This is a genomic window from Parabacteroides caecihominis (assembly GCF_023656785.1).
Taxonomy (GTDB): Bacteria; Bacteroidota; Bacteroidia; order Bacteroidales; family Tannerellaceae; genus Parabacteroides; species Parabacteroides segnis.
Window position 1 is genome coordinate 1 of the sequence record NZ_JAMOKS010000029.1, and the last position, 87,289, is coordinate 87,289.

Annotated in this window: 67 protein-coding genes, 2 rRNA genes and 1 other RNA gene; 32 read left to right on the forward strand and 38 right to left on the reverse strand. The window is 44.1% G+C overall.

Translation table 11 applies throughout. The annotated features are described in order from the left end of the window. The 4 genes from NBH14_RS20675 to NBH14_RS20690 all read right to left on the reverse strand — a co-directional run. On the reverse strand, positions 1-603 hold a 603-nt coding region (locus NBH14_RS20675; protein WP_250817734.1), incomplete at its 3' end, for a transposase. A 357-nt stretch (positions 604-960) separates the two neighbouring features. After that, entirely contained in the window at positions 961-1,761 is an 801-nt protein-coding gene (locus NBH14_RS20680) for a M48 family metallopeptidase (protein WP_010800296.1), read from the reverse strand. 96 nt (positions 1,762-1,857) lie between these two features. Next, on the reverse strand, positions 1,858-2,541 hold the full coding sequence (locus NBH14_RS20685) for a response regulator transcription factor (protein WP_128134106.1): 684 nt from the start codon (positions 2,539-2,541) through the stop codon (positions 1,858-1,860). 33 nt (positions 2,542-2,574) lie between these two features. Next, positions 2,575-3,975: a sensor histidine kinase gene (locus tag NBH14_RS20690; protein WP_186960064.1), complete on the reverse strand. Its 1,401-nt coding sequence runs from the start codon at positions 3,973-3,975 to the stop codon at positions 2,575-2,577. Between the two features lie 179 nt (positions 3,976-4,154). Here NBH14_RS20690 and NBH14_RS20695 point away from each other — a divergent pair, with 179 nt between their 5' ends. The 10 genes from NBH14_RS20695 to NBH14_RS20740 all read left to right on the forward strand — a co-directional run bounded on the left by NBH14_RS20695 (position 4,155) and on the right by NBH14_RS20740 (position 17,150). Next, positions 4,155-5,009 (forward strand): GLPGLI family protein, encoded by an 855-nt coding sequence (locus tag NBH14_RS20695; protein ID WP_186960065.1) that lies wholly within the window; start codon positions 4,155-4,157, stop codon positions 5,007-5,009. Further along, positions 5,006-7,498 (forward strand): TonB-dependent receptor, encoded by a 2,493-nt coding sequence (locus tag NBH14_RS20700; protein WP_186960066.1) that lies wholly within the window; start codon positions 5,006-5,008, stop codon positions 7,496-7,498. Before NBH14_RS20695 ends, NBH14_RS20700 begins: the two co-directional genes overlap by 4 nt. A gap of 116 nt (positions 7,499-7,614) precedes the next feature. Continuing rightward, positions 7,615-8,058, forward strand: coding sequence for an arginine repressor (argR, locus tag NBH14_RS20705; RefSeq protein WP_044215257.1), 444 nt, complete (start codon positions 7,615-7,617; stop codon positions 8,056-8,058). 66 nt (positions 8,059-8,124) lie between these two features. Beyond that, entirely contained in the window at positions 8,125-8,718 is a 594-nt protein-coding gene (locus NBH14_RS20710) for a GNAT family N-acetyltransferase (RefSeq protein WP_007653699.1), read from the forward strand. A gap of 66 nt (positions 8,719-8,784) precedes the next feature. Further along, entirely contained in the window at positions 8,785-9,984 is a 1,200-nt protein-coding gene (locus NBH14_RS20715; protein WP_007653701.1) for an argininosuccinate synthase, read from the forward strand. Beyond that, positions 9,981-10,949 (forward strand): N-acetyl-gamma-glutamyl-phosphate reductase, encoded by a 969-nt coding sequence (argC, locus tag NBH14_RS20720; RefSeq protein WP_186960067.1) that lies wholly within the window; start codon positions 9,981-9,983, stop codon positions 10,947-10,949. Before NBH14_RS20715 ends, argC begins: the two co-directional genes overlap by 4 nt. A 10-nt stretch (positions 10,950-10,959) precedes the next feature. Then, positions 10,960-12,087, forward strand: a complete 1,128-nt coding sequence (locus NBH14_RS20725) for an aspartate aminotransferase family protein (protein WP_048317916.1) — start codon at positions 10,960-10,962, stop codon at positions 12,085-12,087. 288 nt (positions 12,088-12,375) lie between these two features. Continuing rightward, positions 12,376-14,610, forward strand: a complete 2,235-nt coding sequence (locus NBH14_RS20730; protein WP_186960068.1) for a S9 family peptidase — start codon at positions 12,376-12,378, stop codon at positions 14,608-14,610. A gap of 27 nt (positions 14,611-14,637) precedes the next feature. Next, complete coding sequence (locus NBH14_RS20735) at positions 14,638-16,494, forward strand: mechanosensitive ion channel family protein (RefSeq protein WP_186960069.1); 1,857 nt, start codon at positions 14,638-14,640, stop codon at positions 16,492-16,494. 98 nt (positions 16,495-16,592) lie between these two features. Further along, positions 16,593-17,150 carry a copper resistance protein NlpE N-terminal domain-containing protein gene (locus NBH14_RS20740; protein ID WP_186960070.1) on the forward strand — a complete coding sequence of 186 codons (558 nt, stop codon included), beginning with the start codon at positions 16,593-16,595 and terminating at the stop codon, positions 17,148-17,150. Positions 17,151-17,256: 106 nt separating this feature from the next. Here the strand turns inward: NBH14_RS20740 and NBH14_RS20745 are convergent, their stop codons facing one another. Then, positions 17,257-18,471 (reverse strand): C1 family peptidase, encoded by a 1,215-nt coding sequence (locus NBH14_RS20745; protein WP_186960071.1) that lies wholly within the window; start codon positions 18,469-18,471, stop codon positions 17,257-17,259. 114 nt (positions 18,472-18,585) lie between these two features. Here NBH14_RS20745 and proC point away from each other — a divergent pair, with 114 nt between their 5' ends. Together proC and NBH14_RS20755 are read left to right on the forward strand one after the other, a co-directional pair. Next, positions 18,586-19,389 (forward strand): pyrroline-5-carboxylate reductase, encoded by an 804-nt coding sequence (gene proC / locus NBH14_RS20750; RefSeq protein ID WP_186960072.1) that lies wholly within the window; start codon positions 18,586-18,588, stop codon positions 19,387-19,389. 516 nt (positions 19,390-19,905) lie between these two features. After that, entirely contained in the window at positions 19,906-20,817 is a 912-nt protein-coding gene (locus tag NBH14_RS20755) for a HEPN domain-containing protein (protein ID WP_250817735.1), read from the forward strand. A 525-nt stretch (positions 20,818-21,342) separates the two neighbouring features. Here NBH14_RS20755 and NBH14_RS20760 read toward each other — a convergent pair. Together NBH14_RS20760 and pruA are read right to left on the reverse strand one after the other, a co-directional pair. Beyond that, a complete protein-coding gene (locus tag NBH14_RS20760) occupies positions 21,343-22,518 on the reverse strand; it encodes a proline dehydrogenase family protein (protein WP_186960074.1) in 1,176 nt (391 codons plus the stop codon). Between the two features lie 98 nt (positions 22,519-22,616). Beyond that, positions 22,617-24,248, reverse strand: coding sequence for an L-glutamate gamma-semialdehyde dehydrogenase (gene pruA / locus NBH14_RS20765; protein ID WP_186960075.1), 1,632 nt, complete (start codon positions 24,246-24,248; stop codon positions 22,617-22,619). 191 nt (positions 24,249-24,439) lie between these two features. Here pruA and NBH14_RS20770 point away from each other — a divergent pair, with 191 nt between their 5' ends. From NBH14_RS20770 to NBH14_RS20785, 4 genes are all read left to right on the forward strand, one after another. Then, positions 24,440-24,628, forward strand: coding sequence for a ferredoxin (locus tag NBH14_RS20770; RefSeq protein ID WP_007653717.1), 189 nt, complete (start codon positions 24,440-24,442; stop codon positions 24,626-24,628). 133 nt (positions 24,629-24,761) lie between these two features. Continuing rightward, positions 24,762-25,766: a L,D-transpeptidase gene (locus NBH14_RS20775; RefSeq protein WP_186960076.1), complete on the forward strand. Its 1,005-nt coding sequence runs from the start codon at positions 24,762-24,764 to the stop codon at positions 25,764-25,766. Positions 25,767-25,856: 90 nt separating this feature from the next. Beyond that, the gene (locus NBH14_RS20780; RefSeq protein ID WP_010800313.1) at positions 25,857-26,489 is read left to right on the forward strand and encodes a murein L,D-transpeptidase catalytic domain family protein; all 633 of its coding nucleotides are present in this window, start codon (positions 25,857-25,859) and stop codon (positions 26,487-26,489) included. A gap of 75 nt (positions 26,490-26,564) precedes the next feature. Then, positions 26,565-28,937, forward strand: coding sequence for a PDZ domain-containing protein (locus NBH14_RS20785; protein WP_186960077.1), 2,373 nt, complete (start codon positions 26,565-26,567; stop codon positions 28,935-28,937). Between the two features lie 86 nt (positions 28,938-29,023). Here the strand turns inward: NBH14_RS20785 and NBH14_RS20790 are convergent, their stop codons facing one another. After that, the gene (locus tag NBH14_RS20790; RefSeq protein WP_186960078.1) at positions 29,024-29,413 is read right to left on the reverse strand and encodes an L-rhamnose mutarotase; all 390 of its coding nucleotides are present in this window, start codon (positions 29,411-29,413) and stop codon (positions 29,024-29,026) included. Positions 29,414-29,585: 172 nt separating this feature from the next. On the opposite strand from NBH14_RS20790, the gene NBH14_RS20795 reads away from it, so the two are divergent. Continuing rightward, positions 29,586-30,233 (forward strand): pentapeptide repeat-containing protein, encoded by a 648-nt coding sequence (locus tag NBH14_RS20795; RefSeq protein WP_186960079.1) that lies wholly within the window; start codon positions 29,586-29,588, stop codon positions 30,231-30,233. 15 nt (positions 30,234-30,248) lie between these two features. Here the strand turns inward: NBH14_RS20795 and NBH14_RS20800 are convergent, their stop codons facing one another. The 7 genes from NBH14_RS20800 to mutY all read right to left on the reverse strand — a co-directional run bounded on the left by NBH14_RS20800 (position 30,249) and on the right by mutY (position 38,573). Then, positions 30,249-30,515 carry a GNAT family N-acetyltransferase gene (locus NBH14_RS20800; RefSeq protein ID WP_010800315.1) on the reverse strand — a complete coding sequence of 89 codons (267 nt, stop codon included), beginning with the start codon at positions 30,513-30,515 and terminating at the stop codon, positions 30,249-30,251. A gap of 48 nt (positions 30,516-30,563) precedes the next feature. Further along, a complete protein-coding gene (locus NBH14_RS20805; RefSeq protein WP_186960080.1) occupies positions 30,564-34,064 on the reverse strand; it encodes a DUF748 domain-containing protein in 3,501 nt (1,166 codons plus the stop codon). A 249-nt stretch (positions 34,065-34,313) separates the two neighbouring features. Beyond that, on the reverse strand, positions 34,314-34,958 hold the full coding sequence (locus NBH14_RS20810) for a 4'-phosphopantetheinyl transferase family protein (RefSeq protein WP_186960081.1): 645 nt from the start codon (positions 34,956-34,958) through the stop codon (positions 34,314-34,316). Next, the gene (gene gldD / locus NBH14_RS20815) at positions 34,958-35,536 is read right to left on the reverse strand and encodes a gliding motility lipoprotein GldD (protein ID WP_186960082.1); all 579 of its coding nucleotides are present in this window, start codon (positions 35,534-35,536) and stop codon (positions 34,958-34,960) included. The genes NBH14_RS20810 and gldD overlap by 1 nt, the downstream gene beginning before the upstream one ends. Then, positions 35,536-36,873, reverse strand: coding sequence for a gliding motility-associated protein GldE (gene gldE, locus NBH14_RS20820; RefSeq protein WP_186960083.1), 1,338 nt, complete (start codon positions 36,871-36,873; stop codon positions 35,536-35,538). Before gldE ends, gldD begins: the two co-directional genes overlap by 1 nt. 25 nt (positions 36,874-36,898) lie before the next feature. Further along, positions 36,899-37,390: a single-stranded DNA-binding protein gene (locus NBH14_RS20825; RefSeq protein WP_128134089.1), complete on the reverse strand. Its 492-nt coding sequence runs from the start codon at positions 37,388-37,390 to the stop codon at positions 36,899-36,901. A 43-nt stretch (positions 37,391-37,433) separates the two neighbouring features. Further along, the gene (gene mutY / locus NBH14_RS20830) at positions 37,434-38,573 is read right to left on the reverse strand and encodes an A/G-specific adenine glycosylase (RefSeq protein WP_186960084.1); all 1,140 of its coding nucleotides are present in this window, start codon (positions 38,571-38,573) and stop codon (positions 37,434-37,436) included. Between the two features lie 134 nt (positions 38,574-38,707). On the opposite strand from mutY, the gene NBH14_RS20835 reads away from it, so the two are divergent. Together NBH14_RS20835 and NBH14_RS20840 are read left to right on the forward strand one after the other, a co-directional pair. Beyond that, positions 38,708-38,980 (forward strand): HU family DNA-binding protein, encoded by a 273-nt coding sequence (locus NBH14_RS20835; RefSeq protein WP_005636204.1) that lies wholly within the window; start codon positions 38,708-38,710, stop codon positions 38,978-38,980. Positions 38,981-39,204: 224 nt separating this feature from the next. Beyond that, positions 39,205-40,779 (forward strand): Rne/Rng family ribonuclease, encoded by a 1,575-nt coding sequence (locus tag NBH14_RS20840; protein WP_186960085.1) that lies wholly within the window; start codon positions 39,205-39,207, stop codon positions 40,777-40,779. Between the two features lie 280 nt (positions 40,780-41,059). Here the strand turns inward: NBH14_RS20840 and NBH14_RS20845 are convergent, their stop codons facing one another. The 7 genes from NBH14_RS20845 to NBH14_RS20875 all read right to left on the reverse strand — a co-directional run bounded on the left by NBH14_RS20845 (position 41,060) and on the right by NBH14_RS20875 (position 49,203). Continuing rightward, positions 41,060-42,457: a putative oxidoreductase C-terminal domain-containing protein gene (locus tag NBH14_RS20845; RefSeq protein WP_186960086.1), complete on the reverse strand. Its 1,398-nt coding sequence runs from the start codon at positions 42,455-42,457 to the stop codon at positions 41,060-41,062. A gap of 60 nt (positions 42,458-42,517) precedes the next feature. Beyond that, positions 42,518-43,720: a mannonate dehydratase gene (uxuA, locus tag NBH14_RS20850; RefSeq protein ID WP_186960087.1), complete on the reverse strand. Its 1,203-nt coding sequence runs from the start codon at positions 43,718-43,720 to the stop codon at positions 42,518-42,520. Between the two features lies 1 nt (position 43,721). Continuing rightward, entirely contained in the window at positions 43,722-44,528 is an 807-nt protein-coding gene (locus NBH14_RS20855; protein WP_186960088.1) for an SDR family oxidoreductase, read from the reverse strand. Positions 44,529-44,578: 50 nt separating this feature from the next. Continuing rightward, positions 44,579-44,743, reverse strand: a complete 165-nt coding sequence (locus NBH14_RS20860) for a hypothetical protein (protein ID WP_186960089.1) — start codon at positions 44,741-44,743, stop codon at positions 44,579-44,581. A gap of 939 nt (positions 44,744-45,682) precedes the next feature. Beyond that, positions 45,683-46,579, reverse strand: coding sequence for a DUF6807 domain-containing protein (locus NBH14_RS20865; protein ID WP_186960090.1), 897 nt, complete (start codon positions 46,577-46,579; stop codon positions 45,683-45,685). A gap of 6 nt (positions 46,580-46,585) precedes the next feature. Then, the gene (locus NBH14_RS20870; RefSeq protein ID WP_186960091.1) at positions 46,586-47,827 is read right to left on the reverse strand and encodes a DUF6807 domain-containing protein; all 1,242 of its coding nucleotides are present in this window, start codon (positions 47,825-47,827) and stop codon (positions 46,586-46,588) included. 5 nt (positions 47,828-47,832) lie between these two features. Next, the gene (locus NBH14_RS20875; protein WP_186960092.1) at positions 47,833-49,203 is read right to left on the reverse strand and encodes a Gfo/Idh/MocA family protein; all 1,371 of its coding nucleotides are present in this window, start codon (positions 49,201-49,203) and stop codon (positions 47,833-47,835) included. Between the two features lie 269 nt (positions 49,204-49,472). Between NBH14_RS20875 and NBH14_RS20880 the strand changes: the two genes are divergently transcribed. The 3 genes from NBH14_RS20880 (at position 49,473) to NBH14_RS20890 (ending at position 54,950) form a co-directional block, all read left to right on the forward strand. Further along, positions 49,473-50,345 carry an AraC family transcriptional regulator gene (locus NBH14_RS20880; RefSeq protein WP_186960093.1) on the forward strand — a complete coding sequence of 291 codons (873 nt, stop codon included), beginning with the start codon at positions 49,473-49,475 and terminating at the stop codon, positions 50,343-50,345. A 199-nt stretch (positions 50,346-50,544) separates the two neighbouring features. Continuing rightward, a complete protein-coding gene (gene dnaK, locus NBH14_RS20885; RefSeq protein WP_186960094.1) occupies positions 50,545-52,461 on the forward strand; it encodes a molecular chaperone DnaK in 1,917 nt (638 codons plus the stop codon). Positions 52,462-52,748: 287 nt separating this feature from the next. Next, complete coding sequence (locus NBH14_RS20890) at positions 52,749-54,950, forward strand: sensor histidine kinase (RefSeq protein ID WP_186960095.1); 2,202 nt, start codon at positions 52,749-52,751, stop codon at positions 54,948-54,950. A gap of 58 nt (positions 54,951-55,008) precedes the next feature. Here NBH14_RS20890 and NBH14_RS20895 read toward each other — a convergent pair whose 3' ends face one another. The 3 genes from NBH14_RS20895 to NBH14_RS20905 are packed head-to-tail and all read right to left on the reverse strand — an operon-like array spanning position 55,009 to position 56,636. Next, entirely contained in the window at positions 55,009-55,791 is a 783-nt protein-coding gene (locus NBH14_RS20895) for an amidohydrolase (RefSeq protein WP_186960096.1), read from the reverse strand. A 9-nt stretch (positions 55,792-55,800) separates the two neighbouring features. Then, positions 55,801-56,346, reverse strand: coding sequence for a lysophospholipid acyltransferase family protein (locus NBH14_RS20900; protein ID WP_128134083.1), 546 nt, complete (start codon positions 56,344-56,346; stop codon positions 55,801-55,803). Continuing rightward, a complete protein-coding gene (locus NBH14_RS20905) occupies positions 56,346-56,636 on the reverse strand; it encodes a hypothetical protein (RefSeq protein ID WP_186960097.1) in 291 nt (96 codons plus the stop codon). The genes NBH14_RS20900 and NBH14_RS20905 overlap by 1 nt, the downstream gene beginning before the upstream one ends. A gap of 126 nt (positions 56,637-56,762) precedes the next feature. On the opposite strand from NBH14_RS20905, the gene NBH14_RS20910 reads away from it, so the two are divergent. Continuing rightward, positions 56,763-58,421, forward strand: coding sequence for a glycosyltransferase (locus NBH14_RS20910; RefSeq protein WP_186960098.1), 1,659 nt, complete (start codon positions 56,763-56,765; stop codon positions 58,419-58,421). A gap of 89 nt (positions 58,422-58,510) precedes the next feature. Further along, complete coding sequence (gene glgP / locus NBH14_RS20915) at positions 58,511-61,081, forward strand: alpha-glucan family phosphorylase (RefSeq protein WP_186960099.1); 2,571 nt, start codon at positions 58,511-58,513, stop codon at positions 61,079-61,081. 66 nt (positions 61,082-61,147) lie between these two features. Here the strand turns inward: glgP and NBH14_RS20920 are convergent, their stop codons facing one another. Continuing rightward, complete coding sequence (locus NBH14_RS20920) at positions 61,148-62,773, reverse strand: RagB/SusD family nutrient uptake outer membrane protein (RefSeq protein WP_186960100.1); 1,626 nt, start codon at positions 62,771-62,773, stop codon at positions 61,148-61,150. A 12-nt stretch (positions 62,774-62,785) separates the two neighbouring features. Next, on the reverse strand, positions 62,786-65,560 hold the full coding sequence (locus tag NBH14_RS20925; protein ID WP_186960101.1) for a SusC/RagA family TonB-linked outer membrane protein: 2,775 nt from the start codon (positions 65,558-65,560) through the stop codon (positions 62,786-62,788). 1,390 nt (positions 65,561-66,950) lie between these two features. Here NBH14_RS20925 and mdh point away from each other — a divergent pair. After that, the gene (mdh, locus tag NBH14_RS20930) at positions 66,951-67,892 is read left to right on the forward strand and encodes a malate dehydrogenase (protein ID WP_186960102.1); all 942 of its coding nucleotides are present in this window, start codon (positions 66,951-66,953) and stop codon (positions 67,890-67,892) included. 71 nt (positions 67,893-67,963) lie between these two features. Here mdh and NBH14_RS20935 read toward each other — a convergent pair whose 3' ends face one another. Then, the gene (locus NBH14_RS20935; RefSeq protein WP_186960103.1) at positions 67,964-69,691 is read right to left on the reverse strand and encodes a PD-(D/E)XK nuclease domain-containing ATP-binding protein; all 1,728 of its coding nucleotides are present in this window, start codon (positions 69,689-69,691) and stop codon (positions 67,964-67,966) included. A gap of 115 nt (positions 69,692-69,806) precedes the next feature. On the opposite strand from NBH14_RS20935, the gene NBH14_RS20940 reads away from it, so the two are divergent. Together NBH14_RS20940 and NBH14_RS20945 are read left to right on the forward strand one after the other, a co-directional pair. After that, positions 69,807-70,352, forward strand: coding sequence for a GNAT family N-acetyltransferase (locus NBH14_RS20940; protein ID WP_186960104.1), 546 nt, complete (start codon positions 69,807-69,809; stop codon positions 70,350-70,352). 5 nt (positions 70,353-70,357) lie between these two features. Then, positions 70,358-70,639: a hypothetical protein gene (locus tag NBH14_RS20945; RefSeq protein ID WP_186960105.1), complete on the forward strand. Its 282-nt coding sequence runs from the start codon at positions 70,358-70,360 to the stop codon at positions 70,637-70,639. A gap of 59 nt (positions 70,640-70,698) precedes the next feature. Here the strand turns inward: NBH14_RS20945 and lpxA are convergent, their stop codons facing one another. The 4 genes from lpxA to NBH14_RS20965 are packed head-to-tail and all read right to left on the reverse strand — an operon-like array spanning position 70,699 to position 77,376. Continuing rightward, the gene (lpxA, locus tag NBH14_RS20950; protein ID WP_128133147.1) at positions 70,699-71,469 is read right to left on the reverse strand and encodes an acyl-ACP--UDP-N-acetylglucosamine O-acyltransferase; all 771 of its coding nucleotides are present in this window, start codon (positions 71,467-71,469) and stop codon (positions 70,699-70,701) included. 23 nt (positions 71,470-71,492) lie between these two features. Continuing rightward, the gene (locus tag NBH14_RS20955) at positions 71,493-72,878 is read right to left on the reverse strand and encodes an efflux transporter outer membrane subunit (RefSeq protein WP_186960106.1); all 1,386 of its coding nucleotides are present in this window, start codon (positions 72,876-72,878) and stop codon (positions 71,493-71,495) included. A gap of 11 nt (positions 72,879-72,889) precedes the next feature. Continuing rightward, the gene (locus tag NBH14_RS20960; protein WP_186960107.1) at positions 72,890-76,105 is read right to left on the reverse strand and encodes an efflux RND transporter permease subunit; all 3,216 of its coding nucleotides are present in this window, start codon (positions 76,103-76,105) and stop codon (positions 72,890-72,892) included. A 59-nt stretch (positions 76,106-76,164) separates the two neighbouring features. Continuing rightward, positions 76,165-77,376, reverse strand: coding sequence for an efflux RND transporter periplasmic adaptor subunit (locus NBH14_RS20965; RefSeq protein WP_186960108.1), 1,212 nt, complete (start codon positions 77,374-77,376; stop codon positions 76,165-76,167). A 324-nt stretch (positions 77,377-77,700) separates the two neighbouring features. On the opposite strand from NBH14_RS20965, the gene NBH14_RS20970 reads away from it, so the two are divergent. The 5 genes from NBH14_RS20970 to NBH14_RS20990 all read left to right on the forward strand — a co-directional run bounded on the left by NBH14_RS20970 (position 77,701) and on the right by NBH14_RS20990 (position 82,745). Next, entirely contained in the window at positions 77,701-78,333 is a 633-nt protein-coding gene (locus NBH14_RS20970) for a DUF7847 domain-containing protein (RefSeq protein WP_007653788.1), read from the forward strand. Positions 78,334-78,406: 73 nt separating this feature from the next. Further along, the gene (locus tag NBH14_RS20975; protein WP_128133144.1) at positions 78,407-79,468 is read left to right on the forward strand and encodes a LacI family DNA-binding transcriptional regulator; all 1,062 of its coding nucleotides are present in this window, start codon (positions 78,407-78,409) and stop codon (positions 79,466-79,468) included. 132 nt (positions 79,469-79,600) lie between these two features. After that, positions 79,601-80,413, forward strand: a complete 813-nt coding sequence (locus NBH14_RS20980) for an SDR family oxidoreductase (protein WP_186960109.1) — start codon at positions 79,601-79,603, stop codon at positions 80,411-80,413. A 103-nt stretch (positions 80,414-80,516) separates the two neighbouring features. After that, entirely contained in the window at positions 80,517-81,692 is a 1,176-nt protein-coding gene (gene uxuA, locus NBH14_RS20985) for a mannonate dehydratase (protein ID WP_010800347.1), read from the forward strand. A gap of 204 nt (positions 81,693-81,896) precedes the next feature. Beyond that, complete coding sequence (locus tag NBH14_RS20990) at positions 81,897-82,745, forward strand: M23 family metallopeptidase (protein ID WP_186960186.1); 849 nt, start codon at positions 81,897-81,899, stop codon at positions 82,743-82,745. 66 nt (positions 82,746-82,811) lie between these two features. Here NBH14_RS20990 and NBH14_RS20995 read toward each other — a convergent pair whose 3' ends face one another. The 6 genes from NBH14_RS20995 to NBH14_RS21020 form a co-directional block, all read right to left on the reverse strand. Beyond that, the gene (locus NBH14_RS20995; protein WP_250817736.1) at positions 82,812-83,561 is read right to left on the reverse strand and encodes a PI-PLC domain-containing protein; all 750 of its coding nucleotides are present in this window, start codon (positions 83,559-83,561) and stop codon (positions 82,812-82,814) included. A 164-nt stretch (positions 83,562-83,725) separates the two neighbouring features. Continuing rightward, positions 83,726-84,126, reverse strand: a transfer-messenger RNA (tmRNA) gene (gene ssrA / locus NBH14_RS21000). Between the two features lie 60 nt (positions 84,127-84,186). Further along, the gene (locus NBH14_RS21005) at positions 84,187-85,068 is read right to left on the reverse strand and encodes an alpha/beta hydrolase (RefSeq protein WP_186960184.1); all 882 of its coding nucleotides are present in this window, start codon (positions 85,066-85,068) and stop codon (positions 84,187-84,189) included. A 33-nt stretch (positions 85,069-85,101) separates the two neighbouring features. Continuing rightward, a complete protein-coding gene (locus NBH14_RS21010; protein ID WP_186960185.1) occupies positions 85,102-86,661 on the reverse strand; it encodes an arylsulfatase in 1,560 nt (519 codons plus the stop codon). A 177-nt stretch (positions 86,662-86,838) separates the two neighbouring features. After that, positions 86,839-86,949 (reverse strand): 5S ribosomal RNA (rrf, locus tag NBH14_RS21015). A 122-nt stretch (positions 86,950-87,071) separates the two neighbouring features. Continuing rightward, positions 87,072-87,289: ribosomal RNA gene (locus NBH14_RS21020) — 23S ribosomal RNA — on the reverse strand; the annotation flags it as partial.

Below are 87,289 nucleotides of genomic sequence, written 5' to 3' on the forward strand. Positions count from 1 at the left end.
AAGTAGCTCCTTGTGTCCCTCCCTGTCAATGCTCAGTACATTATAGATCGCACGGGTTACCGCGCAGCCACGTTCATCCGTTACTTTGTAATGAATGGCATCCATCCAGACTATAGGATAAACAGAATCAAGCATCCGTGATTTCCATGCCTTTATCTCCGGAAGTACACGGTCTGTGATGGAACTGATTGTGTCGGCCGAAACACGATTCCCAAGATTTTCTTCCATCCAGTCACTGATTTCCCTAGTGCTGTTTCCCATTGCATACAAGCCAATTATACGGTCAGCAACACCTTCTGCCAGAATAGTCTCACGCTTCTTGATAAACTGGGGATCAAAACTCGAATTACGGTCACGGGGAGTAGAAACGGTTACTTCGCCCAAGGGAGTCTGAACCTGCTTTTGCATCTTTCCGTTGCGACGGTTGCCCATCTGGCGTTCTTCTTCTGTCAAATGTGCATCCATCTCTCCTTCCAGGGCTGCATTCAATATACTTTCCAATAGTGGGGCAAAGGCGCCGTCCTTACCCAACAAAGGCTTGCCGGCTTTCAGCTGTTCAATAGCCTTGTTCTTGATACTCTCGAAATCAAATTCTTCTTTCATAAAAAAAACTGTGTTAGCAAAGTTAATACTTTATTCCTTGCTGACACAGTTTAATTTACATCCTCCAAAAAGTCCGCGACACACTTCATCATGACATATATCATTTACTCTGTTTACATCCTTTTCTGGGATTCTGTGAAACCTGTCTGAATGACGTAGATCAACTCTCTTACCGTTCACTAGTCTCGGGTCACATTAAAATAATTTATACCGTTCACGATAAATATATTTATATCCACATGCTTTGGGATTGCCGACGTAATCCCAAACAACTTCAAAGCGAAATAAAAGAACGTAAATAAAACTTATCAAATGGAGTTGTATCAAAAATCGGTTTTAATACAACTCCATTTATTATCATTTTCCCGTTTTATACTTCGCCTTAATCTCCGGCAACGCCCGCTGTATCTCTGCGATACGAGTGGCATCACTTGGGTGAGTGCTCATAAATTCAGGAGTCGAGCCGCTTTTTCCGGCAGACATCTTTTGCCAGAAATTTACCGCGACATCGGGATTATATCCAGCCATCGTCATAAATACCAATCCCATATAATCCGCTTCCGATTCATGCTTGCGTGAGAAAGGAAGCATGACACCATACTGCGCCCCCACGCCATAAACCGTATTGGCAACCGTCTGGACTGCCGCACTCTTATTGCTTACAGCCTGTCCCAAGATCGCGGCTCCGTATTGTGCCATCAACTGCTGGCTCATCCGTTCGTTACTATGTTTTGCCACCGCATGCGCCACTTCGTGACCAACTACTACGGCCAGTTCGTCATCCGACGATACCAGCGACATCAAACCTTCGTAAACCACAATCTTTCCGCCCGGCATACAAAAAGCATTTATCTGGTTATCTTTCACCAGATTGAACTCCCACTGGAAATTCTTAATCTCACTTTCCATTCCGTTCGCTTTCAGATAAGCCTCCGTTGCTGCGGCAATCTTCTTACCCACACGGGTCACCATCGCACTCTCATTCTTATCCGACGACTTTGTGGCTGATTTCATATAATCGCTGTATTGCGTTAAGCTGGAGGACAATACCTCCTGGTCGGAAACCAGCAACACCTGCTTTCTCCCTGTCAAAGGCACACTTCCGCACGCACTCAGCATCAGAAGCATCGCCATCAATAAACCTGTAATCTTTTTCATCTCTCTCATTTAGTTTTTACGAATACAAAATTATCATTTCTTTATAAGAATAGAACAATTCCAAAGGTATTTTTGCTCAACAGATATATAACAATACTATCCTTTCAGTATATATCCTTTCTTTGTGAGAGAAACAATACCAACAGACAAATCCCTCTTCAGAGCTCTCCTCAGATAAGTGATTTGTACATTCAGGGCAAGAGAATTGGCATATGAATTATTCCCCCATATGACATCCAGAATGACATTACGGTCTACCGCCTTGTTCAGGTTACGTACCAGGATACGAAGAATATCCGCCTGCCGGGAGGTAATCAGCGTTTTACTGTTACCTGTACGTATTTCATTTGTTGCATAGTTGAAAAACGTATCTCCGAAAGAGTATAGTTCTTCTGCTGTTTCCACTGATAGATTTTGTTCAAAACGTTCCCTGATACGTGCCAACAGTTCTTCCGGATAAAAGGGTTTAGCCAGATAATCATTTCCCTTCACACTAAATCCTTTCAAACGATCGTTCTTATCCGAACGGTCGGATAAGAAAAAGATCAAGACATTATGATCCTGTTCCCTTATCTTTTCAGCTACTTCAAAACCATTCTTTCCCGGCATGTTGATATCTAATAAAACCAAATCCGGTTTAACCGCCGGAAACTGTTCCAAGGCCATCGTTCCATTTCCTGTATAGGTTACTTCATAACCTTCTTTTTCCAGAAATCTCTTTAAAAGAATAGAGTATTTCAGATCATCATCCGCCAGTAAAATTCTCAGAGGTGTTGCCATATATTATAATGTATATAAAAACGTTTTGTATTCTTATTGAGGTAATGTCACAATAACTTTCGTTCCCTCCCCTATTTTGCTTTGAAGAGAAACTCTTCCATGATGTGCTTCCACGATCTGTCTTACATAACTCAAACCAAGTCCAAGGCCCGGTATCTGTTTGCCTGATAAACGGGGGGAACGGTAAAATTTCTCAAAAACCTTCCGCTGCTCGGCCGGAGAAATACCGAAACCATCATCCTCCACCGACAATTCAACACTTTTACCCATTCGCATTGCAACAATACGTATATGGACCTCTGGACCGGAATACTTGATTGCATTCTCTACCAAATTACATAACATATTTGCCATATGCACCGGATCTGCCGTAATATGGGACAACCCGGGGGCATATGCCGTAGAAAAAGAAACCTGTTTATCCGGCGGAACCGGTATGAGGCGTAACACTTTCTCCACCAACTCCTGCAAATTAAATGAAGAAATAGTAAACGGAGTCATGCCACCATCAGCGCACACCATATCTTTCAGTTTACCCAAATAAGCAGAAAGATTATCCAATTCGAATATAGCATCATGGGTAACTTCCCGGCAAGTCTCTTCATCTGTACGCATTTCCGGGTCATTTAAAAAGGAGATACACATTTTCAGGGCTTGTACCGGACGTCTAAGTTCATGTATCATGGTATGGACAAAATCTTCCCGCATCATCCCGATCTTTTTCTGTTTTAAGATCGTAGCTATCTGGAACCACAGACAGGAAATAAGCAACAAGATCAAAAGCAGACTTATTCCTAACTGACCGGCCATCCGGACAAGTAACGGATGAAAAGAAAGCGATACGTTCATCAGGATGCCTCGCGCTTCAAATGGAGAATACATATATTTAATAAGAAGAGAAGACGGAAGAAAAGTATCATCCGACAGTCGCCAGGAAGAGGCGGTATCCAGCGTATCGCCAACTTCCAGGGGCGAACAATTTATTGCATATTCCGGCAACCGGACTTTCAGTAAGCTGTCCAGACGCTCGCCGGAAAAAGGGACAAAATGATCCACTACCGAGCGGTCCACTCCCATCAGCAGGCTATCTTCCGGCATGGACGCATTAAATTTCAGATTGAACTGGTCTATCCGACCGGAATCTTTTAAACTCAATTTAAACCCCGTAGAAGTATGGGACAACCGCTCATCCACCAACGAAGCGCTATGTTCCACATTCCGGTTCAAGACATAGGTCACTTTTGTATCCAGGGCTTCTTGCTTGCGCATACGGAACTCTTCTTCCTCTACTTCTTTTATTTTTCCAACCAGTTCCTTTGCATATCGTTGCATTTCATATTGAAGCTGGTTATACAGCCAATATCCCTGCATCCCAATCGCAGACAATGCAGCAAATAAGGAGAATATATAGATAAGTCGTATGCGTTTTTCCATCCTCTTTTTCCGACAAAGTTAACAAGGAGGACGAGTGGACAAAGAGTAAACAATCTATTTTTTCCCGAAATAATAAAACAGTAATATTTTCCCTTCGTAATACTTCAGTAATAAATTTCTTCCTATCATACTCTTTCAAGCCTGTAATTTTGCCTCAAACCATTTAAAAGAAAATAAAGATGAAACAGTCACTATTAACAATTGCATTCATCTGTTCTACGCTTTCCGTAGCGGCACAGGTCAATATCCGGGTATATGATATCAATGATGTACTGAGGTCAAAACCCATAGACCAGCTTTTATTTACCGTCCAATATCAGACAGCTTTCGTCAGTGATACTTTGTCACCAGATAAACGGACGGAAGAAACCATGATGCTAAAGGTCGGCTCCCAGAGCTCGGTATACTACAGTTACGCCCGCTTCCGTACGGATTCGTTAATTGAAGCGGACAAAGCGGCGGGAGCTTCACAGGAAATTATCTCCGAACATCTGAAACAGAGTAACGGCTATGTCAATGACCAGATCTATAAGAATTATCCGAAGGGAAAAACTACGACGCTCGACCAGCTGGCGGCAAGCCGTTTCCGGTGTGAGGAACCGGTCGAAAGGCCGGAATGGACTTTATACCCCGATACTGCAACCGTTCTTTCCTATACTTGCCGGAAAGCCACCTGTCATTTCCGCGGAAGGGAATACGAAGCCTGGTATGCCCCGGAAATCCCCAGAAGTGAAGGTCCCTGGAAATTACAGGGCTTACCCGGTTTAATACTCAAAGCCTCGGACAGCCAGGGACATTATACGTTCATCTGCTCAGGCATAGAGAAAAGTCGTAAAGAGGAAATGATACAGTTCACCGGATCGGAATATGAACCTGTTTCACCGAAAGATTTGCAGAAGGCACATAAACGTTATGCGTCAGATCCGATCGGTTATGTCACGGAGACCTCTCCCGGAGTGAAGGTGACTATCAAAGGAGAAGACGGCCGCCCGTTCCGTCCGAAGAATATGCCATATAATCCTATCGAAAGATGAGACCACTGATTATAGCATCTCTTTTGTGCCTTCTTACTTTTCACCTGCGGTCGCAAATACAGATAGAGGGACTCGTTACGGATGCTGAAAATAATAAGCCTGTCGATGCCGCCACCGTTCAATTACAGAAAAAAGGGAGCGGGATACCTGTTAATTATACGCTGACTGATGCGGAAGGACGTTTCATCTTTCCGGCTATACAGGTCAATGATTCAATGGTTGTCCGTGTTTCCCTCTTGGGATATGGCACGATGGTACTTCCCGTAGTGCCCGGTGAGAAATTGCATTTCCAGCTCTCCCTCCGGCCGTTCAGCCTGAAGGAGGTCGAAATACGTCCCGGAAGGATCTATGGGAGACAAGACACGATCAATTATGATGTGTCCCGTTTTATCTCCCCTAAAGATGAATCGGTAAAGGATATATTAAAACGACTTCCGGGTATCCAGGTGAATGATGCCGGAAAAATATCGTATAACGGAAAAGATATAAGCCGTTTCTATGTGGAAGGGATGGACCTGTCCGACGGGAGATACGGGCAGATCAGCAATAACCTCCAGGCTAATGCCGTTGAAACGGTACAAGTGTTGGAGAATCATCAACCGATACGTGTACTCAGTAAAAAAATATCGACGGAAGATATAGCCCTCAACCTAAAGCTGAAACCACAATTCCGCAACCGCTGGCTCATCAATCTGGAAGGAGGAACAGGAGGCTCCCCCATCCTCTGGTCAGGCAACCTGAATGCGATGCAGTTAAGCCGTAAAAGCCAGTCGGTCTATCTCTATAAAGGAAATAATACCGGAAACGACGTAACAGACGAGCAAAGATTTTTCCGGACGGAAGAGGAGGAAAAAAAGTACGGGTCGCTCCTCCCCACGTTCCTCAAACAACCCTCGCTGAGCGCACCTTTGAAGAAAGAAAGGCTGCTGTTCAACCAGGTACATACATTATCTGCCAACCGCCTGTATAAGCTGAATGAAACGGCGCAACTCCGGATAAATGCCAATTATGTACATGACTTACGAAGCCAGCAACGAGGAAGTATCACTCATTATTACCAGGAGGCCGATACACTCACCCTGAAAGAAGAAAGCAATACTCAAATCAGAAATGACCGTACAGAACTCGCAGCAAGTTTTGAAAATAACACGGAAGATATTTTCCTTACGAATCATTTCAACCTGACGGGAAATTGGGAAAACAGCCTGTCGCATATCCAAACCGGACAGAACGTCACCCAACGGATACAAACACCGGACTTCGGGGTACACAATTACCTGCAAGGTCTTTGGACACGCGGTAAAAATACGATTGAAGCCCGTTCACTCGTCCGCTATCACAACCTGCCGGCACGAATCGGGATAAATGATTATTCGGATAAAATGAATCTGCACCAGTTATACATCGATCATTCATTGTCGTTGTTACGCAAAAAAGGGGTACTCACCCAACGGTATACAGCCGGTGTTTCCGGAGATATAAATAACCTGCATAACGGTTTCGCCCTATATGCTATTCCGGAATACCAATGGAATCTGCCGAAATGGAGTATTTCGTTCAACCTTCCGTTCCGGTGGACTGCTTTTCCCGGAACGGAAATCTCGCATCCGGCGCTTAATCCTTATTTATCCATCCTTTATAAGTTAAATTACGCCTGGCGTTTTTCTGCCCGTGCAGGATATAAAGAATCATACGGAGATATCACCAATCTATACACTTCTCCTTATCGTACAAGTTTCCGGAACCGGATCGTGAGTAACGGGATACTGCCAGTAGAGCGAAAACAATCATACGCTCTGTATGGAGAATATAAAAGTACGGTACATGAATTCTTCCTCACACTTTACCTGAACTATATCAATAACCGATCAAACCGTATTTTTGAACGACGGGTAGAGGGAGAAGAAGTATCACTCATATCTCTCCCAGAAAAAAATGATTCATATAACTGGTCTGTCAACGGAACCCTGTCGAAAGGCTTTTACGATTGGGGGATAAAATTTGCCCTTTCCTATCTCATTGGGCGCAATAAAGCGGAGCAACTCAGTGACGGGAAGCGATTACCTTTCCGTTCCGATTATATGCAATATGAACCTAAAATAAGCTGGACACCGTCACGATTACTGGAAATAAATTACCAATCGACTATTTATTACGGAGGATCACGTATCGGGAGCGAAACCCACCTCAACCCGTTATTAAACGTAGTTCAGAAGTTCGGAATCATCTATAGTCTGGCGGCCGTGGATATTCAGCTTTCCCTCGATCATTATCATAACGATATCAGCCGGGACAAATCGGCAGATGCATTCTTCGCCCATATTTCCCTCCGCTGGAAAACCGGTAAATGGCAATTGGCTGCCGATGCCACCAATTTATTTAATAAAAAAGAATACCGGTATACACAATATTCTACCACAGAAAGTTACACCTCATGGCTAACCCTCCGCCCCAGGGAATTTCTGGTAAAGGTCAGATACAAATTTTAAACACAAACAAACATGAAAGGCGGATTATAATAATTATACAAAAAAACCGCCCTTGTATGTATATTTATTCAATTATTCGCTTTATATTTGCAACCGTTTTGCATAAATATACAAACATGAGTACAAAAAAGGAACGATTGGATGCTATTTGCCGTATCATACAAACAAAGGCTATATGTAACCAGGAAGAGCTGCTGAAAGAATTGGAAGCCAGCGGATTTCAGGTGACACAAGCTACTTTGTCGCGCGACATTAAGCAACTGAAAGTAGCCAAAGTACATGATGCGAACGGCGATTATGTATATTGTCTGCCCGATTATTCAGCTTTGATACAGCCGAACAAGGTGCAGACAGAACATCATCCGAACATCGAATTTTCCGGAAACCTGGCAGTAGTCAAGACACGTCCGGGATATGCGATGGGTATTGCATCCGACATCGACACCCATGCCCCGCATGAGATACTGGGTACGATTGCCGGAGACGACACCATCCTGATCATCCCCCGTGAAGGGATCAGCAGGGACCGGATAGTAAAAGCATTATCACATTTTATATAAGGGCGATTAAGGGAGACAACGGTTCTTCCGTTTATAAACAAAAGAAGACAAAGAACAATCGGAAAAATGAAACAAGAAACAGAAATCGATGTAATGATTGCTGACGCCTCTCACGAAATATACGTAGACAAGATATTGACTACCATTGAAGAGGCGGCCAAAGTGCGTGGAACAGGTATCGCTAAGCGCACGCATGAATATGTGGCCCAGAAAATGATTGAAGGGAAAGCGGTCATTGCGTTGGCCGGGGATCAGTTTGCAGGTTTCAGCTATATAGAATCGTGGGGTAACAAGCAGTATGTGACGACCTCCGGTTTAATTGTTCATCCGGATTTCCGTGGTTTGGGTATTGCCAAACGGATCAAGGATATGACGTTTCAACTGGCCCGCATGCGTTGGCCGAAGGCTAAGATATTCAGTCTTACGTCCGGCGCGGCAGTAATGAAAATGAATACGGAACTGGGATACGTGCCGGTTACCTTTTCTGACCTGACGGACGACGAATCGTTCTGGCGCGGTTGTAACGGTTGTATAAACCATGATATTCTGGAACGCACGAACCGGAAATATTGCATCTGTACGGCGATGTTGTTCGACCCTGCCGACCCGCACCGTGCCAAACGGGAAGCAGACGAAAGAGAAAAAAATAATAATAAATAATAAAGGAGACCTTGTAAGAGCGTTTCGCGAAACGCCCTTACGGAACCCACAAAAAAAAGACAGACAATGAAAAAGAAAGTAGTAGTTGCATTCAGCGGAGGTTTGGATACCTCATTTACCGTTATGTACCTTGCCAAAGAAAAAGGGTATGAAGTATATGCCGCTTGCGCTAATACAGGCGGATTCAGCGAAGAGCAACTGAAACAGAACGAAGAAAACGCCTACAAACTGGGCGCAACCAAATATGTAACGATCGACGTTACAAAGGAATACTACGAAAAGAGTTTGAAGTATATGGTATTCGGTAACGTTTTGCGTAACGGAACCTACCCTATCTCAGTAAGCTCCGAACGTATCTTCCAGGCTTTGGCCATCGCACGTTATGCCAATGAGATCGGTGCAGACGCTATCGCCCACGGTTCGACCGGTGCCGGTAACGACCAGATCCGTTTCGACATGACATTCCTGGTGCTGGCTCCGAACGTAGAAATCATCACATTGACACGTGACATGGCGCTGACCCGCGACTACGAAATCAATTACCTGAAAGAACATGGTTTCGTTGCCGACTTCACCAAACTGAAATACTCTTATAATGTAGGTTTGTGGGGAACTTCCATCTGCGGCGGTGAAATTCTGGATTCTGCCCAGGGATTACCCGAAAGCGCTTACCTGAAACAGGTGGAAAAGACCGGTAGCGAAGAACTGCGTATCGAATTTAAAAAGGGTGAGATCCATGCTGTCAACGGTGAAGTCTTCGAAGACAAGATCGCAGCTATCCAGAAGGTGGAAGAGATCGGTGCAGCTTACGGTATCGGCCGCGATATGCACGTCGGCGACACAATCATCGGTATTAAGGGCCGTGTAGGATTCGAAGCTGCCGCCCCCATGCTGATCATCGGTGCACACCGTTTCCTTGAAAAATATACATTAAGCAAATGGCAGCAGTACTGGAAAGACCAGGTAGCCAACTGGTACGGCATGTTCCTGCACGAAAGCCAGTACCTGGAACCGGTTATGCGTGACATCGAAGCCATGTTGCAGGAATCACAGCGTAACGTAAACGGTACGGCTATCCTCGAACTGCGTCCGCTGTCTTTCTCTACCGTAGGCGTCGAGTCGGAAGATGACCTGGTGAAGACTAAATTCGGTGAATACGGTGAAATGCAGAAAGGCTGGACAGCAGAAGATGCCAAAGGCTTTATCAAAGTAACTTCTACACCGCTGCGTGTTTATTATAACAACCATAAGGACGAAGAAATATGATTAAGATCGGAATTATAGGTGGTGCGGGATATACGGCAGGCGAATTGATTCGTCTGCTGCTTAATCACCCGGACGCCGAGATTACATTTGTGAATAGTACCAGCAACGCCGGCAACCTGATCACTGACGTTCACTGCGGCCTGTTCGGAGAAACCGATATGCGTTTCACCGACCAACTCCCGCTAGACAGCATTGACCTTCTGTTCTTCTGTACCGCTCATGGCGATACAAAGAAATTCATGGAAAGCCATACTGTTCCCGACAACGTGAAGATCATCGACCTCAGCATGGATTACCGTATCGAAAGCGATGAACACGATTTCGTTTACGGCCTGCCCGAACTGAACCGACGACGTATCTGCAAGTCCCAACACATTGCAAACCCCGGTTGTTTTGCCACTTGTATCCAGTTAGCCGTTTTGCCGCTGGCCAAGCATCTGATGTTAAACTCGGAGTTGCATGTGAATGCGATCACCGGTTCCACGGGAGCCGGCGTAAAGCCTTCGTCAACATCCCATTTCAGCTGGCGAAACGATAACATTTCGATCTATAAACCGTTCACACACCAGCATTTGGCCGAGATAGGCCAGAGCCTGCGTCAGTTACAGAATAGTTTCGAAAGCAATATCAACTTCATTCCGGTGCGGGGTAATTTCTCCCGTGGTATTTTTGCAACGACCTACATCGACTGCAAGGTGGGACTGGATGAAATCCGCCGTATTTACGAAGAGTATTACGATGATCATTCATTCACGTTCATTACCGATAAGAACCCGGACCTGAAACAGGTAGTCAACACCAACAAGTGCCTCCTGTATCTTCAGAAATACGACAACAAACTGCTGATCATTTCCATGATCGACAACTTGTTGAAAGGCGCCAGCGGACAAGCGGTGCATAATATGAACCTGCTGTTCGGTTTGGAAGAGACTGTAGGATTACATCTCAAACCGTCAGCGTTTTAAATAAGAAATTATGAAATTATTCGACGTATATCCTTTATTTAATATAGAGATTGTAAAAGGCAAAGGATGCCATGTATGGGATACGGAAGGTACTGAATACCTCGACCTGTACGGCGGACATGCCGTTATCTCCGTCGGTCACAGCCACCCTACTTATGTAGCTGCTATCACCGACCAGGTAAACAAACTGGGATTCTATTCCAACTCGGTCATCAACAGCCTGCAACAAAAACTGGCTGACAAGCTCGGTAAAGCATCCGGTTATGATGACTACTCACTGTTTCTGATCAACTCAGGTGCCGAAGCAAATGAAAATGCGCTGAAACTGGCTTCTTTCCATAATGGCAAGAAACGGGTGATCGCTTTCAAGCATGCTTTCCACGGACGTACTTCGGCTGCGGTTCGCGTAACGGACAACCCGAAAATCATTGCCCCAGTGAATGAAGACCTGGCAGTGACCTATCTGCCACTGAACGATTCGGCAGCCGTTGAAGCTGAATTGCAGAAAGGAGATGTATCTTCCGTAATCATCGAAGGTATCCAGGGTGTCGGCGGTATCCAGCTTCCGACAGACGACTTTATGAAAGAACTGCGTGCCCTGTGTACAAAATATGAGGCTTGCCTGATTCTGGACGAAATCCAATCCGGTTACGGACGTAGCGGTAAATTCTTCGCCCACCAGTATGCTGGTATCAAACCGGACCTGATCACAGTGGCTAAAGGCATCGGCAACGGTTTCCCGATGAGCGGATTGCTGATCAGCCCGATGTTCAAACCCGTTTACGGTATGTTGGGAACCACTTTCGGTGGTAACCATCTGGCTTGTGCGGCTGCTATCGCCGTTCTGGAAATCATGGAAAATGAAAAACTGATCGACAATGCTGCACAGGTTGGTAACTTCCTGATTGAAGAGTTACACAAACTGCCGGGGATCAAAGAGATCAGAGGACGCGGCCTGATGATCGGTATCGAGTTTGAAGAGTCTATCAAAGAAGTGCGCAGCAAACTGCTCTTCGAAGAAAAGGTATTCACCGGAGTGGCCGGCACCAATACGATCCGTCTGCTTCCGCCGCTTTGCCTGACAATGGACGAAGCGAAAGAATTCCTTACCCGTTTCAAAAAAGTACTCAATGCTTAATTAGTTCTTTATTATAAAGAAGGCCGCCAACGGAATTTCCGAAGGCGGCCTTCTTGCTTTATTTTATCTCCTGTACGGTTGCAGTATCAGCAACGCTTCGGTTCCTTTAACGACAACGCCTCGGTTCCTAGTATCGAGACAGTACTGTTGCTACATCGGGAACCTCCCCTTTCGCGGTATCGGGAACCTCTTTTGAAGCCGCAATGATAATAATAAAGAGTTTCCCCTTTGTTATCTCAAAGAACTTTACGTTATTTGTATGTTCAGAAACAAATACAATAAATACAAATGAAACTAAATAAGCTGATTGTTGCCGCCGCTATTACTATTTTTTGCAGTAATCTGTGTACCGCACAAAAATCATTGGATTTAGAAGATGTACTGAGTGGAAAACTTATCCGGACAAAAGGCGTTGGTGCCATGAACTGGATGAAAGACGGGGAGCGCTACAGCCGCCTCGAACCAAACAAGGAAGAAGGAGGAATGGATGTCGTAGCCTATCGCGCCAAAGACAATGCCCGCGAAGTAATTATCCCCTCTGCTATGTTCACAGATAAATCGACCGGCAAGAAAATTGCCATGGGAAGAATATCGTGGAGTGATGACAATGATAAAGTTCTGATCTACAACAATACGCAACGTGTATGGCGCTACGATACCCGTGGTGATTACTGGGTACTTTCTTTACATGACGGCAACCTGCGCCAACTGGGAAAAGGACTACCCGAATCGTCCATGATGTTCGCCAAATTCTCACCCGACGGAACAAGGGTGGCTTACGTTTCCAACAATAATATATATGTGGAAGACATAAACTCCGGCAAAATCACCCAACTGACCAGCGACGGAAGCAAGACCATCGTAAACGGTACATTCGACTGGGTATATGAAGAGGAATTCAGTTGCCGCGACGGTTTCCGCTGGAGCCCGGACGGCAAATACATCGCTTACTGGCAAAGCGATACGGAAGGAACCGGCGTATTCGATATCATCAACAACGTCGATTCTATCTATCCCACTATCCTCCATTTCCCCTATCCGAAAGCAGGAACTGCCAACTCGGCTGTAAAAGTCGGATACATCCCGGCAGCAGGAGGAACAACGACCTGGATCGACATTCCCGGAGATCCCCGCAACAACTATATCCCGCGCATGGACTTCATCCCCGAAAGCAATGAACTGTTCATCCAGCAGTTGAACCGGGAACAAAATACCAACAAAGTATGGATCGCCCAAATCGGCAGCGCAACCCCTAAGAATATCTTTACGGATAAAGATGCGGCATGGCTGGACACGAACGATAATATTCAATGGCTGAAAAACAACCAGTATTTCACCTGGGAAAGCGAACGGAGCGGATGGCGCCACCTGTATCGTGTAAGCCGCGACGGAAAAGAGATCGTCCCCGTTACCAAAGGTGACTTCGACTATATCCAGCCCGTCGGGACCGACCTGCAAAAGGGGCTGGTCTATTTTATCGCTTCACCGGAAAACTATACGCAACGTTACCTGTACAGCGCCAACCTGTTCGGCAAAGGCGAAGTGAAACGGCTAAGTCCGGAAAACCAGCCGGGACAGCACCGCTACAACATGTCTCCGACCGGAAAATGGGCCGTACATACCTACAGCAACTCGGTAACCCCTCCGGTGATCGACATGGTTTCATTCCCGAAAAATCAATCCGTACGCATCCTCGAAGATAATGCAGAGGCCAAGAAACAATACGATGCCCTGGGACTGAACCCGAAAGAGTTTGTCAAAGCCAAATCGGGCGACCTGCTACTGGACGTCTGCATGATTAAACCTGTCAATTTCGACCCTTCAAAGAAATATCCGGTCATCATCGAAGTCTACGGCGAACCAGCCGGCTCGACCGTACAGGACTCATGGGGAGGCGGTGACCTGTGGAATCAATATCTGGTGAATCAGGGATATATCTATGTCAGCATCGAAAACCGCGGGGCCAATGCTCCACGCGGCCGGGAATGGCGCAAGTGCATCTATGGCGAAGTCGGCACATTTGCATCGGAAGACCAGGCACGGGGCATACAAGACCTGGCACGCCAGTATCCGTTCATCGACCTGTCACGCATCGGCATCAACGGATGGAGCGGCGGTGGTAGCCAGACATTGAACTGCATGTTCCGCTATCCGGAAATATTCCATACGGGCATTGCGATCGCCGCCGTTGCCGACCAGCGTTTATACGATACCGTTTATCAGGAACGCTATATGAACACACCACAGAATAACCCGGAAGGTTACCGCAAAGGTTCCCCTATCTCCTACGCCGAAGGCTTGCAGGGCAACCTGTTGCTGATACACGGAACGGGGGACGATAACGTGCACTACCAGAACTGCGAAATGCTGGTGGACGAACTGGTTAAACATGGCAAAGTATTCAGCCAGATCAGTTATCCGATGCGTAGCCACGGCATCTACGAACGCGAAGGAACAAGCCTGCACCTACGGAAAAGTATGGCTAAATACTGGCTGGACCATCTGCCGGCAGGAGGCAAATAAAACAATCACTAAAAGGGTAAAAACACAATGAAACAGTTGATTTTGTGCATTGCCGCCATATCGGCAATATTCCTTATGCCTTCCCGGGCAACGTCCCAGATCAGGGAAAAGGCGGAAGGATTACTGAATGCCGTTATTACAGAAAATAAAACAAATGACATTCCTGCTGATTCATCGGCAGCGATTGAAGATAAACTCCGCCTGGATTCCATCAGGATGCAGGAGTTGGAACTTCAGTTGCAGGAGATGAAGTTGAACGAAATCGTACTCCGGACCGAGTTGAGTGACGCGCTGAACAAGCATATCACCACCGACTCGCTGAAAAAAGAAGAACAGCGCCGCAGCATCGACTCGCTACGGACGCTGACTCCCGGTGTTCATCTGATCATCGACAATGATACCCTCCTCACTTTCTACGCCAAACGAGGAGGTGTCTCGGCCTATGACCGGGCAGAAAATGCCGTCAACATGATCCAGAAAATAGGTAAAGACCTGAGCCTGAAAACAGATTCAGTCTACCTGTTTAACAGTGAATACCAGACAGATATCATGTACGGGGAAAAAGTGATACTCAGTGTGACGGATCAGGACGCCCTTTGGTTGAATACGGAAAGGGAAAAACTAGCCAAAGAGTATCAGTCTGTTGTCAATAATAAGATCCTGGAGTTAAAAAAGGAACACAGTATACTTCAGATTGCCAAACGGGTTGCCTTGTTCATCTTGGTACTGGTCGTCCAATATTTCCTGTTCAAACTGACCAACTATCTGTTCAGGAAACTCCGCCGCCGGATTATCTGGCTGAAACAAAACAAGCTCAAATCCATTACCATACGGGATTATGAGTTTCTGAATACCCACCGGCAAGGCAGAATACTCATCTTTCTGAATAATATCCTGCGTTATATTGTCCTGCTGATACAACTTATGTTCAGTGTTCCGATGTTGTTCGCCATATTCCCACAGACGGAACACCTGGCAATGAAACTGTTCACTTATATCATAGAACCGATCAAGATGGTTCTTAAATCGGTTATTGAATATATCCCCAACCTGTTCATTATCATTGTCATTTATTACTGCGTAAAATACATCATTAAGGGTATTCAGTATATAGCCAATGAGATTGAAAGCGAAAAGCTCAAAATCACCGGCTTCTATCCGGACTGGGCGCAACCCTCTTTCAATATCATACGCTTCCTGCTCTACGCGTTTATGATCGCGATGATCTATCCTTATCTGCCCGGCTCCGACTCCGGTGTGTTCCAGGGGATATCTGTCTTCGTCGGACTGATCGTTTCTTTAGGATCGAGCACGGTTATCGGAAATATCATAGCAGGACTCGTCATCACTTACATGCGGCCTTTCAAACTGGGCGACCGCATCAAATTAAACGAGACGACCGGAAATGTGATTGAGAAAACTCCGTTCGTCACCCGTATCCGCACACCTAAAAATGAAGTGGTCACGATCCCGAACTCGTTCATCATGTCGTCACATACGGTCAATTACAGTGCCTCTGCCCGTCAGTTCGGCCTGATCATCCACTCGACAGTCAGCATCGGCTACGATGTCCCCTGGCGCCAGGTCCATCAGTTACTGATCAACGCAGCGCGATCCACGCCGGGAGTCATGTCACACCCGAAACCCTTCGTTCTGGAAACGGAGTTGCAGGATTACTACCCCTGTTACCAGATAAATGCATATATAAAGGAAGCCGACCAGCTTTCGCAGATCTATTCGGACCTGCATCAGAACATACAGGATGTATTTAACGAAGCCGGCATCGAGATCATGTCACCCCACTATTATGCAGGACGTGACGGAAGTGCCGTCACTATCCCGGCTGAATATCAGCAAAAGCCGGATTCTCCTGATAAAAAGTAAGAAACAGCGCATTATATAGTTAAAAAAGTCCTCCTGCAAAACAAAATGCAGGGGGACTTTTGTTATAACGCAAAGTCACTAATAAAAAATGCAGAATAATGAAAAAGTATTTTATCGCAGTAGCAGCTCTGGCCTTATTAGCTGCATGTAGCGGGAAGAAAACAACCGAACCCGCTCTTATAGAAGAAGATATTTATGCAATAGACGAGGCTGCGCCAGGCGCACCGGCTTTGCCTACCGTAACAGGAAAAGCTGCCAAACCGGTCAATATGCGTGATTCGCTGAAAGTAGATCCTAAAAAAGGAAGTGTTATTCAGAAAAAATATAAGGGTACATTCCCGGCAGCAGACGGTCCCGGCATCGTTTATGACCTGACTTTATATTATCAGCAGGATAGCGACGACGGCGTTTACGAAATGGACGCCACTTACCTGGAAGCTGAAAACGGAAAGGATAAAACATTCTCTTCTACCGGCAAACGCAAAGTAAAACATGGAACACCGTCTAACTCTGAAGCAATCGTTTACGAACTGATCCCCAGCGACGGCGACATGGCATTTTACTTCCAGGCAGAAGGCGACAGCCTGACACTATTAAATCAGGAATTACAGAAAGCAGCATCAGATCTGAATTACACGCTGATACTGGTTCCATAAAAAAGCTACCCTATAAAAAAGCACATCTTTGTATAAATAGAAAAGAGGCGCCCCAACTCCTACCGGGAAACGCCTCTTTTTGCTTTATTATCAAATGACTGTTATTTTACTTAATTCCTAACTTCGTCTTAATTGCTTTCGGAAGTGCATCTTTGTGTACGACAATGTTCATTGTTTTGTAACGTACGAATGCTTTTGATGCATACCAAATACCGTTATATTTGTTGGCTGTACCCCAAGAGTTTTTCACCATATAATATTCGTTTCCTTCCTGATCTTTGGCAATACCATAAATCTGCATACCGTGGTCGTCAGTAGTTTCCCAGTTATCATAAGCCAACTGGCGTTCTGCCTGTGTACACCATTTCTGCGGTTGCGGTTTCGTATTCAATTTCTTTTCTTCCGGTTTCATCTTCAACCAATGAGCCATGTCAGATCCGCTCAGTTCCTGTACCTTTTCGTTGTCAGGCATAACAGCTACACCGTCGCGGGTAAAGCCAGACTCACTTACGTCGGATCCCCAGGCAATCGTATAACCTGTATTGATCGCATTGTCGAACACTTCCATGAACTCATCGATCGGCAGGTTGTAAGACAATGCGTGACGCCAGTTATCCTGGATTTCCAGCGAGAACTGCGTATAGAACGGATGATGCGTATAAGAAGTCAACGATACATAATCCGACGGTTTTAATCCTGTAGATTCATAAAATGACTTCGGAGTGTATTCTTTTCCTTTATAAGTAAACTTTTCCGGAACTTTTCCTAGATAGATTTCATGCACGGCAGCTACAGCCTTTTTCCACAACAGGTTATAATCCTCGTCATACTGGAATTTTTTTACTTTACCACCGGCCATGGCACCCACCATAGCATCTGTGAGGGCAGACAACTCTCCGTGGTTACTCAATGTATCGCTATACATCACCCCGGGGCGCATTTCTTCTTCCGGCACCAAACCGAAAGCTTCCATTCCGTAAATCACATCATAGAAAGACCCACCCTGCGAGAACGAAGCATCGCCATGAGTACGGACAGCCATATCGGCACGATCCTGATAAGTGTGGTAAACGGTAAACATCTCCGAAAGATCATATTCTCCCTTTCCCATACGAAGCAATTCAGATTCCAGGAAAGCCATGGTAGAGTAGCACCAGCAAGTACCTGCCCGGTTCTGATTCTTAATGGATGTAATCGGGTTTTCCTTTACTGTTGTAAAAATGAAACCTTCTTCTTTTTCTCCCTCTTTTTCTTGTGCTCCGACATTTGTTGCAGAGAACGCACAAGCCAGCATCAGACTGGCAACAATAAGTTTCTTCATCTTTTGTTTTCGATTATATTAGCAATTATACATTTTGAGACAAATGTACGGGTTTTATTCCTTTTTTCCATACTTTTGCAACTCATGATTTTACATTTATAAATTAACGGAGACATGAAAATAACTATTATCGGAGCCGGAAATATCGGCGGCGCCATTGCCCGCGGACTGGCAAAAGGACATATGTTCAAAGCATCTGACATAACCTGTACAGCACAGTCGCAAGCTACATTGGACAAAATGAAAGCGGCCAATCCAGACTTTGTGTTGTCACTCAACAACATAGAAGCTGTAAAGGGAGCAGACATCATCGTCATAGCAGTAAAGCCCTGGCGGGTGGAAGAGATCATCGACCAAATAAAAGGAGTGCTCGATTACGACAAACAGATCATCGTTTCGGTAGCTGCCGGAATCACCTTCGATACGCTGAATTCTTATCTCACTAAAAACACCAGTTATGAAGACTGGGTTACTCCGGCCCTTTTCCGTATTATGCCCAACACCGCTATCGAGGTATTGAGCAGTATGACTTTCGTCTCCGCCCATAACGCAACACCGGAGCAATCCGACCTGATAATAAATATATTCAATGAGCTTGGCAATGCGATGTTGGTAGAAGAACGCCTGATGGGTGCCGGTACTGCACTGGCATCCAGCGGTATCGCTTTCGCCCTCCGTTATATCCGTGCTGCTATTGAAGGCGGTGTCGAATTGGGTTTCTATCCGAAGCAGGCACAGGAGATCGTTGTCCATACCGTAAAGGGGGCTACCGACCTGTTATTGGAAAACAAGAGCAATCCGGAAATGGAGATCGACAAGGTTACCACTCCCGGCGGTATTACCATCAAGGGGTTGAATGAAATGGAACTGTCCGGTTTCACCTCTTCTGTCATCAGGGGATTGAAAGCCAGTAAATAAAAAAAGAATTATAAATTGATTCAGAATTTATCAAATTTGAGCTATTTGTGTCTCTTTAATGGGGCAAAGTCCCATGCCGCAGGCTCTCTTTTGCCGTCAGTTTCAACTGACGGATAGATAATCTTTCCGGTTTTACCGGATTCCTCTGTGGGTTTCAACCCCTTTCCCGGGTGTTATTATAATGAAAGGGGATAAATCCCACAAAGGAAGAGGCTTTGCCTCCTGTATTTAAAACCGTTGGTTGAAACCAACGGCAAAAAAGAGCCTGCGGCACGAGGCAAGCCTCGTTGAAAGTCGATACGGTCTGTCCCTTTGCGATCCCGTGTCGAGCACGGGAACGGGATAGCTCAATTATTTCTAATTTCGGATGTTATGTCATTCGCAAGGAGACTTGTTAATGTAAGAAAAAGGCATACTACAACGTAGCGAGTAAAAGCTTTATATATTTTGCAGCAAATGTACGGGTTTTATTCCTTTTTTCCATACTTTTGTATGCTATGATAAATGCAAATCCGAATGAAAAAGTCCTTATCCCATTTACCTAAAGAGAAACAGACCGATTTACGTCTGATCGCCCGATATGTAGTCGAAGTTCTTGGTGATCAATGTGAAATGATCATTCTTTACGGTAGTTATGCTCGTGGCAACTACGTAGAGTATGATCAACGGATCGAGTTTGGAATACCGACTTATTTCATGAGTGATTTCGATATACTGGTCATCACCCGGAATGATTGCAATAGTAACGGAATAAGCCGTCAGTTGGAAAAAGTGGAAGATCGTTATTACAAATATAAAGGGATGGGAAGATTTGCATTTACGACTCACATTCATTTTATCGATGAAACGATCAAAGACTTTAACAAAGAAATAACAAAAAGCCGCTACTTTTATACAGACATAAAGAAAGAAGGTATCCTGCTATACGATAGTGGTAATTGCAAATTAGCCCGTCGCCGCAAGCTTAATTTTTCCGAGATTGGAGAGTTGGGACAGGAATATTATACTACTAAATTTAAAATAGCGACAAGTTTTATACGCAGTGCCCGTCATGCTTATGACGACAGAGATTTTAATATCGCTGCTTTCTTTTTGCATCAGGCTTGCGAGAACTTATACCGTGCTATTATTCTGACATTTACAATGCATACCTATAAAATACATGATTTGGAAGAGTTAATTAAAGCTGCCAAAACACATTCTTTGGAAATAACCAAAGTATTCCCCCGCGATACCGAAGAAGAAATACGATTGTTCAATTTGTTGCTTAAAGCCTACATAGAAGCACGATACAATAAATATTATGCTACAACGAAGGAAGATATAGAAGCCTTAATTCCACGTGTAGAGCATTTAGCAGCGATCACCAAAGATGTTTGCGAAAATAGAATAAAGGAATATGCGAGTCGTGCCAGAACGACAAACTAACCGGCAGAAGCCGGGAAACTAATTCATTCCTCCCTACTAACTAATTGAAATGTAAGGACTTCTTATTGGCAAGGTGTACAGGATAGCCAGCCAAGGTGTACAGGATAATCCACCAGGGTGTACAGGCTAATCGATTATCCTGTACAGGGTAGTTATACTAAGTAAGGAGTTAACAATTAGTTTATTATAGGGTTTGATTTACTTAGACTGGAAGGGAGCAATAGTTTCAGAAGTGATACATGATAAAACATCTTTTATACACAATGTTTTCAGTATTTATTTGCCATTTGCAATATACTTTTATAACATACTGTCAATAAGCACAATAAGACATGGCAAATAACTATTCTATTTGCCATACTATTTGCCATTTGCCATCATTCCTCTTACGGTTGATTATGGCAAATGACAAATAACATTGCAAACAGAAAAAGTATTTGCAATAGTATATATAACTGTTTAACAATGCATTGCATCGGTATATTGCATATGGCAAACAAAATACCGAAAACATTCTGTGAGTGTTTATCGATTCATCTTCTTACGCCGGTTCAATTCTGACTGCAACATCTTCAGTTCACGGCTGGTCTGCCCTGCGACCGAAGTGTTTTCTTCAGCACGCCGGATCAGGTAAGGCAATACGTCTCTTACCGGAGCATAAGGCACATACTTGGTTACATTAAATCCTTCATGAGCCAGATTGAATGAGATATTATCGCTCATCCCCAGCAACTGGGCAAAAAAGATACGGGAATCTTCCCGTTTGAGGCCCTTTTCATCTATCAACTTAGCCAGTTTATAATTACTTTCCTCGTTATGCGTTCCCATAAACATCTCGAAATGCTCCAGATGGTCCATGGTAAAACGAACAGCCGCATCGAAATTCTCATCGGTCGCCTTCTTATCCTTGCAGATCGGGTCGGGATAACCCAAAGCCGCAGCACGCGCACGTTCGGCCTCCATATAAGCGCCACGCACAAACTTGACACCGGCGATATATCCTTTTTCTTTGGCATCATCCAGAATACGGCGCAGGTAAGGCATACGGTCATGACGATACATCTGTAAGGTAGCAAATACGATCGCACGTTTCTTATTGTATTTCCGCATCGCCTCGTCGGTCAGTTCATCCAGCGCATCCTGGAAACAGTAATCTTCCGCATCGACAATCAGACGGACATCGTTCTCATAAGCACGCTGGCAGAAAGCCATAAAGCGTTCTTTAAATTCACGGAAGGCTTTTACTTCTTCGATGGTCAGTTCGCCCCGTTTTTCAGAAGCCTTGGCTAGAAGTTCATCGGTCGTTATAGTAGAAGGTTTGAACACGGCATAAGCCAGGTTATCATTTCCTTTGGCAAAATCGATTGAACGTAATGTTTCTTCAAATGTTGCCCGTATACCTTCAGGAGTCTGCTCGCCTTCGGCAGAAAAGTCAAGGGTAGAACGCACATTAAACTGCCGGAGATGGTCGATCGCTTTGGTACAATCCTGTAATGTCTCACCACCGACAAACTGTTTATATAAAGTTGGCTTTACAGCCCATGCTAAAGGGAAATGAATTTTTAAGGCGATATTACTTCCAAAACTGGCACATTTTACCAGCCACGGATATTTTATTGTATTGAAGAGTAAGTAAGCGTTTCTCAATTCAGACTGCGATTTGGATGAAAATGCAATCTCGGTATTATTAAAGTCTAACATAGTATCTGATTTTTAAAGTTGACAGATGACAGTTGACAGTAGACAATTTCGAAGCATATTACCTGTCAACCGTCACTTGTCAACCGTCAACTGATATGTTATTTTTCTCCTAAGAACGGATAACCGTAAGAAGTAGGCGGAACCAAAGCCTCCTTGATACAACGAGGATTCGTCCAGCGGATCAGGTTCAACGGGCCACCGGCCTTGTCATTCGTACCGGAAGCTCTCGAGCCACCGAACGGCTGCTGTGCAATAACGGCACCGGTCGGCTTATCATTGATATAGAAGTTACCGGCAGCATAGCGCAGTTTATTGAATGCCACGTCGATAGCATAACGGTCACGTGCAAAGATCGAACCGGTCAGGGCATAAGGAGAAGTACGGTCGCACAACTCCAATGTTTCCTCATATTTATTATCGTCATATACATAAATAGTAATCACCGGACCGAATATTTCTTCCACCATGCTCTTGAACATCGGATCTGTTGTCTGGATAACAGTCGGTTCAACAAAATAACCTACCGATTTGTCGCCATTACCGCCAAAGACAATCTCAGCATCCGGAGATTGTTTCGCATAGTTGATATAACTCATGATATTATCGAATGAAGCCTCATCGATCACCGCATTGATGAAGTTCGTGAAATCCTGTACATCACCCATCTTGATCTCTTTCAGCATATCGCCTACCATCTCTTTCACATCTTTCCACAAAGAAGCCGGGATATAGGCACGTGAACCGGCAGAACACTTCTGACCCTGATATTCAAACGCACCGCGAACGATAGCAGTCGCCACGTCCAATGCCGGAGCAGACGGATGAACAAAGATAAAATTCTTACCCCCCGTTTCACCGACGATCTTCGGATAAGATTTATAATGGCCGAGATTCTCGCCCATCTGGCGCCATAGCGTATTGAATGTCGCAGTAGAACCTGTGAAATGGAAACCTGCCAGATCGCGGCTAGCAGTTATCACCTTACCGATCACGCTCCCCTGTCCCGGGATAAAGTTGACAACACCATCCGGAAGTCCGGCTTCCTGGAATACCTTCATCAGCAGATAGTTTGAATGGATAGCCGTAGTAGACGGTTTCCAGACAGCCACATTACCCATCATAGCCGGCCCCATATTCAGATTGCTGGCGATAGAAGTAAAATTAAACGGTGTCAACGAGAACACGAAACCTTCCAGGGCACGGTATTCCATACGGTTCAGGATACCCGTTTCCGAATAAGGCTGGTCGGCATATACCTGGCTGGCATAGAATGTGCTGAAACGCAGGAAGTCGATCAGTTCGCAGGGAGCATCGATTTCCGCCTGGAACGGGTTCTTGCTCTGTCCCAGCATCACCGAAGCATTCAACAAATAACGATATTTTGTAGCAAAGAGTTCAGCCACCCTTAACATAACGGAAGCACGTTCAACCCAGGGCAGTTCAGACCATTCTTTATGCGCTTTCATAGCGGCATCGATAGCCATCTGCACCTCTTTCTCGCCGGCCTTATGGTAAGTTGCCAGCACATGATGATGGTCGTGCGGCATAACAACTTTACCGGTATTACCCGTACGGACTTCTTTTCCGCCAATGATCAAAGGAATATCCCATTCTTCATTTGAGAGTTCAGCTAACGTTTTTTTCAAAGCTGCTTTTTCACTCGATCCGGGTGCATACGATTTTACCGGCTCATTAATAGGCTTAGGAAATCTAAAAATAGCGTTATCCATGTTGTTTTTAGTTTATAAATAGTTAATCAATGATTTTTTCTATGCTGTAAACGTAGTAAAATAATTTTAAAACAAAGTGAGTAAAGAGTTAAATTAGTTTTAATTAGAAACGCTTTGGTATATGGTATGTATCAACATTTCCCCATCCATAGTTGTTATTAAAATATAATCATCTTAAAGGTATAGAAACTATGGCTATTAAAAGTGTTTGGATAGAAGAAGACTGTATCGCTTGCGGTACTTGCGAAGGCATCTGCCCGGAGGTTTTTCATGTGACGGATCGTTCCCGCGTAAACGAGGGAGTAGACTTCAACGACTACGAGGAAGAGATCAAAGAAGCAGCCGAAAGCTGTCCGGTCAGCGTTATTAAATATGATTAAGTGAGGAGGACCACTCACGTTTTACAGAGTAAAAAGTGGAGAGGTTATTCCGGTTTGGGATAACCTCTTTTTCCTGTCAGGATTTGTGGTTGTTCCAATAAAAAAACGTATATTCACAAAAAAGATAATTGGGATGAAGAAAACTACTATACTTCCGGTATTTTGCCTTATTCTGCTGAGTTTCTGTACCGGCAAAACGGATAAGGCAGCTGCTGACGGACAACCTGCACCAGACTCTGCGACTGTAGAAGTAGCGGAAATAATAGATACTGTCCCCAAAGAAATAATCATTGAAAAGGAATTGCTTTACGACCAGCATACTCTGGAAGACACCTATCCGTATAAAGATACGACACGGGAGTTCCAGTGGGAAAAGATAAAGGAGCGCCTTGCCTGGCTCGAATCCATCCAGAAAGAACCGGCCACCTGGTCGATCCTCCAGAATTACAGGAATAAAAACGGAGAAGCGCCATTGGTAAAAAATTATCACAGAGATTCATACCGCCGTATAGCCGACTCTTTGGGCGTCGAACGCTTCCAGGGAATACCGCTCTACCTGACAACAGACACTGCGGTGCCTGAACTCTACGGCAGGGACGGTGCCCTGGTAAAGCACCTGGAAGACTATACTAATTTCACCCGGGTTGCCTCCGTGCATACCGGAAAAGAGTGGATGATCCCTAAAAAATATATCCAGACGATTCCTGATACGATCGTCTTCAAAAAAGCTGTCTTTGTAGATACCCGGAATCAGAATATCGCGACACTGGAACAGGAAGGCGACAAATGGCTGGTTAGAAGCATGAACCCGGCTACAACCGGACTGCACAGGCCACCCTATGCCCAGGAAACGCCTCCCGGAGTATATATTATTCAGGAAAAGAAACCCCGTATGATCTATCTGGTGGACGGTACCACGGAGACAGGAGGCTTTGCTCCGTATGCCAGCCGCTTCACAAACGGGGGGTATATCCACGGAGTTCCCGTCAATGCTCCGCGCAAGTCACTGATCGAATACAGTTCGACGTTGGGAACCACTCCCCGCTCCCATATGTGTGTCAGGAATGCCACTTCACATGCTAAATTCATCTACGACTGGGCACCGGTTTATGAGACTCTTGTTTTTGTTTTCGATTAAAAATTCTAACTTTGCAGTCTGATTCACACAGACATGCACAAAGTTTTCATCTATCTGTTCCTATTATTTATCCCGGTAAACTTCTCTAAAATGAGAAGTACGGAACCGGTCATCCATGAAGTTTCAAGCTGCCGGCAGTTGTACCAGGAGATGCAACTGGAAGGAGTAGTAAACTTTGAGGCATTCGAACAGGCAATCACCGGATACCATAAAATCGAAGATAAAACGAAAGAAATCCTTACACTGGTCGATTTCAGTAAGCCCTCGACCGAAGAGCGTTTTTATGTATTCGACATGAGGCATAAAAAATTATTATTCTCTTCGCTGGTATCACACGGAAAGAATAGCGGAGGGAATTATGCCACCTCCTTTTCCAACGAGAACGGTTCCCTCAAAAGTTCACTGGGATTCTTCCTGACAGAAAACACCTATCAGGGAAAAAACGGTTACTCACTTGTACTGAACGGATTGGAAAAAGGGATCAACGACCGCGCCAAAGAACGGGCCATCGTTATCCATGGAGCTGCTTACTCCAATCCATCCGTAATTGCTTCATCCGGCCGCCTGGGACGCAGTTTCGGTTGTCCGGCCCTGCCACAAGCTGTAAGCAAGCCTATTATCAACACCATAAAAGGAGGTTCACTGCTTTTTATTTATGCCAACAATAAGAATTATCTGGCTTACAGCCCCATCCTATCCAAACGGCAGGTTGCTTCTATGTAAAAACTATATCTTGCAAACGGATAAAGAAATGAGATAGAACACACTTACATAATAATTTAAATCTAATAAGTAACAATGATGAGTAAAGTACTGAATGCATTGTCGGTAATACTGCTGGCCTTTATAACATTACCGATATCGGCACAATCAGAATTCTATGTTTCCGCGACAGGCAAAGACACGGGTGACGGAAGCATACAAAATCCGCTAAACCGTATTCCTGCGGCTTTGGAAAAAGCACGGACAGAGAAAGGAGACGTAGTCATTTACCTCCGGGAAGGGAAATATCTCCTTAACGAACCGCTGGTTTTCACCTCCCGCGACGGTAACGACACCAGACAACTTTCCGTAAAAGCCTATCCGGGAGAAAAAGTGATTCTTTCGGGAGGTATCCCCTTGGCACTACAATGGGAACCCTATAAAAAAGGAATCATGAAAGCCAAAGTAAACGGCTCTCCTATTATGGACATGCTAATCGCTGACGGCCAGATCAGACATATGGCCCGTTACCCGGACTTCGACGAAAAAGCTGTCCGTTTCAATGGTACTTCTGCCTCGGCTACCGCTCCCGAACGGGTAAAGAAATGGAAAAATCCGGCAGGAGGATACCTGCACGCCATGCATAAACATGACTGGGGTGACTTCCATTACCGCATCACCGGAAAAAATAAGAAAGGGGAATTGTCAATGGAAGGCGGCTGGCAAAACAACCGTCGGTCGGGCCTTCATCCGGATAACCGGATGGTGGAGAATATATTTGAAGAACTGGATGCTCCCGGCGAATGGTTCTATAATGCCGACGAACAAACGGTCTATTACTATCCGTTTGAAGGTGAAAAAGTATCCGAAGTACTTTTCGAATCGCCTCAACTCAAACACCTGATCGAGTTCAGGGGGACAGAAGCCAATCCGGTAAAAAACATCACACTGGAAGGACTGGAACTGACACAAACTTTGCGGACTTTTATGGAACCGTACGAACAACTACTCCGCTCGGACTGGACGGTTTACCGGGGAGCCGCAGTCTTCTTCGAAGGAACGGAGCATTGTGCCCTGCGTAATTGCTACCTGCACAACCTGGGAGGAAATGCCATATTCTTTTCCAAATACAACCGCCATTCAGAAGTATCCGGCTCACACCTTACCCGGATCGGGGCCAGTGCCATCTGCTTTGTCGGCGATCCGGAGGCAGTCCGCTCACCGAGTTTCGAATATGGAGAATTTGTTCCGTATGAACAACTGGACCATGCAAAAGGTCCTAAAAACAACAATTATCCGGCCCAATGCCTGGTATATGACAACCTGATCCATTCAATCGGTCTGTATGAAAAGCAGATTACCGGAGTGGAACTTTCCATGTGCCAGTCTATTACCGTCAGTCACAACAGTATTTACGATACTCCACGTGCAGGAATCAATATCAGCGAAGGAACCTGGGGCGGTCATATTCTGGAATTCAACGATATTTTCGATACGGTCAAGGAAACAGGCGACCACGGCTCTTTCAACTCCTGGGGGCGTGATCGTTACTGGCACCCGAACTATAAAACAATGGAATCTATCGCGGCAAAAGATCCGGCCCTGATACTGGCCGACGCAACCCAGACTACCGTCATGAGAAACAACCGTTTCCGTTGCGACCGCGGCTGGGATATCGACCTGGATGACGGCTCCAGCAACTACCATATTTATAATAACCTGTGCCTGAACGGAGGAATCAAATTACGGGAAGGCTTCTACCGGGTAGTCGAAAATAATATCATGGTCAACAACTCTTTCCATCCGCATGTCTGGTTCATCAACAGCGGCGATGTCTTTACACGCAACATCGTTATGACGGAATACAAACCGATCGGCGTACGGGAATGGGGATTGATGGTCGACTATAATATCTTTACCGACAGCCTTTCGCGTGCTGCCGCCCGGAAGAACCATACGGATGAACATTCGATCGTTACTTCCGTGCAGTTCAAAAACCCGTCGGAAGGTGATTTCACGGTTGCCGATGATTCCGAAGCGATCACCAAAGGTGGTTTCCGTAATTTCGTGATGGACCAGTTCGGCGTTGTCTCTCCCCGTCTGAAAGCGATTGCACATACTCCCGAAATGCCGACACCGGTTATTATCTCCGGTCATACCGACAGCGATGTCATCAACTGGAGCGGCGCGACAATCAAAAGCCTGCAAACACTCGGTGAACGTTCGGCAACAGGTATGGATTCGGAACGGGGCGTATATGTCGTTTCGGTCAATGCACTGGGAGGCAAACTACGTGATTATATCCGTCCCAACGATGTGATCCTCAAAGTCGGAACAATCCCTGTCAACAACCTCAAAGAGATGCAGGATGCACTTCAGAAAGTTGACAAATCAAAAGAGATCGAATTTATCATCTTCCGTACACAGAAGGAAAACAAAGTCGCTATTCCCGGCAAATTGCTGGACTAAAGAGAATACGGAAGTCTTTACCTGATATCACCTTTTCAAAAGATATACAGGACAGACTTCCGTCATGTATAAAAACAAATTATAAGCTATTCATACACATGAAAGATACGTTCCATCAACTGCCATTTCTCTGCGGAACTGGCATTCGGGTCAGCCTGTTGAAAAACAGACATATATTCTTCCCATTCAGCCTGACGGGGTAAACCGGCGAGACGGCTGAATGCCGTATCCCAATCAAAATCGAGCGGTGTTTCCACGATCATGAACAAACGGTTCCCGCACAGATAAATTTCCATCTCCAGGATTCCGACACTTTTAATCCCCTCGCCTATTTCGGGCCAGTAACATTCCTGTCCATGTCTTTTCTTGTATTCTTTGATTAACTCCGGATCATCTTTCAGGTCCAGCGTCTGACAATAACGTTTAGTCGGGAAATCATAATGTTTGCTTTTATATCCGTTCTTTTTATCTTCCATAAACCATATTATTTTTTAATTCGTTCAACAGGAACGATTATATTACAAATGTAACGATTATTATGCAACCGGAATAAGAATATTTCTACAAGGGATAAAACGATATCGACACCGGTTTCATGAAATACGGATCTAAATCGTTATCTTTACCCGCTCAAAAATAATATAAAAGATGAAGATCACTGCACCCCGGATAACTAAAGTATTAAAAGAAGACTGTACACTCGATGAAACACTCCTGCTGCCGGGAGAAGACCTGGCGGAATATTCTTTCAGGAATCAAAGGGTATTCGAAATTAAAACGGAAAATATGAGTATGCAGGACTGCCTGTTCACAAACAGCATACTGATCGGTTGCGGCATAAAAAAATCGCAGTTCAGTGATATCATCTTCAAGAACTGCGACCTGTCTAATATGAATTTCTCCGGTTCCGGTTTTCACCGTATCGAATTTATCGAATGCAAACTGATCGGGACAAACTTTTCCGAATCAGCGCTAAACCATATTGTTTTCAGCAACTGCAAGGCAGAATACCTCAATCTGAGCATGAGCAAACTGAAATATGTCAGTTTCGACCGATGTGACCTGCGAAACAGTTCCTTTGAGAACGGCCAGTATGCAAGCGTGAACTTCCATGAAAGTGATCTCAAGGAAGCTGAATTTTACCGTACCTCCTTAAAAGGCGTCGACTTCAGCACCTGCGACATTTCCGGCATCCGGATAAGTCCCATCATCGGCTGTGAATTACGCGGAGCAACAGTCACCTCTTTACAAGCATTGGAATTAGCCCATCTGCTGGGTGTTACAATTAAAGGATAATCTTCTTCGAATTCGTTATTTTGCATATTCCTGATGTCTTTTTAACCAGGCAACTGCATAAGAACAGGTAGCCCGGGGTTTCAATTGATTTTCTATCGCGTAGTCAAAAGTCGCTTTCACCAGTGAAGCGGCTATTCCCTGACCTTCCAGAGGTACCGGAACTATTGTGTGAATAATATCCAGATTATTACCGACAAGCCTGTACTGCACAAAGGCAGTTAAACCATCCTGCTTTATTTCAAAGCGATATTTCTCCGGATGGTGAACAATATCATATTCCATAATTTATTTTTTATCTACAAAACAACACCCTGTTATAGATAAAACAGTTTATTCGGGAATTAGTTCACCTGCCGGTTCATTTTGTCCGGATACAGGCCGCTTTTGTTGCTTTTTCTTTCCGGGATGGAAGAAGTTCTTCACTTTTGTAAAGAAGCCGGAGACATCTTTGGCTACATCCTGCGCCTTCTTTGAGACTCCGACTGACTCCGTCAATGCCGGACGAAGAATTTGCCACAGATAATTAAATGTAGAATGATACGGGTCACGTTCTATCGTCAGATGAGAATGACGGGGCCTGCGTGTTCCCTGTTCCGGATGGTCGGGATTATCATGTTTCAGTACCAGGTTAGCCAAACGCGACAGGAATTTATTATCGATCACCTCCCCTTTTTTCTCCTTCATTATCTCTGCCTTCAGATCCCTGTAAAGGAATAGCATATCGACAGTGGCACCTTTGGTCGAGGCTTCAGTGCTAAATGTAAAATCGACCAGTTTACCACTCTCCACTTTGGCAAAGGCCAGCGGTGTGATCAGTTCGTTCAATGCAGTCAGATCAAAGTCCTCCATATGCGCATCCAGCAGGAAACGATCGTTCAGGGAATCGACCGGAAGCTGCCAGGTGGCGGTAAAATATCCTTTCCCCATTAATTTGCCGTTTGCATCCAGACGGATATACTGGTCCGGATAGGAAACGATATTAGTGAAGCCGGAGAATTTCCCGTTCATTTCCGTGAAAAACAGTTTACCCGGTTGTATCCCTTTCTTTGACAATTCTTCGTAAACAACGGAAAAGTTATTTACACGGAGACTGTCGATAGCCATTTTCACCGGTGCCTTCTGCAAACCGGAATAGATCATCGGTACGATATGGCGGGGCACGACAATCTGTTGGTTCTTAAAATTCTGAAGTTCGGCATTGTCAACCTCTACATTTTTTATCCGGACCACTTTCTCCGAGAAGTAAGCCGGCAAATCGATTCCCGACAATCCTAACCGGCCGACTTTGACATCAAACCAATCCTGATGCTTTGGTTGCCGGTAAGCAAATTCCATTTTCGGATAGGCGGAAACCAAATGGATATCTTCCAGATTCAGATCGGTATTATCCAGATTGACTTTTCCTATCTTCAATGTATAAAAACCATTATCCAACGGGAATGCCAGGTCTTTGGTATCGAATCGGACAGTCTTCAGCCCGAATGTCCGGTTCCTGACATTGACATGCAGTCCTTCAAGAAACAGGTTTGCCGTATCACGATTCCAGACAGCATTGGAGACTGTCAGTTTTCCCAGTGAAAGGTCAGGCGTAAACCGACCGACTGCCTCATAAATATCATCCGATAGGACGGCGGGAGATTTCTTTTTTGTCTTTATCGGATCGGGAGAAGTCCCGGCCTGATAACTGACAACCGGATCTGACAGGTTTATCGAACCAACAGAAAAATGCAAACTGTCCCACACGACTTTATCGATACCCAAGTCCTGAAGTGATACCTGTAACAGGCTTCCGTCTTTTTTCATCAAGCGGATATCGGGTGATTCGACATGCAGCGAAGCAGCATCCAGGCGCTGAAGCAAATTCTCTGGCAGACGGTTCAAACCGGTTGCATAAATCATCGGAGTCTCTATACGAAGATATGAATTTGCTCCCATTTGCCATAAAGAGTCTTGCGGGAGCAGTTTCACGTCCTGTAATCCCAATATGCCTTTTGCCGTAGAGAAATTACCTTTCCGGACAGACAGACGGTAGGCTTTTCCCGGCAAATAATTGTCGAAGTCTTTGAAACTGAAACCAAAATGATCACAGGCAAAGAACAGCCCTCCACTCCGGTTCGTACTATCGTCCACCAGGAAGCGGGTGGCATAGAAATTGAAATCCTTCAGCTTATAGATTATCGGATCGGGAACGCCTCTGTCATTCAATGTGAGATATGCATGATTCAGGTCGATCCGTTTGATAGACAGATATTGCAATAAAGGATTTAGGATGCTTTCCACATCCGCCTTCGGATTTACCGGCAGCTTCGTTTCCTTGCTTTTCTTCGCATAAGACGGGGATTTATAATAATAGATAACCGGATGGTCTATCTTGAAAAGGTCAGCACTGATCCCTTTATCATAAAGCAATCCCCTGATACCGACTGTGTCAATGCTACCGGATATATAGTCTTTCCGTGAATTTACTTTTATAGGTTTCAGGCGGATTTTCTCTATATTGAAATCGCCGGACTCCGTATCCAATGCCATACGGGCAATATCGAAACGGTGGTTACGTGCCGTCATCTCCCCGCTGATGCCAGTTGCTTCAAAGGCGAAACTACGGGAATACCACAAGCCATGCTTCTCTTCCGAAACCGAATCAACTAGGAAGTCGTTTGCCCGGAAATTGAAGTTATCCAGTTTATAGACTTCCACCAAGTCTTTTACCGCTTGCGAATAAGTAACTTTGGCGGCATCGATTCCGACAGTCCGGATAGAAACGCTATGCAATACCGGCGATATTATGTCATATAAAGATAAAGCCTGTACCAAAGAATCCGTATCAATTTTTGTAGCATTGCCTGCCGCTTTTTTCGCAGCCGGGGCATTAGCGGCCAGATTAAATACCTGAATGTCCGACGAAGATATTTCAAAAGAACGGGCTGTCAGATAATTCAATGCATCTTCTCGTTTAAAACGGATTCCGTTGACTTCCACTGTCCGGACCTGTGCATCGACATAGCTATCCGGACGTTGTTTCGTCTCCGTCCATAAACTATCCTGCGGAATCAGCCTGATTTTCTCTATATAAATAATCGAATCCTGCGTACTGAGTTTTATGCTGTCTGTTTTAAGGAGGAAGTCGTTATTGGCTAGCAACGTCTGCGGTTGGTTCGTCACAAATTCAAAGTTATCACAATAGAGTAACTTTCCGCTCTGTGACGAGTTCTTATCCAACAGAAAACCGTAAGCGCGAAAGCTGACATCATCAAGCCCATAGACGATCGGTGTCACAGGATTCTCGACGGTATAGGATACGCTGGCGTTCGACAGGTTCAGTGTCCGTACGCTCAACACATTTATATAAGGAGAGATTACTTCATACAATGATTTGGTATCGGCATGCCGGACCTTTTTCTCCACACGCCCCGAATAATAAGAATCGAAAACTTCTATCCGTGGGTCTTTTATCTCAAACGTATTAAAATGCAATTCTTTATAACTCCACCGCCAGGTAAGGTTTACACCTTTGAAATCTATCATGCCGATCTCCGCTTTCACATAAGTACGGGGAAGGCTGTCAATAGCTTTCCACTGTTGAAACACAGTTGAATCGGGCATCAGCCTGACGCCTTCGATTTTCAGTTCTCCTTTCACAAAACCGATCGAAAGATCATCGAACGACAGGTTATAGAATCCGTCCGTAGCCTCAGCAGTACGCCGGCTCAATTCTACTTTCAAATATCTTTCCAGGCGGTTGCTCAGATACAGGTTCAGGACAGTCAGAAGCACCGCCAGCAATCCTATTGCCGGGAAAATGTATTTTATGATCTTCTTGTTCCGTCCCATATCCTTTCCCTATCTATATCGTTGACATAGTAACATCGTGTTCCCTTATTGCGGATCACAGTATCATATATTATGATATTAGAATCGCATATATTATGAAAATAAAATATCATATATTATGATACACTTTTCTCCTAATATATAATACTCCTGTTTTATAATTTACTCAACAATTTATATAAATATACTTCTCTATCATTTAGAACAAAGCTATCGGTAGAATGTTGCGAACGGATAAAAACAACCTCTCTATTCCGGATTGCCAAAGCAGGAAGGGATACTATAAACAAGAACAAACTCCGGAAATACTTTATAGCTCAGAACATACGACTTTCGTTCGGGAGTCCGGGTTTCAAACGCCCAAAGCTCTCCGGAACCGGTATAAGTAAACGGCTCCACATGCAGATGTTCTATAAAGTCAACATCCTGTTGCCGGATCATCTTGAATAAAGCCTCCTTGGCACACCAATGGACAAGCAGATGCTCTGTTTCATAATCCGGACCGACCGACGCATTCTCTTCCGGAGACATAAAGCGGCTACGTATCTTTAATACCCGGTCGGAACGGTATTCTATATCTATACCAACCGCTCCCTGCTCCTGCAATAACACTGCCGCATAGCCATTCGTATGGGAAATACTCAGGGATAAGGATGAATCGGGTAAGTAAGGAGCGCCATCGTCATGATAAGCGATCAGCAACTCCTCTCCCGCCAACTCTTTCAGGAGAACACGAGACGCCAGCCATTCCTGACGACGTTTTTCTGTTTTTATCTGTTGCAGGAAAGGGATATATTCGGATGGCAGTTCCAGCATCGACAGCAATTCTTCCGAACTTTCTTCAATCTTCCAGACACCCAACAACGGCTCTGTGTATTTAAACAGGACAGGCATTACTTTTTCCAGCTAAAGGATTGTATCAACTCGATAATATCTTTTCTCAGATAATCTGTAACCGGAGCCAACGAATCGGCATTCGGTACACAATCATAATATAAAGCACCCCGAAAGAAGTTCGAAGCACTGTCGGTCAACATAAACTGCACAGGAGAAGCAGACTCCCCATCCAACAGGAAAAGGGAGCCATACACCCGTTCATCCGGGTTGCTATAGGCTTGTTCCTTTACCGCTTTCGCCTGCTTCGCCTGGCGGGAAACTAGGGAACGCGATTCATTCTCTGCTATTTGCAAAGTAGAACGGGTGACGGGTAAATAACTGCAATAAATCTTTACACCCAATGAAGGATAAGACAAATTGATCCATCCTTCCGGACTTCCAATCTCCGGCAGCTCGACAATAGCCAACTGAGAAACATTGAATGAGTAGGGCAAACTGTCCAGAGGCAACACCTGATAACGTGCCCGAGGCGGTTCGATACGGAAATAACCACGCGGTTTCGGTGTATATTCCGTACAAGACACACAGCACAACAGGATACAAAGGAAAACCATGCCGGACAGAATCTGCTTCATCACTCCTCTCCTTCTTTCTCTATTTCTGAAATGCAGTTGAATTTCACTTTCAGGATTCTTCGGTTATCCATTTCCAGAATCTGGAAACGATATTTACCGTAATCTATAATCTCCCGACGGCGCGGGAAGTCACCTTTTATTTCCAGTAAAAGACCGGCAAGCGTTTCTACATCTTCCGTCAGTTTGCCGAACTCGGACGGGTCTGTATTGATAACGCGGAAGAAGTCTGTCAATAAAATCTTGGCTTCGAAGATCAGGCTGCCGTCTGCCAGACGGACAAACTGCTTTTCATCTTCATCATATTCGTCCGAAATCTCGCCGACAATTTCCTCCAGAATGTCTTCCATCGTCACGATACCGGACGTACCGCCAAACTCATCCACCACAATCGCCATGTGAATCTTATTGGTACGGAATTCTTCCAGCAAGTCGTCGATCTTCTTTGTTTCGGGAACAAAGTAAGCCGGACGAATTAAGCTCTGCCAGCGGAATGTATCCGGCTTTTCTATATAAGGAAGCAAATCCTTTATATAAAGGATACCTTTAATATTATCTTCCGATTCGGCATATATAGGGATTCGCGAATAACCGGATTTGATAATGAAATCGATCACATTGCGAAAGCTGGTCTTTATCTCGATGTCCTCCATATCCAAACGGGGCGTCATGATCTCATCGGCCGTCTTATTATAGAACTTGATGATCTCAGCCAGCATCTCTTTCTCTTCCGGAATCTCTTTAGAGGTCAACTCCAAAGCCTTGGATAACTCATCGACCGACAAGTCATATTTTTTCTTCACCAGCGCCTTGTTGATAATAGAGGTAGAATTAACCAATACCACCGAAAGCGGACGGCAGATGCGTTCCACCATATTCAACACCGAAGCGGAACGGCGAACGAAACGGAGCGAATTTTTCTGTGCGTAGATCTTAGGCATGATCTCGCCGAAAAGTAAAAGCATAAAGGTCAGTACGATTGTTTCAAGAATGAAACCCAGGGCAGGAACAGCCGAGAAATTGATCAAAGAATTAATGCCGTAGGTACAAAGCATTACCACGGCCACGTTCACAAAGTTATTGGCTATCAAAATAGCCGCAAGTAAATATTCGGAGCGATCCAGTAATTTCCGGATCAACGGGTCCGAAGGCGAATTCTCCTCCCGGATGTCGTTTATATCACCCGGGGTAAGAGAAAAGAATGCCACTTCCGATGCCGACACAAAGCCGGACACCAACAGCAGTAAACAAGCAAGGCTTAACGCTATAACAGGGCCTGCTGTGAGCGCCTGTATAGTAACCTGATCGAATAAGCCCGATAAATAATAGTCTGAGTCCAAGGGGAACCGTATTAGTTAAACAATATCAGAACGGAAGATCATCCGCACTGTTTGAATCAGTTGAAATATCCGGCTGTTGCGATACCGGTTGCTGGTAAGACGTAGCCTGCTGTGTTGCCTGTGGCTGTCCGCCTTGCTGGAAACCTGTTCCGGCATTCGTTGCCGTACCGTCGGCCGGACGTGTGCCCGTATTATAAAATTCAATACGGTCTGCATGAATTTCAGTCACATAACGTTTCACACCACTCTGGTCGTCATAACTGCGGGTACGAATCTTTCCTTCTACATAAACACCCGAACCTTTCTTCACCCATTTCTCAACAAAAGCAACCTGGTCGCGGCGAACCACGATATTGTGCCATTCTGTTCTCTCCGGCACAACCGTACCGTTTGCCAGTGTGTAACCTCTTTCGGAAGTTGCCAAAGGGAAGTTTGCAACGGCCGTACCGCTGTCGAAATAACGAACGTCGGGATCTTTACCCACGTTACCAATCAATATGACTTTATTCAATGACATAGTTGTAATTCTTTTAATATCTTACAAAGAAACATAAATTCGATCATTCAGACAAATTTCCGTTTAATTTCTCCAAATAAATATGTACCAGGCGGGGAACGGCATAACGTTCGATATCTTCATACGGAACAGCCAGATACGAATTCAATGCGTCCGTCACTTTTTCAATCTCGACCCGGTAAAATGTCGTATAAAGAACCTGGTGGGAAAGGACATGCTTCACCTCGGACATATCCACGGAAACATTCATCCGACCGGCGCCGTCAAACAGTTTCCGGTACGCTTCCGTTTGCTGCAATCCGGCAAAATCCATCGGTTCCGCCGTCTCGATCAGGGGAAATTCGTATAGCCCTTCCCAGATATCTTTTTTGCCCCGGCGCGAAAGCCAGGTTTGCCTCTTATATATAATGTATAGATAATGAAAATAACGGGGCCGCGTTTTCGTCTTGTTCTGCTTGACCGGAAACGCTTGCACATTACCCGAAGCATAGGCCATACAACGTTCCTTCAACGGGCAAACTTCACAATCCGGATTTTGTGGAACACATTGCAAAGCCCCGAACTCCATAACCGCCTGGTTATGCGTCCCTGCATATTTGGGATTCATCACAAGAGCGGCCAGTTCCGCAAACTGTTTCTTTCCCTGCGTGCTATCAATTGGCGTGTCGACTGCATACAGCCGGGATAAGACACGGTACACATTCCCGTCGACAACCGGATAAGGCTTATTCCATACAAAAGACACAATGGCAGCAGCCGTATATTCACCGATACCTTTCAAAGACAATATCTCTTTATATTCCCCGGGAAAAACGCCGCCGAACCGATCCATGATACTCTTAGCGGCAGCATGCAGGTTACGGGCACGACTATAATAGCCCAACCCCTGCCAATATTTCAGCACCTCATCCTCTTCCGCCGCCGCCAGGGAAGCGACATCCGGGAAGCGTTCGGTGAACCTGTAAAAGTAGTCCATCCCCTGAGCGACACGGGTTTGTTGAAGGATAATTTCCGATATCCAGATTATATACGGGTCGGACGATTCCCGCCAGGGCAGCATCCTCTTATTCGTTTTATACCAGGCCAGCAAAATATGGCTGACTTCCAATTCGTTTTCCATTTGCGTTAAAATGTCCTGTTTTTGTAGTTTTGAAACTCTCAACTCGTTGATTAATGCAAACATACACAGATATAATGAATTGTAAGGAATCTTTTTTATTAAAAAATGGCAGGCAATTCTTTTCCCACTTAAATAAAAAGCTATATATTTGCATTCCAAAAAATTAATAGGTCCAAATCATTAATTAATTTATAGACATGACTAAAGCAGATATTGTTAGCGAGATTTCAAAAAGTACCGGTATCGATAAGCAGACGGTATTGAATAGCGTAGAATCTTTCATGGACATCGTGAAAAGTTCGTTATCTCAGGGTGAAAACGTTTATCTGAGAGGATTCGGAAGTTTCGTTATTAAGAAGAGAGCCCAGAAAACTGCTCGTAATATTTCAAAAAATACTACGATCATCATTCCGGAGCATAACATCCCTTCATTCAAGCCGGCTAAAACTTTCCTGAACGAAGTTAAGTAATTAGTAATTATAGTTTAATTTAAAATTTAGAAACAATGCCTAGCGGAAAGAAAAGAAAAAGACATAAAATGTCTACGCACAAGCGCAAAAAGAGACTGAAAAAGAATAGACATAAAAAGAAATAAGTCTATCGAGAAACTCTAAAGAACAAACTTAATAAGTGACCTTTTAAGTTTGTTCTTTGCGTATTTAGAAAGGTCTGAATTAAAAAACCCTCTTTTTAAGTGATAAGTGAATTAGTAGTTGATGTACAACCCAAAGAGGTATCTATTGCCGTATTGGAAGACAAAAACCTTGTGGAACTCCAGAAGGAGGCCCGCAATGTCTCGTTTGCCGTAGGCGATATTTATCTTGGCAAAGTAAAGAAACTGATGCCGGGTTTGAACGCTGCTTTTATCGACGTAGGGTACAAAAAGGACGCATTTCTTCATTATCTGGACTTAGGTCCTAACTTCAACACCCAACAAAAGTTCCTCAAACAAGCACTTGGCGACCCTAAAAAGATGCCCGCCATTTCAAAAGTACAGATACTTCCTGAGATTGAAAAGGACGGAAGCATCAGTAACGTGCTTAAAGTAGGACAAGAGGTGTTGGTACAGATTGCCAAAGAGCCGATCTCAACAAAGGGTCCGCGACTGACTTCCGAGCTGTCATTTGCCGGAAGATACATCGTATTGATACCATTTGCCGATAAGGTCTCTGTCTCCACAAAAATCAAGTCGAGCGAAGAACGTGCCCGTTTGCGGCAGTTGATTCAGAGCATCAAGCCGAAAAATTTCAGCGTGATCGTACGTACTTCTTCCGAAGGAAAACGTGTTGCTGAACTCGACCATGAATTAAAGACATTAGTGAAACGATGGGAAGATAACATCGTCAAAGTTCCCAAACTGAAAGTGCCGTCGATTGTATATGAAGAAACGGCGCGTACGGTAGCTTTGCTCCGCGACATCTTCAACCCGTCTTTCCAGAACATTTACGTAAACGATGCGGATGTTTATCATAACATACGCGATTATGTCAGCCTGATCGCTCCCGGAAGGGAAGAGATCGTACAGCGATATACCGGCGAATTACCTATCTTCGACAATTTCGGTATCACGAAACAAGTTAAATCGCTGTTTGGACGTACGGTTACGTATAAAAGTGGAGCTTACCTGATTATCGAGCATACCGAGGCCATGCACGTGATAGATGTGAACAGCGGCAACCGTTCCAAAGGGAGCGACGCCCAGGAGAAAACAGCTATCGACGTAAACACAGCCGCCGCCGACGAAATTGCACGTCAGCTTCGTCTCCGTGATATGGGCGGTATTATCGTGGTCGACTACATCGACATGGCGGAAGCCGCTAATCGACAGAAGTTGTTTGAACACATGACTAAAGCGATGGCAAGCGACCGGGCCAAACACAACATCCTGCCTTTAAGTAAGTTTGGTCTGATGCAGATTACCCGCCAGAGGGTACGCCCGGCAATGGATGTGGATACAACAGAATCGTGTCCTACCTGTTTCGGCACAGGGACAATCAAACCTTCGATCCTATTTACCGACAATCTGGAAGGTAAGATCGATTGTTTAGTGAATAAGCATAATGTAAAGAAATTCGCCCTGCACGTACATCCCTACGTGGCAGCATTCGTAAACAAGGGGCTTTATCCCCTCAGTATGAAATGGAAACTAAAATACTCAATGGGTATGAAAGTCATTCCTAACCAAAGTCTGGGTTTTCTGGAATACAAATTTATTGATTCCGACAAGAACGAACTCGACATGATGGAAGAAAAGGAAATGAAAAAATAAAAAATCCCCGGAGCGATACAGGCTTCGGGGATTTTTGTTTCTATTTGTAAGGAGAAATATATCCTTCTTGTAAAATCAATATCCGAGAATGCGGTCAAGGATTCCAGCTTTTTCAACAGCCGTAAAATCCCCCTTAACACATTTACGCATCATTTCACAAAAACGAATTACATCTTCGTGGCTAGTTCCTGGATTTCCTCCTCTGGCTTTAAATTATTTCAGAAAAAAGAGATGTACCCCAAACCAGGCACATCTCTTTCTTATTAATCTCTCCCCCTCTTTACTTACTCTTCTCTTTCGCCATCTCCAACGCACGAGTCGTTACATAATATTTTGCGATCATATTCGGTACCTCCCAGTCAGGCAGTTTACCATCCTTCAAATATTCTAAAAAGTTTTCCGTCACCTGACCAAAATGAGCTTCATGTCCTACGCGATAATTTGCGGGGATTTGAACCTGCCATACATTATCTGCGATCTTATTCAAGGCAACTCCAGGGTATTTGTCGGCAATAACGGGTATAGATGCGGCGAGTTCCTTTTCATAAGCTACCAGATCAACACCAGGAAGTGCTTCGATATACAACTCCGGCTTGTAGCCTTGTTCTTTACCCTGACGGATAATCAAGTCTGCCTTGCTTCCCTTCATGACAGAGAAATGCGTATCGCCACCGCCTGCCGGGAAAGTGTAATTCCATATAACCGAAACTTTAGCATATAAACCCTTCAGCTTGTAAGTAATATCACCATTAGAGTAGACTTTCAAGGTATCACCAACAACATCCTTTTGCAGATAATCGGGATAAGTATCCAGTCCGGTCACTTCTTTAAACTGTTCTTTAGACATAGGAGTCGTCCAACGATTTGCATCCAGCAACTCAATATCCTTCTGATAATCGATTACCACATCCGGAAACGCTTCCCACTGTACCAGGTCGACCAGGTGAGTCGTAACATCAACAATGCCTTCACCTTGCTGCTCCACGTCGAAAAACCATGCCGGACGCTTCAGCGGGTTGCCTGACACTGTTTTGAAAAAATGATGAACGCTCTCTTTTACGATACCCGGTTCTTCCGGACTACCGGCCAGTTGTTCCCCATAGACAGCAGGCAACAAAGATAACTCCCGCTGTAAGATCGTTGTAATCTCATGCCGCTCGGTCATAATGTCATAAAGCAGCACATGCTGGTCACGGGCTATATCAAAGCATTCTTTCAATACTTCGAAATTTGCCGGGTTAATCGCCATCGGTTTGTCTGCCAGTACATGAATGCCGGCCGATAAAGTGCGTTTGATGTAATCTGTCTTTTTACCGTTATTACCGGCAGTAACCATTACATTTCCTTTCTTTTCGGCAATCATTTTTTCCAGGAAGTCAGCTCCTGTATAAACGACTTCCTCCCAACGGGTCGGAGAATCCTGCCGGTTATTATAGGCTTCCACTTTTGCCAGATGTTCTTTTACATCATCACCGACCGGAGCATATACATATACTTCATCGGCAACCTGCGGGTAAGAATTTTTTTGTACCAAAGCTGCATGGAAATGTCCGGGATCGAGCGTTATCAATTTCACTTCACCCGGAACACCGGAGAAGCTTTTCGTATCCTCTTTTTTGACCGAGCAAGAGGTCGCAGTTAAAAGTGCAGTCATAGTAAAAATCAAGTAAGTCTTCATTTTATTGTTCTATTAAGTTATTTACTGTCAACAGAGTCACCACAAAGATAGAAAGAAACTTTACAAAAAGCGCTCGATTCCCGTTTGCAAACCGTCTATTTCCGCCATTCCTTTGAGGCGACCGATCAAGGGATAGCCTGGATTGGCTGTCCGCGAATAGTCATCGAGAATACGCAAACCATGATCCGGACGAAATGGCATTCGCCAATCTTTACGGCCGGACTTTCTTCGCCGCCGTTGTTCTTCCAGCAATATCCTTATGATAGAAAACATATCGACACTACCTGTCAAATGCCCTGATTCATAAAAACTATTATCGGCCAAGTAGGCCGTATTCCGCAAATGAACGAATTGGATACGCGAAGCAAACTCAGTTGCCATCGCCACCAAATCATTGTCGGGGCAGGCCGAAAGCGAACCGGTGCAAAACGTTATTCCATGAGCGGGAGAATCAGACTGTTCCATGATCCATCTAAAGTCGTCGGCCGTTCCCGCAATACGAGGTAAGCCCAACAACGGGAAAGGAGGATCGTCGGGGTGTATACACAGATTTACGCCGGCCTGTTCCGCAACAGGAAGTATTTCTTTCAGGAAAAAAGCCAGGTTTTCGCGTAATTGTTCTTTTCCGATCGCATCATATGTTTTCAAATAAGTCAGGAAACGATCTTTATAATTGTCGCTATCTTCCCCAATCACACCATGAATAAAAGCCTGCGTGACGATTATTATATTATGCGCCAACTCTTCTTTTTCATCTTCTGTTAAAGATCCGGCTATATCGCGCGCTTTTTGCCGTATATTTTCAGGGTAATCGCCGGCAGCACCTTCACGACGAAGAATGTATATGTCGAAAGCAGCAAAAGTCGGATAGTCGAACAGCATCGACTCCGCCCCGTTATTATTCTTAAAATGCAGGTCTGTGCGTGCCCAGTCGAGTACCGGCATAAAGTTGTAACACACTGTATCAATTCCACATGCACCCAAATTCTTCAGAGACAGGATATAGTTCTCAATCAGCTGCGGGCGGTCTGCCGACCCGATTTTAATGCCTTCCGAAACCGGTAAGCTCTCTACTACACTCCAACGCATTCCATGATGTTCGATCCCGGCCTGCACCTTACGGATCTCTTCCACCGGCCAAGCCTCTCCTGCCGGAATATGGTGGAGGGAAGTTACAACTCCCTCCACTCCCATTTGTTTCAAGTCGGCAAACGTGACCGTATCATTCCGGCCAAACCATCTCCATGTTTTTTCCAACGCCATATCACACTCCGCTAAAAGAACTGAAACCTCCGTCTACCGGTATGATCGTTCCGGTTATAAAACTGGCGTGTTCGGAACACAAGAAATGAACCAGTCCGTTTAACTCGCTGATATCGCCAAAACGCTTCATGGGTGTACGCGCCAGGACCTTGCGACTGCGTTCCGTATACGTACCGTCGGGATTAATAAGGACAGCCCGGTTCTGATCGCCGATAAAAAAGCCGGGAGCCAGTGCATTCACACGTATCTTCTCACCGAATTTCAACGCCATTTCCATTGCCAGCCACTGGGTAAAGATACTCACTCCGCTCTTGGCAACCGAGTAACCCGGCACACGTGTGATAGCTGAATAGACTGCCATTGAAGAGATATTGATGATACTTCCCTCGCCACTTTCCGCCATCGCTTTACCGAAAACCAGACAAGGATAAACTGTTCCGTTCATATTCAGATCGGTCACCCGGTTGAAATCTTCGACCTTCATGTCAAATACGGTCTGATCCTCCCGCAAAGTGGCACCCGGCAGGTTACCTCCTGCTGCATTCACGAGGATGTCAATCTGTCCCCACTCCGACAGCAATTTTGCCCGAGCCTCCTCCAGGCTGGTAATATCCAACACATCACACCGGATTCCTATCACTTGCCCCAAGGCTGATAATTCATCAACGCGTTTATCCAGTTGCTCCTGACGAATATCAAGTATCGCCACTCTCACCCCATTCTCTACCAAGCTGCGGGAAATACTTCCTCCCAGCACACCTCCGCCGCCAGTTACAACAGCTACCTTATCTTTTAAATTGATAATCATAATCGAATTATTTTAATGTTGATATAATTTATTTGATAGTTTAAGTATTATCAGAATTGACTGTTACTTTTCTCTTGATAGAAAAGTAACCAAAAGATCAAGGCTGCATCTGCCTCGCTACTCCGCCTCCTTCGTTCGCTGTCGTCTGTGAACTCGCTGCGCTCAAACAGCACAGCCTCCGGGCACTCACTACGGATGCTACGCTTTACGCTCACCAGATGAGGCCTTTCACAGAACGCTTTGCGTTCTCCGGGGATTGCCGATACCGACACCTATATAATATAACAGGTCCTTTCTCTTTCAACAGCCGGTATCGGCAATTCCAAGAGGAAGCAGAGCTTCCTTGTCAAGGCCTAAGCGGGTGAACGTCCGCGAAGGTGGAAGACGAAGCGTCAGGAGCATCTGCTGTTTGAGCGTAGCGAGTTCAGATGCGACAGCGTAGTCTTTCACCGCAGCAGTGAAGCCGGTTAAGCCTTGATCTTTTGACTACTTTTCCATCAAGGGAAAAGTAGGTTCAAATCTTTCTAATACAACTCTAACTCTCTTACTATAAACTATTTTCTTTAATTCAACTATCATACTATCACTAATTGAAGTAAGTGTTTGATTATTAGCCTTCTAATTAATGACAGTAGGCACTTTCAACTATCATTTATCTATCATTCAACCATCACTTTAATTCTATTTTAACTTAGTAGCCGTCTTTTTAAGGTTAAAAAGACAACTGCCCGGCTGCATGCAGCCTCTCATAATTCGTCAGTCTACTATCTTTTTATCCCAAAACAAGGACTTAATTTCACCCGAATACAGACTTTTTGTTGCCGGGATGCCTATCTCACCCTGTTTTACGCCCCCATCTTGACGATGCTGATACCCGGGTGTCGAAGGTACCAAGACCCGGGTGTCAAGCAACACGCATTACTATATCGTTGATTTTAAACTATTTACTTATCAAAAACAAGAGACTGTCTATCTTACTTTTTAAGCAGGATATGATAGTTGTGTGATAGATTAGTGATAGTTGAAAGCACCTACTACCACCAATTAAAAGACTAATAATCATACACTTATTTCAATTAGTGATAGTATGATAGTAGAATTCAAAAAACAATTGTATATACCTATTCATCTTATTCTACATCACTCCATTATTCCTATTCTTTCATATACTGCTCAAACAGAGTGGCAATGCCTGCTTCCTGACTATCTCCTTTATGGATCAGGACACGATAACGGAGTGCTATTTTTTCTCCTTTTTTCAGGTCGGTTGTCTTTCCGTTTTCAGACCAGTACATCGGAGTGGGTGACATAAATCCGTAATCACGCGTAAACCAGGGTGACGGATACCAACGGTTAGACGGATGCTGCATAATAGCAATCCCTTCCTTTCCGGTTTTACGTTCGCCATAACAGTCAATCCAGGCTGCCCCTACCCCGAACGTTCCTTTTTCACCTTGTTTGCCTTCCGAATTAATCATTACTCCTCCCTGCTTAACAGTCAGGTCCGGGTCGACTCTGGCACTGAACAAGGAATGGTTCGTCTTTTGAATCGTCACATCTATAAGCATCTCCATCTCAATGTCGAAATCAAGTTGATACAGTTCAGGGGAGGGAGCCGAAATAATAATCTTCCGCCTGTCCATAATAGGAGCTTCCGCATCGGGACGTTTCCAGAGACATTCATCTTCAATCACCACACGTTCACCTTTAGCTTCCACAATCCGGGCACCGACAGAAATGATACGTCCGCGTTCAAGGCCTTCCTGCCAGTAGTTACCTCCGTTCACCCGGTCGCACCCAAAAAACAGAGAGCTGTGATGAGGATATTGACCGTTACGCATGGAAGTAACTCCGGCTCCCGAAACAGGACCGTTTACCGGAAAAAAGAAAGGATATTTCTCATCCGGTTGGAACCGATAGCTGGTAAAGAACTGTTCACCGATTGTGACATCTATACGATTTCCTACTTTTGTAGCCGAAACTTCCTGTTTCTGGGCATACATAACTCCGGCCAGCCAAAGGGCCGTTATCGTTAAAATTATCTTTTTCATATTCTTCTATTTTATAAATACTTTAGGTGGATAAGCAAAATCGTTCCATAAACGGTTGGCTTCATCAGCAGTCATTTCTCCATCGTAAGTACAGATACGGTAACGCAAACCATACTCTTTACCAGGCATTAGCTGCCAATCTTTATTTTTAGTCGGTGCAAAATTGACAAACGCATCTCCCCGGCCACCATTAGAATTTTCATCCCAGATACGAAGAGGTTCCGGAGCATTGTAGTTTCCGGGATGGCTTAGAACCAGAAAGCCGGAACGGCTATTTCCTCCGCATGTTCCTGTAACAAAAATCCACCGGGCCGTTGTTCCATCTATTTCCGGACGATTTTTCCCTTCGGAAGTGACCATGGTGCAATTCTCCTTTGTCCATTCCTCTGTGGCACGCCATCCGAAACCGGCATACCGATAGGCTTTTATCAACACAGGTAAATCAGTGGAAGGATGCAATCCTGATTCAAAATCCCACAAAAATTTATCCGGGATATTCCAGCTTTTCACAGACCAGGATTCGTTCATAATGACTTTCTCACCGGAAGGAGAGAATATATAATGATCGAGGTTAGCCAAATAACCGGCGCAGATATTTCCCTGATAAACAACAGCTATATTTCGTGCACGGACTGTGCCTTTTTTATCCTTCAGATTCCATAAGTCATACATGTTTCCATCATACTCGATACGTGTCCAGGGATTCCAGATACCATAATGATGGTAATGATCTTTAGGTTGTATAGTGGTCAGCACATTTCCCGACGGAGCACAAGCCGGATGAATAAAACCGCTTCTTTGAAAAGCCGGATCAATGCCTGCCGGAGGGTAAACTGTTGCATAATTATAGTACAGGATCTCGTTGTCATTCTTTTTCAGGATTAAAGCCTTACCTGTATCCTCCGTTTTCATTATCGCCTTTCGTTCCCCTTTCCGGCTTCGTTCGGCAATAAATTCACGCATGGTTCCGGCAGGAGTTTTACCCGTCAATATCCAATACAGATGGGGAGTTCCATCTTTCTCACGTAGTAACTGGCACGATACTTTTATCCTTTTCTTTCCTATTCTCTCATACAAAACGACAGCTGAAAGATCTCCTTTCAGATCAAGCGAAGAAACCCCGGTCGAAACGACACAATCCGTCCGGTCATATGAACCGGCTTCCACAACAATCCGTATTTCTCCTGCTGCCCATAATGAGGGGAAAGAAATAAGACAAAACAAAACAACAGCAACCAACCGTCTCATCTCATTCAAAAATTATAAGGTGGACGGTGAGGGCGGGCAATCATAGAATTTGCTTCATCATCATCTTTGAAGCGTTCCAGAACCGGGTCCCAGTAAAGTTTACGATTTAGTTTCATTGCTATATGTTGCAACAGGCAAGCCGAACAGGAACGATGTGCCACTTCTGCCGGAGTGATATTTTGTTTTCTCGTACGGACACTTTCAAGCCAGTTACCATGATGATCGGAACTTTTATAAAGATGTACTTCATTTTCTCCGATAACAGAAGTCAGTATCTTCGGGTCAGAGGCTTGCAACGCCTTTGATGCACCGGCTGTTTCAGGATCGTTTGCCGAAGCTTTATAGGCACCGCGACTGACAAATATCCAACCTTCAGTCCCGGTAAATAAGACACCATTCGGTTTTTCTTTGCTGTTGGTCGTACCACGTACCACCACCCCATTATCATAAAGCATTTCGGTCGCATAATCACCATGTACATTCCATAAACCGGAGGTGGGAAATTCGGCATGTCCTGATATTTCAACCGGCCCGGAATACTCTTTATCCATGGCCCAATGGGCTATATCGAAATGATGTGCTCCCCACCCGGTAATCATACCGGCACCAAACTGTTCGCAACGCAACCATCCCGGACGGTCATACCCTTGTTGCGGATGTACCCGATCTATAGTATAAGGTACATAAGGGGTTTGTCCCAACCACATATCATAATTCAGATTTGCTGGAATAGGCATTTCTTCCGGATTCCCGCCGGGAGGATCACCCGGTAAACGGATCTCAATATCTTTCAGCTGACCGATACGCCCGTTCCGCACAAGTTCACAAGCAATCCTGAATTGCTCCATCGAACGTTGCTGGCTGCCGATTTGCAGGATACGTCCCGTTGCATTCACCGCATCACTCATCTTACGTCCTTCCTCTATAGTCAACGAAGTCGGTTTCTGCAAATACACATCTTTACCTGCCCGGACAGCATCGATCGCCATCTTGGCATGCCAATGATCAGGAGTGCTTATCAAGACAGCATCAATGTCTTTATTAGCCAACAGGTCTAAATAGTTTTCATAAGTCGTAACTCCACTGTACGGTTTACCCAGTTTTTTTGAATAATAGCCTTCAACCAGTTTTTTAGCATCCGCCACACGGTTAGCATCCACATCGGCAGCAGCAATAATACGCACATCATCATATTTCCACACCCCGGGCATATCATGATCCCGTGAAATCCGTCCTGTTCCGATAGCGCCGATATTAATACGGTTTGACGGTGCATGAGGGCCAAAAACAGAAGCCGGAACAATCGTCGGGGCTATAAACATTCCCAAACCGGCTGTAATCGATCTTTTCAGAAAGTCTCTTCGTGTTGTAGTCATATATTAGAATTTAGATTATGTTTCAATACACAAAACTAACACGAACCGGAATAACGGATACAGCCTTTTTTTGCAGATTATAACACGATATTGAGGAATTTCCCCTGAATATGTCCTATCCGCTCCTTTCCTGACATTTCTGCTAAGGTATGATGGACGAAGAATCTTAAATTCTTATATTTAATACAAATAAATCATTGTTTGTTCTTTTAAATAACGGACAGTATTATTTTATGCTAAATTTGTTCCTGCAATAATGAAATGAAATTATGGAAAACAAACTCATGCATGAACAACTGACTATCTATGCCGGCACTCCGATCATTGCCCGGCATTATGACTATGACAGATTTACTTTTCCCTGGCATGTTCATAATGAGTTTGAGATCATATATGTAAAGGAAAGCACAGGCGAACGCTTTGTTGCCGACAATATGGAAACCTTTTATCCTCATGATCTGACATTCGTCGGGCATGGAGTTCCGCATTACATGAAAAGCGCTCCGGAATATGAAACAAACAATCATTCTTTACGGGTAAAAGGAGTCATCATCCAGTTTGAAGAACATTTCATGTCGCATTCCATTAGTAACTATGCAGATTTAGCCCACATAAAAAAGTTATTGGATGAATCTGCCAGGGGAATACATTTCCCATATCCGGAAAACAAAGAAATCATACGGTGTATCGAACTATTACCCGACAGCAAAGGAACCATGCGTATTATCAATTTACTACACCTGCTCGACTTAATGGCCAATTTCAAATCTAAACGTTATCTGGGCAGTTTACACTTTTGCCAATCGGTATCCATTACCATGGATCAACGCATGGAAAAGATTCTATCTTTTCTGGCAAATCATTATAAAGAAAATATTGATTTAAACGAAATTTCTTCTATCGTAGCGATGAATAGTTCTTCTTTCTGCCGCTATTTCAAAGAAAGATCAGGTAAAACATTTATGGAATACCTGTTGGACCTACGCATCGGACACGCATGTAAACTACTGATTGAAAACAAAATAGACATAACACAAATATCCATAGAGTGCGGTTTTAATACGATCACCCACTTTAATCGTATCTTCAAACGCAACACCGGGCTTACTCCCTCCGAATACAAAAAACAGTTTCTAAAATAATATATTCCTGTCATAAAAATACACGAATTGATAAAAGTTCCTTCCACAACAACTGCCGTATTGTCATTATTTCTGACAGCAAAAACAATTCGGAACCGTTCATTGTTACTTTGGCATACGTTTTGTATACTAATTGGTGCAACTCGACAAGAGAAAAAGCAAAGACGAAAAATAATAACAATTAAAATAGTAGAAAATTATGGGAAAAATTATTGGTATCGACTTAGGAACAACCAACTCATGTGTTGCCGTACTGGAAGGTAACGAACCGGTTGTTATTGCAAACAGCGAAGGTAAAAGAACGACTCCTTCAATCGTTGCATTCGTTGAAGGCGGCGAACGTAAAGTTGGTGATCCCGCAAAACGTCAGGCTATCACCAATCCGGAAAAAACTATATTTTCTATCAAACGTTTCATGGGTGAAACTTACGACCAGGTTACAAAAGAAATCAACCGCGTACCTTATAAGGTAGTACGTGGCGATAACAACACTCCGCGTGTGGATATCGAAGGCCGTCTGTACACTCCGCAGGAAATTTCAGCAATGGTTCTTCAGAAGATGAAAAAGACTGCTGAAGATTATTTAGGACAGGAAGTAACAGATGCAGTTATCACTGTTCCGGCTTACTTTAGCGATGCTCAGCGTCAGGCTACAAAAGAAGCCGGTGAAATTGCAGGTCTGAATGTTCGCCGTATCGTGAACGAACCGACTGCCGCATCTCTGGCTTACGGTCTTGACAAGACCAGCAAAGATATGAAGATTGCCGTATTCGACCTTGGTGGCGGTACATTCGATATTTCAATCCTTGAACTGGGTGACGGTGTATTTGAAGTAAAATCGACAAACGGTGATACTCACCTGGGTGGTGATGACTTCGACCACGTGATTATCGACTGGCTGGCAGAAGAATTCCTTCGTGAAGAAGGCGTTGACTTGCGTAAAGACCCGATGGCTTTGCAACGTTTGAAAGAAGCTGCTGAAAAAGCTAAGATCGAATTGTCAAGCACAACAAGCACAGAAATCAACCTGCCGTATATCATGCCGGTTAACGGTATTCCAAAGCACTTGGTTAAGACATTGACACGTGCTAAATTCGAACAGTTGGCAGACAGCCTGATCCAGGCTTGTATCGAACCGTGCCGTCAGTCATTGAAAGATGCTGGCTTGAGCACTTCCGATATCGACGAAGTAATCCTGGTAGGTGGTTCTACACGTATCCCGGCTGTACAGGCTATCGTTGAAAAATTCTTCGGTAAAGCTCCTTCCAAAGGTGTTAACCCGGATGAAGTAGTGGCTGTAGGTGCTGCAATCCAGGGTGGTGTATTGACCGGTGAAGTAAAAGACGTATTGTTGCTGGATGTTACTCCGCTGTCTTTGGGTATCGAAACAATGGGTGGCGTAATGACTAAGTTGATCGAAGCCAACACAACAATCCCGACTAAGAAATCGGAAACATTTACAACTGCTGTCGACAACCAGCCGTCTGTAGAAATCCATATCTTACAGGGTGAACGTTCTCTGGCTAAGGACAACAAATCAATCGGCCGTTTCCACCTGGACGGAATACCTGCTGCACAGCGTGGTGTACCTCAGATTGAAGTTACTTTCGATATCGACGCAAACGGTATCCTGAACGTATCTGCAAAAGATAAAGGAACCGGTAAAGTACAGAGTATCCGTATCGAAGCATCCAGCGGTTTGAGCGACGAAGAAGTAAAACGTATGAAAGACGAAGCGACAGCCAATGCTGAAGCCGACAAGAAAGAAAAAGAACGTATCGACAAGCTGAACCAGGCTGACAGTATGATTTTCCAGACTGAAAAACAATTGAAAGACCTAGGTGACAAACTTCCGGCTGATAAGAAAGCTCCTATCGAAGCTGCATTGAACAAGCTGAAAGAAGCTCACAAGGCTCAGGATGTTGCAGGTGTCGATGCTGCCATGACTGAACTGAATACAGTATTCCAGGCTGCAAGCCAGGAAATGTACAATGCTCAGAATGCTCAGGGCGGTGCACAACCGGGACCTGACTTCGGACAGCAACAGGCCAACAACAACGCTGGCGGAGCTAAAGACGGCGGCGTAACAGATGTTGACTTCGAAGAAGTGAAATAAATAGATTACATTTTCCACATAAGATGAAGAGCGATTGTCGGATTAATCTCCGGCAGTCGCTTTTTTTGCATAAATATAATTTAAAGAATAAGATTCGTTGACAATCAAAAACTCCTTACTATATTTACAGCCTCATAATGCATTATAAAAAATAAGACTTACGACACTAGAATTACGGAAAGATCGCACTAGTAATTATGCAGACAGCGTTGACTAAATATCTATTCCATCTCACAGGCATACTGTTACTTACGGTCTGCTTTTCTTGTGACCGATCGGTTTCGGACATGAAGCGGGTATTGGTGATCCAATCATACGAACCGGAATACGACGGATACCACGGTACAGAACATAAAATTCGGAATGAATTCAGGCGAAACCATATAAAAGCAGATATCCGGACATTTTATCTGGATTGCGAAACATACCTGGACAAAGAGGAAAAAGCAAGGATCTATAATTACCTGGATTCACTCTCGGGCTGGCCCCCGGATATAATCCTGACCTACGATGATCAGGCATGTTACTCATTTATGAATTGCGATCATCCGCTATCCAAACAAATCCCAACCATTTTTGCCGGTGTAAATTATCCCAACTGGAACCTCCTGAAACAACATCCCAATGTGACAGGCTATTGGGATCGTCCGGAATTCCTGAAAACCATAAAAATGGCGGAAGATATATTCGGACCTATGAAAATTAATATCTGGACTGATGAAACTCCTTTGGGAAAGCAGACAACCGGTTCTTTTCTAAACGAATTAAAAGAAAAAGGCATAAATTATATCTCAGGTGCCTATTTTACTGTTGATAAAAATAACACATATACGTTCACAGCAGATAGCTCTCTATATGGATCAAAAACTTTAACCACTAAACCTCAAAAAACTTTTTATACAATGGTTGACGGACGGTCTACAAAGTCAGTGCAACTATTATGGGCCTTATCCGGATTGGCCCGCTACTCCGTCTTCGTACAAAGCAAACGCGATTTTACCTCCAAACGTCTGGGATTATTTGCCAGTGCTCCCACTATTACTGTGATCAATGAAGGCTTTGGATTAAAGGAAGGTTTGCTGGGAGGATACATTACACCTTACAATACACAAATCGAGTTATCTGTGAAAACAGCAAGTGAGGTTTTAAGCGGCAAACCATTCAGCAACATTCCCATTACGGAAAGTCCGAAAGAATATTTGATAGACTGGGAAGAAATGGTCCGGTGGCACATTCCCTTGAACCAAATACCCAAGAACTACCAGATTATCAATATGCCTTTTTTTGAAAGATACAGTTCCCATATCATATTATTCGGTATTTGCACAGGTATAGCAGTTATTCTCCTCATCTCATACCTGTTCCATCTCTATCTGCGAGAAAACCGCAACAAACAACAAGCACAGGAAGACCTGAGGAAAGGAGAACAATTCTTATCACTGGCTTTAGCCGGAGGAAAAGTATTCGCATTCCAGCTACGAGACAAGAGACTCTACTTTGACAAGGATTTCTATATAGCCGCAGGTATAAAAGAAAAACCTTTCAGCATAGAAGAATTTCAAAATTGTATCCTCCCCCAAGACCTGCCAATATTTAATAAGAATATAGAAATGGCGATATCCGGAGATCAGGAAAACAACATTTCCCAGATACAATGCATGTTTGACAACAAAGAATACCAATGGTGGGAATTCAGATATACCTATAATAAAGAAAATGATTTCTTCAGTGGCCTTTGCCTGAACATCCAACAGGAAAAAGAAGCCAAGCAGGAACTGATCTTCGCCAGACAGAAAGCCGAAGAATCAGATAAAATGAAATCAGCCTTCCTCGCGAATATGAGCCACGAAATACGTACGCCTTTGAATGCGATCGTTGGATTCTCAAATATCATTGCCGAAGAAGAAGTGGAATTATCAGCAGAAGAACGCAATGATTTCCTGAAACTGATCAACACAAATTCAGACCTTCTCCTAAAACTGATAAATGATATCCTGGACCTGTCACGCATCGAATCGGGCAGAATGGAGTTTTCCTTTGGTGAATACAATCTGTCGGATCTAATGAACGACGTTTATCAGACACATAAATTTCTGATGCCGGAAGGTGTTGAACTGAAAATAGAGAAACCGTCAGAAGCAGTTATGCTCAATACAGACAAACACCGTCTGACGCAGGTCATCACTAATTTCATCAACAATGCTTCCAAATTCACCAAAAGCGGATATATCAAAATAGGCTACAATTACAATCCCAGACGAATGGCTGTAGAGATCATCGTAGAAGACACGGGAATCGGTATCCCAAAAGAAAAACAGAAAGCAGTATTCGAACGTTTTAATAAACTGGATGAGTTTGCACAGGGTACAGGGCTCGGTTTATCCATTTGCCAGGTTATCATCCATCGTTTCGGCGGAGAGATCACACTACAATCGGAAGAAAACAAAGGAAGCCGTTTTACAATATCATTACCCTTACACATTTCCTAAAAAAAACGGCTACCAGGTTTCTTCCCGATAGCCGCTCTTTTTTCAATAACTCTATGACTCAGATAATCGAAAAAGCATCTGCATCCTTCCACGCCGGGAATTTAGCACGCAACTCCTCCAAATCACTCTTATTTAATGTACAGGTGCGAGTTATTTCCTCCCGTTTGCCGGCATCTGCCAGTTTCTTTCCTTTCGGAGAGAAGATCATGGAATCGCCCCGGTAAGTAGACCCTTTACCATCGATACCCACCCGGTTCACACCGCACACATACGCCATATTTTCAATGGCCCTGGCAGGCAATAATGCTTTCCATACCTTTTTACGGGGTTCAGGCCAGTTTGCTACATATATTAATAGGTCATACTCATTATCCACGTTGCGGCTCCATACCGGGAAACGGAGATCATAACAAACCAGCAAACAGATATTCCAGTCTTTATACTTTATTACCGTACGTTTATCGCCAGCCGTGAAATGCTTATCTTCAGCAGCCATCCGGAATAAATGACGTTTATCATAATAATATTCGTCCCCTTCCGGAGTGATAAAGAAAGCACGGTTAAAATATTTTCCGTCTTCTTTCGCTATAAAACTACCGGCGACAGCCAGATTATATTTAGCGGCCCATCCCTTTATAGTCGGGACAGTCGGGCCATCCATCGTATCAGCCAGCTTTTCCACCTCCATGGAAAAACCGGTTGTAAAGGTTTCGGGAAGTACGGCAATATCCGTTTTCCCACTCACACGCCGGAGTAATTCTCCGTAATAACCAAGATTCTCGTCTCTGTCTTCCCAAATGATATGGGATTGAATCATACTGATACGTAAGCTGTCTGCCATAATAGTAAATTAAACTTTTACGAAATTTTCCGGATGACAAGCTGTCACATCCCGGTAACTTTCACGAATTGTACGAATATCCTTTTCTGCATCCCCGGTTGGATAAAACAATCCTTTAAACCCGGCTTCCTTCTTTGCATAATCAAAATAAGCGATCATGATAGGAACCTGTGCCTTTTCAGCAATATAATAAAACCCTTTCTTCCATTCTTCCACCTTTTTACGTGTACCTTCCGGTGTCACAGCCAGCTGAAAAATTTTGCGTTTATTAAACACCTCAACCATCTGGTCGGTTACCGAAGTCCGTTGATGACGGTCGACAGGCACACCACCCAGCCACGAAAACAATACATTGAACGGAAAAAAGAACCATTCTTTTTTGATTAGAAAACTGGCGTTACGCCCTAATGCCGTATAAAACAACTTTCCGACAATAAAATCCCAATTGCTGGTATGCGGGGCGACGCATATCACACATTTAGGCACATCTTCGCTAACTGGTCCCAGTTTCCATCCGGCCATGCGAAGAAGTGCCTTACAGATCGCTTTCTTCATTATTTTTCTTTGCTTAGCTCTCCTATTTCGTTTGCAATAGCGTCGACTTCTGTCTGCAAATCAACTCTAAGTTTACGATAATACTCTTTTACCAGTGTTTTGTTGTCTTTGGCATCCGGAGTTCCGGCACGACGGATAAATTCATCCTGCATATCCAGTATCCTTGTCAACAGAACATCAGCTTTATCTTCCTCTACTCCAGGAATAAATAGCTTACAAACTAATACTTCAGAAAACAGTTCACCTGCTACATAGCTGATTTCTTTCTTTAAAATTCTTCTTTTAGCCATAATTTTCGCATTAAAATATCTACAAATCTACAAAATCCTTTATTAAATAACTCACACCGCAGGAAAAAAGATAAAAATAATGTATCTTTGCAGCTTCAAATTCTCTGATTATAAACAAAATCGTTTATGGATACAAAGACAACAACGCCAGAATATCTCTTTGAAAGCAGTTGGGAAGTCTGTAATAAAGTGGGAGGGATCTACACAGTGCTGTCTACAAAAGCGCACACTCTGCAACAGATGTTTAACGATAAAGTAGTATTTATCGGACCTGATGTGTGGGGACCCGCTAACGCTCCGGACTTTATCGAAGATGATGCTCTGTTTGCTGATTGGAAAAAACATGCAAGAACCACTGACAAACTAAAAATGAAAGTCGGACGCTGGAACGTACCTGGTACTCCTCCGGTGGTATTAATCGACTTCAAGCCTTTTTTCAGTGATCGGGACGCTTTCTTTTACTCCATGTGGGAAAACTTCAGGGTAGATTCGATGCACGCTTATGGCGACTATGACGAATCCTGTATTTTTGCCTATGCAGTAGGAAAAGTGATTGAAAGTTTCTACAACTTCTATAATCTTTCCGATAAGAAAGTAACAGCACTGTTCAATGAATGGATGCTGGGTATGGGAGCGCTTTATATCAAAAAGCAAATCCCCGCCATTGCAACCCTGTTCACTACTCATGCTACATCTATCGGCCGTTCCATTGCCGGCAACAACAAAGCATTATATGCTTATATGGACGGATACAATGGCGACCAGATGGCGAAGGAACTGAATATGGAAGCCAAACATTCGCTGGAAAAGCAAACGGCTCTCCATGTGGACTGTTTCACGACAGTCAGTGATATCACAGCCCGGGAGTGTAAACAATTGCTGGACAAGGCTCCGGATATTGTTACCCCGAACGGTTTTGAACCCAACTTCGTTCCCGAAGGAAAAGAATATACAAAGAAACGTGCAGAAGCCCGCAAAACGTTGATCAATGTAGCCGAGAAATTACTGGGATGCCCCATCTCTCCGGATGCATTGCTCGTATCGACCAGCGGACGTTATGAATACCGTAACAAAGGGATCGACGTCTTCATCGAAGCTATGAACCGTGTACGCAATTCAGGAGAACTACAACGTGAAGTCGTTGCCTTCCTGATGGTTCCGGCCTGGGTCCGCGATGCACGCGCCGACCTGAAAGAGGTGATTGAAAAAAATATTCAGACCACCTCTCCCATGCAAATGCCTTTTATTACCCACTGGCTGAATCTGATGGATCAGGACAAGGTATTAAATTATATCTCACACGCAGGATTCACAAATCAGGCTTCCGAAAAACTGAAAATAATATTTGTACCCTGCTACCTGGACGGACGCGACGGAATCTTTAACAAGCCCTATTACGATCTGCTGATCGGTATGGATGCAACCGTATATCCGTCATACTACGAACCCTGGGGATACACTCCACTGGAAAGTGTTGCCTTTGGCATACCGACAGTAACGACCAACCTTGCCGGTTTCGGCCTTTGGGCGGAAAAAAGTGTCTCCGGCAAAAACATCAGCGAAGGTGTGGCTGTTATTGAACGGACAGACTTCAACTATTTCGATGTTGCTGATGCTATCACTGCTTCAATTCTCTCACTCGTCAAGAAAGACAAAAAAGAAGTTGAAGAAATACGCAAACGCTGTTTTAAACTGGCAAAACAGGCTGAATGGAGTAAATTTATTGTTTTCTATCAAAAAGCTTTCAGCGACGCATTGGAAGCCGCAACCAAAAGAAACAGTTAAACATAGCTCATAATTAGCAAGATAATCCTATCTTTGCCACAGTTTTTTTACATCTTATTTTAAGTTGAATCATTTTAAATATCACAATAATGAAAATCAAGGCGAATAACGCAAACAGTCCGATCTGGAAGGACGTTTATTCACATTCGATGCTCCCCGAAGCATTACAACCCTTACACGAAATGGCTACTAATTTGTGGTGGGTATGGAATCATGAAGGAGCTAAATTATTTGGAAAAATCGACAAAAGCCTTTGGATATCTACGGAAGGCAATCCGGTACTTTTGCTCCAAAGCTTATCTTTCAAACGCATTGAAGAAATCCAGGCCGACAAAGTGCTGATGGCCGAAATCCAAGAAGTTTACGCCAACTTCAGGAAATATGTGGACAAGAAACCAGATGCTACAAAACCGTCTGTAGCCTATTTCAGCATGGAGTATGGCCTGACTAACATCCTGAAAATCTACTCAGGTGGTCTGGGTGTTCTGGCAGGTGACTACCTGAAAGAAGCCAGCGACAGCAACATCGACCTGACAGCTGTAGGTTTCCTGTATCGCTACGGGTACTTTACACAATCACTGTCTATGGACGGACAGCAGATAGCAAACTACGAACCGCAGAACTTCAACTCTTTACCTCTTTCTCAGGTAATGCAGTCAAACGGCGAACCGATGGTATTGGAAGTACCTTACCCAGGCAGAACCGTATATGCTCATATCTGGAAAGTAAGCGTAGGACGTGTTCCTTTGTATCTGATGGATACAGATATTCCTCAGAACAGCGAATGGGACCGTTCAATCACTCACCAGTTATATGGCGGCGACTGGGAAAACCGTATGAAACAGGAATACCTGTTAGGTATCGGCGGTATCCTGATGCTGGATAAACTGGGTATCAAAAAACAGATCTATCATTGTAACGAAGGCCACGCAGCATTGATCAATGCTCAGCGTCTGGTTAACTATATCCAGAACGACGGACTTACTTTCAATCAGGCATTGGAAGTTGTACGCGCTTCTGCTCTTTATACAGTACATACTCCGGTTCCTGCCGGACACGACTATTTCGACGAAGGCCTGTTCGGTCGCTACATGGGTGAATTCCCCGGTAAGTTGGGTATCAGCTGGCAGGAATTTATCGATATGGGACGCGAGAATCCGGGTTCTAACGAAAAGTTCTCTATGAGTGTATTCGCTTTGAATACTTGCCAGGAAGCAAACGGTGTAAGCTGGTTGCACGGAAAAGTATCACAGCGCATGTTTGCTCCGGTATGGAAAGGATATTTCCCGGATGAACTGCATGTAGGATATGTAACTAACGGCGTACACATGCCGACATGGGCTTCTACAGAGTGGAAACGTTTCTTCCACCAGCGTTTCGGTGAAAAATTCTTTGAAGACCAATCCAACAAAAAACTTTGGGAAGCTATCCAGAACGTCAACGATGACGATATCTGGGAACTGCGCAAAACTCTGAAGAATAAACTGATCGAATACATCAAAGGCCAGTACAAACAGAGCTGGTTGAAGAATCAGGGAGACCCTGTAAAGGTTGTTTCTATCCTTGAAAAGATCAATCCGAATGCGTTGCTGATCGGTTTCGGTCGTCGTTTCGCCACTTATAAACGTGCACACTTATTGTTCACAGACCTTGACCGTCTGGCTAAGATCGTAAACAATGAAAAATATCCGATCCAGTTCGTATTTACCGGAAAAGCCCACCCGGCTGACGGTGGCGGACAGGGATTGATCAAACATATCGTAGAAATCTCACGTCGTCCGGAATTTTTGGGTAAGATCATCTTCCTCGAAAACTACGACATGCGTCTGGCACGTCACCTGGTTGCCGGTGTCGACGTTTGGTTGAACACTCCGACCCGTCCGCTGGAAGCATCAGGTACATCCGGTGAAAAAGCAGAGATGAATGGTGTTCTGAACTTCTCCGTACTCGACGGATGGTGGTACGAAGGTTATAAAGAAGGTGCTGGTTGGGCATTGACCGACAAACGTACTTACGAAAACCAGCAGTATCAGGATCAGTTGGATGCCGCTACGATCTACCATATATTGGAAACAGAGATCATCCCGACTTACTATGCTAAAAACAGCAAGGGATATTCTCCCGAATGGATCCAGTATATCAAGAACTCAATGTCTCAGATCGCTCCCGACTATACTATGAAACGTATGTTGGACGATTATATCAGCCGTTTCTACAGCAAACTGGCTAACCGTTCCGCTCATTTGCGTGAAGGTAACTATGCTGAAGCCAAAGCTATCGCAGCATGGAAAGAAGAAGTGGCAGAACATTGGGACAGCTTCCAGGTTGAATCATTCACTTGCAGCAAAGATCTGGCTATCGACGGACCGGTTGTCGGCAAAGAATATTCATTCAATCTGGTAATCGACCGCAAAGACCTTCAGGGAATGCTTGGAGCCGAAGTGGTTGTGACCAAAGAAAACTCGGAAAATCATCAGCTTGAATTGCTTTATACAAAACCGTTCGAGTTGAAGAAAGAAGAAGGTTCTAAACTGTTCTTTGAATTGAAAACAACTCCGAGCGAAGCTGGTGTTCATAAAATGGGCTTCCGTGTTTACCCTGTAAACAAAGAATTGCCTCACCGTATGGACTTTGCTTATGTTCGTTGGATTCAGTTATAATAAACAATTATAGCAGATATAAAAAAGGATGCTTCCATAACGGGGGCATCCTTTTTTCATATTTATTTAATATCCAGGATTCTGTGTCAGATTTCTATTCAGGGAAAGTATATTTTCGGGAATCGGAAAGACAGTCGTATAACCACTGCTTTCTCCCGGTAACTGCGGACGGCTGCTATAGGTTCGTGTAAAAAGACCAAAGCGGACCAGGTCCTGCCTCCTCCACCCTTCCCAGGCAAATTCCAGTTGACGTTCGGCCAGTATATTTTCCAGAGTAGCCTGACGGTCCGGCATTCCGACACGGGAACGGACCTGATTCAACTCTGCCTCCCCGTTTCCCCCGTTACGGACCAATGCTTCACTTTTCATCAGCAAAACATCGGCATAGCGGAACAGCACAATATCATTATCCATCAGCTTCCCGTCTTTAGTCGCCGTTTTATCGATTGCATATTTCTTCATACGGGCACCCGCCACCTTCTCAAACGGTTTACCGGATATATCCACATCGACCTTCCAGGGCAGATATTCCAACACCTGCCCGGTATCGAGCCGAACGGTATCCCCATTCAGATCAAGCACAACACCGGCAAAATAGCATTTACTGAAACGGGCATCGACCGAATCCGTATCGTAACCGAAAGTCCGGAGCGCTTCTATTGTAGCGGCAGAGCCATTCTCACCGGATAATCCGTAAGCCTTCGCATGATTATAATGACGGGAACGAAACAGGTATTGCATCTGGTTCGTATAAAAATTCTTATCCATCGGAATCGTAAAGATATTCTCTACAGAGGTTTCGTTAAATACGGAAAAGTTCTCCTCATAAGTACGTGACAGTTGGTAACCAAGCGCTGTTATGGAATCGCAATAAGCGATCACGGTTTCCCACGCATTCAACCGTTGACCGCCGACTTCAAAAAACACACTTTTTCCATCCGGCTGACTTCCGGCCGTCCAGCTATTATTCGTGTAAACTTCGGCATTCAAAGCCAGTTTAGCCAACAGGAAATAAGCAACCGGACGTGTCAAACGCCCATAATAGTCACCGAGCTGGTTACTACGCTCCGCACTTAGCAACGGCGCTGCCTCCTGCAATTCTTTTACCACAAACTCAAACACTTCCTGCCGGGTACTCTGCTTTACATCTTTCATCGGAGTGGATGACGACAATACAAGCGGAACACGTCCGAACATATCCACCAGGTAATAATAATACATGGCCCGGAAAGCCCGCACCTCAGCCATATAAGCCGGGATATACCGGTTGTTCGTCTGCTTATAAAATTCATCCAGACGTTCCAAAGACTTATTGCTCAATACAATCACCTTATACAGATACTCCCAGGTCGCCCGTATGGCATCACTGCTGACACCCCATTTATGCAGGAACAAACCTTGCCAGAAACCACCGTCATACCAGTCGCCGCCACGGGTAGGAAGGATCGCCTCATCCGTTGTAAAGGTATTCAGATCATATATTCCCCGGTAAGTACCCTGTAATCCCTGGCTATCGCTGTAACCACCTACATAATTATAAAGCGTAGCAACCGTGTTCAAGTAGACCGAAGTGGCATTATCATAGGCTTCCTCTTCCGAAATCTGATCCTGCGGATTCTCTTCCAGGAACTTACTACAGGAAAGAAAAGTAAGACCGCACAAAATATAGGATAGTAAAACTAACTTCTTCATCGCTGCTAATTATTAAAATTGAAAACTCAAACCGACCGTATAAGAACGGTAAACCGGATAATTCCGCTTATCGTCTATCCCCAGCGTATTATTCACAATATAACTATTGATCATAGGAGTCAGGCCGGAATAGCCGGTGATCGTTGCCAGATTATTGACAGAACAGGACAACCGCAGGTTCTGCACATATTTCTTCCACTTGCCCAACGGGACATTCCATCCCACGGTCAGATAGTCAAAGTTAATGTAATCACCTTTCTCCAACCAGTAATCCGTTGCCGTCTGATCCTTTATATTCTGCTCCGGAGCACCTTGCAGCACATTGTAATCGGGGAAACTGCCCATATTCATATAAGTAAGGGAAGTCCCGTTGTATATCTTATGCCCGAAGGCTCCGTTTATCTGTAAAGAGACATCGAACTGCTTGTAGCGGAAACTGATATTCGACCCCAGCATCGTCTTGGGAGTCGCCTGTCCGGCAATGTAACGGTCTTCGCCATCTTCCAGATTCACGCCATCGCCATTCAGGTCGGCAATCTCATATCTGTAACTACCATCCTCCTGCTGTGTCAGTCCGGTACAATGAGGAAGATAAAAGACACCTAAAGGCTGTCCGACAACCTGATAGACGATATGGTTATAACCGCCATGAAAACCTGCGCCATTCAGATCGGAGATACTGGTATATTCCGGTGCTGACATCTGTTCGCCTTTATACATGCCGCTCAGGGACAGGAGTTTGTTCTGCTGGAAAGTCACGTTGACATTAATACTCAATTCCATATCCTTCGTTTGCAAGGGAGTAACGCCGAAACCCAGTTCGACACCACTATTCCGCATCGAACCGAGGTTTGCCAACAATTTATTGTAGGCAAAAGGCGGAACGCTCACATCATAAAGATAAAGCATATCGCTGGTCTTCGAATTATAATAATCGACAGTCATCAACAGGCGGTTACGGAAGAAACCGACATCCACCCCTGCATTCACGGTACGTTTTACTTCCCATTTCAGGTCGGGGTTGGCATTCCGGATTACGCCCATCGTTACCGTCGGACTGCCTCCTACCGATACCACGCCATTAGGTTTCACCAGTTGCAGGGAGTTATAAGAATCGATCGCATCCTGATTACCGGAAAGGCCGTAACCGGCACGCAGTTTCAAATCATTCAGAAAAGTGAACTGTTTCATAAAATCCTCCTCCGTGATTATCCAGGCAGCCGAGACAGAAGGAAAGAACCCCCATTTATTATTCTTGCCGACTTTGGAAGAAGCATCCGCACGGGCATTGACCGTCGCCACATATTTCCCGGCATAGACATAATTGGCACGTCCCAGGAAAGAACTCAGCCGAGGATCTTCATAGTAAGAGTTCGTCCCCTCCCAAAGACGTACGGCCCCTGCCTGCAAATTATTATATCCGAATTTATCCGTTGAGAAATTCGTAACAGTCGTATAAAATCCGGTCAGGATATTCTTCTGAGCTTCCGCCAGTCCAAGCGCATCCAGGTGATGCTTTCCCCAATCATTCGAATAACTCAGCAACAGATTACCCAACAGGTCCTCCATTTTCCTCTCACCTTTATAGGCCTGTCCGTGCGCCCATACCGTGGTCGGCAGATACTGGGAGTTATCTATTATATTATATGTATAGGAACCGAAGGCTGAAAACTTAACCTGTTTGCTCAGATTGACCGTAAACTTCAGATGGGTATTAAAATGGGCATTCGAATCATCATCTTTCACCTCCAGCCAGGCAAGCGGATTGGTAATCTGGCTGGCATTGGTTACCCCGTTCCATACTCCTGTCTGCTCGTCCCGATGGTTCGGGAATGTCGGATTAAACGCGGCAGCCGAATAGAAAGTCTTCTGGATATCATTCAGATAACGGTTCTTTTGCAGGGAACCGAAGACACCCAGGTCTATCTTCAACCGATCATTGAAAGCACGCTGGGCGATATCCAGTTTAACGGTAAAGTTCTGAAAATCGTTTGTCCGCACCACGCCATCCCGGTCCATAACACCGAGGGAAGCACGATAGTTGGACGTTTCAGAGCCTCCTCCCAAAGCTATATGATGATTCTGCACAATCCCGGTCCGGGTTATTTCATCCGGGAAATTCGTATTATAACCCAGATCCAATATGTCGATATTACGTTCGGAAGCCACCGCCCGGAAATCATCTCCCGACAGCATCTTCATATTCTTATAGACAGCTTCCACCCCGAAACTACCATCGTAACTGATACTGAAAGCACCGCCTTTCCCTTTCTTCGTCGCCACCTCGATCACCCCCGAAGCACCACGCGAACCGTACTGTGCCGTCTCGGAAGCATCTTTCAGGATAGTGAAACTCTCGATATCCGCCGGATAAATGGAACTAAGCGTATTCAGGTCGGAAGAAACGCCATCGATAATAACCAGCGGGTCGTTCCCTCCGGTCAGCGAAGTCGTTCCCCTCACCCGGACAGCACTTAGTGCAGCCGCCCTGTTTGCTCCGGTAGAGATACTGACCCCCGCCGCCTGTCCGCTCAAAGCGTTCAGCGAACTGGAGACAAATCCCTTGTTCATACGTTTTTCAGAAACTTTATCAACAGAACCGGACATGGTCCGCTGATTCCCCGTTGCATATCCAACGGCTATCTCATCATCCAGCCGTATGGAATCAGGCACAACCGTCCTGAATGTATCCGTCGGTAACGGAGCGACCTGCGCCTGCCCTTCAATTCCCCGGACAGCTAATAAAAATATAGGAAATATGAATAAAGAAGAATAGAACTTAACCATATGCATATCGATTTAAGATTATGAACCCCTTTTCAATAAAAACTACCGACCGCAAGGGATTGTTCATAAATATAATAAATGTTTTTAAGTAAATGCTTATTTCTGTAATATTACTTGTATTGGCAGGTTCGCTATTTATCATATTTGAACTATCTTTAATAAAGAACCAGATACGCGGATGGCTCTTTCACTTTTAATTGGTTCTTTCTACTAATGCCCCCAATATAAATTCAAGACAGTATCTTTATCATCTAAAGTTTTTCTGTTTTTTTCCTTCATTTGTTCATATTGAAGCTACTGTACTGATGAATAATGGTTTGTAAATGAATATAATGAAGAATATCATCCTATAGCATCTATATAATTCAAATTTTCCATGTAATATAATGAATAAAGGCAAACTTTCTGTATACCTTTTTCAGGTAAAGTCATAAGTCGTATGTTGTAAGCATTTATCTTATTATTCTTTAATTCAAAAATCATATCCAACTTCTTGTTTGTCATCTGTCGGACGCTTGTTCGACAGATATCAGATAAGCGTCCGACAGATATCGAACAAGCATTTGACAAATGACGGACAAGAACGAATACAGCACTTTTGGTCTAAAAGTATATCAGTTCCACTCTACCTATACACTAATAAAGAGACAAGATATACCTTTGGATTTGCCAGTATCCAATGGTTGTTCATGATGAAGCGATAGAGGAAAATAGAGGAGAAATAGAGACGTTTACCTCGATTCTATTACAAATCATATCGGATCCTTCATTATGTTCATCTTGTATTGTTTGATTTATAATGCATATATGCCATAAATGAAGGAATGAATACAGAAAACGGAAAAACTTTTATTAGGAGAGTCTGCAATCGGTTTCGTTTTATTTACTGACTATAACACACACCCTGCCCCCTCTCAAGGGGAAACAGGTACAACCTGTCACTATTAACAGATAACTCACTTCTTGGCAGATTTGAACTATCCCATATCAAAGTGACTTCGCTATTACAGGTTTATTTGCCGTCTGCTTCAGCTGACGGATCAGTAGAAGGTCTATCTCTTTGGACTTTAGTCCCATTTTTAAATCTCTCTCTATTAAAGGGAAATGTGGCTAAAGCCAAAAGAGAGAAACTGCTTGCAAACCGTCAGCTGAAGCAGACGGCAAATAAACCTGTAACTAGGCTTGCCTTATTGATAGCAGATAGCCTATGGACAGATAGACTCAAAACTTTCTAAACAAACCTCTCCTTTCCCCTATTTAGTGATAATTAATAGTCCCCGCAAATAAATTATTTACGGAAATATTTCTTTATTCAGCAATACATTGTACCTTTGTCCTCGTTAAAAACAAGAAATATTATTATAAGTAATAACATATAAAACTTATTATTATGTCTAAAGTAACAGTTGTTGGCGCCGGTAATGTAGGTGCTACTTGCGCAAATGTTCTTGCCTTCAATGAAGTGGCAGACGAAGTTGTAATGCTTGATGTTAAGGAAGGCGTTTCCGAAGGCAAAGCAATGGATATGATGCAGACAGCTCAGCTGCTGGGTTTCGATACTACAGTTGTAGGTTGCACAAACGACTATGCTCAAACAGCAAATTCTGATGTTGTTGTTATCACTTCAGGTATTCCCCGTAAACCGGGTATGACTCGTGAAGAGTTGATCGGTGTAAACGCTGGTATCGTGAAGAGTGTAGCTCAGAACATCCTGAAATATTCTCCGAATGCAATTATCGTAGTTATCTCTAACCCGATGGATACGATGACTTACCTGTCATTGAAATCTCTGGGCTTGCCGAAAAACCGTATCATCGGTATGGGTGGCGCATTGGATAGCTCTCGTTTCAAATATTTCCTGTCTCAGGCATTAGGATGCAATGCTAACGAAGTAGAAGGTATGGTAATCGGTGGCCACGGTGATACTACAATGATCCCGTTGGCTCGTCTGGCTACTTACAAAGGTATCCCTGTAAGCAAACTGCTGAGCACTGAAAAATTGCAGGAAGTTGTTGCTTCTACTATGGTTGGTGGTGCTACACTGACAAAACTGCTGGGTACTTCTGCATGGTATGCACCGGGTGCAGCAGGAGCATTTGTAGTTGAATCTATCATCCACAACCAAGGCAAAATGGTTCCTTGTTCAGTTTATCTGGAAGGAGAATACGGCGAATCAGATCTTTGTATCGGTGTTCCTGTTATCCTGGGTAAAAACGGTATCGAAAAGATCGTTGAACTGGAACTGACAGCTGAAGAAAAAGAATTGTTCGCTAAGAGCGCTGCCGCTGTTAAGGGAACAAACGAAGCATTGAAAGAAGTAGGTGCTTTATAATCGGTAAACAAACTCGATTGATTATATTAAAGAGGGTACGCCATAGGACGTATCCTCTTTTTTTTGGACACTTATACTTCTTCACACCTTACCATATCCCATCCCCTGAATTGCAACAATAACCGATGGAGCGTTGTTCCTTCGGCAATGCGACGTACCACCTTATCGTCACTGTATTGCAGCAATTGGCGTCGCCCCTCTTCGGCCTGGGTTTCCAGTTCAGAGTCAGTGGCAGTCCGGGAAGAATATTTCAATTCCAGTACATAGCTATGCGCTACGTCAGGGTAACGCTGTTTGTCGGGCAGGAGAAAAAAATCACAGTAGCCGTAGTTCAACTCCAACTCCGGCTCCATCAGGTAATAGGAAGCGAGAGAGAGGTAGGCTTTCAGGAAACCTTGCAGATTCCGTTCACCCTCTATGGCATCACGCACGGCAGAATTTTCACGATAAGCATGCGCAATGCTATCGAAGAACGGTTGCCATTGGCCATCGTAAGCAAAATCATCTATCAAATCCTTCAGATGGGAAAGATTTAACTGATAACGTTGCTGATAATAATCGCGAAGGAATCCGAAATACTGCTCACGCACACAGTTGTTGGGAATACACATTTTCAAACGGTCGCCACGTGTACCGCATATGGTAAGCAGTCCGTAATAATAAAGCAGGCTACGAAAATTGTCTATATCCGCCACCCGTTCGGCAGGAAAGGAAGTATGCAAGTCGACATAAATTTCACCTTCCGCAGCAATCTCTTCAATAGTGCTCATGCGGCTCCCGTCGTGCGTTGTATCATGGTCGATACGGGCAAGCATTTTCAATTTGCTGTAATCGGTACGAATATTCTTGTCCACCATTTCTTCGGGGGCAGAATGAAAATCCACTTGATTGCGCAAGTAATACAAGGTCATGTCGCAATTAAACACCCGATCATCCTTCAAACTCATACGTGCAAAGCAATAGTTGTCATACCACGGTTTCATTTCTGCTATCATGGCTTCAATGTCTCCCGCCAACATGCCGTTTTGCTGGTAATATCGAAACATTTCACGTACTTCCGTTTCATCGAATCCCATCATGGCATTGAAACGTGGATCAGTTGAAATATTCCAGTCAATATTATACCCGCTTGATAAGTCATCCAACGTAACAGGACTGACCCCCATCATGAAGATGCGGTGGAACATACCCTTGAATTGCTTGAAATATTCACGGTAGAAGCCGCTGGCATGGGTAAGGTCATGAAACATCTGCTGCCCGTGCTCACTCAATATCACATTGGTGAAATTATCGTATTCATCAATAATCAGATAGAGCGGATACCCCAAGCGCTGGGCAGTAGCTTCCAGCCAATGCAGTTTATCTGAGGCTTCGGAGCCATTCAGGAACTCTTCTATCCCTTCGTTCTGATAGTAGGAAGCATAACGGCGCATGAAATCCGCAAGCCGGATATTGCAGTAATCGTTAAAGTTTTCTTTCAGGGACCCGTTACCCAGGTTTGCTTTCGAGAAATCAAAATAAAGCACCTGATAACTGTTACGTGTCTCCGTCGGGTGGCTTCCAATCCACAAGTCTCCAAAGTATTTATCGAAATTGTCCTTTTGCGAAATATCATAATAAGTACGCATCATGCTTAGGAATACGCTTTTCCCAAACCGGCGCGGACGAATCAAAAAGAGATAGCTGGGCATCTGCTCAATAAGGGGCAGATACCTGGTCTTATCCACAAAGTAAAAATTATCGTTTCGCATCCGATTGAAATCGGATATTCCGTAAGGTATTCCTTTCACTTTGTTCATAATCGGGAGACTTTTAGAATTATATACAGACAAAGTTACTTTATTCCATTCAATAAACCAACGGATCGACAAGTGATTATGTTCGCAGAATATTACCTTTGCAGAAAAAAGAATTATGATTCGTCCGATGACAGTGTCTGATGTGAGCGAGATTGTCGCGATCTATGCCCACTATGTAAACAATACGGTAGTAACCTTCGACACGGAAGTTCCTTCTGAAACGGAGATGTGCCAACGGTTATGCCCTATTATGGAACATTATCCGGCCTGGGTATATGTCGAAGACGGAAAGATTGCCGGTTACTGTTATGCACACGAATGGAAAACTAAAAAAGCCTATCGCTCCACCGTTGAGACAACCATCTACCTCCATCCGGACTATACCGGCAAAGGATACGGACGTTTATTAATGAACCGGTTAATTGAAGACTGCCGCAACCGTTCGTTTCATGCCCTGGTCGCCTGCATCACCATTCCCAATGAGCCCAGTGTAAAACTACACGAAAGACTAAATTTCAAACAAGTCTCCTGCTTCCATGAAGTTGGTCGAAAATTCAACCGTTGGCTGGATGTGGCTGACTATGAGCTGATTTTTGAGAATAAGGAAGCTACAACAACAATAGTAACGAACCTGATCTCAATTACCTCCGCCATCAGTTGAAACACATGAAAGCCTTGGTTACAACCCTCGAACTCCCTTGGGATCGCTTAATTCCTATCCTCTTCCGTTGTTTTACCTCTTATATTCAACAACCGGATACAAACATGAACATCCGAAAATCCAGCCAACTCACCGCCCTACTAATGGACAGCATGAGTTACCTGTCTAAAAATACACGGACAGTCAACGCCTTATCCACTTTCCTGGATCAACAGATCAATGATCTCGACAAATTACTGGAAGGAAAGATGGAATATAGAACACATGAATCTCCTGCCCTGGAATAAGTAACAAAAAAAACGAGGATACCTGCAAAGATATCCTCGTTCCTTATTATATAAGCATGTTATCTTCCGATAATACCCAGCTTTGAATCATTGATGAAATCAATGATGTGCTGTATCTCTGCGCTCATCGGCACCTGGTCCTTAATCATCAGCAGGGCATCGAAAAGACTTGAATTTCCCTGATAGATGATACGGTATGCATGGCTGATATGCTTGATAACCTTCTCGCTCACTCCCTGATGCGCCAGGATGACGGAGTTAACGCCGTAATAAATTGTCGGCTCCTGGGCAGCTACGATATAAGGAGGCACATCCTTGCGGAAACGGCAACCGGTCTGTGTCATCGACCATGTACCGACACGGCTTCCCTGGCTTGCCAGCACACAACCTCCGAAGATTGAATAATCCTCGAAGAAACAGTTGCCGGAAACCTTGCTACCATAACCAAACACACTATGATTTCCAATATGTGTATCGTGCGAAATATGTACACCTTCATGCAGGAAATTACCATTACCGATAACAGTCCGGCCTTCCGGCGTCGTGGCACGGTTGATCACTACGTTTTCGCGGATCACATTGTCGTCACCGATAACAACCAGCGTACTGTCGCCTTTATATTTAAAATCCTGGGGTTCTGCTGCAATGACAGCCCCGTTGAATACACGGTTTCCCTTACCCAGACGTGCGCCACTCATGATACTGGCGTGAGGCATGATTTCGCAATTGTCGCCAATCTCTACATTCTTGTCGATGTATGCAAAAGGATGAACAGTTACATTCGCTCCCAGTTTTGCACCGGCATCTACATAAGCTAACGGACTAATCATAATAATCTAAGTTTTAATGGTTATTACTCTCTTCCTCCACCAACAGCACTGTACAAGTTGATAACAGCCTGCATACGCTGAACGTTGTCGGATACTTCTGTCAATTGTGCGCTAAGAAGGCTCTGCTGGGCTGACAGGATTTCCAGATAAGTTGACTGGGCTGACTGGAACAAGGCTTTCGTATAGGTTACGGCCTTTTCCAATTGCTCGATCTGTTGTCTGTCCTGAACCAACATCTTGTTGGTTGCATCGTAAAGATGCAGGGCATCGCTTACTTCCTTACCGGCTTCTAGAATTTTCTGCTGATAATTCATCTGGGCGATCTTCTCCTCTGCTTTCGATACCTTCAGGTTAGCGATCAGCTTACCATTATTGAAGATAGGCTGTGCCAGTGAAGCCAGAGCCTGGAACATGAACTGTCCCGGATTGGAGATAGTAATACCGGAACCGTTTGTCCAACCTGCTGTTGCAGTGATATTCAATCCCGGATAGAAAGCGGCACGTGCCTTATTAGTCGTATAGTAAGCGCTGGCAAGCGACATTTCCGCAATCTTCACATCCGGACGGTTTTCCAGCAACTGCAAAGGTACGCCGGCCATGATCTCGTCGGGGATTACCTGATCTTCCAGTCTGCCGCGGTCGATACGTTGCGGTGCTTTAGCCAACAGTACGGACAAAGAGTTTTCCACTTCGCGAACCTGGCGTTGCAGATTGATTAACGAAGACGAAACCTGATGATATACGGCTTTCATCTGAACGACTGCAGCCTCGGTTGTCATACCGGCCGTCTTCATTGCTTCCATCGCGCGTACATTTTCTTTATAGATAGCAACCGTTTCGGTTGTGATCTCTACCTGACGGTCGAGCATCAGCAGGGTAAAGTAAGTATTGGCAATACCACCGATCAACTGTGAACGGACAGCCTGCTGTGAATACTGGCTCTGCAAATAGATTGCTTTCTGGTCGCGGCTTGCATTGAGCAGCTTACCAAACAGGTCGACTTCCCAATTAGCAGCAGCCGGCAAAGTATAGGCTTTTGCATAGCTGGATCCTCCCATGGTGGTCAGCGAGCCTTGCGGGGCCAGGTTCAAAGACGGAAGGAAAGATAAACGGGCAGCAGTCAGCAACGTTTTCGCTTCTTCCACACGGAGAACGGCAGCCTGCATATCCACGTTATTCGCCAGTCCTTCTTCAATCAAAGCCTGCAATTTTGGATCACGGAAAACTTCCTTCCAGGAAAGGTTTCCCATATTGGTCGTATCGGCAGCCAATGTATCCGTTACCGATACCGGATCACGATACAGACCAGACGTATCTATCGTTTCAGGACGATCATAAGCCTTGTAGATGTGGCAACTGCTCAGCAGGGCAGTTGCACACATCATATATATTATTTGATTTTTCTTCATTGTCTTCTCACTTATTTTTTAGCGTACTGTTCTATTTCCGTATTCAAATCGCTGTTGTCAAGGTCTTCCCATTCGATCGGTTTAACCTTTTCCTGCAAGTACTGGAATACCACGAACAAGGCAGGAACGATCAGGATCTGGAAGATCATACCGACAAACATACCGCCAATAGCGGCAGTACCCAGCGTACGGTTACCGTGAGCACCTACACCGAAGGCGAACATCATCGGCAACAAACCGACAACCATTGCCAGAGAGGTCATCAGGATAGGACGCAGACGGGCAGCCGAACCTAAAACAGCAGCCCAGGTAATGCTCATACCCATACGGCGACGGTCGAGGGCAAACTCTACGATCAAAATAGCATTCTTTGCCAACAGACCCATCAACATGATCAACGCAATCTGCATATAAATGTTATTCGACATCGTACCCAGTATCATCTTCAGCGCCGGGATGCTACCTAACGCAGCCCAACCCTGTACAAACAGGAAGCTACCCATCAGACCGAACGGAATTGAAAGCAATACGGCCAACGGCAATACATAACTTTCATACTGTGCACTCAGCAACAGATAAACGAACACGAAACAAAGGATAAAGATCAAACCGGTTGTACTACCGCTACTTTCAGCCTCTTCACGTGCCATACCTCCCAACTCATAACCGAAACCGGCAGGAAGGGTGGTACTTGCTACTTCTTCCAGGGCTTTCAGTGCCTGACCGCTGGTAAATCCGTCAGCCGGGGCAACCATCAGTTTCATAGAGGTATACATGTTAAAACGGCTGATGATATCCGGACCATATACTTTCTCTATTGTAATAAACTGGGAGATCGGTGCCATTTCGTTACCGTTTCTGACCTTGATATTCTTCAACGATTCCATATTGGCTCTCATAGAAGGATCGGCCTGCACCATTACACGGTACATCTTACCGAAACGGTTGAAGTTGGAAGCATACAGACCACCATAATATCCCTGCAAAGTCATAAGGATATCGCTCGGACTGATGCCTACTTTCTTACAGGCTGCCGCATCGATATCGATCATATATTGCGGGAAGTTCGGGTTGAAAGTAGTCTGGGCCGACTTGATTTCCGGACGGGCCGTCAATGCAGCCATATAGTCTTTGGAAACATCAAAGAATTTCTCCAGGCTACCACCAGTCTTATCCTGCATATTCAATTCGATATCACTGGAAGCGGAATAACCCGGAATCATAGGCGGAGTAAAGAACAATACCTGCGCATCCTTCACCACTTTCTGGGCACGCATGAATAAACTACCGTAAACTACTTCCGCACTCTGCGTCATAGAACGTTCTTCCCAGTCTTTCAACTTAATGATGAATGAACCGTAAGAAGGTCCCTGGCCACCGATAAAACTGAAACCGGTAATAGCCGTACGTGATTTCACAGCCGGGTCAGAAGCGATCAGACTATCTACACGTTCCATGATTTCCACTGTACGTTCCTGAGAAGCTCCGGGAGGTAATGTTACAGCTCCCATGATAGTACCCATATCTTCATTCGGCACCATACCGGTCGGCGTTACCTGCATAAAGAAGATCAAGAGGGCAATAGAAGCCGCAACGGTTCCGAATGCCAGCCATTTCTTCTGGATAAAGAACAAGACACGTTTCTTGTAACTCTTCAATAAAGAATCGTAAGCCACATTGAATGAGGTATGGAAACGGGAAACAAGTGTCGTCTTCTTTTCACCGTGTTCATCATGAGGTTTCAGGAAAATAGCACAAAGCGCCGGACTCAATGTCAAGGCATTCAATGCCGACAAACCGATAGCAATAGCCATCGTTACACCGAACTGGCGATAGAATATACCTGCTGTACCTCCCATGAAACTTACAGGGATAAACACGGACATCATCACCAATGTAATAGAAACGATCGCTCCGCCAAGTTCACTCATCGCATCGATAGATGCCTGTTTCGCCGATTTATATCCCTGGTCCAACTTGGCATGGACCCCCTCGACGACGACTATCGCATCATCGACCACAATCGCAATGGCAAGCACCATCGCACAAAGTGTCAACAAGTTGATACTAAATCCAATCAGTGACAACAGGAAGAATGTACCGATCAAAGCAACCGGAATCGCAATAGCAGGAATCAAGGTTGAACGTAAATCCTGCAAGAACACATACACCACAATAAACACCAGGATAAAGGCTTCCAGCAAAGTCTTGAGAACCTCATGGATAGAGGCATAGAGGAAGTCGTTGGCATTCATGGATACTTCAATCTTCATTCCCGGAGGCATAGTCGCCTCTGATCTCACCAGCAAATCCTGGATATTGTTGATCGTTTCTGTTGCATTCGTTCCCGGCATCTGGTAAACGATACATGCTACCGCATTATGGCCGTTTACTTTATTTACATAGTTGTAAGTCAAACGTCCCAATTCGATATCGGCAATGTCTTTCAGACGAAGTACTTCGCCATCGGGCAATGCTTTTACTACGATATTATCAAATTCTTCAGCAGTTTGCAGACGTCCTTTATAACGGATCGTATACTGGAACGACTGATTTCCCTGTTCACCGAAAGAACCCGGAGCTGCCTCCACATTCTGTTCAGCCAGCACGTTCGATACATCGTTAGGCACCAGTTTGTATTGTGCCATTACATCCGGCTTCAACCAGATACGCATAGAATAGTCGGTACCCAATACGTTGGCATCACCTACCCCCGGTACACGCTGTACTTCAGGAATCAGGTTGATCTTTGCATAGTTCTCCAGAAACTTCTGGTCGTAACGGTCTTCCGCATCATAAACGGCAAAAACAACCAACATGGAGTTCTGACGTTTCTGGGTAGTCACACCAACCTTTGTTACTTCAGCAGGCAACAGACCTTGTGCCATCGACACACGGTTCTGAACGTTTACCGCCGCCATATCCGGGTCGGTTCCCTGTTTGAAATATATGGAGATATCGGCAGAACCGTTATTGGAAGCATTTGATGTCATATACATCATGTTCTCTACCCCGTTGATCTGGTCTTCCAGCGGTGCAATCACACTATTCAATACAGTCTGCGCATTGGCACCTGTATAAGTAGCCCTTACCGAAACAGTAGGAGGCGCAATGTCCGGATATTGGGTAATAGGCAATGTGAACAAACCTAATATACCCAGGATGACAATCAGGATGGAGATCACCGTTGAAAGCACCGGACGGTTAATAAATCTATCTAATTTCATATGTTACTTTTTTATAAACGAATATCACCGGGAAAGTCCGGGTTATCCTATACCTTTAATTAATTAAAAGCTGTTTTTAAATTTCCTTCGTTCTGGTCTTTCATGGCCTGCTGGAACTTTGCAGCCTGTTCAGCCTGTGTAATCGGCTTGATTTCCTGACCGTCTCTTAAATTCTGAACACCTTCTACTACGATCTTGTCACCGGATTTCAGACCTTTAGTAACCAGATAATTCTGGCCATCATCCAAAGAGGAAACCTGAATTTCAACATTTTTAATTTTATTATCGGGTTGCAGTACATATACGAATTTCTTGTCCTGAATTTCAACAGTAGCTGACTGCGGAATCATAATAATACCTTCCATGGTGTAAGGGAATACCACGTTTCCTGTTCCCCCGCTTCGCAGGATTCTTTTGTCATTCGGGAAAACGGCACGCATACTAACCGAACCGGTCGACTGGTCGATAACGCCACTGACAGCATCGATCTTACCGGTTTCTTCCAGCATCGTTCCGTCTGCCAGCTGTAACTGAACGGCCGGCATCTTATCCAATTGTTCTTTCAGTGTGCCTCCGGCTTTTGTGAGCTGCAACAATTCCTTTTCTGTCATTGAGAAATAAACATATACTTCTCCGATCTCGGAAACAGTTGTCAACGGACTCGAGATAGAAGGACTCACCAAACTTCCGATACGGTAAGGGAAAGTTCCGACAACGCCATTGGAAGGACTGGTCACCGTACAAAAAGATAAATTCTGATTGGCACTGACTAAAGAAGCTTTTGCCTGTTCCAGAGAGGCCTTTGCAGACATTAACTGGTTGACAGCTGTCTCATATTCAAAAGAACTGATAATAGCATTATTATACAAGTCTTTCTTATTCTTTTCTGTCAATGTCAACGTTTTTACGTTTGCCTCTGCCATAGCAACAGCAGCTTTGGCCTGGTTCACTGCCGCCTTATACTGCGTGGGATCAATTTCAAACAAGGCCTGCCCTTTACGGACCGTAGCTCCTTCATCGACACATAACTTAACAATAAAACCCGACACCTGGGGACGAACCTCGATATCCTGCGTACCTCTGATAGTCGCTGGATAGGATGTTGTCTGATTGCTGGAAGATGAATTCACGGCTAAAACAGCATACTCACTGTCACCTAACTTCATGCCGCTCTGGCTGTTACCACAAGCAGCTAATAAAGACACTCCCACTGCAAATAACGCAATTTGCCTACATTGGGTAATAGTAGCTCTCAACATTTGTTTATTCATAATTACAATTTAATATATTTCTGCCTTTTATATTTTCGTACATTTATTCTTGAAGGCTTGTATTATCAGGCTCGACAACAAAGGGACTCATATCCTAAAAAACGTACAAATGTAGAATCTTTTTATTGCACTTTTACCGTTTATACATTCTTTTATACTAAAAAACAGCATTATTTATATGTAGAGATCAAACAGATAGCTATTTTTTGCCGGTTCGAAAGTAAATTAGTCCAAAATTGCATACATTCCATTGCTGTTGTTTGTTTATTCAATAATTTAGTTTAAATTTACAGCTATCTATAAACATAATTAATCTACAATCTGATGGGACCAAAGTTTTCAATTTCGGAAGTATGCAGTACTTCATGGCAACGTACTAAAACTCAGATATGGGTTTTAGCCGGCTTATTGATTGGTATGACAATAATTTCTTTTACGCTGAGCGCTTTTGCCATGCCTATGCAAAAATCCATAGTGGGTACAATCGTTATTAATTTGATCAGTTGCATTATCTCCTGCATTTTTGCACTAGGATACATGAAAAACATATTTCAGGCCCTGGATGGAGAGGAACCGCAATTCTCAGCCTACGGACAACAGGCCCGTAAAATCATCACTTATTTTGTGGCTAATCTTTTTATGGGAATCATCGTGGTGTTCGGTATCTGTCTGTTCATTATTCCGGGCATTTATCTGGCTCTCCGATTGCAATTTTTCACCGCTTTCATTGTTGAAGAAGATACAGGTATCATCGAATCGCTGAAACGTAGCTGGGAAATAACCCGCGGACAGGGCATGCCGTTATTTATGCTTATGCTGGCCATGATCGGAATTTTTATATTGGGACTTATCCTGCTGGGTATAGGAATTTTTGTAGCAATGCCTCTTATATATATGATGTATGGCTATGTTTTTCGTAAATTAAATGCACCTTTGCAGATTATTGAGGAATTATAATTTTTATAACACAAAACAATCCGCAGATTATTTTTGATGTTCTGCGGATTATTTATGATAACAGAATTGCCCTATGGGGAAAACGTATAGAATAAAAGATATAGCAGAATTATCCGGAGTATCTACCGGAACCGTCGACCGTATTTTGCACAACCGTGGCAAAGTGTCGGAAGAAGCACAGAAGAAGGTCGAAAAAGTATTAAAAGAGATAGACTATCACCCGAATCTGATAGCCCGTTCGTTAGCCCTCAAGAAAAAGTATAAATTCGTTACATTGATCCCCTCTTTCGGACAGGGGGAATATTGGGCAAAGCTGTCCGAAGGGATCAATAAGGCTGAACAGGAACTATTCAGTTACAATATTGAGGTCGAGCGGATGTACTTCAATCAATATGACAGAAATAGTTTCGACAATTTGATTCCCAAAATAGAAGAGGCGGATTGCCAGGGAGTAATCATAGCAACCCTTTTCAAAGAGAGCGTTATCCAACTCACGCAACAACTCGATAAACTCGAAATCCCCTATGTGCTGATCGATGCCTTTATCGAAAATACCAACTGTATCGCTTATTACGGAACAAACTCCTATGATTCCGGATATATCGCCGGACGGTTACTTTTTGAACAGATACATCCGGAGGACAACATCGCTATTTTCCGCTTTATCCGTAAAGGCGACATGCATTCAACTCAGGTTATGAAACGTGAGGAAGGTTTCCGCGATTATCTGTACGGTCACGATTTTCTGGGAAAAATATACCCTGTACATATTCATGCCGATGAATCAGTAGAAAACAAAGAGATACTCGACTCTTTCTTCGCAACGCATGAAGAGATCAAGGCTGGTATAATCTTCAACTCCAGAGCACATGTCCTGGGTGATTATTTCCAGCATCAGGACATCGACAAACATTTTAAATTGATCGGTTACGATGTGATCGAATCAAATCTGAGCCATCTGAACAACGGATACATCACCCATCTGATCGCCCAACGTCCGGAAGTGCAGGGATTCAATTGCGTCCGCGCCTTATTCCGTCATCTGGTATTAAAAGAAAAAGTCGAACAAATCAATTATATGCCTATTGATATACTTATCAAAGAGAATATTAAGTACTACAATAACTATATTTAAAGGCATAAATTAATTATTTTTCTTCTATATTTTTTTTGTTTGACAAATAAATACCATACATTTGCATCCAATGTGTGCTCGCGCACATATTAAACACAAAATGGAAATATCACAATAAAAATCATATATAAAATGGCTAATTTATTTTGTATTAAAGACAGAGTTGTCATCATTACCGGAGGAGCCGGTATTCTGGGTAGCGGAATCGCAGGCCATCTGGCTGAAGAAGGTGCTAAAGTTGTAATCCTTGACCGTGCAGTGGAAACTGGAGAAAAAATCGTTGCCGATATCAAAGCAAAAGGTGGCGAAGCCTGTTTCTTCCAGACTGACGTTCTGAATAAAGAGATCCTCGAACAGAATAAAAAAGATATCCTTGCCAAATATGGCCGCATCGATGCATTATTGAATGCTGCCGGTGGTAATATGGCCGGTGCTACAATCGGTCCGGACAACAACATCTTTGACCTGCAGGTCGATGCTTTCAAGAAAGTGGTAGATCTGAACCTGTTCGGTACAGTGCTTCCTACCATGGTTTTTGCAGAAGTAATGGCTCAACAAAAAGAAGGTGCTATCGTAAACTTCTCTTCCGAATCAGCTCTTCGTCCGTTGACACGTGTGGTCGGATACGGCGCAGCCAAAGCTGCCATCTCCAACCTGACCAAATATATGGCCGGTGAACTGGCTATCAAATTCGGTGAAGGTTTACGTGTAAATGCTATCGCTCCGGGATTCTTCCTGACAGAACAAAACAGGACATTGATGACTAATCCGGATGGTTCTTATACGGAACGTGCCAAATCTGTCATTGCCCACACTCCGTTCAGACGTTTGGGAACACCGGAAGAATTATTCGGTACGATTCAGTACCTGATCAGTGACGCATCCAAATTTGTAACCGGAACAATTGCAATTGTCGACGGCGGTTTCGATGCTTTCTCAATCTAAATGCCTAATAATATGCCAATAGGTTAATGTGCCAATATGCCAATGACTTTAAAACATATGCCGTAGCCAATTGGCACATTGATAAATTAATAAATTATTTTCTATGTATTTATGCGAACAAACTTGGCGCTGGTACGGGCCGAATGATCCTGTCAGCCTTTGGGATATTAAACAAGCCGGAGCAACCGGTATCGTAAATGCTTTACACCATATCCCTAATGGAGAAACATGGACAGTAGAGGAAATCATGAAACGGAAAGAAATGATCGAAGAGGTAGGCTTGAGATGGTCTGTTGTCGAAAGTGTTCCCGTTCATGAACATATCAAAACACAAACCGGAGATTTCCAGAAATATATTGACAACTACAAGGAAAGTCTGCGTAACCTCGGAAAGTGCGGTGTTAATGTTGTGACATATAATTTTATGCCGGTACTGGACTGGACACGTACTGATCTGGCTTATACGATGCCGGACGGTTCAAAGGCTCTTCGCTTTGAACGTGCAGCTTTCGTTGCTTTCGACCTTTTCATCCTGAAACGTCCGGGAGCTGAAAACGATTACTCGGCAGAAGAGAAGGCTAAAGCGAAAGCTCGCTTCGATATAATGACCGAAGATGACCGTAAATTACTTACCCGTAATATGATTGCCGGTCTGCCCGGATCGGAAGAAAGTTTTACGATCGAACAATTCCAGGAAGCACTGGACCGCTACAAAGATATCGATGCTGAAAAACTGCGTTCCAACCTAATCTACTTCCTACAGGAAATTGCTCCGGTAGCCGACGAAGCAGGTGTTAAACTGGTGATCCATCCGGATGATCCTCCCTACTCCATCCTCGGTTTACCACGTATCCTGAGTACGGAAGACGATTTCAAAAAATTGATCGAAGCTGTTCCGAACCCAAGTAACGGTCTGTGCTTGTGTACCGGTTCATTCGGTGTTCGTAGCGACAATGATCTTGCCGGTATTATGGAACGCTATGGCGACCGCATCGACTTCGTTCACTTCCGCAGCACACAACGGGATGCAGAAGGAAACTTCTTCGAAGCAAACCATCTGGAAGGTGACGTGGATATGTACGGCGTAATGAAAGCGTTACTCGAGTTACAACAAAGACGTGGTTGCTCGATCGCTATGCGTCCGGACCATGGCCATCAAATGATCGATGACCTGAAAAAGAAGACAAATCCGGGTTATTCCTGCATCGGACGCCTGAGAGGTTTAGCTGAACTTCGCGGTCTGGAGATGGGTATAGCCAAATCTCTTTTCAAGAAATAACAGAGACTGAAATTTCATTTCTTATTGATTTATAAATGGAAAAGGCGTTCAACTCCGGTTGGCGCTTTTTTCTGTTTTATAGCTTTTCGATTCATTCAACAGACCATTGAAAAGCATAAATAAATGAAAAAGAACTATAAAGTATTCCTGATTAGGACTTTAGACTGGATTGTTTTTTCTATTTTTGTCCAGCTAAAAAATTTCATAATGCCTAAGATCTACAGTTATATATTATTATTTATTACACTAATAACACTAAGTACCTGTTCTCCGGTACTATCAGTGCAATCACCACCATCCGTTTCCGATCAGGAATTTAACATGCTGTCTCCGTCTACAGAAGTTCCTCTTCCCCAGATAGATATATTCCTTCCTCCTACACCGGAATTGGGAAAAACAGAATATGCACGTAAAGATATTACTGAGGATTTTTCTCCACGGGAAAAAGCCGATATAGCTGTTCCGGATCCAAAACTTCTGGCTGACGAAAACTCTCTTGTTATTGACTTGGCTCTCATGACAGATGAAGATTATGCTTTTCCGCTCCCCGGAGCAAAAGTCATATCACCCTATGCCGGCCGCAGAAGACATCATTCCGGCGTAGATCTGAAAACATGTGCCAATGATACCATTGTTTCAGCTTTCGATGGGATTGTCCGCCTGGCAAAACCTTATGCAGCTTATGGCAATGTCATAGTTATCCGTCATTATAACGGGTTGGAAACAGTCTACAGCCATAATTCCAAAAATCTGGTTAAAGTAGGTGACCGCGTAAAAGCCGGTGAACCGGTCGGATTAACAGGAAGGACAGGCAGAGCAACTACGGAGCATCTGCATTTTGAAGTGCGTATCAACGGACAGCACTTCAATCCTGATAAAGTATTCGACCTGGAAAAGCGAAAATTGCAAAACACTTGTCTGGTTGCTACCAAAACAGGAAAAAATATTGCTGTAAAAGCTATTGATATACTCCCGCAACAGCGTGCCGGTGAATACCAATACTCTTATTTAGGAATCCCTATTCCGAATAATAATAAAAAGCTGGATTTGTAGAATAAAAAAAGACAGAGTTTGAAAATGCAAACTCTGTCTTTATATAAGATCATCTTCTTTTCTAATCTATTTAGGAAGTTGAGGAAGTTTCTCAAATAAGACCTTAATCCTTTTCTGCAAATCTACCGGCAGTTGAGAGATATATTCTTCCGGAGCCCCAAACTGAACAAAATCCATCATCGTATAAACGTCTTCATTCACATTTTTCCAATAATTCGGATTATTTTGCATGGCAAAAAATGCAGGTGACTTAAGAAGTTCCAAGCCTCCTTCCACAACTTTTTTCAATGATCCTTTTAATTCCTTTTCCGATTCTTTTATTTTCTCTGTAGTTTCATGTATTCCTTCATTCAATAAGGAAAAGACTTTATAAACTTCAACCTCCCGTATTTGTTTTTTGGGAGTAAAAGAATAGAGGGAATGCCCGCTTTCCGGGTATTTACTCCACCCGCCAACAAATGTGATATATTTGTATTGATCTTCCGCTTGTTTACAGAAATCAATAAACAAATGATCCTGAGAATCTTTTACTTTTCCAAAACTTTCCATGACCAGATTCACAATACAATCCTGCTTTTGATCCAGAAAGGCCAGTACATCCGTTACTGCCTTTTCATGAAATTCCAAAAGACCATGAGCAAAATAAGGTGTTGCCTCTTCATCAAAACGAATACGAAGATCAAAAAATCTGACGCCAAATTCATACTGTTCTTCAAGAGACAGGTTCTGACATTTTCCGGTATTCCAAGCTATTATCTGAACCAGTCCGGTTGGCTTAAGATAAGTCATTGAGTTGTGAGTTCCTAATTTAAACATAATATGGTTATTTAAGTGATTAGTAGAAGCTGATTTTCAAAGGGAGCTTCCATTCAGTAAATATAAGCATTAATCCATATCTAATGTAAAAAAACAACTGATATTCTTATTTATTTTCTAATTTGGTCCATAAACAAAAAAAGGCCACTGATTTTCAGTGACCTTCGTGGAGATGGAGAGATTCGAACTCTCGTCCAAACGAGGAATTAATCTGCTTTCTACATGTTTATCTTCGCCTTCGATTGTCGGGACCAAGCAAGACCGAAGCCACCCACTTAATCCTTATCCTCTAAATTTTCGCCTGAGACCCGAGGCTCATTTCAGACTATCTCCGATATTGCTGCACCACCTGATCGGAAAGCTTCGGAGCCACAGCATCCGGGTGATGTCACGTCCCCACAACTTTTGCAGGGATTAAGCTTGAATCTACTATACTTCGATTAAGCAGCGTAAGCGTAATTGTTTTCGCCAGTTAATTGTTCGTTGTCTGAGATTTAAGTGCAAGCCAACCACGCACTACATGCTTACAAACCACTTCTGCCCGCTGTCTAAACCGGTCATCCCCATGATTTGTGAGTACAAAGATACAAAGATTCTGCGTATCTCTGTACTCCTTTTAGTTTTTTTATTCTATTACGCCTATTTCACGGAACCAGTCTTCGGCTCTGTCAGGCCATTCATTCACGGCTGCACCGGTATCTCTAAGTCCATAACCGTGTCCCCCCTTACTATACAGGTGCATCCAGGCAGGAACACCTGCTTCTTTTAATGCATAATAATAGAAAAGGCTGCTGTTTATATATGACTTATCGTCTTCTGCCTGAATCAGCATGGTCGGAGGTGTTGCCGACGTTACTTTGATCTCTGATGCCAATTGGAAATTTTCGCCATCCAGATACGCCGGATACACCAAAAGACAGAAATCAGGACGACAACTTACCTTATCCGCAGCATCCACTGCCGGATATGTCCGTTTCTCAAAATTATTACTAACCATCGCAGAAAGGTGACCTCCTGCCGAAAATCCCATCACACCGATACGTTGCGGATCTACATTCATCTCTTCTGCATGGGCTCTGACATAACCGATCGCACGCTGCAAGTCCTGCAAAGGAGCTTCATGCTTCTCGCGACCTTCCCGACGCGGGACACGGTATTTTACCAACACAGCTGTTATTCCCAAATTGTTCAGCCATTCGCAAACTTCGTCTCCTTCCAGATCGTAAGCCAGAATATTATACCCTCCACCGGGACAGACTACCATTGCCGCCCCTGTAGCAACTTCATCAGGAGCCGGATAAACAGTGATTGTCGGTTCACTTACATTAGTAACCCGTAAGACGGTTTCACCACCTGTCTTACCGCCATCAGTATCTGCTTTTTCTATCAGCTTGGTTGTTTCTCCCGGTGCTCCTTTCGGAAACAACAGGATCGGATTATCTTGTGCCATAGCTGAACCTATTAAACAACTTGCTCCGACAAGCAGGAGCATCCATTTTCTGATCATACACTACACTGTTTAAAGAATTTATAAGAACCATTATTTTTGAGGGAAATTCGGACTATACAGCATTGTTTTCTCTAATGTCATTAGTTTGCCATCTTTCACAAAAGCCTCTCCACGTTCTGAAAGATGTTTAACCATTTCTCCACGGAGTTCTTTCAACTGTTTTGCATATTCCGCCTTGGCAGAACAATCGGTCAACTCACCCGGGTCTTTCACCAAATCGAACAGTTGCTCTTTTCCATTATGAAGATTCCAGACATATTTTAGTTTGCCATCTGTTAAAGCACACCAATAATTATCCGCACTATAACAAGTAGCATGTTCCATATCAATATATTTACGCCATTCATCTCCATGTCCCTGCACTAATTTCAGCAGTGAACTACCATCCATATCGGGAGGAACCGCCCCCCCAGCCAAATCAATAAAGGTCGGCAGAAAATCGCGTAATTCAACCGGCTGTTCAATCCTTGTACCATCCGGAACTGATTTCTTGACATAAGACGGCCATTTTACAATATAAGGGATATGAGCAGAACCCTCATACGGATAAGTCTTTCTCCAATGATAATGGTCGCCCAACATATCGCCATGATCGGCAGTAAAACAGATCACGGCATCATCATACATACCTTTTTCTTTCAACGTTTCAATAATCTGCCCTATCTGGTCATCTATAAAAGTGACATTTGCATAATAATGCCTTCTGGATTTAACGGCATACTCATCCCCAAAATTACCAAACGGAGCATCAGAAGCTGCCTTTTCCGGATCCAGACGTTCCGCATATTTGCCACACCAATCTCCAATAACAGGCTTAGGTATATCAACATTCTTATACATATCCAAATAACGCTTCGGCGGATCATAAGGACTATGCGGACGTGCAAAAGAGACTTTAAGGAACAATGGCTGATCATTATTATAATTACGAATCAGTTCACAGGCGGTTTGCCCTGTCCAGGTTGTCGGATGTAAACGTTCATCCAGTTTATAAACTCCTGCACCATGGTCATTCCAGCCGATACCAGTTAAGTCCGGATTCTGTCCCGGAGCATTTAACTGGAACCATTCCCGGTAATCACTGATGAAATCTTTTGACTCAATCCGGCCGCTCTCATCAATTAAAGTTGCATGGAATCCATGAAGTGCCTTCTGCGGGAACCAATGCATCTTTCCGATACCAAAAGTGAAATAACCCAGATTACGCAACATCTGAGGCATCTCATATTTATATTGCTCAGCCATTCTTCCATATCCCAGCATACCATGATGCCAGGGAGATAAACCTGTCAGCAAGCCGGCACGTCCGGGCGTACTGCTTGGAGCGGAAGAATAACCATTTACAAACAGTGTTCCTTCTGCTGCAAGTTTATCTATATTAGGAGAAATAACAGCTTTGTTACCCATACATCCCAAAGCATCCCCACGATGCTGGTCTGTCATGATAAAAATTACATGAGGTTTCTTTTTCTTTTCCTCTTGTCCATTATTCTGTTCATTCAAGGAAGAAGTGATAGATTGTGCAGAATGATTGACTCCAACTCCTGCACCTGCTAATAGTGACGATTTAAGAAAGGCTCTTCTTTTCATTATATGTTTTTCTATGAATACTAATTTAGATAGCGAAGATAAATATCTTATTTGATTCGTGCAAAGAGAAGACGACTAATATTATCGGTAAGAATAAAAACGAAAAGAAGCTATAAACGCAAAAAGGAACCAACCTTACGATTGATTCCTTTCATTTGTTTGGAGTCTGTGACTCTAAAACGGCGGCTATCTACTCTCCCACTTTTATGCAGTACCATCGACGTGGTTGGGCTTAACTTCTCTGTTCGGAATGGGAAGAGGTGGATCCCCAACGCTATAACCACCTTAATACCTTTAAGATGTTTGACTCTGGACAACGTTACTCTAACGTAACTTTAGAGCGAATCAAAAATTTTCAATTTATAATTTTCAATTTTCAATTCTAAAAATATATCAATCCTTCCTCTCGGAAATAGAAAGTCTCGGGCTATTAGTACTACTCGGCTTCGACATTACTGCCCTTACACCTGTAGCCTATCTACGTCGTAGTCTACAACGACCCTTGAGGGAGATCTTATCTTGAGGCTGGCTTCGTACTTAGATGCTTTCAGCACTTATCCAATCCAGACTTAGATACCCGGCGGTGCACCTGGCGGTACAACCGGTAAACCAGAGGTCTGTCCAACAC

Bases quoted from the DNA above. Each gene is read 5' to 3' on its own strand.
- NBH14_RS20680 (WP_010800296.1), bottom strand. From the start codon at position 1,761: ATGAAAAAGATTACAGGTTTATTGATGGCGATGCTTCTGATGCTGAGT.
- NBH14_RS20685 (WP_128134106.1), bottom strand. From the start codon at position 2,541: ATGGCAACACCTCTGAGAATTTTACTGGCGGATGATGATCTGAAATAC.
- NBH14_RS20690 (WP_186960064.1), bottom strand. From the start codon at position 3,975: ATGGAAAAACGCATACGACTTATCTATATATTCTCCTTATTTGCTGCA.
- NBH14_RS20695 (WP_186960065.1), top strand. From the start codon at position 4,155: ATGAAACAGTCACTATTAACAATTGCATTCATCTGTTCTACGCTTTCC.
- NBH14_RS20700 (WP_186960066.1), top strand. From the start codon at position 5,006: ATGAGACCACTGATTATAGCATCTCTTTTGTGCCTTCTTACTTTTCAC.
- argR (WP_044215257.1), top strand. From the start codon at position 7,615: ATGAGTACAAAAAAGGAACGATTGGATGCTATTTGCCGTATCATACAA.
- NBH14_RS20710 (WP_007653699.1), top strand. From the start codon at position 8,125: ATGAAACAAGAAACAGAAATCGATGTAATGATTGCTGACGCCTCTCAC.
- NBH14_RS20715 (WP_007653701.1), top strand. From the start codon at position 8,785: ATGAAAAAGAAAGTAGTAGTTGCATTCAGCGGAGGTTTGGATACCTCA.
- argC (WP_186960067.1), top strand. From the start codon at position 9,981: ATGATTAAGATCGGAATTATAGGTGGTGCGGGATATACGGCAGGCGAA.
- NBH14_RS20725 (WP_048317916.1), top strand. From the start codon at position 10,960: ATGAAATTATTCGACGTATATCCTTTATTTAATATAGAGATTGTAAAA.
- NBH14_RS20730 (WP_186960068.1), top strand. From the start codon at position 12,376: ATGAAACTAAATAAGCTGATTGTTGCCGCCGCTATTACTATTTTTTGC.
- NBH14_RS20735 (WP_186960069.1), top strand. From the start codon at position 14,638: ATGAAACAGTTGATTTTGTGCATTGCCGCCATATCGGCAATATTCCTT.
- NBH14_RS20740 (WP_186960070.1), top strand. From the start codon at position 16,593: ATGAAAAAGTATTTTATCGCAGTAGCAGCTCTGGCCTTATTAGCTGCA.
- NBH14_RS20745 (WP_186960071.1), bottom strand. From the start codon at position 18,471: ATGAAGAAACTTATTGTTGCCAGTCTGATGCTGGCTTGTGCGTTCTCT.
- proC (WP_186960072.1), top strand. From the start codon at position 18,586: ATGAAAATAACTATTATCGGAGCCGGAAATATCGGCGGCGCCATTGCC.
- NBH14_RS20755 (WP_250817735.1), top strand. From the start codon at position 19,906: ATGAAAAAGTCCTTATCCCATTTACCTAAAGAGAAACAGACCGATTTA.
- NBH14_RS20760 (WP_186960074.1), bottom strand. From the start codon at position 22,518: ATGTTAGACTTTAATAATACCGAGATTGCATTTTCATCCAAATCGCAG.
- pruA (WP_186960075.1), bottom strand. From the start codon at position 24,248: ATGGATAACGCTATTTTTAGATTTCCTAAGCCTATTAATGAGCCGGTA.
- NBH14_RS20770 (WP_007653717.1), top strand. From the start codon at position 24,440: ATGGCTATTAAAAGTGTTTGGATAGAAGAAGACTGTATCGCTTGCGGT.
- NBH14_RS20775 (WP_186960076.1), top strand. From the start codon at position 24,762: ATGAAGAAAACTACTATACTTCCGGTATTTTGCCTTATTCTGCTGAGT.
- NBH14_RS20780 (WP_010800313.1), top strand. From the start codon at position 25,857: ATGAGAAGTACGGAACCGGTCATCCATGAAGTTTCAAGCTGCCGGCAG.
- NBH14_RS20785 (WP_186960077.1), top strand. From the start codon at position 26,565: ATGATGAGTAAAGTACTGAATGCATTGTCGGTAATACTGCTGGCCTTT.
- NBH14_RS20790 (WP_186960078.1), bottom strand. From the start codon at position 29,413: ATGGAAGATAAAAAGAACGGATATAAAAGCAAACATTATGATTTCCCG.
- NBH14_RS20795 (WP_186960079.1), top strand. From the start codon at position 29,586: ATGAAGATCACTGCACCCCGGATAACTAAAGTATTAAAAGAAGACTGT.
- NBH14_RS20800 (WP_010800315.1), bottom strand. From the start codon at position 30,515: ATGGAATATGATATTGTTCACCATCCGGAGAAATATCGCTTTGAAATA.
- NBH14_RS20805 (WP_186960080.1), bottom strand. From the start codon at position 34,064: ATGGGACGGAACAAGAAGATCATAAAATACATTTTCCCGGCAATAGGA.
- NBH14_RS20810 (WP_186960081.1), bottom strand. From the start codon at position 34,958: ATGCCTGTCCTGTTTAAATACACAGAGCCGTTGTTGGGTGTCTGGAAG.
- gldD (WP_186960082.1), bottom strand. From the start codon at position 35,536: ATGAAGCAGATTCTGTCCGGCATGGTTTTCCTTTGTATCCTGTTGTGC.
- NBH14_RS20825 (WP_128134089.1), bottom strand. From the start codon at position 37,390: ATGTCATTGAATAAAGTCATATTGATTGGTAACGTGGGTAAAGATCCC.
- mutY (WP_186960084.1), bottom strand. From the start codon at position 38,573: ATGTTTGCATTAATCAACGAGTTGAGAGTTTCAAAACTACAAAAACAG.
- NBH14_RS20835 (WP_005636204.1), top strand. From the start codon at position 38,708: ATGACTAAAGCAGATATTGTTAGCGAGATTTCAAAAAGTACCGGTATC.
- NBH14_RS20845 (WP_186960086.1), bottom strand. From the start codon at position 42,457: ATGAAGACTTACTTGATTTTTACTATGACTGCACTTTTAACTGCGACC.
- uxuA (WP_186960087.1), bottom strand. From the start codon at position 43,720: ATGGCGTTGGAAAAAACATGGAGATGGTTTGGCCGGAATGATACGGTC.
- NBH14_RS20855 (WP_186960088.1), bottom strand. From the start codon at position 44,528: ATGATTATCAATTTAAAAGATAAGGTAGCTGTTGTAACTGGCGGCGGA.
- NBH14_RS20865 (WP_186960090.1), bottom strand. From the start codon at position 46,579: ATGAAAAAGATAATTTTAACGATAACGGCCCTTTGGCTGGCCGGAGTT.
- NBH14_RS20870 (WP_186960091.1), bottom strand. From the start codon at position 47,827: ATGAGACGGTTGGTTGCTGTTGTTTTGTTTTGTCTTATTTCTTTCCCC.
- NBH14_RS20875 (WP_186960092.1), bottom strand. From the start codon at position 49,203: ATGACTACAACACGAAGAGACTTTCTGAAAAGATCGATTACAGCCGGT.
- NBH14_RS20880 (WP_186960093.1), top strand. From the start codon at position 49,473: ATGGAAAACAAACTCATGCATGAACAACTGACTATCTATGCCGGCACT.
- dnaK (WP_186960094.1), top strand. From the start codon at position 50,545: ATGGGAAAAATTATTGGTATCGACTTAGGAACAACCAACTCATGTGTT.
- NBH14_RS20890 (WP_186960095.1), top strand. From the start codon at position 52,749: ATGAAGCGGGTATTGGTGATCCAATCATACGAACCGGAATACGACGGA.
- NBH14_RS20895 (WP_186960096.1), bottom strand. From the start codon at position 55,791: ATGGCAGACAGCTTACGTATCAGTATGATTCAATCCCATATCATTTGG.
- NBH14_RS20900 (WP_128134083.1), bottom strand. From the start codon at position 56,346: ATGAAGAAAGCGATCTGTAAGGCACTTCTTCGCATGGCCGGATGGAAA.
- NBH14_RS20905 (WP_186960097.1), bottom strand. From the start codon at position 56,636: ATGGCTAAAAGAAGAATTTTAAAGAAAGAAATCAGCTATGTAGCAGGT.
- NBH14_RS20910 (WP_186960098.1), top strand. From the start codon at position 56,763: ATGGATACAAAGACAACAACGCCAGAATATCTCTTTGAAAGCAGTTGG.
- glgP (WP_186960099.1), top strand. From the start codon at position 58,511: ATGAAAATCAAGGCGAATAACGCAAACAGTCCGATCTGGAAGGACGTT.
- NBH14_RS20920 (WP_186960100.1), bottom strand. From the start codon at position 62,773: ATGAAGAAGTTAGTTTTACTATCCTATATTTTGTGCGGTCTTACTTTT.
- NBH14_RS20925 (WP_186960101.1), bottom strand. From the start codon at position 65,560: ATGGTTAAGTTCTATTCTTCTTTATTCATATTTCCTATATTTTTATTA.
- mdh (WP_186960102.1), top strand. From the start codon at position 66,951: ATGTCTAAAGTAACAGTTGTTGGCGCCGGTAATGTAGGTGCTACTTGC.
- NBH14_RS20935 (WP_186960103.1), bottom strand. From the start codon at position 69,691: ATGAACAAAGTGAAAGGAATACCTTACGGAATATCCGATTTCAATCGG.
- NBH14_RS20940 (WP_186960104.1), top strand. From the start codon at position 69,807: ATGATTCGTCCGATGACAGTGTCTGATGTGAGCGAGATTGTCGCGATC.
- NBH14_RS20945 (WP_186960105.1), top strand. From the start codon at position 70,358: ATGAAAGCCTTGGTTACAACCCTCGAACTCCCTTGGGATCGCTTAATT.
- lpxA (WP_128133147.1), bottom strand. From the start codon at position 71,469: ATGATTAGTCCGTTAGCTTATGTAGATGCCGGTGCAAAACTGGGAGCG.
- NBH14_RS20955 (WP_186960106.1), bottom strand. From the start codon at position 72,878: ATGAAGAAAAATCAAATAATATATATGATGTGTGCAACTGCCCTGCTG.
- NBH14_RS20960 (WP_186960107.1), bottom strand. From the start codon at position 76,105: ATGAAATTAGATAGATTTATTAACCGTCCGGTGCTTTCAACGGTGATC.
- NBH14_RS20965 (WP_186960108.1), bottom strand. From the start codon at position 77,376: ATGAATAAACAAATGTTGAGAGCTACTATTACCCAATGTAGGCAAATT.
- NBH14_RS20970 (WP_007653788.1), top strand. From the start codon at position 77,701: ATGGGACCAAAGTTTTCAATTTCGGAAGTATGCAGTACTTCATGGCAA.
- NBH14_RS20975 (WP_128133144.1), top strand. From the start codon at position 78,407: ATGGGGAAAACGTATAGAATAAAAGATATAGCAGAATTATCCGGAGTA.
- NBH14_RS20980 (WP_186960109.1), top strand. From the start codon at position 79,601: ATGGCTAATTTATTTTGTATTAAAGACAGAGTTGTCATCATTACCGGA.
- uxuA (WP_010800347.1), top strand. From the start codon at position 80,517: ATGTATTTATGCGAACAAACTTGGCGCTGGTACGGGCCGAATGATCCT.
- NBH14_RS20995 (WP_250817736.1), bottom strand. From the start codon at position 83,561: ATGTTTAAATTAGGAACTCACAACTCAATGACTTATCTTAAGCCAACC.
- NBH14_RS21005 (WP_186960184.1), bottom strand. From the start codon at position 85,068: ATGATCAGAAAATGGATGCTCCTGCTTGTCGGAGCAAGTTGTTTAATA.
- NBH14_RS21010 (WP_186960185.1), bottom strand. From the start codon at position 86,661: ATGAAAAGAAGAGCCTTTCTTAAATCGTCACTATTAGCAGGTGCAGGA.